This window comes from Leifsonia sp. 10N434 (genome assembly GCF_056394405.1).
In genome coordinates this window covers 282,762-394,597 of sequence record NZ_JBFTHV010000004.1, presented here as the reverse complement: position 1 = coordinate 394,597, position 111,836 = coordinate 282,762, and the positions used below count along the sequence as shown (strand labels likewise).

Here is a 111,836-nt window from a genome sequence, read left to right as displayed (position 1 = left end):
CACCACGCCTTCCCGGCGCTGCCGAAGGTGCGGGCGAGACCGGTGGTGAGGTCGACGATGTGCGAGCGGACATCGCGGAACAGCGACGGAGGATCCCACTTGTCGGCGCTCTCCGCGCCCTTCAGGAATGCGAGCGACGACGTCATGAACTCGATCTTGAGGGCGGTGGAGATGTTCACCTTCGCGCAGCCGCGCGAGATCAGGTCGGCGAACTGCTCGTCGGTCATGCCGCTGCCCCCATGCAGGGCGATCGGCACGCCGGTGGCCTCGACGATGTCGGTGACCCGCTGGAAGTCCAGCTCAGGGGTCTTCGAGTACACGCCGTGCGCGTTGCCGATGGACGGCGCGAACACATCCACCCCGGTCGTCCGGATGAACTCCACAGCGGTCTCGAGGCTCTGGCGCGCGGGTTCGGTGTCCGAGCCGATCCCGTCTTCGACGCCTTTGATGGCCTCGATCTCGCCCTCGACGTGCGCGCCGTAGCGGCGGGCCTCGGCGACGACCTCGACGGTCTGACGCTGGTTCTCCTCGACCGTGAGCGTCGAGGCGTCGAACAGCACGGAGTTCCACCCGCGCTCCAGGCACTCGGTGATCACGGCGCGATCGGGGCAGTGGTCGAGGTGCAGGGTGACGGGCACCTCGATACCGGCGGTCATCGCCGTCCACATCGCGAACAGCACGTCGGATCCGATCGATTGGACGGTCTTGACCGAGGTCTGCACGATCACCGGCGACTGCGCGTCGACGGCGCCGGCCAGAACGGCCTCGAGGGTCAGATCGTTGACGATGTTGATCGCGGGCACGCCGTAGCGCTCCTGGAACGCACGGTCCACGATCTCCTTGAGCGACACGACGGGCATGGCGACCTCCTCGATCCTCGCCAAGCGTATGCAGGCGAATGGATCGGCCGACACGGGAGCTTCCCCCATCCCGGCGGTAGGGAATCCCCGCACACGGTCAGCGCCGCGACACCGCCAGCCCGGCCAGCGCCGTGCGATTCGGCGCACCCGTCTTGCGCAGCACCGCGCCGACGTGCTTCTCGACGGTCTTCACCGAGATCTGCAACTGTGCTGCGATCTGCTTGTCGGGCATCCCCTGCTCCACCAGCGCGCGCACCTCGCGTTCGCGGGCGGTGAGCGGCTCGGTGCCGTCGCCGGTGAGCGAGACCGAGTACCGGCTGAGGAAGGCGGGGCTGAGCAGCAGGTCGCCGCGCGCCGCCGCGACCACCGTGCGTGCGATCGCCGCCGCATCCGCGCGCGGTTCGAGGAAACCGGCGGCGCCGACAGCGGTCGCATCCCGCAGCCGGTCGTCGCCGACCGAGCCGATCAGCAGCACGACGACCGCGCCGGGGTCGGCGGCGCGCAGATGCGCGGTGAGCTGCACACCGTCGATGTGCGGCAGGTCGAGGTCGGCCACCACGACGCTCGGGTGCAGCAGGTCGTAGGCCACCACCGCCGCTTCGGCGTCGGCCACCTCGGCGACGACCTGGATGTCCGGCTCGGCCAGCCCGAGCATCCGCACCAGGCCCGACCGGATGAGGGCGCTGTCGTGCACGACCAGAACCCGCCAGCGCGGTCGCGGCCCCTCGTCGGGCGCCGGCGGCGAGACCGGGAGCTCCGCCCGCACGCGCGTGCCCCAGTTCGGAGTCGATTCGATGTTCACTGTTCCGCCGAGGTGCTGCGCGCGTGCCGCCAGGTTCTGCAGACCGAGCCCGCGCAGCGGCCGACGGGGCGCTTTGGCCAGGCCGGTCACGTCGAAGCCGCGGCCGTCGTCCTCGACCAGCACCGTCACATCGGATTCCCCGTAGACCAAGCCGACGCGCACGTGTTTCGCGGCAGCGTGCTCGACCACGTTGGTGAGGCACTCCTGCACGATCCGGAACAGCTGGCGCACGGTCTCGGCGGCGAGCGGTCCCGGCTGTCCGACGACCACCAGTCGTGTCTCGAGGGCCGCAGCCGACTCGACCCACGCGAGTTCGAGCGAGATCGCCTCGCCGAGCGAGTGCCCGTCGAGCAGCGCCGGGCCCAGCCCGAGCACGGTCCGCTGGGTCTCGCGGAGGGCGGAGCGCGCCGCGGTGCGCGCCCGGGCGATCGCGTCGCGGGGGTCGCGGCCGGTGGCGAGCCGGCGGTCGGCCTCGTCCACGTGCAGGAGGAGATCGGCGATGCCGCGCCCGACAGTGTCGTGGACGTCGCGCACGGCGCGCTCCCGTTCCGCGATCACCGCCGCCTCCCGCGCCCGCTCCTCGGCCACCGCGTGCAGCCGGGCGTTGGTGATCGCGATCGCGGCATGGGCGGCGAATCGCTCGAGCAGGGCGGCGTCGTCGTCGGTGAACCGCCGCGCCGGGTCGCGGCTGAACAGCACGCAGGCGCCGATGATCGCCCCGTTCCAGCGGATCGGGACGCCGAGGGTGCCGTGCAGCCGCGCGCGGTCCGGCCCGGCGAGGTGGCCGCCGCGCACCTGCGCGTACTCGTCGAAGATGACGGAGCTCCTGGCGCGGACGACTTCGCCTGTCACCCCCTCGTCGAGCGGGAAGGTCTGCCCCGACTGGCAGCCGACCCCGAGGTCAACGTCTTTGCGGTACGTGCCCGCGGCCTCGTCGACCGTGCAGATCGATCCGCTGTCGCAGCCGAGCAGCTCGAGGGTGTGCCGCAGGATCCGCTCCAGCAGCGGTTCGAGCGCGAAGTGGCCCGCCAGGTCTCCTGCCATTGCGGCCAGAGTGTCGAATTGGGCGCGGACGCTCTCGGCGTCGGCGCTCGTCGAAGTCTCGGCGTCCTTCATGACGATCCTCATCGATGGTCTGTGTTCGGGTAGGCGTGCCGTGTTCATCATGCGCCTCGCGCGTCGGATGCGCTACGGCGAGGAGGGTTCGCACCGCGGCCCGACTTTGGTTAGGCTTGCCTTACCTGATCTCGACGAACCCGCGTCGGATCCCCCGAATCCCCAACGATCCCCAACGACTCCCCGGAAGGTGCGCCCGTGAGCCTCGTCGCGACGACCATCGAGAAGATCGACTGCCCGTCGTACCGTCCCTATCGGGTTCGTGTGCACGCGCTCGAATCGTTGTCGCCCCACTTCACGCGCGTGACGTTCTGGTCGGCCGACTTCGACGTCTTCGGCACCGACGGCCGCGACCAGCGGATCAAGCTCATGTTCCCGGCCCCAGACGGGAGCCTGTCGGCGTCCGACGATGAGGAGTCGATCGCGGCGGGCGACTGGTACGACCGATGGCGCCGGCTCCCGGACGACCGGCGGAGCCCCATCCGCACCTATACGGTGCGCGCGATCGATCCGGATGCGCGGCTGCTGACGGTCGACTTCGTCGCGCACGGCGACGGCGGACCGGCGGCGCGCTGGCTGCTGGCGGCACAGCCGGGTGACGAACTCGTGATCGTCGGGCCGGACGCCAGGAGCATCAACTCCGCTTCGGGCATCGACTGGCAGCCGGGCGCGGCGACCGACCTGCTCCTCGTCGGCGACGAGACGGCGGCGCCCGCCATCGCCGCGATCCTCGAGACGTTGCCGGCCGGGCAGCGCGCCCGGGCGTTCATCGAGGTGCCGGATGCGTCGGACCGGCTGAGCCCGGCGCTTCCGGCCAACGCCGAGATCACCTGGCTCGACCGCGCGGGCGGTGCGAACGGGAGCGTGCTCGTGCCGGCCGTCGAGCGGTGGGTGGCCGAGCATCCGGTCATCGTCGCGGACGCCGCGGCGGCCCGGCCGCAGCAGCTCGACGAGGTCGACATCGACCTCGAGACGCTGTGGGAGCTGCCCGAGCAGGTGAACGGCGGGTTCTATGCCTGGATCGCGGGGGAGTGCGGCACGGTGAAGACGCTGCGACGGCTCCTGGTGAGCGGCAACGGCATCGACAGGGGACGCGTGGCGTTCATGGGGTACTGGCGGCTGGGTCGCGCCGAGGGCTGACGCGCCGAGGGCTGACGCCCTGCGACTCGACCGGCCGAAGCACGGTCCCGTCGGGCGTCACTCGTCGCGGTCGACTCCGCGGAACACGTCCGGGTAGTTGCTCAGCCACGTCCAGTGGCTCACCGGCCAGCTGATGACGAACGCGCGCCCGACGACGTCGCTCAGGGGGACGAATCCTTTGCCCGGGTCGTCCATGTGATAGCGGGAGTCTGCGGAGTTGTACCGGTTGTCGCCCATCACCCACACGCTGCCCTTCGGCACCGTGACGCTGAACTCCTTCTCAGAGACCGAGTCGACGCCGGCGGGAAGCAGCACGTACGGCTCCTTCAGCGGAACGCCGTTCACACTGAGCTGCCCGAGGGCGTTGCAGCAGCTGACCTTGTCGCCCGGGAGCCCGATCAGTCGCTTGACCAGGTGCTGGTCGCTGTCCGAGGCGCCGAGCCCCACGAAGTCGAGCACAGCGCCGACGGCGTCGGCCACGGGGTTGCTCGGTTTCGGGGCGACGGGAGGCAGCCAGCCGCCCGGATCCTTGAACACGACGACATCGCCGCGCTGCAGCGGGAAGACCGACGGCTCCAGCTCGTTGACGATGATCCTGTCGTTGATCTGGAGCGTGTTCAGCATCGAACCGGACGGAACATAGAACGACCGGGCGATGAACGTCTTGATCAGGAAGCTGGCCAGCAGGGCGACGACGAAGATGACCAGGACGTCGCGCAGCAGCGTCTTCCAGGAGGTCCTCTTGGCAGAGCGGCGCGGGCGGGCGTCGGCAGTGGTGTCGGTCACAGCTGTTCACCGTATCGTGTCGACCCTGTGAGCTGCATCCGACCCTCGTTCGCGGCTCTTGTCCTGGCCCCGGCGCGGTGAGAACATCATGAGACGGGCTCATACGGCGCCAGCCGGGGGGTTCGCGTGACCATGCGGAACGCGTTCGGACGCCACAGGATGGATTCACGACGCGGAACCCCGCGCCGCGTGGGTCAGGCATGTGCCGTCGCCTTCCTGATCGTGGGGCTGACCCTCGGGACCCAGCAGAGCGCTCTCGCCGCCGGGACCCCGACACCGACGCCGACCCCGACCGTGACGCCGTCGCCGACACCGTCGCCCGCTCCCTCGGAGGAGCCGGCGCCGACTCCCACCCCGACGCCCTCGGACGAGCCGACGCCGACGCCCACACCCACGCCGACACCGACCGAGACGCCGACCCCCACCGAGACGCCGACCCCGACGCCCACACCTACTCCCACGACCACGCCCACCCCGAAGCCGACGCACAAACCGGCCCCGAAGCCGACGCCGAAGCCCGCTCCCGCCCCCGTCGACACGGTCGCGCTCGAGGTCGCGCCGCAGCTGCCGACCGGCGTGTTCGTCGACCCGACACAGGTGCAACGCGCCAGTGAGCTCGCCAGCACGCTGGCTGCCGCGCAGCAGGCGCTGACCGCCGCCAACGATGCGGCGCGCGCCGCTGAACGCGAGCAGCAGCAGGCCGAGACCGCGGCGAAGGAGCTCGCCGACCGTGCCGCGGCGGCGTCCGAGAAGGCCGCGGACTCTGCGGCGTTCGCGACGGCCCTCATCCGCTCCTCCGATTCGCGGCAGCTCACCGAGGGGCCGCTCGGCGCCGCGTTGTCCACGGGCGGCAACCTGCTCGACAAGCTCGGTGCCGTCGATCGGTTCGAGAAACTCACCGCTTCGCGCACGGCGGCGCTGAAGGCCGCGGCGGCGGATGCGAAGCGGGCAGCGAGCCTGACCGATCAGGCGGGCGCCGCGAGCGGGACGGTCGCGTCGATCGACCTGGGCGGGCGACGCCAGGCCGTGACCGCTGCGCAGGCGGATGTGGCCGCGGCGACCAAGGCGCTCGACACGCTCCCCGTGCTGCAGGCGGCCGGCGCCGGGTTCCGCTCCCTCGTCAACACGCCGACGACCACGACGGGATGGGTGGCTCCAGTGCGCGCCCCGCTGACCGACGTGTTCGGTCCGCGCCCGTCACGGCCGGCGGGCACCGCGCTCTTCCACCCCGGTGACGACCTCGGGGCGTCGTGCGGCACCACGATCGTGGCCGCCAGCGCCGGGACGGTCGTCGAGGCCGGCCCGAACGGCTCGTACGGCAACTTCGTGCTCATCGATCACGGCGATGGCGTGCAGACCGCGTACGGCCACATCGTCGACGGGGGCATCGGCGTCACGGTGGGCCAAGTGGTGAAGGCGGGCCAGCCCATCGCGCTCGTCGGCAGCACGGGCGCCTCGACCGGCTGCCACCTGCATTTCGAAGTGCGGGTGGCCGGTCTGCAGATCGATCCCCTTCCGTTCATGGCCGCTCGCGGCGTGGTTCTCGGCCGGCGCTGAGCGGGTTCCGCCTCGCGCCCACGACACCGAGCGTCATCCCGCACCGACTGTCTGAGCGGCTCCAAGCGTTTCCCCAGGCAGGGGCGTACGGTGCAGACATGACCGAACTCACCGAGCTCATCGGGTCATGGATGCGCCGCCAGCGCTGGTACTCGACCAAGAGCGTCGAACCGCGCCTCCGGCTGCTCGCCTCCGTGGAGATGGAGCCCTCGCGCGACGGCGCCCGTGTGCTCACGCACTTCTTCGCCGATGACGCCCCCCGCACGCCCCGCGTCTACCAGGTGCCCGTCGTGGCCAGAAGCAGCAGGGACGGCGACCCCGCCGCGCTGATCGGAGAGGCCGGAGGCCGCCACCTCTACGACGGCACCGCCGACGAACCCTACGTCTCCGCGCTCGCGGCCATGATGGCCGGCGCCGGGCGGGCCGAGAGCGCCGACGCGTCGGTGCGCGGACATCGGCTCGGCGACCCCGTCGTCGTGCGGTCGTCGCGCAAGCTCACCGGCGAGCAGTCGAATACGTCGATCGTCGCCGAGCTCGACGACGGCGGACTCCTGCTGATCAAGGTCTTTCGCGTCGTGCAGGACGGCCCGAACCCGGATGTCTCCACGCTCGCCGCGCTGACCGAGGGCGGCTCGCAGCGCACGCCGTCGCTGCGCGGCTGGGTGTCGGGCAGCTGGCCGGAAGCGGGCGGACCCGGGCGGGCATCCGGTGAGCTGGCTCTCGCCCAGGACTTCTTGACGGGGGCCGAGGACGGCTGGGAGCTCGCCGTCTCGGCGGCGGAGCACGCTGAGGACTTCGCGGAGCGCGCGTTCGCCCTCGGCGCGGGCACGGCCGAACTGCACGTGCAGCTGGCCAGGGTGCTGCCGACCAAACCGGCCGTGCGCGAGGACGTGGCGCTCGCGCTCGACGGGATGTTCCAGCGATTGACGATCGCGAGCACCGAGGTGCCGGCGATCGCCGAGTCGCGGGCCGGCATCGCCGCCGTCTACGAGATCGCGGCCGACTCGCCGCATCCGCTGCTGCAGCGCATCCACGGCGACCTGCACCTCGGGCAGGTGCTCCATTCGAGCGAGCGCGGCTGGCAGTTCATCGACTTCGAGGGCGAACCGCTGCGGCCCCTCGCCGAGCGCGCCCTACCGGATGCGACCCTGCGGGATGTCGCCGGCATGCTGCGTTCGTTCGACTACGTGGCCGGATCGCTCGCGCGCCGGGAGCCTCCGATCGACGCGACGGCGTGGGCGGTGCGCGCCCGCGCGTCGTATCTCGACGGCTACTCCTCGGTCGCCGGCAGCGTCGTGACCGACTTCGCCCACCTGCTCGACGCGTTCGAGCTGGACAAGGCGGTGTACGAGGTCACCTACGAGTCCCGCCACCGCCCGGCGTGGCTGCCGATCCCGCTGGCGGCCGTCGACCGCCTGCTGAGCGCGCGCGTGCTCTAGCGGCGCGAGCGGGCGGGCGGGCGCACCGCGGCGCCTGCCGCCTTACCCGTGCAGCAAGCGCCGCGTGGGACGTGCACACTTTCGAAGCCCATGCGCGCCGTCTTGGGACAGATTGTCTCGCCGAGGGAAGCTCGACAAAAGGCAGACAGCCAGTTCTACCCGCCCCCGTGACGGATGTCACGCACAGAACGTGACGGCGGTGCTGGTCACCGGTGGACCCGCGGGTCCACCATGGCGTCATGAAATCGCTCGGACGCGCGCTCACGCTGGCCCTCCTCTCCGCCATCACGGCCGAGTTCCTGCTCGGCGACCAATGGCTCTCCGGCGCCGCCCCGCTCGGGCAGCAGATCGCCGAACTGGTGCTGTACACGGCGTTCTACGGATCGGCCGCTGTGCTCATCCGCGAGATCGCACGCGGCGCCGGGCGCGGCTGGCCGAGCATCCTGCTGCTGGCGTTCGCCTTCGGGGTGATCGAGGAGGGCTTCGTCGACCAGAGCCTGTTCAACCCGGACTTCGCCGGTGAGCATCTGCTCGCCTACGGGTTCATCCCCGGCCTCGCGATCGGCGGGCCATGGACGATCTTCGTGCTGACCCTGCACGTGATCTGGAGCATGGGCGCGCCGATCGCGATCGCAGAGTCGCTGTTCCCGCGTCCGCTCGCCGGGCGCCGCGTCGTCGCGCCGCAGGTGCAGGGGCGGTGGCTGGGCGTTCCGGGGATCGTGGTGGCGTGCATCCTGTACGTGGTCGGCGGGACGGCCATCCTGTTCGCGACGGTGATCGGGCCCGGGTTCGCGGGGACGCCGTGGCAGTACCTCACCGCGGCGGTGGTCGCGGCGGTGGCGATCGTCGTCGCGCTGCGCCTGCCCCGGATGCGGCCGCGCGGGCGCGGGCCGTTCTGGTGGTCGCTGCTCACCGGGCTCGTCGCGACCAGTCTGTTCGTCGGGGCCGACCGGTTGCCGCGCGACGTCTCGCCCTGGCTGGGCTGCCTCGTGCTGCTGCTCCCGCTGGCCGCGGGCGCCGTGCTGGCCGCAGTGCTCCGGCTCGACGTGCTCGGGCTGGCGACCGGCGCCGTGCTCACCTACTGCTGGCTCGGGCTGGTGAAGGCGCTGCCGCTCGGGGTGCTGCCGGCGATCGAGCAGTGCGTGCTCGTCGCTGCGGTGATCGCGGTGTTGGTTGTCGCGTACCGGATGCGGCGCCACGTGGGCGCGCCGGTGCGGGTGCCCGCGCTCTGACACCGGCGGCCCGACGCGGTCAGACCGCCGTGCTGGCGACGGCCCCGAGCCGGTACGGCCGGCTGCAGGCATAACTCCGGAACTCGGGGCCGACGCGCCGCCTTGATGGGCACAACTCCGGACGGCGGGGGCGCATCGGCCCGATCTTCCGGAGTTGCGGCGGACGTGGCCGCGCCGCAGCAGGATCGGCGGTCAGTCGCCGACGAACCGCGGCGTTCGCCTCTGCTGGAACGCCGCGAAGCCCTCCCGGTAGTCGAGCGTGTCGCGCAGCGCTGCCTGCGCCGCGTTCTCCGCCGCCACGGCATCCCACAGCCCGAGCTGCTCGTCGCGGATGGCGCGCACCAGCTGCTTGCTCGCCAGGAACGCGCGCGTCGCGCCCGCCGCGGCCGTCGCCGCCGCCGCATCCACCGCATCCTGCAGCTCGGCCGCCGGCAGCACCCGGCTGAACAGGCCGGAGCCGACCGCCTCGGTGCCCGACATGAGCCGGCCGGTGTAGATCAGGTCGAGCGTCTTGTGGGTGCCGAGCCGGGAGACGAACAGCGAGTGGCCGCCCGAATCGAGCAGCGCGCCCAGCGCGGCGAACGGCGAGCCGATCTTGGCCGTGTCCGCCACGTAGACCACGTCCGTCGCCAGGAGCAGGCCGAGTCCGACGCCGAGGCAGGCACCGTGAGCGGCGGCGAACGTCGGAGCGGGGAACGCACTGATCCGCTGCAGCAACGGCGTCACCAGTCCGTCGAGGTAGCCGGAGACGTCGTCGGTCGCCGGGTCGACGCCGGCGATGTCGCGGCCCGCGCAGAACGCCCGGCCGGTGCCCTGCAGGATGAGCGCACGTACCCCCGCCCGCTCGGCCTCGGCATATGCGGCGTCGAGCTCGCCGAGGGCCGCGGCGTCGAGCGCGTTGAGCTTTTCCGGCGCGTCGAGGGTCACGCGGGCGATGTCGTCGGCGATCTGCAGGTCGATCATGGGCGCTCCTAGACGTCGTAGTCCACGACCACGCGGTCGGTGACGGGATGCGATTGGCAGGTGAGCACGTAGCCGCGTTCCAGCTCCTCCGGCTCGAGCGCGTAGTTCTCGGTCATCCGCACGTCGCCGGAGACGAGCCGGGCACGACAGGTGCCGCAGACACCGCCCGCGCAGGCGAACGGCACGTCGGGCCGCACGCGCAGCGCGGCGTTCAGCACGGACTCGTTCGCGTCCACCGGCGTCGTGACCGTCGACGTCTGGCCGTCGAGCGAGAACTCGATCTCGACCGTCTTGTCGCCCTCGTGGGTGATCACCGGACGCCCGGTGTCGCCGGTCACCTGGCCGGGCTCGCCCGTGGTGAACAGCTCGAAGTGGATGTGCGGTCGCTCGACGCCGAGCTCCTCCAGCACGTCGCGGCACAGCTGCACGAGCTCGAACGGCCCGCAGAGGAACCACTCGTCGACCGTCGCCGGCGGGATCAGCACGTCGAGCAGCCGGCGCAGCCGTTCCTCGTCGATGCGGCCCGAGAGGAGAGGAGCGGAGCGCTGCTCGCGCGACAGCACGTGGTGCAGTGCGAGCCGCGCGGGGTAGCGGTCTTTCAGGTCGGAGAGCTCATCGAGGAACATCACGTCGATCGCGGTGCGGTTCGTGTAGACGAGCGAGAATCGCGCGGTGTCCGACGCGGCCAGGATGCTGTGGGCCAGCGCCATCAGCGGCGTGATGCCCGAGCCCGCCGCGACGCCGACGATGTGCTTTCCGTCGAGCGCGCCGAGGTCGGTGGTGAAGGTCCCCTGCGGGCTCATCACGTCGATCCGGTCGCCGGCGGCCAGCTGCGACGTCGCCCATGTCGAGAACGCGCCACCGAGATCCCGCTTGATCGCCACGCTGATGCTGCCCGGCGTCGGCGGCCGGCAGAGCGAGTAGCTGCGGCGCAGCTCGTGGCCGTCGACGGTCGCCCGGAGCGCGACGTGCTGGCCGGGCAGGTAGTCGTAGGCGCCGCGCAGGTCGTCGGGGACGGCGAAGGTGACCTCGACGCTCGCCGCGGTCAGCGGCCGCACCTCGGCGACGGCGAGCGTGTGGAACCGTGCGCGCGCCATCAGAACGCCTTGAAGTAGTCGAATGGCTCGCCGCACGCGGCGCACTCGTAGAGCGCCTTGCACGAGGTCGAGCCGAACCGCGAGATCTCCCTGGTGTCGAGCGACTGGCAGTGCGGGCACTTCACGGCCATCCGCACGCGGACGGCGCCAATGACCGGCGCGCCCCCGCTGGGCGGCGCGATCCCGAACTCCTCGAGCGCGGCCCGGCCGGCGTCGCTGATCCAGTCGGTCGTCCAGGCAGGGGTCAGCGCGAGGCGCACCGTCACGGGGCCGAAGCCGGCGTCGCCGAGCGCGCGCTGCAGATCCTGACGGATCGCCTCCATCGCCGGGCATCCGCTGTAGGTGGGGGTCACGACGACGTTCACGCCGTCGTCGGTGACGGTGACCTCGCGCAGGATGCCGAGGTCGTCGATGGTCAGCACCGGCACCTCCGGGTCGACGACGGCGGCGGCGGCCGACCACGCGCGAACCGCGTCGGCGCTGTGGCTGCTCCAGCGTGCGACCCCGGTCACCAGCTCGCCCCCGGATGCTGCCGCGCGAGCACCTGCAGCTCCGCGAGCAGCGGGCCCAGGTACTCCGAATGGTTCCCGCGCCGGCCGCCGCCGGACGCCTCGAACGTCGACGGCGTCTCCAGCTCGCACTCGCGCAGCACGGGCGCGATGGATTCGTCGAAGGCGGCGCGCAGCGTCGACGGCCGCGGTGCGAGACCTTCGAGCCGGTCGTTCAGCGGCTCGTCCTCGAACAGTTCGGCGACCGTCGGCCACAGGTCGTCGAGCGCGATGAGCAGGCGGCGACGCGACTCGTCGGTGCCGAGCGCGAGCCGCAGCATCCACTGATCGGCGTGGTCGCGGTGGTAGTCGACCTCTTTGACGGCCTTCGCGGCGACGGCGGCGAGCACCGGATCGGTGGAGGCCCGCAGCCGGAGGTAGAGCTCGAACAGGTAGTGGGACGCAGCGAACTGTCGCACGATGGTGTGCGCGAAGTCGCCGTTGGGCTGCTCGAACAGGTGCGCCGACCGGAACTCGTGCTCGTCGCGCCAGTACGCCAGGTCGTCCTCGCTGCGCCCGGTGGCGGTGCCCGCGTAGCGCAGCAGCGAGCGGGCGTGCCCGAGCAGATCGAGGGCGATGTTGGCGAGAGCGACGTCCTCTTCGAGCTCGGGGGCGCGCGAGATCCACGCGCCGAGTCGCTGCGCGAGGATCAGCGAGTCGTCGCCCAGCCAGAGGGCGTACTCCGCGACATCCGGTGTCGCGACCTCGGTGCCGGGGGCGAAGTCGCCGGCGTACTCGGCGGCGAGCGTCACGGTGCTGACCTCGACGTGGCCGTGCTCGGCCGGGTCGCCGTGCGCGCCGGCGTCGGGCGCGCCGGCGCCGGGTGCGTGCTCGTCGCTCACAGGTGCTTCACCCCTTCGCTGGCCGTGTAGTACGTGGCGTGCCGGTAGTTCTTGCCGGCGGGCGACTCGAAGAAGGCGCCCTTGGCATCCGGATCGCTGGCGGTGATGGCGTCGGACGGCACGACCCAGATCGAGACGCCCTCGTTGCGCCGGGTATAGAGGTCGCGGGCGTTGCGCACGGCCATCGTCTCGTCGGGCGCGTGCAGCGAGCCGACGTGCACGTGGCTGAGTCCGCGGCTCGACCGCACGAAGACCTCCCAGAGGGGCCAGGTCTCGGGATGCGCGTCGCCGGGGGTCCCCGGGGCCGACATCAGGCGGCCGCCACTCGGCCGGATTGCTTCGCGGCGTAGGCGGCCGCGGCCTCCCGCACCCAGCGGCCGTCCTCGTGCGCCTCGCGCCGGCGCTGCATCCGCTGCGCGTTGCACGGACCGCGCCCGGAGAGCACCTCGTTGAACTCGGTCCAGTCGATCGGTCCGAGGTCGTACGCCTGGCGCTCTTCGTTCCAACGCAGGTCAGGGTCGGGGAGCGTGACGCCGAGCACCTCCGCCTGCGGCACGAGCATCCCGACGAAGCGCTGGCGCAGCTCGTCGTTCGAGAAGCGCTTGATCTTCCAAGCCATCGAGCGGGCGGAGTTGGGGGAGTCGTCGTCGGGCGGGCCGAACATCATCAGTGACGGCCAGTACCAGCGGTTCACCGCATCCTGGGCAAGTTGTTGCTGGGCGGACGTGCCGCGCATCAGCGAGAGCAGGATCTCGAAGCCCTGCCGCTGGTGGAACGACTCCTCTTTACAGATGCGCACCATCGCGCGGCCGTACGGCGCATACGAGGCGCGGCAGAGCGGCACCTGGTTGCAGATCGCCGCGCCGTCGACGAGCCAGCCGATCGCGCCCATGTCGGCCCAACTGACCGTGGGGTAGTTGAAGATCGAGGAGTAGCGCGCCTTGCCGGCGATGAGCTGCTCGGTCATCTCGTCGCGCGTGATCCCGAGGGTCTGGGTGGCGGAATAGAGGTAGAGCCCGTGCCCGGCCTCGTCCTGCACCTTGGCCATCAGGATGGCCTTGCGCTTGAGGCTCGGGGCGCGGGTGATCCAGTTCGCCTCCGGCTGCATGCCGATGATCTCGGAGTTCGCGTGCTGCGACATCTGCCGGATGAGCGTGCGGCGATAGTCGTCAGGCATCCAGTCGCGGGGCTCGACGCGCGAGTCGGCGGCGATGAGGTCGTCGAATCGCTGCCGGCCGGCCGCCTCCTCGGCGTCCAGGCGTGCGTCGTGCTCTGCGTGCTGCCCCGTGTCCTGCTGGGTCGTCGTCATTGACACTCCCGAATTACTGACTGATCGTTCGTTTAGTATATGCCAGTGGGTCGAGCGCATGCCACACTAGGCGGATGACCGAGACCGCACTCCGCCGCGGCCGCCCCGGCTACGACCAGCGCGGCATCCTCGAGGTCGCCGTGACGGCCTTCAACGAGTACGGCTACGACGCCACCTCGATCGGGATGCTCGCCGAACGGCTCGGGCTCTCCAAGTCGGCGATCTACCACCACGTGTCGTCGAAGGACGAGCTGCTGGCGCTCGCGCTCGACGAGGCCCTCGGCGACCTCGAGGGCGTTCTCGCGGCATCCGGTGCGACGACCGGCAGCGCCGCCGACCGGCTGGCCTCGGTGCTGCGCGGCGCGGTCGCGGTGCTCACGGACAAGCTGCCCTACGTCACGCTGCTGCTGCGGGTGCGCGGCAACACCGAGATCGAGCGGGCGGCGCTCGCCCGCCGGCGTGCGTTCGACCGGGCCGTCGCCGAGCTCGTCGTTCAGGCCCGCGACGAGGGTTCCCTGCGCGCCGACGTCGACCCCGGCATCGTGGCCCGCCTCCTGTTCGGCATGATCAACTCGATCGTGGAGTGGTACCGCCCCGACGGCCCCGAGACCCCCCAGCAGCTCGCTGACGACCTCCTCACCATCGCCTTCACCGGCCTCCGTACCCCCTGACCCCCTGACCCGCTGACCCGCTTCCGTTGAGGGGTGGCGAATCGGGGTAAACACGCCGAGGGAAGCCCGATTCGCCACCCCTCAACGAAAAACTTGGGTGCGCGGGTCAGTGCTTGGCGACGAGCGTGAGCACGTCGTAGGTCGCGACCGTCTCGTCGCGCTGGTTCGTGATCAGCGCGTCCCAGCGCACCTCGCCGTAGTCGTCCGTCTCGCGCGGCGTGATCTGCTTGGCCGTGAGCGCGACCCGGATGCTGTCGCCGGGCGACACGGGCGTCACGAACCGCAGGTTCTCGAGCCCGTAGTTGGCGAGCACCGGCCCCGGAGCGGGATCCACGAACAGCCCGGCCGCCCACGACACCAGCAGGTATCCGTGCGCAACGCGTCCGGGGAAGAACGGATTGGCCGCCGCGGCCTCCTCGTCCATGTGCGCGTAGAACGTATCGCCGGTGAACGCCGCGAACGTCTCGATGTCGTCGAGCGTCACCGCGCGCGACGCCGACCGCACCTGGTCGCCGATCGTCAGCTCCGCCAGCGACCGCCGGAACGGGTGCGGCCCCTCGGCCGAGGCGGCAGCGCCCGGGTGCCACACCCCGGTGATCGCGGTCAGCAGGTCGGGGGTGCCCTGGATCGCGGTGCGCTGCATGTGGTGCAGCACGGCCCGGATGCCGCCGAGCTCCTCCCCGCCGCCGGCGCGTCCGGGACCGCCGTGCACGAGGTGCGGCACCGGCGAGCCGTGTCCGGTGGAGGTACGGGCGTCGTCGCGATCGAGCAGGAGCACGCGGCCGTTGTACGCCGCGATCCCCGTGACGAGCTCGCGCGCGACCTCCGGGTCGTGCGTCGCCACGCTCGTCACCAGCGAACCGCCGCCGAGCGCCACCAGGCGCGCGGCCTCCGCCGTCGTCGTGTAGCCCAGGATGCTCGCCACCGGCCCGAACGCCTCGACCGTGTGCACCGCCTCGGCCGTCGCGTCGGGGAAGCGCAGCAGGATCGGCTCGACGAACGCGCCCTCCGGCGCCGCCCCGCGGGAGCCGTCGGCGCGCACGATCGTCGGCTGACCGAGCCCGCCGAGCACGAGCTCGCCGCCGCCCTCGACGAGCCGCCCGACCTGGCGCAGCACCTTCGTGCGCTGGGCGGCTGAGACCAGCGGTCCCATCGTCACGCCCTCGGCGCGCGGGTCGCCGATCACCACGCGCTCCTCGATGCGGGAGCGCACGGCGGCGATCAGGTCGCCGATCAGCGCCTCCGGCACGATCGCGCGCCGGATGGCGGTGCACTTCTGCCCGGCCTTCGCGGTCAGCTCGGCGACCAGCTGCTTGACGTACGCGTCGAACTCCGGCGTGCCCGTCACCGCATCCGGCCCGAGCACCGAGGCGTTGATCGAGTCGGTCTCGCTGGTGAACCGCACCCCGCCGGTCTGCACCGAGTCGTTCGCGCGCAGCTTCTCGGCCGTCGACGCCGAGCCTGTGAAGGCGACCAGGTCGCCGAGCCGCAGCAGGTCGAACAGGCCGGGCACCGGCCCGGAGACCAGCTGCAGCGAGCCCTCGGGCAGCAGCCCGCTCTCGAGCATCACGCGCACCATCGCTTCGGCGAGGAACGCGGTCGGCGTCGCCGGCTTGACCAGCGTGGGCATGCCCGCCAGGAACGCCGGCGCGAACTTCTCGAGTGCGCCCCACACCGGGAAGTTGAAGGCATTGATCTGCACCGCGACGCCCGGCAGTCGGGTGAAGATGTGCCGGCCGAGGAAGGAGCCGTCCTTCGAGAGCGTCTCGGCGGCGCCGTCGAGGTACACCTGTGCATTCGGCAGTTCGCGCCGTCCCTTGGACGAATACGTGAACAGCACGCCGATACCGCCGTCGATGTCGACCCAGGAATCCGCCTTCGTCGCCCCGGCACGGCTCGACAGCTCGTACAGCTCGGCCTTCCGCTCGGTGAGCGCCTGCGCGAGCTGCTTCAGCAGCACCGCGCGCTGGTGGAAGGTCAGGGCTCCGAGCGACCGCTGACCGACGGTCCGGGCGTAGTCGAGGGCGCCGGCGAGGTCGACGCCCTCGGTGCCCACCCGGGCGATCGGGGCGCCGGTCGAGGCGTCCGTCACCAGCGCGGCTCCCGCCTCCGCGCCGTCGGGCGTCCACCACGCGCCCTTCACGAAACTGGGCAGGATGCCGGGCTCACTCATGGGGGACCTCCTCGAAAGCGGCTGGGTATGCTGTGCCCATGGCCGATGGTGACTGGACGATCGAGCTCGGCGAGCTCGACGTGAAGATGGGCGTTCGCATCCTGGAGCAGTCGGCGGAACGGGTCGTGGCGACCATGCCGGTCGAGGGCAACCGCCAGTCGTTCGGTCTGCTGCACGGCGGGGCGTCCGTCGCGTTCGCCGAGGCGCTCGGCTCCTGGGCGGCGGTGATCCACGCCGGGCCGGGCCGCTCGGCGGTGGGGCTCGACATCAACGCGACGCACCACCGGTCCGTGCGCAGCGGCACCGTCACCGGCGTCGCCACCGCCATCCGGCTCGGGCGCACCATCGCCTCGCACGAGATCGTGGTGACCGACGACGAGGGCAACCGCCTCTGCACCGCGCGCATCACCAACCTCATCGTCGACGCTCCTGGTCGCTAGGCGTCGTCCCCGCCCACTCGTAGAACCCCCGGCCGGATTTGCGTCCGAGGGCGCCGTCGGCGACCATCCGGCGCAGCAGCTCCGGCGGCTCGAAGCGGGCGCCGAGGTGCGCGCTCAGGTACTCCGCGATGCCGAGCCGCACGTCCAGCCCGACGAGGTCCGTCAGCATCAGCGGGCCGACCGGATGCTTGTAGCCGAGCACCATCGCGGCGTCGATGTCCTCGGCGGTCGCGACGCCCTCCTCGAGCATCCGGATCGCCTCGAGGCCGAGGAGCACGCCGAGGCGTGACGAGGCGAACCCGGGGGAGTCGGTGACGGTCACCGGCGTCTTGCCGAGCGCCCGCACCCACGTCTCGGTGGTGGTCACGACCGCTGGGGAGGTGGCCGAGCCGATCACGACCTCGACCAGGGCGGACGAGGGGACCGGGTTGAAGAAGTGCATCCCGAGGAACCCACCCGGGCGTCCGATCCCGGTCGCGAGTTCGTCGATCGAGATGGACGACGTGTTCGTGGCCAGTACCGCGTCGGCGGCGACGACGCGTTCGACGCGGCGCAGGGCCGCGACTTTGAGTCCGCGGTCTTCCGGCACGGCCTCGATCGCCAGCCGCGCGTCCTCGAGCTCCGCTACGTCCGTCGTGACGGTGAGGCGCCCGGCCGGCGGTTCGGGGGCGCCCCGTTGCACGCTCGCCGCCACCGTCGCCAGCACGCGACTGCGCGCGGCGCTCGCCGCGGTGTCGTCCCGCTCGAGCACGGTCACCCGGGAACCCGCCATCAGAAAGGCGTGCGCGATCCCGGCGCCCATCCGGCCGCCGCCGATCACTCCGACGATCGCCGGTACGTCCGCACCGGCGTGGCCGCCCGTCGTCTCGGTCTGCTCCGCGCTCACCGTCGTCGCCGTTTCTCGAGGAAGTCGGTCATCCGTCGCTGCTTCTCCGGCGACTCGAGCAGCACGGCCTGCGCCTCCCGCTCGGCTGCCGGATGCTCGGCGCGGCCCGCGTGCAGCACCGCCTTCGTGTACCGGGTCGCCAGCGGATCGTTGGCGGCGATCCGGTCGGCGAGCGCGTGCGCGGCCGGCAGCAGGTCGGCGGGGTCGTGCAGCTCGGTGACGAGCCGCACCGCGAGCGCCTCTTCGCCGTTCAGGATGCGGCCGGCCAGCACGATCTCGGCGGCGAGCGGCTCGCCGACCAGCTCGGGCAGCCGCCATAGGGCTCCGGCCGCGGCGATGATCCCGAGCCCCGTCTCCGGGTTGCCGATGCGCAGGCGCGGAGTGGCGATGCGGAAGTCGGCCGCGTAGGCGAGTTCGGCGCCCCCGCCGAGTGCGTAGCCGTCGAGGGCGGCGATCACGGGCATGGGCAGCGCGGCCACCCGGCTGAAGATCGCCGCGTTGATGCCGAGGTGGGCGTCCGCCGCCCGTCGTTCCCTCAGCTCGGCGATGTCCGCGCCCGACGCGAAGACGCCGTCGGCGCCCGTGATGATCAGGATGCGCGGCGCCCCCTCCAGCTCGGCGCACAGCGCGTGCAGCTCGTCCACCATGGGCTGGTCGATCGCGTTGCGGGCATCCGGCCGGTTGAGCGTGGCGACGACACGGTCGGGGAGCTCCTCGATCAGCAGCGTCCCGCCGTCGTGCGCCGTCATGGCCGCTCCAGGATGAGCGCCGAGCCCTGGCCGACCCCGACGCACATCGTGGCGAGGCTGTAGCGGGAGTCCTCGCGTTCCATCCGGCCCAGCAGCGTGACCAGGATGCGCGCCCCGCTCGAGCCGAGCGCGTGCCCGAGCGCGATGGCCCCGCCGTCGGCGTTGACCCGCTCCTCGACGAGACCCAGCCTCCGGATGCACGCCAGTGCCTGGCTCGCGAACGCCTCGTTCAGCTCGATGCTGCCGATGTCGTCGAGGGCGATGCCGCTGCGCCCGAGCGCCTTCTGGGTCGCCGGCACCGGGCCGAGCCCCATGATCTCGGGGGCGAGCCCGACGCTGGCGCCGACCACGACACGGGCGCGTGGGGTCAGGCCGTACCGCTGGACCGCGGCGGCGCTGGCCACCAGCACGGCGGAAGCGCCGTCGTTGAGCGGAGAGGAGTTGCCGGCCGTCACCACCTCGCCGCCGGCGACGACGGGGCGCAGCGCGGCGAGCGCCTCCAGGCTGGTGTCCCGCCGGATGCCCTCGTCGACGACGACCTCGCCGGCCTTCGTCGCCACGGGGACGATCTCGTCGGCGAAGCGCCCGCCGTCCGTCGCGGCGGCGGCCCGCCGGTGGCTCCCGAGGGCGAAGGCGTCGGCATCCGCTCTGCTGATCCCATCGAGCCTGGCGACCTCCTCCGCCGTCTCCGGCATCGAGTACGTGGCCTTGTCGCGGGCGAGCATCCGGGGGTTGGTGAAGCGCCAGCCGATGGAGGTGTCGAACTGCGCACCCGGCTTCGCGAACGCCTTCTCCGGCTTCGCCTGCACCCACGGAGCGCGGGTCATCGACTCGACCCCGCCGGCGACGACCAGATCGGCATCGCCGGCCCGGATGCTCTGCGCGGCCATCGTCACGGCCGACAGGCCGGAGGCGCACAGCCGGTTGACGGTCACCCCGGGCACGGAGTCGGGCAGGCCGGCGAGCAGCGCGGCCATGCGGGCGACGTTGCGGTTGTCCTCGCCCGCCTGATTGGCGGCGCCGAGGATCACCTCGTCGAGCAGGAGGGGGTCGACGTTCGCGCGACGCACGGCCTCGCCGACGACGAGGGCGGCCAGATCGTCGGGCCGGATGCCGGAGAGCGCACCGCCGTACCGGCCGACGGCCGTGCGGACACCGCCCACCAGGTAGGCCTCGGCCATCGCATCTTCTCCCGACGTCGTCGTCGTTGCTTCACTGCTTCGCGCTGTCGCTGCTGTCGCTGCTTTCGCGGCGTCGCTGCCGATCGTATTTACCGACCGAACGTTCAGCAAGTAATCCTCGCAGACGCGCCGCCCGGCCACAACTCAACGTGTGTCGTGGTCCTCGAAGATCAGCGACGTCTTCGTGTCGCGCACCGACGGGATGGCGGGGAGCTCCTCCAGCACCACGCGTCGCAGGTCTTCGTTGTCGCGGGCGCGCACGAGCAGGATCACGTCGAAGTCGCCGCCGACGAGCGCGAAATGCTCCACCTCGGGGATCGACCGCAGCCGGTCGCGCAGCTCGTGCCACGACGACTGCTCCACGCGCATCGTCACGTAGGCCGAGGAACCGCGCCCGGAGCGCGCCGGGTCGACCTTGGCCGTGAATCCGGTGATCACGCCCTCATCGAGCAGGCGCGCGAGCCTCGTGTAGGCGTTCGCGCGGGAGACGTGCGCCGCATCGGCGACCGCCGTGATCGACGCCCGCCCGTCCGCGCGCAGGGCATCGACGATGCGGGAGTCGATTTCGTCCATGCGGCGGCCCTCCATCGGGTTCGATGCGAGACAGTCTGCCATCGAAATCGCCCCGACGACAGCATCCGTCTCGATATCCGCCGACAGATGGCGCACGCGGTCCAGCGAAGTCATCCTGAGAGGGAGCGACGTCTTTCAAAGGAGAACGGATGCACGCCCACGATCTGCTGCCGCGCGACACCCCCGTGCGGCTCATCGAACAGGACGGCTCGTCCCACCCGGACGAGCAGTACCCCACCCCGTCCGTCGAGCGTCTGACCGACGGCTATCGCCATCTCGTGGTCGGCCGCCGCATCAACGACCAGGCCAACGCGCTGGTGCGGCAGGGAAAGCTCGCCGTCTACCCGTCGTCGCACGGCCAGGAGGCCTGTCAGGTCGCCGCCGCGCTGGTGCTGGGCGCGGAGGACTGGCTGTTCCCGACCTACCGCGACACCGTCGCCGTGATCACCCGGGGCGTCGATCCGTTCGAGGCCTTCCTGCTGCTGCGCGGGGACTGGCACTCCGGCTACGACCCGCGCGAGCACCGAATCGCCCCGCAGGCCACCCCCCTGGCCACGCAGCTGCTGCACGCCGTCGGTTTCGCTCACGCCGCGAAACTCCGGGGTGAGGACACCGTCGTCGTCGCCCTCTGCGGCGACGGAGCGACCAGCGAGGGCGACTTTCACGAGGCGCTCAACTTCGCCGCCGTCTTCCACGTTCCCGTGGTCTTCCTCGTGCAGAACAACGGCTACGCCATCTCGGTGCCGCTGAGCAGGCAGACGGCCGCCCCGTCGATCGCGCACAAAGCGATCGGTTACGGGATACCCGGCCGCCAGGTCGACGGCAACGACCTCGCCGCTCTGCTCGCCGTGCTCGGCGAGGCCGTCGAGAACGCGCGCGGCGGGGGAGGGCCGGCCCTGATCGAGGCCATCACCTACCGGATGCAGTCCCACACCAACGCCGACGACGCCACCCGCTACCGCAGCGACGAAGAGGTGCGGCCGTGGCTCGAGCGCGACCCGCTGGTGCGCCTCCGAACCTGGCTCACGGCGCAGGGCGCGTTGAGCGAGGGCGACGACGCCGCCTTCCACGCCCAGGCCGAGCGGGTCGCCACCGACCTGCGCGCGGCGATCAACGCCGACGCCGTACCGCATCCGGACGACCTCTTCGCATTCGTCTACGCCACCCCCACGCCGCAGCTGCGCGAGCAGTCGGCCATGCTCGCCGCCGAGGAGGCCGCCCGATGACGCTCATGCACGATGCCAACGTGACGCAGGACGCCGTGTCGCAGGACGCCGCGACGCAGCCCACCACCATGACCATGGCGCAGGCGCTCAACCGCGCGCTCGCCGATGCGCTCGAGCAGGATGCGTCGGTGCTCGTCTTCGGCGAGGACGTCGGCGTGCTCGGCGGGGTCTTCCGGATCACCGACGGCCTCACCGCGCGGTTCGGGGAGCAGCGCTGCTTCGACACCCCGCTCGCCGAGGCCGGCATCGTCGGCACGGCGGTCGGCATGGCGATGAACGGGATGCGCCCCGTCGTCGAGATGCAGTTCGACGCCTTCGCGTATCCCGCGTTCGAGCAGATCGTCGACCACGTGGCCAAGATGGGCAACCGCACCCGTGGCTCCGTTCGCCTGCCGATGGTCATCCGCATCCCGTACGCGGGCGGCATCGGCGGCGTCGAGCATCACTCCGACTCCTCGGAGGGCTACTACGTGCACACGCCCGGGCTCACGGTCGTGTCCCCGGCGACGCCGCAGGACGCCTACGGGCTGCTGAGGGCGGCGATCGCGTTCCCCGACCCGGTCGTCTTCCTCGAGCCGAAGAAGCTGTACTGGTCGACGGGCGTCGTCGACGTGACCGCGCCGCTGCCCGAGCTCGGCCGCGCACGGATCGCCCGCGAGGGCACGGATGCCACCCTGATCGCCTACGGGCCGTCGGTGCCCGTGGCGCTCGCCGCCGCCGAGGCCGCCGAGCAGGAGGGGCGCAGCCTGCAGGTGATCGACCTGCGCAGTCTCGTGCCGTTCGACGACGAGACCGTGTGCGACGCCGTGCGCGCGACCGGCAGAGCGGTCGTCGTGGCGGAGGCGCCCGGGTTCGCCAGCATGGCGTCGGAGATCGCGGCGCGCGTCTCGGAACGCTGCTTCCACTACCTTGAGGCGCCGGTGCGACGCGTGACCGGCTTCGACATCCCGGCCGCGCCGCCGAAGCTCGAGCGGTACTCGCTGCCGGGAGTCGACCGGATCCTCGACGCCGTCGACGACCTGCAGTGGGAAGACGCATGACCGCCCGCGTCTTCGCGCTGCCCGACCTCGGCGAGGGCCTCACCGAGGCCGAGCTCGTGCACTGGCTCGTCGCGATCGGCGACACCGTGCGCATCGACCAGCCGATCGCCGAGGTCGAGACCGCGAAGTCGATCGTGGAGGTGCCGTCGCCGTACGCCGGCGTGATCGAGAAGCTGCACGGCGAGGAGGGCGACACGCTGGATGTCGGCGCGCCGTTCATCGAGGTGCGCGAGCCGGCCGACGATGCGGCGGCTCCCGCCCAGAGCAGCGAACCGGATGCGGCTGCGCCCGCCGCTGCCGGCTCGGGCTCCGGTCACGTGCTCGTCGGCTACGGCACGTCGGACATCCAGCATTCTGCGCGCCGCCGCCGGGGCCGCGCGTCCACGGTCACGGCCGCGCCGGCCGCGCCGGCCGCAGCGACCGCGCCGGCCGCAGCGGCCGCGCCGGTCACCGGGATCGTGCCCGTCATCTCACCCGTCGTGCGCACCCTGGCACGGACGCACGGCGTCGACCTGTCGACGATCCGTCCCACCGGCGACGGCGGCGTCGTCACCCGCCGCGACGTCGAGCAGGCGTTCGCGACCCAGGCCGAGCCGGCGATGCCGGGCACCGAGCCCGCCTCCGCACCCACTTCCGCGCCTGCGGACGGCGCTCCGGCCGACTCGCGCACCGGCCTCGCCATCGCGGCGACGACCCCGTTCAGCCTGTTCCGCCGCACGGTGGCCGCGAACATGACGCGCAGCCGCTCCGAGATCCCCGAGGCGACCGTGTGGGTCGACGTGGACGCGACCGAGCTGTGGGACGCGCGCAAGCGCATCCGGCTGGGGGACCGCACGCCGTCGCTGCTGTCGTTCGTCGCCCGCTTCACGCTGGCCGCGCTCGCCAGGCGCCCAGAACTCGCCGGCCGGGTGACCGCATCCGGCGACGGGCTCGAGACCTTCGAGGGCGTCAACCTCGGGTTCGCCGTCGACTCGCCACGCGGGCTGGTCGTTCCGGTGGTGCGCCGCGCAGACCGGATGACCATCCGCGAGCTCGACGCCGCCTTCGACCGCCTCACCCGGCAGGCACGGGAGGGATCGCTCGCCCCGGCCGAGCTCACCGGCTCCACGTTCACGATCAACAACTACGGGAGCCTCGGCGTCGACGGCAGCGCCGCGATCATCAACCACCCGGAGGTCGCCATCCTCGGGATCGGCCGGATGATCGAGCGTCCGTGGGTCGTCGACGGCGCTGTCGTGCCGCGCCGGATCGCCCAGCTGTCCCTTGTCTTCGACCACCGCGTCACCGACGGCGGTGTCGCGGCCGGGATGCTGCGCGAGGTCGCCGACGCCGTCGAGTCGCCGCTCGCGTTGCTCGCCGACGCGCCGCCGGCGTGAGCGTACGCTGAGGCGCATGACCGACAAGAAGCCCTCCGAGACCGACGACGACCACGACCTGAGCGAGGAGAAGCTCGTGGCACCCGAGGAGAACATCGACTGGCTGCCCCAGCCGGAGCCGACCGATGGCGAGGCACCGGCCCCCTGACCGCGGCCCGTAGGCTTGGGTGGTGAACACGCCGCCCAAGCCCCATCTTCCCGTCTGGGTCGCGATCGTCGCCCTGGTGCTCTGCGGCGCCCTGGTCGCGGTGCAGTCCCGCATCAACGGCGAGCTCGGCCGGCAGCTCGGCGACGGCTTCACGGCCGCGCTGATCTCCTTCGGCTCCGGCCTGGTCATCCTGGTGATCGCGCTGGCGTTCGCTCCGGCCGGCCGGCGCGGGCTGGGGCGCGTGCGCACAGCCCTCCGCGACGGCGAACTGCGCTGGTGGTACGTCTGCGGCGGCGCGGCCGGTGCGTTCCTGGTGCTCTCGCAGGGACTGACGGCCGCCGTGCTCGGCGTGGCCCTCTTCACGGTGGCGATCGTCGCCGGGCAGACGGTCAGCGGCCTCGTCTTCGACCGGATCGGTCTCGGCCCCGGCGGCAAGCGCCTGCTCACCGCTTCGAGGGTGGTCGGCGCCGTCCTCGCCCTGGTCGCCGTCACCTGGGCCGTCTCGGCGCAGCTGAGCGGCTCGGTCCCGCTCTGGATGCTCGTGCTGCCGCTGATCGCGGGGCTCGGCCTCGGCTGGCAGCAGGCGGTCAACGGGCGCGTGCGTGTCTCCTCCGGAAGCGCGCTGACCGCGACGTTCCTCAACTTCCTCGTCGGGACCGCCGTGCTGCTCGTGCTCATGGTGGTGCACTCGGCGCTCGTGGGATGGCCGACCTCGCTGCCGACCGCACCCTGGCTCTATCTCGGCGGCGCGATCGGCTGCATCTTCATCGGGGGCTCGGCGCTCCTGGTGCGCGTGACCGGAGTGCTGGTGCTCGGCCTCGCCACGGTGGCCGGTCAGCTGCTGGCGGCGCTGCTGCTCGACGTGGTTGCGCCGGCGGACGCGCATCCGGTGGCCTGGTCGACGGTCGCGGGAACACTGCTGGCCCTCGTCGCGGTCGCGGTCGCCAGCATCCGGTGGAAGCGGCCTGTCGCGTCTACTGAGGCGTAAGCCGCCGTGGCCCTCCGAGCGTGGCCCTCCGAGCGTGGCCCTAGGAGAGGGTCGTGAGGTACCGCTCCGGGTCGATCGACTTGCGGAAGCCTTCCTTCGAGCCGTCCGGGATGCCGCCGACGTAGAGCCAGCCCAGCAGCCGCTCGTTCTTCTTCAGGCCGTGCATCGCGTGCACCGCCTTCGAGCGGGTGTGGTGACCGGTGCGCCAGATCACGCCCCAGCCCGCATCGTGCAGCAACAGGCTCAGGATGTGCGCGACGCCCGAGGCCACCGCGTCCTGCTCCCAGCCGGGCACCTTCTCGCTCTTCGTGCGCACCGCGACCACGGCGAGCAGCAGAGACGAGCGGAGCGGCTTGGAGGCGAGCTTCTCCGCGTCGGAACCGTTCGCGTGGGCGTCCTTGACGAACGCCGCGCCGAGGCGCTTACGGGCGTCGCCGCGGAGTTCGATGATGCGCCACGGGTGCATCGAGCTGTGATCGGCGACGCGTCCCGCGGCTGCTACCAGGGGGAGCAGCTCCTCGTGCGACGGGGCGGCTTCGGTGACGCGCGAATAGGAGCGCCGCGACGAGACGGCGTCGACGAGGGAGACCACGGTCACTCGGCCGGGCTGAAGTTGAGCGAGATCGAGTTCATGCAGTAGCGGTCGCCCGTCGGGGTGCCGAAGCCGTCGTCGAAGACGTGGCCGAGGTGCGAGCCGCAGGCGGCGCAGCGGACCTCGGTGCGGACCATGCCCAGGCTGCGGTCCTCGATGAGCTGCACGGCCTCGGGCCGCACCGACTCGTAGAAGCTCGGCCAGCCGCATCCGGAGTCGAACTTGGTTCCGGACTTGAAGAGCTCGGCGTTGCAGGCGGCACAGGTGTAGAGGCCGGCGCGGCTCTCGTCGAGCAGCTCGCCGGTCCAGGGACGCTCCGTCGCGGCCTCGCGGAGCACCGCGTACTGCTCGGGGCTGAGCTCCTCGCGCCACTCATCGTTGCTCTTGGTGACGTCGTAGTTCATGGCGGGGTCCTTTCGTCAGACACAACACTAAACGGCGGCGGGGTCGTCCCTGTTCCCTGATTCGCCGCCTGACCTGCCACGGGATTTCCAGGCGACGTGCCGCGGGCTTGGGGCAACACACAGAATCGCGCAAATAGGATGAACCGCGAATGGCGGCTCGACATGGCAGTAGCTCGGTACGCGACGGAAGGGCGTGAGGTGGCGAACGCGGCAGACGACCAGGCTCGCTCCGCGCATCCGGACACGGGACTGAGCGAACGCGATGCCTCGATCCTCGCCTTCGAGCGGCAGTGGTGGCGTCACGCCGGCGCCAAGGAACAGGCGATCCGCGAGGAGTTCGGTCTTTCCGCGGCACGGTACTATCAGCTGCTTGGGGCGTTGATCGACTCGCCGGCCGCCCTGCAACACGACCCGATGCTCATCAAAAGGCTGCACCGCGTGCGCGAAGCTCGCATCGCCGCCCGGAGCACCAGGACGCTCGCGTCCGACAACTGAGGACCCCCGACACGATGGCTGAGAAGTACCCGAAGGACCGTTTCGACACGATCCCAGAAGACCTGCACCGCGTCGGCGCCCACCGGGCGCCCCGCGCGCGCGGCCGTGGCTGGATCGGCGTCGGCTGGGCGGCTCTCGCCACCGTCGTGCTCGTCGGCCTCGGCGTCTTCGGTCTGTCACTTGTTGACAGCGGCAACTCCTTCAACGGCGCCATCGGTTCGACGTCGAAGTCGGCGACGGCAACGCGCACGCCGACACCGACGCCGACCATCACTCCCATCGTCGACCCCAAGCTCACCGTCAACGTGCTGAACGGCACGGCGACCGCCGGGCTGGCCAACTCCGTCGGCGATGCCCTCGCCAAAGCCGGCTGGAAGGTCGGCGCTCGCGCCAACGCCAGCGAGACGGACCTGACGCAGACGATGGTCTACTACTCCGACCCCAAGAACCAGGCGGCCGCCCTCGGCGCTGCCAAGAGCCTGCCCGGTGCGAAGATCGGCCAGACGCAGGACTACGCGGAGACGGGCGCCGACCTCACCGTCGTCGTCGGCAGCGATTACAAGGGCTGATCCCCGTCGCATCCGGCCGCTCGCGGACCAGATGTTTCAGGCGTGTTTAACTTCGAACGAATTCGCGTCATTTCGTGCCTCATTCGTGAAAATGCTGGTGATTACTTGGATCGAAAGCATTAGTATCTGGATTCAACGCGCGGTGATGGGCCGTCGCTTCGAAACACAGCAATGGGAGTAATGCATGGCGAACGGAACCGTGAAGTGGTTCAACGCTGAGAAGGGCTACGGATTCATCACCGTCGACGATGGGGGACAGGACGTCTTCGTCCACTACTCCGCAATCGACATGAGCGGCTACAAGGTCCTTGAAGAGGGCCAGCAGGTCGTGTTCGAAGTCGGTAGTGGGCAGAAAGGCCCGCAGGCCGAGTCGGTTCGTCCGGCGTAGCACGCAGCTAGACCAATACAGGAGGAGCGCCGGCCCACGTGGCCGGCGCTTCTTCGTGCGCGGTGCGCCGCTCGGTGCTCCGCTCGTTGCTCCGCTCGTTGCTCCGCTCGTTGCGAACGGCGGCGTCTCGTCTTGCACTCGACAGCCCCGAGTGCCAGAATCGCTTTTAGCACTCCATCTGATCGAGTGCTAACCATTCGCATCTTTCGCAGACGTCCGGGAGGGACGAGAAACAAACATGGCAAAGATCATTGCTTTCAACGAGGACGCGCGCCGCGGCCTCGAGCGCGGCCTGAACATCCTGGCCGACACCGTCAAGGTGACGCTCGGCCCGCGCGGTCGCAACGTTGTGCTCGAGAAGAAGTGGGGCGCCCCCACCATCACGAACGACGGCGTCTCCATCGCCAAGGAGATCGAGCTCGACGACCCGTACGAGAAGATCGGCGCGGAGCTCGTCAAGGAGGTCGCCAAGAAGACCGACGACGTCGCCGGCGACGGAACCACCACCGCTACCGTGCTCGCTCAGGCGCTCGTCAAGGAGGGCCTCCGCAACGTGGCCGCCGGCGCCGACCCGATCACCCTCAAGCGTGGCATCGAGAAGGCTGTCGCCGCGGTGACCGCCGAGCTCATCGCCAACGCGAAAGAGGTCGAGACCAAGGAAGAGATCGCCGCGACCGCGTCGATCTCGGCCGGTGACTCGGTCATCGGTGAGATCATCGCCGAGGCGATCGACAAGGTCGGCAAGGAGGGCGTCGTCACCGTCGAGGAGTCGAACACCTTCGGCACCGAGCTGGAGCTCACCGAGGGCATGCGCTTCGACAAGGGCTACCTGTCGCAGTACTTCGTCACCGACCCGGAGCGCCAGGAAGCGGTCTTCGAGGACCCGTACGTCCTGATCGCCAACCAGAAGATCTCCAACATCAAGGACCTGCTGCCAATCGTCGACAAGGTGATCCAGGCGAACAAGCAGCTCCTGATCATCGCCGAGGACGTCGACGGCGAGGCTCTGGCCACGCTGATCGTCAACAAGATCCGCGGCATCTTCAAGTCGGTCGCCGTCAAGGCTCCCGGCTTCGGCGACCGCCGCAAGGCGCAGCTGCAGGACATCGCCATCCTCACCGGCGGTCAGGTCATCTCGGAGGAGGTCGGACTCAAGCTCGAGAACGTCACCCTCGACCTCCTCGGTACGGCCCGCAAGGTCACCATCACCAAGGATGAGACCACCATCGTCGAAGGCGGCGGAGACCCCGAGCAGATCGCGGGCCGCGTCGCCCAGATCCGCAACGAGATCGAGAACACCGACAGCGACTACGACCGTGAGAAGCTGCAGGAGCGCCTGGCGAAGCTCGCCGGCGGTGTTGCGGTCATCAAGGCCGGCGCCGCGACCGAGGTCGAGCTCAAGGAGCGCAAGCACCGCATCGAAGACGCCGTGCGCAACGCCAAGGCCGCTGTGGAAGAGGGCATCGTCGCCGGTGGTGGCGTCGCGCTCATCCAGGCCGGCAAGACCGCTTTCGAGAAGCTCGAGCTCACGGGCGACGAGGCGACCGGTGCGAACATCGTCAAGGTCGCCATCGAGGCTCCGCTCAAGCAGATCGCCATCAACGCGGGCCTCGAGGCCGGCGTCGTGGTCGAGAAGGTCCGCAACCTGCCGGTCGGACACGGCCTCAACGCCGCGACCGGCGAGTACGTGGACATGCTCGCCTCGGGCATCAACGACCCGGTGAAGGTCACCCGCTCGGCGCTGCAGAACGCTGCGTCGATCGCCGGACTGTTCCTCACCACCGAGGCCGTCGTCGCCGACAAGCCGGAGAAGAACCCGGCTCCGGTCGGCGACCCGACCGGTGGCATGGACTTCTAAGTCCCAGCACCTCTGCGAGAGGGCGTCTCCTTCGGGAGGCGCCCTCTTTCGTTGTGCCCGGAGGCTGTGGGCTGCGTGCCGGGGAAGCCTGCGGTCTGCATAACTCCGGAAGGTGGAGGTGACACGCCGGTCGGTTCCGCGTTCATCCGGAAGGTGGGGCGATTGCGGGCCGTTGTTCCGGAGTTGTGCGGGCGCCACCCTGTGCGGCTGTGAACGCCCTCGTGCGTAACTCCGGAAGGTTGAGGTGACACGCCGGTCGGTTCCGCGTTCATCCGGAAGGTGGGGCCATTGCGGGCTGATATTCCGGAGTTGTGCGGGTGGTAGCGGGGCGGCAGCGGGCAGCGAGGCGGCAGCAGGCCGTCGGTCGGCCCCGGCCGCGGGGCGGCCGCCGCGCCGCACGCGTCAGGCGGCGGGCGCGGTCAGCGGCTGCGGGGAGGAGGGCGACTCGGCGAGCGGCAGCGAGATGCGGAAGGTCGCCCCACCGCCCTCGGTCTCCACGACCTCCACGGTGCCGTTGTGTGCGGCGATGATCGACGACACGATCGCCAGCCCCAAGCCGCTGCCGCCCGTCTCGCGCGTGCGCGACGTGTCGGCGCGCCAGAAGCGCTGGAAGATCTTCTCGCGGATCTGCGGCGGGATGCCCTCGCCGTGGTCGCGCACCTCGAGGATCGCCCGATCGGTCTGGTGGTTCACCTGCACCACGATCTCGATGGGGCTGTCGTTGGCGGTGAAGCGCAGCGCGTTGCCCATGAGGTTCGTGACGACCTGGCGGATCTTGTTCTCCTCCGCCATGACGATCGCCGGCTCCGCGGCAGGAGCCTGGGGAAGGAGCACCTGCTCGGCCGTCTCGACCTGCATGGTCGCTCCCGTGCTCGCCCGGCGCGGACGCCGGCCGCGGAACCGCGCGAGCGTGGCGCCGGCGAAGGCGATGGGTCCGGTGGCGTTGGACGGCTTGCCCGCGTCGGGGACCGCCATCGGAACGGTGTCGAGGCCGGGCTCGTCGAGCGGGACCCGCGGAGAGAGCACGGCATCCGGGGTGAGCACGGTGACGACGCGGCCCGGTGACCCGGCCATCGCATCCATCGCGGCGTCGCGCGCGATCGGCACGAGATCGACCGGATGCAGGTCGAGCGGCTTGGTCTCGTCGAGGCGGGCCAGCTCGAGCAGGTCTTCGACGAGGACGCCCATGCGGATGGCCTCCTTCTCGATGCGGTCCATCGCCTGCGCGACGTCCTCCGGCGTCTGGAGCGCGCCCATCCGGTACAGCTCGGCGTAGCCGCGCACGGAGACGAGGGGCGTGCGCAGCTCGTGGCTGGCGTCGCCGACGAACCGGCGCATCTGCTCGATCGTCTTGGCGCGGTCGTTGAAGGCGCGGTCGATGCGGTTCAGCATCGTGTTCAGGGAGCGGTTGAGGCGGCCGACCTCGGTGTTCGGCGTGGCTCCGCCGAGGCGCTGGCTGAAGTCGCCGTCCGCGATGGACGCGGCGGTCTCCTCTACGGCACGCAGCGGCGCGAAGGTGGTGGTCACGAGCATCCGGGTGAGGCCGGCGCCGACGATCACGACGATCACGCCGAACCCGAGGAAGATCGCGAGGAAGCTCGCCATCACGGTGTCGATCTGTCCGGTGGAGGTCGCGACGATCGCGGTGCCGAGCGATCCGGCCGGCGACACGAGCGTGACCGTCTGGGTCAGCGCGCGGTAGAGCGTGTGCCCGTCGTTGCTCGGCAGGTTCGCCGCGCCCTGCTGGCTCCAGCTCTTACCCGTCGCCAGGGAGAGCTTCTCGGGGATCGCCGGGCGGCGCGACTCCGGGATGTTCGACCAGTTCGAGCGCACCAGCTTGCCGTCGGCGTCGTACAGGGCCGCGAAGTAGTTCGACGAGCTGCCGTCCGACGCGATCTTGTCGCTGTCGGACGTGCTGCTGCCGAGGTACGCGTTGAGGTTGTTCGGCTGCGAGGCGGCCCCGAGCTGAGCATCCAGCTGATTGAGCAGCACGGGCTTCAGCATCGCCATCGTGCCGATGCCCGTGACGAGCAGCCCGAGCGTCAGCATCAGCACGGTCACGCCCGTGATCTTGGTGCGGAGAGAGATCGCGTTCCAGCGATCGAGAAGGCGTGCGTGCATCAGGCCGCCAGTTTACGAAGGCAAGCTGTGGCCATGGTGTGGGCGCTCAGACTTTCGCGGCCTTCAGCATGTAGCCGAAACCGCGCTTGGTCTGGATGAGCGGCTCGCTCGAGTGCGCGTCGACCTTGCGGCGCAGGTACGAGATGTAGGACTCCACGATGCCGGCGTCGCCGTTGAAGTCGTACTCCCAGACGTGGTCGAGGATCTGCGCCTTGCTGAGCACCCGGTTGGGGTTGAGCATCAGGTAGCGCAGCAGCTTGAACTCGGTCGGGCTCAGCTCGATGGCCGTGTCGCCGACGAACACCTCGTGGGTGTCCTGATCCATGGTGAGCTCACCGGCTCGGATCACGGCGTCTTCGTCGGCCTGCATCGTGCGGCGCAGGATGGCCTTGATGCGGGCGACGATCTCGTCGAGGCTGAACGGCTTGGTGACGTAGTCGTCGCCGCCGACCGTGAGACCGGTGATCTTGTCTTCGGTGTCGTCTTTGGCCGTGAGGAACAGGATGGGCGCGGTGTACCCGGCGCCGCGGAGGCGCTTGGTGACGCCGAAGCCGTTCATGTCGGGCAGCATGACGTCGAGGATGATCAGGTCGGGTTCCTCTTCGAGGACCGCGGAGATCGCTTGAGCACCGTTGCCGACCGCACGCACGGCGAACCCGGCGAAGCGGAGGCTGGTGGTGAGGAGGTCGCGGATGTTGGGCTCGTCGTCGACGATGAGAATGCGAGGGCCAGCGTTCATGGAAATATTATCTGCGCGTCGGCTGAATCCAAGCTGTGAGTCGTCGGTGTGCGCTGAGTACACAGTGCTGGCGGCGCCCGTGTGAACGGTGGATGCTGAGAGGAGACGCTGCGAAGCCCACCAAGGAGGACGCCATGCCCACACCCACCGTCGTCATCGCCGGCGCGGGTCTCGCCGGAGCGACGACCGCCACCGAGCTGCGCGAGGGCGGGTACGAGGGCAGGATCCTGCTGCTCGGCTCCGAGGCGCATCATCCGTACATCCGGCCGCCGCTGTCGAAGGAGTACCTGAAGGGCGAGGCCGACCGCTCGGAGGCGTTCGTGCATCCGGACGAGTGGTACGCGCAGCACCACATCGAGTTCATGCCGAAGACCGAGGCGGGGTCGTTCGACGGCCCGGCGCACGAGCTGTTCGTCTCCGGGGGAGCGCGGCTCACCTTCGACAGCCTGGTGATCGCGACCGGCGCCAGCCCGCGCCACCTCGACGTGCCGGGCGCCGGCCACGGCGCCGTGTACGTGCTGCGCACGATCGACGAGAGCGAGTGGCTGCGGTCGGCGCTCTCGGTCGGCGGCCGACGCGTGGTGATCGTCGGCTCCGGCTGGATCGGCATGGAGGTCGCGGCGGCCGCTCGCGGTTACGGCAACGACGTGACGGTGCTCGGGCACGCCGCGGTGCCGCTCGCGTCGGCGATCGGTCCGGAGCTCGGGCGCGTCTACGAGCAGCTGCATCGCGATCACGGCGTGGAGTTCCGCAACGGCGTCTCCGTTGTCGCCATCGGCGGGGACGACGACGGGCCACGCGAGGTGGTCGTCTCCAACGGCGAGCGGATCACCGCCGACATCGTGGTGGTCGGCGCCGGGGCGGCTCCGAACACGCTCGTCGCCGAGCGCTCGGGACTCGACCTCAACAACGGCATCCTGGTCGACGCCGGGATGCACGCCAGCGCGGAGGACGTGTACGCCGTGGGCGACGTGGCGAACCCGTTCCTCCCGGCCATCGGGCAGCACCTGCGCAACGAGCACTGGGCGAATGCGATCGCCGGCGGAAAGGTCGCTGCCCGCAGCATCCTCGGGCAGCACGCTTCCTATGACGACATCCCGTACTTCTACTCGGACCAATACGATCTGGGCATGGAGTATTCGGGCTACGGGCCGCTGGCGGCCGACGCCGAGATCGTCTACCGCGGCGACCGGGAGGCGCGCGAGTTCATCGCGTTCTGGCTGCGCGACGACCGCGTGGTCGCCGGGATGAACGTGAACGTCTGGGACGTGAACGAGGAGGTGCAGCGGCTGATCCGCAGCGGTGAGCGCGTCGACCGAGCGCGGCTGACGGACGAGAGCATCGACCTTGCGGCCGTCTGACCCGCCCGGCTCGTCCGCCGTCTCGGCGCCCGGTCCCGGCTCGCCGTCCGCCGTCTCGGCGCCCGGCCCCAACGCACCCGCCGCAGACACGCATCCGATGTACCTGCCGCCGCTGCGCGTGCCCATCCGCTCGATCGGCGCCCGCACCTTCGACTTCTCGCGCCGCGTCGCGGTGATGGCCGTGGTGAACCGCACCCCGGACTCGTTCTTCGACCAGGGCAGCACCTTCGCCCTCGACCGTGCCGTGACCGCCTCGTTCAAGGCCGTCGAGCGCGGCGCCGACTGGGTCGACATCGGCGGGGCCCCGTTCGCGCCGGGCGCGCCCATCCCGGTGGACGAGGAGGCCGACCGGGTGGTGCCGGTGATCGCCGAGCTGCGTGCCGGTTCCGACGTGGTGATCTCGGTCGACACGTTCCACGCCGAGGTGGCTCGACGCGCCATCCGGGCCGGTGCGACCGTGATCAACGACACGACGGGCCTGAGCGATCCCGGCCTGCTGCCCGTCGTCGCCGACAGCGAGGCGACGCTCGTGCTCACCCACAGCCTCGCCCGGCCGCGCACCCCGTATCCACGACCGCAGTACGACGACATCGCGGCCGAGGTCGCGGCCTTCCTCGCCGACCGGGTGGAGCGCGCGCTGGCCGCCGGCATCCCGGAGGAACGGCTCATCGTCGACCCCGGTCACGACCTCAACAAGAACACGCTGCACTCGCTCGAACTCACCCGGCGGCTGAGCGTGATCGCCGACCTGGGGTACCCCACGCTCGCGGCGGTCTCGAACAAGGACTTCATCGGAGAGACCCTCGACGCCCCGCGCGCCGAACGGCTCGAGGGCTCGCTCGCGGCCGCCGTGGTGGCGATCGTGAACGGGGCCAGGATCATCCGGATGCACGACGTGGCGGCCTCGGTCGCGGCGGCCAGGATGACGGAGGCGATCCTCGGCCTGCGCGAACCGGCCCACCTCCGGCACAACATGGGAGACGTGAATGACTGAGCCCGGCATCACGAAGGTGCACCCGCTGCCCGCCGTCGACGGTCTCGGCGACGATGAGATCGCCGCCCTCTACGCGGAGTCCGCCGGCGACGGCCCGTGGGTGCGCGTGAACTTCGTCTCCAGCGTCGACGGTGCGGCCACGCACCAGGGGCTCTCCGGCGGATTGTCCGACGAGGCGGACAAGCGCGTCTTCGCCATCCTGCGCCGGCTCTGCGACGTGGTCGTCGTCGGCGCGGGCACGGTGCGCGCCGAGAGCTACAGCGCGATGCGCGTCGATGCGGTGTCGGAGCGCATCAGGTCCGAGGCGGGCATGACCCCGCATCCGGTGTTCGCGATCGTCTCGGCCGCCCTCGACCTCGACCCGGCGAGCCCGATCTTCGCGGATGCGCCGCTCCGGCCGATCATCCTCACCACCGAGTCGTCGAGGCCGGATGCCCGCGAGGCGCTCGCCGAGGTGGCGGATGTCGTCGTGTGCGGGCGCGACCGGGTGGAGCCCGACGTGCTCGTGCGGGTGCTGAACGAGCGTGGCCTGGGCCGCATCCACTGCGAGGGCGGCCCGCATCTGTTCGCCGACCTGATCGCGACGGGGGTGCTCGACGAGCTGTGCCTGACGATCAGTCCGCGGCTCGAGGCGGGCGTCGCGTCACGAATCTCGGCGGGGGCGTCGCCGATCGTGCCCGTCGGGCTGCGGCTGGCGCACACGCTGATCTCCGGGGACACGCTGCTGCTCCGGTACCTGCGGCGATGAGCGCGGGATGAGTCGGGGATGAGCGCGGAATGAGCGCGGGGAAGGCGTTCGACCGCGACTCCATCGACCTCGCGCTGGCCCGACGCCTCGTCGATGCGCAGTTCCCGGCGTGGCGCGACCTGCCCATCCGCCCCGTCACACTCAGCGGGTGGGACAACCGCACGTTCCGGCTCGGCGACGAGCTGAGCATCCGGATGCCCACGGGGCCCTGGTACGCGCAGCAGGTGGCGAAGGAGCAGACCTGGCTGCCGCGGCTCGCGCCGGTGCTGCCGCTGCCGATCCCGACGCCGGTGGCGGTCGGGGAGCCCGGTGACGGGTATCCGTTCCCGTGGTCGGTGTACCGCTGGATCGCGGGCGAGCCCGCCGCGTCGGCCGGACTCGGGGATGCGGTCGCCTTCGGCGAGGCGGTCGGCGGGTTCCTCGTCGCGTTGCGCGCCGCGGATGCCCGGGGCGGGCCTGCGCCAGGCGAGCACAACTTCTTCCGCGGTGACCCGCCGGCTGTGTACGCGGAGGAGACGGAGCGAGCGATCGCGGCCCTTGGTGCGGAGGGCTGGTCAGGGGCGGCGCGGGGCGCGGATGCGGACTGGGCGCGTGGCGTGTGGGCCGAGGCGCTCGACTCGCTCTGGGGCGGACACCCGGTGTGGCTGCACGGGGACATCGCGGTCGGCAACCTGCTGATGCGGGATGGACGGTTGAGCGCGGTGATCGATTTCGGCACCTCCGGTGTCGGCGATCCTGCCTGCGACCTGGTGCTGGCGTGGACGTCGCTCGAGGGCGCCGGTCGTTCGGCGTTCCGTCGGGCTGTCGGACTCGACGACGCGACCTGGGCGCGGGCGAAGGGATGGGCGCTCTGGAAGGCGCTCATCGTGCTCGCGGAGGACCGCGCGTCGGCCGAGGCGCGCACGACGCTCGCCCGGCTGCGCGCGGCCTAGGCTGCTGCGGCCTCGTCTGCGCGCGCGAGCGGCGGTGATTCTCCTCCCGAGAGTCCTCCTCCCGCGAGTCGTCCTCCCGCCAGTCGTGCGGTTGCGCGCCGCGGGCTGGGCCCGTCGTGCGTTAACGCACCACCGGGCACCCGCGTCAGGCGGCCAGCGCGTGGGCGTCGAGGATCGTGTAGCTGTAGCCCTGCTCCGCCAGGAAGCGCTGCCGGTTCTGCGCGAAGTCCTGGTCGACCGTGTCACGCGAGACCAGCGTGTAGAAGTTCGCCGAGAGGCCCGACTCCTTCGGGCGCAGCAGGCGGCCGAGGCGCTGGGCCTCTTCCTGACGCGACCCGAACGATCCGGAGACCTGGATCGCCACCGTCGCCTCCGGGAGGTCCACCGAGAAGTTCGCCACCTTGCTGACCACCAGCACCGTGGTGCGGCCCTCGCGGAACTCCTGGTACAGCCGCTCGCGCTCGTCGACCGGCGTCGCTCCGGTGAGTTTTGGTGCGTCGAGCGCCTCCGCCAGCTCGTCGATCTGGTCGAGGTACTGTCCGATGACCAGGATGCGCTCCCCGGCATGCCGCGCGACCAGCTGCCGCACGACATCCAGCTTCGCCGGCGCGGTCGCCGCGAGTCGGTAGCGCTCGTCGTCGGCGGCCGCCGCGTAGGAGAGCCGCTCGGACTGCGGCAGGTCGATGCGCACCTCGTAGCAGGCGGCGGGGGAGATGAAGCCCTGCGCCTCGATCTCCTTCCACGGGGCGTCGAACCGCTTGGGACCGATGAGACTGAACACGTCGCCCTCGCGGCCGTCCTCGCGCACGAGCGTGGCGGTGAGGCCCAGCCGACGCCGGGCCTGCAGCTCGGCGGTCAGCTTGAACACGGGGGCGGGCAGCAGGTGCACCTCGTCGTAGACCACGAGTCCCCAGTCCATCGCGTCGAGCAGCGCGAGGTGGGCGTACTCGCCCTTCCGCTTGGCGGTGAGGATCTGGTACGTGGCGATCGTGACGGGCTTGACCTCTTTGACCTGGCCCGAGTACTCGCCGATCTCCTCGGCGGTGAGCGTGGTGCGCTTCAGCAGCTCGTCGCGCCACTGCCGCGCCGAGACCGTGTTCGTCACGAGAATGAGCGTCGTCGTCTTCGCGGTCGCCATCGCTCCGGCGCCGACCAGGGTCTTGCCCGCACCACAGGGGAGCACGACGACACCGCTGCCGCCGTCGAAGAAGTTGTCGACCGCCTTGTGCTGGTAGTCGCGCAGGGCCCAGCCGTCTTCGACCAGGTCGATCGGATGCGGCGTCCCCGGGGTGTAGCCGGCGAGATCCTCGGCCGGCCAGCCGAGCTTCACGAGCTCCTGCTTGAGCTGCCCCCGCGCCCAGGCCTCGACGACGAACGTCGTGTCGTCGCGGCGTTCCAGCAGCAGCGGAGAGATGCGCTTGGCGCCGGCGACCTCGGTGAGCACCGCGAGGTCCTCCGAGCGCAGCAGCAGCACGCCCTCGTCGTCGCGCTCGATCACCAGGCGGCCGTAGCGGGCGACGGTCTCGGACATGTCGACCGAGACGGTCTGCGGGATCGGAAACTTCGAGTAGCGCTCGAGGGTCGCGAGCATGTCCTCGGCGGAGTGTCCGGCGGCGCGCGCGTTCCAGAGGCCGAGCCGGGTGATCCGGTAGGTGTGGATGTGCTCGGGAGCGCGCTCGAGCTCGGCGAAGACGGCGAGATCGTGGCGGGCGTCCTCGGCCGCCGGATGCGCGACCTCCAGGAGCACGGTGCGGTCGCTTTGGACGATCAGGGGGCCATCGGACATAACGGATGAGTCTACGCCCGCAACGCGTCCTCCCTGCTCAGGCGCCGGGCGCTGGCTCCGGGCTCGGCGCCAGGCTCAGGCGCCAGGCTCGGCCGGCCGGATCCCCCGCACGCTCGACAAGGGGAGGGTGCGCTCGATGTCGGCCGCGCGATCCCGTCCGCGCAGCCGGCCGCCGCCGACACCGGTCGGCTCGAGCACGTAGTCGAGCTGCCGGCCGTCGGGCAGCGCCACCTCGACGATCACGGTCTGCTTCGCGCGGATGGCCAGGTCGAGCTGCCGCGCGAGCCACTGCTCGTGGGTGCTCCCCTCCTCGTCGACCTCCGCCGCGCGCAGGCGGGCGATGAGGTCGGCGTACGGGACGTCATCCGAGTGCGGGCGCGGGTGGGCGAGGCGGTGCCGCCGGATGCCGACGATGTTGCCGCGCGCGTCTTCGGCGGCGACGGGGTAGCGCGCATCGCTGAGGGCCCAGAAGACGACGTCGCGGGCGAACCTGCTCTGCAGCACGTCCGGCGCGGTTCTCACGAGACCGAGGGAACTGAGCGCCTGGTCGACCTCGATGGTGCGCAGGATGCCGGCGTCCTCGCTCACGACGGCCGACCGGGCGCGCGAGCCCGGCTCGTCGACATCCCGCACCCGGATGCGGCCGTATCGCTCCGTCGCGTCGGTGATCAGGTAGTCGAGGGGCTGCGGAACACCGGTGAGCGAGACCTCCGCCAGGAACGACCGGATGCTCTCCGCCGTCTCGCCCGCGGTGATCGCCCGGTTGACGCTCGCCGCCGAGAACCGGAACGTCGACGCCAGTGCCCGGCTCTCCACGTCGGCCATGCCGCGCAGGCGCGCGTCGATGGCCGGCTCGAGCGGTCCGGGGGAGACGACGGTGAGGTCATGCTGCAGGTAGACCTTGTGGACCTCGGCCGGGAAGAGGTCGCGCAGCGCGGCCGCAGCCGCCTCCGGCCCGTGCTCGACCAGCGTGGTGCCGGCCGTGCTCGGCGCCTGGTGCGCGGTGATCCCCAGCCATTCCGCGTCGCGCATATACGCGGTGACGCGCTCCTGCGCGTTCTGACGACCGGCCGGGTAGAGCCAGGCCACATAGTCGCGCAGACTCTCGCCCCACGCGGCGCGGGAGCGGTCGGCCAGGATGCCGCGCAGGTCGTCGGGGAGGGCATCCTGCCAGGCGGTCGCCAGGGCGCGCCAGCGGTCGAGGCTGGGGGCGTGCTGCCAGGTGGAGGCGGCGTCGGTCGGCAGCCAGACGCCGTCGTCGATCGCGATCAGGCCGGCACGAGCGGCGACGGAGAGCACGGTCGGCACGGTGGAGACGTCGGTGGCGAGCGCTCCGGCGATCCGCTTGCTCGCGGGAAGGGCGAGGCCGCCCTTCTGCAGCTCGCGCGCTCCCTCGCGGGCGAGCTCGGCGATCAGCTCGGAGACCGAGGCCCCCGCCTCGAAGGCGCGTTCGGCGGCCAGCCGGTCGGTGAAGCGCCGTTCGGTGTCGGGGACCGGCGCGAGGGCGGGCGGCGGGGGAGTGTCGACGAGCGCGGCCGGCGACGGAAGGCCGATGCCCGGCCAGGCCGCGAGCTGCTCGGAGACGGCGTCGTAGACGGCGAACCGGTCGTCGCCCTCCGGATGCGCCAGCAGGGCGTCGGAGACGGCGCTGAGGGCCGCCCGAGCGGATGCGGTGCTCAGCCCCGGCGTCGCGGCGGCGGTGGAGAGTCGGGTGGCGACCGCATCCGGAGCCAGGGGCTGCTGGCTCTCGCCGAGCGCCACGAGCGTCGCGAGCAGGGTGCGGTCGAGCCCGGAGAGCACGCGCTGCACCGAGTCGCGGTCGAGGAGCGCGTCGGCGAGGTCGAAGAAGTCGGTGACGCCCTGACGGCGGAAGGTGCGGGAGGCGAGCGCGACGGAGAGCGCGTCGTCGGGCATCCCGCGCAGACGCGCTGCCAGCGCGAGCGTGTTGGTCATCGCCGCGACGCCTGGCAGCCGGTGCTAGCGCTTGCCTTTGCCGGTTGCCGCCTCTTTCGCGGCCTTCGCCTCCTGGCTGCGCTTCCTCGCCGAGACGATGAGGAGCACGATGATCAGCACGAAGGCGATCGGCAGCGCGAGATAGGGGAGAAGGAACACGGTCGGCCACAGTCCCTCACCCGAACCCTGGGCGGCGAAACCGCCGAGAGCGGTGCCGATGAGGATGGCGGCGATGCACGCGAGCGACACCGCGACGAGCGCGGCAACGATGTACGAGAGGATGCGCTGGAGGCGGCTTGCCGCGGGCGGGGTCTGTTGGGTCACGAAATCAAGGATAATTGAGGTTGGTCATTCGATCGCCCATGTGAAATGAGGTCCCCATGCCAACCGGCAAGGTCAAGTTCTACGACGACGAGAAGGGTTTCGGCTTCATCAGCTCCGATGACGGCCAGGAAGTCTTCCTGCACGCCTCGGCTCTGCCTGCCGGCACGGTTGTGAAAGCGGGCACCCGCCTGGAGTTCGGCATCGCCGACGGCAAGCGCGGTGCGCAGGCGCTGTCGGTGCGCGTGCTCGACGCACCGCCCAGCCTGGTGAAGCTCAGCCGCAAGTCGGCCGACGACATGGCGGTCATCGTCGAGGACCTCGTGAAGCTCCTCGACGGCATCGGCGCCAACCTGAAGCGCGGCAAGTACCCCGACAAGGCTCACGGCGCCAAGATCGCCGCTGTGCTGCGGCGGGTCGCGGATGATCTGGATGCCTGACACCGAGCTGCCGTTCGAGTCGGCGGAGTCCGGCGAGACCGAGTCTGCGCCTGCTGAGGGCGTGGAGACTGCCTCTGCGGCTGATGAGGCTGCCGAGGCCGTTGAGCCTGCCGCTCCGCTCGTCGCGGACGAGGTGCTGCTCGACGCCGTCGACCGCGCCCGCGCCGCTCTGCTCGAGACCACGCCCGCTTCGACCATCGGCGCGCCGCTCGGCCACCAGGTCGAGGGCGAGCACGTGCTCTCCTTGCTGTTCGCGTGCACGATGCCCGGCTATCCGGGCTGGAACTGGACGGTCACGATCTCGCGCATCGACGACGAGTCGGAGCCGAGCGTGCTCGAGGTCGAGCTGATGCCCGGCGACGGCGCGCTGCTCGCGCCCGACTGGGTGCCGTGGTCCGAGCGCCTCGCCGACTACCAGGCGTCGCAGGAGGCCCTGCACGCTGCCGAAATGGAGAACGACGACGAGACGGATGACGAGGAGTCGGACGACGAGTCGTTCGACGACGAGTCCGACGACCTCGACGACGACAGTGAAGACGACGACGACCTCGACGACGACAGCGATGTGCACGACCTGCACCTCGACGACGACAGCGATGTGCACGACCTGCACCTCGACGACATCGATGGGATCGACATCGACAGCGCGGATGCCTCGTACGACGAGGAGACGGATGTCGACGCCGACCTCGACCTCCCCGCGGAGGAGGCGGCCGCGCTCGACGACTCGGAGTCGCTCGACTCGGAGTCGCTCGACTCAGCGCCGCTTGACGGTGAGGTAGCCGAGGCCGACGAGCCCGAGAACGAGTCCGATGACGACCGTCCAGAACCACCAGCCGTCTCCGGCAGCGGAGAGCTGGCGGCCGAAGACGAGGACGACGACGAGGGCGACAAGCCACAGTCCTAGCCCGACGAGCACGGCCCGCCGGTCATCCGTCTCGACGGGCACCGGGTCGGGCCGTCGCTCGCTGTCGCGAAGCCAGAGGCGCATGATGGCTCCGGTCAGCCCAGCTGCCCGACCACGTACTCGATCGACGCGATCAGGGCGCGCACGTCATCCGGCTCGATGGCCGTGAACGTCGCGACGCGCAGCTGGTTGCGGCCGAGCTTGCGGTACGGCTCCGTGTCGACGATGCCGTTGGCGCGGAGCGTCTTGGCGATGGCCGCCGCGTCGATCGCGTCGTCGAAGTCGATCGTGACGACGACCTGCGAGCGGTGCTCCGGGTTCGTCACGAACGGGGTGGCGTAGTCCACGCTGTCGGCCCAGGTGTAAAGCGCGTTCGACGACTCCGCCGTGCGGCTCGACGCCCAGGCGAGGCCGCCGTTGCCGTTGATCCACTGCACCTGGTTCTCGAGCATGAGCAGCGTCGCGATCGCCGGGGTGTTGAGCGTCTGGTTCAGGCGCGAGTTGTCGACCGCGTTCTTGATGCTGAGGAACTCGGGGATGTAGCGGCCGCTCGCGGCGATGCGCTCGACGCGCTCGATGGCCGCGGGGGAGAAGAGGGCGAACCACAGTCCGCCGTCGGAGGCGAAGTTCTTCTGGGGCGCGAAGTAGTAGACGTCGGCCTGGGACGCGTCGATGTCGATGCCTCCGGCCGCGCTGGTGGCGTCGACCACGGTGAGCGCTCCGGCGTCGCCGTTCACGCGGCGCACGGGCGCCATCACGCCGGTCGACGTCTCGTTGTGCGGCCAGGCGTACACGTCGACGCCGTCGACGACCTCGATCTCGCTGCGCGAACCGCCGGGGGCCTCGATCACGTGCGGTGCGTCGAGCCACGGCGCCTTCGCCGCTGCGGCGAACTTGCCGCCGAACTCGCCGAACACCAGGTTCTCGCTGCGCTTCTCGATCAGACCGAATGCTGCGGCATCCCAGAACGCGGTGGAGCCGCCGTTGCCGAGCACGACCTCGTAGCCGTCGGGCAGGCGGAACAGCTCGCCCAGGCCCTCGCGTACGCGCCCGACCAGGTTCTTCACCGGAGCCTGGCGGTGGGAGGTGCCGAGGATCTCCGCGCCGGCGCCGGCCAGATACGCGACCTGTTCCTGTCGGACCTTGGAGGGTCCGCATCCGAATCGACCGTCGGCGGGCAGCAGTTCAGTGGGAATCGTCACATCCGGCATAACCAGAGTCTATTGGCTGTTGACAATCACCGAGGGCCCGTGAGCGCTGCGCACCGCGGGCCTGCGCCGTGCTGTCATCGCCAGCAAGTAGGCTCTATCAGACGCATTGCGCACAAGCACGTGGAGGGGTTCATGACCGATCTGATCGACACGACCGAGATGTACCTTCGCACCATTCTGGAGCTGGAGGAGGACAACATCGTCCCCCTGCGTGCGCGCATCTCCGAGCGTCTGGGTCACTCCGGCCCCACGGTGTCGCAGACCGTCGGCCGTATGGAGCGCGACGGTCTCGTCGTCGTCTCCGGCGACCGCCACCTCGAGCTCACCGACGACGGCCGCCGCAAGGCCGTGAACGTCATGCGCAAGCACCGTCTCGCCGAGCGCCTGCTGAGCGACGTGATCGAGCTCGAGTGGGAGTACGTGCACGAAGAGGCCTGCCGCTGGGAGCACGTGATGAGCGAGCAGGTCGAGCGCAAGCTGCTGACCATGCTGGGCCACCCGACGGAGTCGCCGTACGGCAACCCGATCCCCGGGCTCCAGGAGCTGGGCGAGGCCGCCTCCACCCCCAGTACAGAGGGTCTCGTGAACCTCGTCGAGCTGGTGGATGGCCGCGATTCGGTGGCGACTGCCAGGATCCGTCGGCTGGGCGAGCCGGCCCAGGTCGACCCCGAGCTGCTCCTCCAGCTCAAGCAGGCGGGCGTTTTTCCCGGCTCGACCGGCACTTTCGCTTCCGCCGGCTCGTACGTGATCGTGCAGATCGACGGCTTCGAGAACGGGCTCGAACTGCCCAACGAACTCGCAGCGCACATCTTCGCCGACGCGTAGATTCCGTTACCGAGTTGTTAAAAAAGCCTCAAAAGGATGTGACAAACGGGGGTACCTCCCGTAGTCTCTAACGAGTCCGAAGGGCCAGAAGCCGGCCACTGGACCCGGGTCAAGACGCTCCACCCCCCAACATCCCGTCTCTTGATCCGCGAAGCCGAAGCTATAAGCATCCAGGACGGGGCAGCTACCTAGTGCTGTGGGAGCGCAGGAGGTTTACACCTTGGCCCTATTAGGTACGCCCGGTTCTGAAGAGAGCCCTTCGAACAACCCGAAACCCACCGGACCCACCGATATCGTCTCCCGCCGCTCGCTTCGTGCTGAGCGCGAGAAGCAGGGTGCGACCGGCGCCGTTGCGACGACCCCCGCCGCTCAGAAGAGCGCGGTCGCCGCTGCCGCTGCCCGTCAGGCGACCGGTGCAGTCGCAACCCGCCCGGTGCCCACCAAGAAGAAGGTCAAGGGCGGCGTCATCAACGTCGCCGTCATGACCCTGGCCGCCGGCCTCATCGCGACCATGGCCATCCCCGCCTACGCGTTCAATCCCACTGGTGCCGATGACGCGCAGTTCAAGACCTCGGCCATCGACGGGATGAAGAAGGCGCAGCCGCAGAGCGTCGCCGTTCCGCAGACGGTCGCCGCAGCAGCCGTCTCCCGTGACGCCCGCAGCGCCACCTCGCAGTCGCAGCTCGACGCCCAGAAGGCGGCGGAAGAGGCGGCCAAGGCCGCCGAGGTCGCCCGCCAGCAGGCCGCCGTCTCGCTCGCCAACTACGCGACCAGCTACTCCGGCCCGTCCGTCTCCGACTTCCTCGCCAACCCGCCGTACCCGAGCTTCAGCCTCCCGCAGGTGTTCTCGGTGGCGCAGCAGTACATCGGCACCCCGTACGTCTTCGGCGGCTCCACGCCCGCCGGCTTCGACTGCTCGGGCTACGTGATGTTCGTCTACGCCCAGTTCGGCATCAACCTGCCGCACTCGGTCTCCGGTCAGGCGGCCATGGGCAAGCGCATCTCGATCGCCGACGCGCAGCCCGGCGACCTGGTCATCATGCCCGGCCACGACGGCTTCTACGCCGGCAACGGCAACATCATGGATGCCCCCGACACCGGCCGCAGCATCTCGATCCGCCCGATCTGGACCAGCGACTACTACATCGTGCGATTGGGCATCTGAGTCAACAGCGAGTGAACTCTGCGCAACACAGCAATGGAACGGCGTGCCACGAATATGTGGTACGCCGTTTCTGCGTTACTCTGATGCCCTGACACCGTGAGAGATCCGGGAGTGCCGATGGTACAGCTGCTCAGCGCCGCCTCCAGGCTCGAGCGCGGCCATTTCGCCCTCCGTCAGCACGACTTCCTGGCCTGCCGCCACCATTGCGTGGCCTGCCGCCGCCATGCCGCCGCTTCGCTGGGCGCTGTCCTCACGGACAGTGCCCTTTTTCTTTGGCCCCGTCCGCGGGTGTCCAGCGCACCGTCCCTCCCCGGATTGCTGGAAGGTCTGAGATGAGAACACTGGTCCTCAACGCCGGCTATGAGCCACTCGCCGTGGTGTCCTTCAAACGGGCCCTGGTGCTCGTGATGAATCAGAAGGCCACCGTCGTGGCCATCGACCAGGACCACCCGGTGTGGGGCATCTGCGAGAGCTACGAGAGACCGTCGGTGATCCTCCTGACCCGCTACGTGCGGATCCCGCGCGGCCGTGCCGTTCCCGTGTCGCGCCGGGGCGTGCTGCGACGGGATGCTCACCGCTGCGCCTACTGCGGCAAAACCGCCACCACCATCGACCACGTGCAGCCCCGCTCGCGCGGCGGCGCGGACAGCTGGGAGAACCTCGTCGCCTGCTGCCTGCGCTGCAACAACGTCAAGAGCGACCGCACGCCCGGCGAGATGGGCTGGTCGCTGCGGGTGACTCCGCGGGTGCCGCACGACGCGTCGTGGGTCGTGCGCGGCGTCGAGGGTGCTGCCCCCGAGTGGCACGACTTCCTGGAGCCGGCGGCGTAGCGCCCGTGGTGCGCAAACGCACCACCGGCTGCACCGATCGTGCCTTTGCGCACGAATCACGCTGTTCGCGCGGTGGTCGTGCGGGCGTCAAGCACGTCATTCGCTAAGCTCGACGGGTCAGCCTCTGTAGCTCAATGGAAGAGCTGCTCCGTCCTAAGGAGAAGGTTGGGGGTTCGAGTCCCTCCAGGGGCACGCATGATTGCGGGGCGACAATGCGGCGACCGGCGACCACCTGATGCGCCATGAAGGCTCAACTGACACCTCCAGCGGCCGCCAAGGCCGCACCATTCGCAGGACGAATCCACGCAGTAATGGCGCTTGCCCTGGTGGACGTCATCGGCGACGACCAGCAGGCCGGCTATCGGAAACGTCACCGAGTGACCATGTCCTTCGCCGTTGCCACAACGTGCCTGCGGTACCGACTCTTGGCCTCCTCGAGAGACACGTCGCCGAACACCATCCGGACCAGCTGCGGCGCCGCCACGTACCAGTAGCACATCGCGATGATGGAGAAGTAGATCGCCTCGGCGTCGCCATCCCCGCAAAGGGCGTCTCGCACCGCGGCGACCCGCGATCGGAAGTAGTCGGACCGCTCAGCGAGGGCCGGGACATCCTTGGTGCCGTAGTGCAGCCCCTCCTGCTCGAACAGCCAGGCCACGACCGGTTCTGCCGTGAGGAAGTCGAACAAGTCGCCGGCATACGCGGCGAGGTCGTCCGATTGGATCGCCACCCTGTCGGCCAGCTGACCGAGCTTGGTCTGCAGAGCTGCCTGGAACAGGTCGTCCTTGTTGCCGATGTAGGAGTAGATCGACGCCTTGTTGACCTCGGCCCGCTCGGCGATCCGATCGATGCGCGCGCCCCCGACGCCGTGGCGCGCGAACTCCTCGGCGCTCGCTTCCAGAAGCAGGCGGACGCTCTCGTCCCGGTCGTACCGTCTAGCCATCGATTCGGCCTCCCACTTCCATCTTTCTCTGACATGAACTACCATACAACTAAACGTTTATTTATATTGGAGGTACTCATGAACGTCGAACTCACCGCACGCACCATCAGCGAGACCCGGCTCGACGCCGCCCAGGTAGCAGAACTCAGCAGCCGTCCCCGGGCGGCCGGCCCGCAGGTGGTGCTCCAGGCCGAGGGCCTGGGCTCGCCTCGTCAGTGGACGGCCCAGCTGCCCACCGCTGCAGACCGCATCGTCGTCGAGTACGGCTCGACCGCCGGACGCTTCGAGCGCTCATGGGCACTGTCGGCACAGACCGGCAGCACCCGCTACTACACGCTGGAGCACGACACCGACGGCGGATACATCAGCCGCTGACCGCAGCGACCACGTCTGCCGGACGAAAAGGGGCGCAGCATCAGCTGCGCCCCTTTCGCTGTGCCGGCCCCTCGTTAGTGCGCCCGAGGACGAGCCGACGCATTCGTCAGTGGGCCTCCACCCAGCGCTCGATCCGTCGATGGTCCGGGGTGAAGCCGTGGTCCACTCCCCAGAGAACCGCTTGGGTGCGGCTGTCGGCTCCGATTTTGCGATAAATGCTCCGGATGTGCGACTTGACCGTGTTGGGGCTGAGATAGGTGAGCTCGGCAACCGCCGCATTGCTTTTGCCTTGCGTGATCAGTGCGAGGATTTCGGACTCGCGATCGGTGATCCCTTCCTGCCTGCCAGGCCAATCGAGTCCGTGAACGCTGCGAGCGCGTGCGGGTGACTCGCTCACCACCATGTCCCCCGAATGCACCGCCTCGAGGGCGGCGACCAGCTCCGCGGCCGTGAGGGTCTTCGAGAGGTAGCCGTGGACGCCTTGAGTGCGGGCGCTCTCGATGAGTTCGGGATGGAAGTTCCACGTGTACACCACGACATGGCGTGCGCGTGGGTTCTTCACGAGTTCGCCGATCTGCGAATGACCGGACTCGGGTTGAGCGAAGGCGTCGTACAGGACGACGTCGATCGACTCGGCCAACGGGGCGTTCGCGTCGATTTCTACGACCTCGAGTCTGTCGCCGTAGCCGTCGAACATGCGCGCCAAGCCGAGGAGCACGACGTCATAGTCGTCCACGAGCGCGATCGTGAACGGCTTCGTCGTTGCTGCGAGGGCTGCCGACATGGCGGTCACATTACACCCCTAGGGGTGAGGCGACCGACCCTGCCGAGTGGTTGCGTAGAGGTGTCAGTTCATCAACCAGAAAGGATCGTCTGATGAATATTCTTCTGATCGTCATTGCCGTGATCGCCATCATCCTGTTGTTCACCGGAGGCTTCGTCTCCTCGCTGAACTTCCTGCTCTGGGTCGGGATCGTCCTGCTCGTCATTGCTGCGATCGTGTTCCTGGTCCGGATGCTCACGGGAAGCCGACGCGTCTAAGACGCTCTTCGTAACGCGGCGAAGGCGGAGCGGTCGGCCTCGATCGTCTCCGCCGCCCCGTCTTGGAGAGCGCGATTTTCGGTCCAGGTCGCGAAAGCTCAATGGATGCGGCCTGAGACCCTTACACAGCAGACCGCGTCGCGGCCACCGCCGCGAGCTCAGCACGGTTGGCGACACCGAGCTTGGCGAAGATGTGCGAGAGGTGCGTCTTCACGGTCCCTCTGCTGATGAAGAGTCGAGCGGAGATCTGGGGGTTACTGAGTCCTTCGACGACCGTGGTAACGACCTGCAGCTCTGTCGGGGTGAGGCTTGCCCAGCCGTCGGCCGGGCGACCGCGTCGTCCGCGCATCCGCCGCGCAGAGGCCACGGCCTGATCGAGGGGGAGCAGCGCCCCTTCGGCGGCGGCCTCCTCGAAAACCTCGTCCCCGAGGACGTGACGAAGTCGTGCAACCGTCTCGTCGTACGCGGCTCGCTGCGCCGCTGAACGGGCGATCCCGATCCGCTCCCGCGCGGTTTGCGCCGCGTGCAACAGACGGACGCCATCCGGCGTGGCTGTGATTCGCGAGCCGATGCTCGCCAGAGCTTCGAGGCTGTCGAGCTGAGCGGTGACGAGGCCGTGGTCGACGCGGATCGTCAACGCCTCATGGTGGAGTTCGGCGGCACGGACCAGGCCATCGGCTTCGTGCGCGGCCAGCTCGGCCTGAGCGAACAGCGCCTCGGCGAGGGCGCCGGGGAGCTGCAACTGGCGGCACACCTCGACGGCCCGGTCCAGGATGGTCGCTGCTTCGTCCACTCGGCCCGCGTCCGCAAGCGTCGCGCCGAGCCGGGGAAGCGTACGCCCCGCGATCCAGGTGGGGGTGCCGCGCTCCGTCGAGTCCGCGGAGCGCTCCAGCCAACGGATGGCCGACGACGAGTCACCGGTGAGCGACGAGAGCAACGCCGCGGAGTGATCGAGGCCCGGAACAAAGATGTCGGCCTTCGCCGCCAGGGTCGTGATCGGCTCGAGCACCTCTTCGGCACGAGCCAGGTCGCCGCGCAGGGCGATGATCTCCGCGAGCACCGAGCGGGCGAAGCCGAGCCGCAGATAGTCGCCGAGCGGCTCGGCGATGAGCAGCGCCTCCTGGGCCAGCGCCTCCGCGCGGACGGGATCACCGCACGCGAGGGCGCCGTCGGCTTGGTAGGTGAGCAGGGTCGAGAGGATCCCGGGGTGAAAGCGCAGCGCCTGCAGCACGGCCGCGTCCGCCAGCGACTCGGCTTCCGGATGCCGGTCGCGGAGGTGCAGGATCATCGACTGAAGGGCGCGCGATCCGCCTTGCACGAACACGTTTCCACTGGAGACGGCAGCCTCGTGAGCCTGTTCGCACAGGCGCCAGGCCGCGTCGAAATCCACGTAGAACGCTCCGACCGCCAGCAGGTTCAGGCAGAGCGCGCGCAGCTCATCGTCGCCGAGTTCGTCGGCCAGCTCCAGGGCGCGGGAAGCGGCGTCGTACTCGACGTCGAGCGGTCCGGCGGTGTCGGCGACGAGAGCGAAGCCGGTCAGCAGCCGCGCCTGGAGCAGGGATCGCTCATCCGGGGCGCGTTCGATCGCCTGCCGAAGCATGGTGAGGCCTTCACGTCCGCGGTGATCGAAATGCCAGAACCAGGCGAGCAGGGCCGCGAGCCGGCGGCCCTCGCTCGGATCGTCAGCGCCGAGCGCGAAATCCAATGCAGAAATGAGGTTGTCGTACTCGATCGCCAGTGCCGCGCGCCACCGGTCGGTGTCTTGCTCACGATCGAGCTCAGCGGTCTGCACGTAATCGAGACACCACGCAAGCTGACGCGCACGTGCGAGGTCGCGGTCCTTCGCCTCGATGGCGCGCGCCGTCGCGTAGGCGCGGATGGTCTCCAGGAGCCGGTAGCGCGCGTCACCGTCGCGCTGCTCGGCGACGATAAGCGACTTGTCGACCAACCGCCCGACGGCCAGGAGGGTTTCCGCCGCGGTCAGAGCGCCGGTGCCGTCGGTGCCGTTGGTGCCGACCGTGCCGCCGCCGCCGTCGGCGCAGAGATACTGTGCAGCGTCGAGCCCGAACGACCCGGCGAACACCGAGAGGCGACGCAGCACGGCACGGTCGGCCTCGTCCAGCAGCGCGTAGCTCCAGTCGATCGACCCCGCCAACGTGAGCTGCCGGCGCTGAGCACCACGCGGGCCCCGCACCAGCAAGGCGAAGCGATCGTCCAGCCCGGCCTCCACCTGCTGCGGCGAAAGGGTGCGCATCCACGCAGCCGCGAGCTCGAGAGCGAGGGGGATGCCGTCGAGATGCGCAGCGATGGAACGGATCGCCGGCTCGGAGGCGCTGTCCAGGGCAAATGCCGGCTGCGCAAGCCGGGCGCGATCGACGAACAACTCGACGGCATCCTCGTCGGCGAGCGGAGGAACTCCCGACACGACCTCGCCCGCCAGCCCGAGCGGTTCACGGCTGGTGACAAGCACGTGCACCTCGGGACACTCCTGCAGCACCGCAGCCACCGCATCCGCGACGCCCGAGAGGAGGTGCTCGGCATTGTCGATGCACAGCAGGCACTCACGCGTGGCAAGGTGAGCGTTCAGCGCGCGGAGCTGGTCCGCGACCACAGGGGCGCCCGCTGCGAGCGCGATCGCCTCGGCCACCCGAGAGCCGTCCGCCAGAGTCGACAGGTCTACCCAGTACGCGCCATCTGCACCGCGCGACGCCTCGCTCGTCGCGACCTCCACGGCCAGCCGCGTCTTGCCGGCGCCGCCCGGTCCGGTGAGGGTCACGAGGCGATTGCGCTCCAACAGTCCCGACACCAGTTCGAGCTCCTGCGTGCGTCCGACGAAACGTGTCCGCGGAACGCCGGGCACGTTCGTCCGAGCCGTCGGCGAGCGCATCGAGTGATCGTCGCTGGCGTTCATGGGACAACACTGCCACGCGAGCCCGGCGCCCACCATTGCCACATCGGCCACCCGCACGCAAGGATCGGCCAGGTGGCCGATGTTCGCGCCGGCCGCTCTCACGAGACTCGTTCCAGAGCGATTCATCGCACGAACGGAGCAGACGGCCATGACGACCATGACGACCACACGGATGGCGACGGGACCACTCGTCGTCTCAGAGCGGAACCCGCGGTACTTCACCCCCGCATCCGGCCCCGATGCCGGGCGCGCGGTCTACCTCACGGGCTCCCACATCTGGAACAACCTGCAGGATGGCATGGGGCCCGGCCGCGAAGGACCGGCCGAACCCGAGCGGATGGACTACGACGCCTACCTCGAATTCCTGCGGCGACGTGGTCACAACTTCATCCGCCTGTGGCGGTGGGAGCAGTTCCTGTCGCAGGCCGCCGGTGGCAACTATCACCTGAACATGAGCCCGCAGCCGTGGCAGCGCACCGGCGCGGGCGTCGCGAAGGACGGCAAGCCGCGCTTCGACCTCGACCGACTCGACGACGCCTATTTCCAGCGGCTGCGCGACCGTGTCGTCGCGGCCGGCGAAGCCGGCATCTACGTCGGCGTCATGCTCTTCGACGGCTGGGCTCTCCACCTCAGCCCTGCGCCGGACCACATCGAAGGGCACCCGTTCCACAAGGACAACAACGTCAACGGCATCGGGGCCGCCTCCATCGACGACCTGCAGGTGCTGCCGCTCGACCCGCGCATCCAGTCGACTCAGGATGCGTACATCAGGAGGGTCGTCGACACGCTCCACGACCTCCCCAACGTGCTGTGGGAGGTGGCCAACGAGTCCGCAGGTGGTGGAACCGTCACCGACGAGTTCGCGGGATACCTCGGCCTGGACACGGCGCCGCGCTGGGGAGACACGACCGACTGGCAGTACCGGGTGATCGACCTGGTCAAGCAGCACGAGCAGGCGCACGGCTACGACCCGCACCCGATCGGCATGACGATGCAGTTCCCCGTCGCGGTGCAGACCGCGGTCAACGATCCGCTGCTCGAAAGTCGCGCCGAATGGATCTCGCCGGGGTACGACGACGAGATCTTCGCCGACGGGGGACACCCGATGGCGCCGGGATCTCCGCCGTCGCGCTGGTACGTGGACCCTCCTGTCGCGGACGGGACGAAGGTCGTCATCAGCGACACCGACCACTACGCGCCCGGGCAGGGCGACGCGCTCTGGGCGTGGAAGACGTTCCTGCGCGGTCACCACCCGATCCTGATGGACTACGGCCTCATCGCCGGGCTCGAACCGACCGGTGCGGAACCGGCCGACACGGGCGTGCCGCCGTTCGAGGCGTATGAGCCCGCACGGTGGGCGATGGGAGACACGCGCCGGTTCGCGGAGCGGGTCGGGCTGGTCGACATGCGGCCGGTGACGGATGTCGGCTCGGACGGCTTCGCACTGGTCAACCCTGGCGTCGAGTACCTCGTGCTCCAGGCGGACAGTGCCGCCGACGCCTTCACGATCGAGCTCGCCCCGGGTACGTATGAGGTGGAGTGGTTCGGAATCGACCGTCGCGAGACCGTGCCGGCGGACGGACTGACGGTCGACGACACGGCGAGCGTGGTCGAATTCACCTCACCGATCACGACCGGACCCGCCGTGCTGTACCTGTCGCGCACTTCTGCGACTGACGAGCACGACACGACTGACGAGCACGACGCGACTGACGAGCACTGACACGACTGACGAGCACTGACACGACTGACAAGTAGGAGGAACATCATGAGCAGAGTGATCGCCGACATCTCCATCTCGGTCGACGGCTACGTCACGGGACCCGACGCCGGGCCCACCAACGGACTCGGCACTCACGGAGAGGGCATCCACGCCTGGGTGCTCGAAGAGCCTCGATCGCCGATCGACGACGAGGTGCTCGCCCGCTCCTACGAGAGCACGGGCGCGGTCGTTCTCGGCCGCCGGCTCTTCGACGTCGTTGACGGCCCGGATGGCTGGAACGACGACGTCGGCTACGGTTACGACCAAGACCAGTCGGTCGCCCCTCCGTGCTTCGTCGTCACCCACGAACCGCCGGAGAAGGTGCGTCTCGCTTCGCGGTTCCGGTTCGTCACCGGCGGCGTCGCCGAGGCCGTCCGGGTTGCGGGCGAGGCGGCCGGCGACAAGGACGTCGTCGTCATGGGTGGCGCGAACGTCGTGGATCAATGCCTCGCGGCCGGGCTGGTGGACGAGCTGCGCATCCACTACTCGCCGTTGCTGGTCGGGGCCGGCACCCGGCTCTTCACCCTCGGGGGCAGGAGGGCGCTGGTGCAACGGGAGGTCATCGTTTCTCCGCGGGCCACGCACGTGACCTACGACGTCGTCGACGAGTCGGCGTCAGACTGACATTGCCTGACGCCGGGGTTCGACCTCTGGCGCAACCGCCGCCGTTGCGCAAGACTGGCCCATGGCCAAGGCGCAGCGGCGAGGACTCGCTCGGGTCCCGATCATCGGGCAGCTCCGCAACTATGACCGCTCGTGGCTGCGCGGCGACCTGATCGCCGGGGTCACTGTGGCCGCCCTCATCGTCCCGAAGAACCTCGGGTACGCCGGGATCGCGGGGATTCCGCTGCAGAACGGCCTCTACGCGGCGGCCGCCGGCGCCCTGGCGTACGCGATCTTCGGAACCTCCCGGCAGATCTCGATGGGTCCGAGTTCGGGACTGGCGGCGGTGGCCGCGAGTGCCGTGCTCGCGGCCGGAATCACCGGCGAGCAGGATGTCGCATCGTTCGTCGCCGGGATCACGCTGGCGTCGGGCATCCTGTTTCTGTTGCTTGCCGTGTTCAAGATGGGCTGGATCGCGCAGTTCCTGTCGCGTGCGGTGGTCACCGGCTTCCTCTTCGGTGCCGCGATCGACGTCGTGATCGGGGAGCTGCCCAAGCTCACCGGCACGAAGACCACCGGCTCCAACCCCATCCAGGAACTGTGGTCCTGGTTCGGAACCCTCGGCGACGCGCACGGGACGACGGTGCTGGTCGGCGTGATCTCGTTGGTCGTCGTCTTCGGGCTCCGGGCGATCGCTCCACGGGTGCCCGGCGCGCTCGTGCTCGTGGTGGGCGGACTGGTCGCGGCGGCGCTGTTCGACCTCGGGGCCAAGGGCGTGGCCCTGGTGGGCGACGTGCCGCGCGGTCTGCCGTCGCTGGAGGTCCCGGATCTCCAGCAGCTGTGGGAGCACGCGGGAACCGTTGCCCTCGCCGCGGTGGCGCTGGTGATGATCGGCTTCTCGCAGACCGCGGGCGATGCGCGCACGTTCGCGGCGAAGCACCGCTACCAGATCGACATCAACCAGGAGTCGGTCGCGCAGTCGCTGGCCAACATCTCCGCGGGGCTGTTCAAAGGGATGCCCGTCTCGACCAGCCTGTCCGCGAGCTCGTTGAACGACCGGTCCGGCGCGAAGACGGGAGTGGCGTCCCTGACCTCGGGCGTCACCGTGCTGCTCACCCTGCTGTTTCTGGCGCCGCTGTTCTCGAACCTCCCCAAGGCAGTGCTCGGAGCGCTGATCATCGAGGCCGTCGTGATGGGGATGATGGACCTTCCCGAGATGCGGCGGCTCTTCAAGGTGAAGAAGGTCGACTTCTGGATCGCGATCGTCGCGCTCCTCGCAACACTGGTGTTCGGCGTGCTCGCCGGAGTGATCATCGGGATCGGCCTGTCGCTGGCCTGGCTGGTCGCGGTGGCCACGCATCCGGAGATGCCGACGCTCGGTCGCGAGCGGGGTACGCAGGTCTTCCGCGAGGTCGACGCGTTCCCCGGCGACGAGATCGTGCCCGGGGTGGCGGTGGTCCGGTTCGACGGCGGCCTCTTCTTCGCCACCGCCGATGCTCTGGAGGACCATCTGCGGGAGGTCATCCATGCCAACCCGGACCTGACCGGCATCGTGATCGACTGCGGGGGCATCAACTTCATCGACTCGCAGGGCGCGGCCAAGCTGACGGATGTCGTGGCTCTCGCCCGCGACGCCGGTGTGAATCTGCGCCTCACTCGGTTGAAGCCGTCGCCCCGCGCCGTGCTCGAGCGCGACGGTGTGATCGACCTGATCGGGGCGGACCACATCCACGGCAACATCCACCGCGCGGTCGAGGCGGAGCAGGCCGACGCGAAACGGCGACGCGAAGACCACAGCTAGTCGGCTGCTGGGACGCGCTGAGCCGGCCGGGCCCGCCGGTGGACGTCCTAGTCTTGGGGGATGGCAAAGAACTGGTTCAGCACCGGGACGTCCCGCGGATGAACATCACCCTGCTCGTTCGGTTCGTCGCCGTGGCCGAGGAGCTGCACTTTCCACGTGCAGCACGCGCTCTGAACATCCCGCTCGCCTCGCTCTACTCGTCGATTGCGAAGCTCGAAGACGAGGTGGGGACTCCACTCGTCATCCGCGAGCCCACCACCCGGCTGACCAAGGCCGGAGAACTGTTTCTTGTCACGGCGCGGGACGAGATCGCCGCGACACCGGTCACGGTCGAGAAGCCGGTGAAGCCGGCCGGCGGCAAAGCCAAAGCCTCGAAGGGCAAAGGTCGTGCCCCGGCGGTGAAGGGGCAGCCGAAGCCGTTCAAGAAGCGTCAGGGCCGATAGCCCCGTTCGCCGCCGGATGGGCTCGCGTCATTCGTGTTCGGGAAGCAGCGGGGTCGACCAGCCGGGGTCGCGACCGAGCTGGGCGGCGCGAGCGACGGAGGTCGCACCGAAGCGATCGCGGACGGCGTCGAGCACGGTGTCGAGGCGCGCCCCGTCCTCCCAATCGATCGGCAGTTCGGGCTGGAAACTGTCGGATCGTCCCAGCTGCGACAGCGAAATGCCGATGAGCGTGATGCCGCGTTCCGTGACCTCGGGGAGGGCCGCAGCGAGGAGGCTTCGGGCGATCGTGAGCAGGACGGATGTCCTGTCTGACGGGAAGCCGAGCGTGCGCGACCGCGTGGCTCTGGCGAAGTCGCCGAAGCGGAGGCGCAGCACGATGGTGCGGCAGGTGCGGTCGCCGTCGCGCAGTCGTCGAGCGAGCCGATCGACGATCTGGGTGAGGATGAGGTCGAGCTCCTCGGCCGTGCGTGGGTGGCTTCCGAGCGCACGCTGGGAGCCGATGGATCCGCGGCGCTTCGTGGTGTCGACCGGCCGCGGATCCCGCAGCCGGGCCAATGCGTGCAGGTGCGCGCCGGTCGCCTTGCCGAGCAGCCGCTCTGCCGTGGCCTCTTCGAGTTCCGCCAGCTGACCGACATACCGGATGCCGAGCCGGTGCAGCTTCTCCGCGGTGACGGCGCCGACGCCCCACAGTCTTTCCACCGGAAGCGGGAGCAGGAACTCCTGTTCCCGGTCGGGTTCGACCACGAGCAGCCCATCCGGTTTGCTCACCGCGCTCGCGACCTTGGCGAGGAACTTGGTACGCGCGATCCCGACCGAGATGGCGAGACCGACCTCGGCCCGAACCCGCTCCCGCAGGCGCATCGCGATCTGCTCAGGCGTGCCCGCGATGCGCCGGAGCCCGCCGACCTCGAGGAACGCCTCGTCGATCGACAGCCCCTCCACGAGCGGCGTCGTATCGCGGAAGATCGCGAACACGTCCTTGCTCGCCGTGGAATACGCGTCCATGCGCGGCGGGACGACCACGGCCTCCGGGCACAGGTCGCGCGCCTGCCGGCCGCCCATCGCGGTGCGCACGCCCCGCGCCTTCGCCTCGTAGCTCGCCGCCAGCACCACGCCGCCGCCGACGATGACCGGGCGGCCGCGCAGCGCGGGTGCGTCGCGCTGCTCGACCGAGGCGTAGAACGCGTCGAGGTCGGCGTGCAGCACGGTCGCCTCGCCCCGCATGCCCGCCTCCGCTCACTCGCTCGTCGAGTGAATGGTCGCACGGACCGCGGACACCGGAGGTGGTGGGTGTCGACGGAACGGGCCGCGCCGGTGATAGCGTACGGAAAATGGTGGACTCTTCGATCACGCCCTTGGTCTCAGCGCTCTGGTTGACGGTCGCGATCCTGGCGGGCGGCTATGCGAGAACGCGAAACCGGTCAGCGTGGAGCTGGTTCGTGCTGACGTTCTTCTTCGGCCCGATCTCGGCCTTCTTGCTGGTCACTTGGCCGCCGCGTGACGTGCGCCCTGGGAACTCGGGGCCGAGATCCGGGGTCAATCACGATCGCGTGACGTCCGACTAGATCACGAGGCGGCGACGGCTGCCTGAATCGCGCGGATGGTCGAGCCGAGGATGCCCGAGGCGAGCAGTCCCGGACCCAGCGGACCCGCCGAGTCCTCACCGAGCGGAGGCAGCTGTCGGAGCGCGGCCCTCACCTCAGGGCTCATGTGGTCGAGTTGCCAGGCGATCTCGTCGGCGACAGCGGTGGGCTGGTCGGGAGCGGCCAGGCCGACAGCCTTTGCTGCGTAGGCGGCCGCGCCGAGAGCGTGCGCCCCCATGTGCGCCACACCGGCGGACTGTGCTGCCGCTCGCGCAGCCGCCACGGAAGCGCGAGAGCTCACAGCGTGCGCGGCTCGGCCGGCAACGAAGCGGCGCCGGATCTCACCGGCAGCATCGAGTTCGCCCCGCGCAAACGCACGCGTGCGGGCGATGGCGTCCCGTGGTCGATCGTCGGTCGGAGCCTCTGTTTCGAACACGACCAGAACGCGCTCAGCGCAGTCCGCCGCCCACGTCGCGACCAGGCGGCGATCGGTTTCGCTCAGTGACTGGGAGGACGGCATGACAGCATCCTCGCATCCGGCCCGTAGTCGATTGCGACAACGATGTGTCGGCGATCGATTCCGTCTCCGGATGCTACGCGCTTCCCGCGGTCGGGCACGCGGCTATTCGCCGCGCGCCGCGGCCCTCCGCGATCGCACGATCGCCCACCCGACGAGTGCACCCGCCACGACGGTCAGCGTCGCCCCGGCGATGGTCACAGCACCCTGGAACTCCGCCGCCTGCTGCGAGCTCCAGTGCGCCGAGGCGATGTCCCCGGTGAAGAGGGCCGCGAGGATCGTGCCCGTCACGGCGAGGCCGACGCCCGACGAGACCTCGGTCGCGGTGTCGACCAGGGCGGCACCGATGGTGGTGCGGTTCTCGGGGAGGCCGCGGAGGACGTTGACGCCCGCGACGACGCCGACCACGCGCATCCCGGCCGCCACGAGGGCGAGGGAAAGCGCGACCCAGACGTAGCCCGAGCTGCCGAGCAGCGTGTAGACGGCGAGGCCGGCGACGACGGCGATCGCGCTGATCCAGGCGGACCGCTCGAGGCCGACGCGTTCGACGAACGGGTTGATGAAGGGGCCGGCGGCGACGAGCACGATGACCTGGGGGAGCATCCCGAGCGCGGCCAGCGCGGGCGGCCACCCCCACGCGAGCTGCAGCTGCAGGGTGACCAGGTAGCCCATTCCGGCGGTCGCGAGTCCGGCGGCGGCCTTGAAGGCCAGGCCGCTGGAGACGAGCGGGCGGGCGATGAGCGCGAGATCGAGCAGCGGATGGCGTGCCGTGCGCTCCCGGATCACGAAGAGCACCGCGGCGACGACGGCCGCCGCGGTGACGGTCCACGGCACCCAGGAGCCGGCGCCCTCGTTCAGGAAGAGCGTCGGCGCGATGAGGGCGAGCACGATCGTCGCGGTGCCCAGCACGGCGCCCGCGACGTCCACGGGATCGCGGTGCAGGTCGGCGGCGTCGTCTGCGGCGATGCCGAAACGCACGCCGATGATCGCCAGGATGGCGACCGGAACGTTCACGAGCAGCAGCACCTGCCACGGAGCGATCGCGAGCACGAGGCCCCCGACGGTCGGGCCGATCGCGAGGCCGACGAGTCCGACGGTCGTGATGACGGTCAGTGCGCGCACGCGCAGGCTCTCCGTGTCGAAGAGGCGGAAGGCCAGCGCCATGGATCCGGGGGTGGTCATCGCCGCGGCGATGCCCATGGCGGCGCGCACGATGATCAGTTCCTCGGCGGTCGTGACGAATGCGGTCGCCAGGCTCGCGACGCCGAGCAGCGTCAACCCGAGCAGCATGATCCGCCGGCGGCCGAACCGGTCGGCGATCGCGCCGAAGACCAGCATCAGGCCGCCGAACACGACGGCGTAGGCGCCGGTCACCCACTGCAGGGCGATGGTCGACGCCTGCAGGTCGCGTCCGATCGTCGGCAGGGCGACGTTCAGGATCGAGTTGTCCAGCATCTCGAAGAGGAAGACGGCGGACAGGCCGGTCAGGGCCAGCCACGCCTCCCGCAGGGACCGCGGTGAGCAGCGGGGCTGCGGCGGTCGAGCGGACTGGGGTGAGCGGGTGGACGGGGGGAGGTCGTCGTGACGGTGGGCGCTCATGGGTGCTCCTTCCGGAAGGTGAGGGGGGAAGTCGGCGTGTGGATGCGCGACACGCGCCGGGCTTCGAGATACAGAGGGCGGCGATGTCGGAAGTCGTGAACGAACACTGTTCGTTGAGTACGAACACCGTTATACGCTTGGAACAACGTTCGTGTCAAGCTAGACTGAGCACCATGTCCGCCGATCCGAAACAGCGCCGCGCCGCCCGCCACGCCCCGTCAGGCGACGCCGCCGTGGCGGAGGCGCCCCGCAAGCAGCCGATCACCGTCGAGCGCATCACGGATGCCGCACTCGAGATCGTCGCCACCCAGGGCTACGACGCTCTGACCATGCGGAGCGTCGCGGCTCTGCTCGATACGGGTCCGGCCTCGCTCTACGCGCACGTGGTCAACAAGGCCGACATCGACGAGTTGATCATCGGCCGGCTCTGCAACCAGCTGGTGCTGCCCGAGCCCGACGCGGACACCTGGCGTGAGCAGATCGCCGACGTCTGCGCGCAATTGCGCGATCAATACCTGGCGTATCCGGGCATCTCGCGGGCGGCGCTGTCCATGATCGTGACCAACCTCGACGTGCTGCGCATCAACGAAGGGATGCTGGCCATCCTGATCGCGGGCGGCGTCGAACCGCAGGAGGCGGCGTGGACGATCGACGCCCTCTTCCTCTACGTGGGCGTCTACGCGCTGGAACTCTCGCTGGTCTCGCAGCGGAGGGGGCACGAGGAGGACGCCTGGTTCGTCACCCGCGAGGAGCGCGACGAGGTGGTGCGCCGATTCACTGCGCTGCCCGCCGACCGGTTCCCGCAGACGCGGCGCTACGCGGCCGAGCTGACCTCGGGCACCGGCCACGAGCGCTTCGACTTCACTGTCGGCCAGCTCCTCGCCAACCTCGCCTGAACCCGAGCGCGCGAGAGGTGCCGAATGCGCGCCATTCGAGTGGAATGACGCACATTCGGCACCTCTCGCGAGGATGGCCAGCCGCGCGCGGCTACAAGCCCTCGGCGATCCGCTTGATCGCGGCGAGGCGGCGGTCCCATTCGGCGCCGATCTCGTCGAGGCGGCGTGCCGTCTTCGCCAGCTGCGCGCCGAGCACGCGGTACCGCAGTTCGCGGCCGACCCGCACGGACTCCACCAGCCCCGCCGCCTCCAAGACGGCGAGGTGCTTGGCGATGGCCTGCCGGGTCACCGGGAGGCGCCCGGCGAGGGCGGACGCGGACGCGTCGCCCTCGCCGAGAGCCACCAGGATGCTCCAGCGGGTCTCGTCGCCGAGAGCCGCGAACACGGGAACGAGGGTGGTCGAGGTCACGCGCCGCCCTCGAGGTAGGCGACCAGCTCGTCCAGCTCGGAGTTCCAGCCGCCGCGGTTGCTCTCCATGCCGGCGGCGGGGTCGGCCAGAGTGTCGAAGCCGGTCTCGACGACCGTCAGGCGGGTGCCGCCGTCGTCGAGCGGCTCCACGGTGAAGCGGAACACGGTGGAGTGGTCGCGGTCGACCTGCGCGGCGCCGGCCGGGTCCGAGTTGCCCCAGCGGTAGGCGATCATCCGGGGCTCGTCGAGCTCTTCGATCACGAATGGCACGTCGCCGTAGTCGTCCCAGCTGAAGACGCCCGTGGCGCCCGCGCCGGAGCCGTCGAGTGTCGCCCGCTGCGGGAACCACTGGGAGATGAGCGCCGGTTCGGTGATGGCGGCCCACACCTTCTCGAGCGGCGCGGCGATTCCGATGGTGCGGCGCACGGTGAATTCGCCGGCGTCGACGACGGAGGGTTCGTTGGAGGTCACGGTCATGATTCTGGTCCTTTCGGTTGAATGCTGCAACCACATAGTTGCACCATTCAGAAGCACATGCAACCCTAAGGTTGCATTTGACCCCACAACAGAGGCACGAGCCACCACAGGGCGATGACCGCAGCGACCACGAGCCCGAGCGCCGGAAAGGCGCGACGAAGTCGACGTCCGCCGGGTGCGACGACCACGCCGGCGACGGAGCCGGCGTGGTCGTCTCCGTACCGCTCCGCGCGGCCGGTCGCCTTCGCCCCGACGGTCGACAGGATGCGGAACATCCGGCGCGCGACGCCCGGGGACGACAGCTCAAGTGCCTGCATGGAGTAGACGAACATCCAGTCGTCGACGATCTCGACGTCGAAGTCCTGCGCCTCGTCGATCAGCAGCGCCATCAGATCCGGAGTGAGCAGGTAGAGGGCGTCGCGCTCGTAGTCCTTCGGGCAATACAGCGTGAAGTAGCGGTCGAAGTCGCCTTCGAGCGAGAGCCTCTGCGACCGGGAGAACTCGGCAGGCAGGTTCGTCGCGCCGAAGAGTCCATTGTTGCTACGCGCATCCAGCACGATGTGGGGGAGCGTGTGGTCGAGTCGGATGGCGAGGTAGCCCCAGGTGTGCACCTCGCGGGACTTTCCGGACCCGGTCACGTAGCGATAGGTGGCCAGGTCGGTGAAGCGCCCCGGGTTGCCCGCGGCCGTCGTGAGCCGGTTCAGGAGGACGCGCTCCGTGCCAATCTGAAAGATCGAACCCGGATAGGCGGGCGCGTCCGCCTGTGCCGTGAAGACCATCCCGTTGGCGCGGGCGAAACGGTCGAGCCGCAGCCAGGTCGCCCAGCGGTTCCGCGAGGTGACGATCCGAACGGCGATGAGCGCGACGACGATGGCGGCGGCCACGAGCAGGGCGACGATGGCGCCGACCGGATTCGCGTCGGCGAGCGACGGCAGCAGCACGCCGAGCACGACGATCGCGGCGAGGATCCACGCGATGAGCACGATGAGCGGCATCCCGGGCGATGGCCACCGGCCGCCGGATGCGCGCGCTGCGCTGCGGAACTGCGCGGCCTCGTCTTTCGAGACCGGGCTCGAGAGGGCGGAGAGGTCGACGGAGGCGGGCGAGGTCTCGGGCACGGGCCAACCTTAGCGAGTGCCGGATGCGGCGTGCGGGCAGGCGTGCGGCTAGGTGTGCCGCTACTCCGTCAGCACCTGGTTCGACGGAATCAGCGAGATCTGGTCGGCGGTCACGCCGACGAGTCCGAGATGCACGCGCAGCAGCGCCGCGGGGACTTTGTTGTCGGGCGGGGGAGTGTCGGCGCCGAGCGTGAGCGGCGTGCCGTCGCCGAGCACGGCCGTGACCGAGTCGACGTACACCTGCACGTGACCGCGGAGTTCCATGCGACCGGCGTCGGTGAGCAGCTGCGGCCCCGTCGACTTGCGGACGTTGAGGTGGAAGTCGGTGATCACGATGTCGTCGGCCGTGAGTTTGAGCACGGGCGTCGTCGTACCGTTCGCGAGGGGGACCTTCACGACGCTGACGGTCGGGATGCCCGCGAAGGAGATCGAGCTGCCGGTGAGCTGGGCGGCGGGCAGCGTGAAGGTCGGTGCTCCGGCATCCGGTTTCGGTGCGACCGGGGGAGACGTCGGTGCGGTGGTGGCGCCGGGGGTCGGCGTGCCGGTCGAGGAACCGCCGCCCGGCAGTGGGATGGTCGGGACCGGGGCGATCGGCAGCGGGAGTCCCGAGCGGGTCGGCGTGGGGGTGGGCGTCGGCGAGGGCGACGGTGTGCCGCACGACATGAAGAGCGGGATGCACAGGTCGGCCGGGACCGCCGTGGGGACGGCCGCGACGCCGAGGCCGCAGAGGCCGACGGCGATGAACGTAGCGCCGCCGATGCGCGCTGCCGCCGCCCGGCGCCGGCGACCGGGGGCGGTCAGAGGTCCCTCCCGGGCTCGCGGTCGGGCTGCAGCTCGGGTTCCGGCTCCGGCTCCAGCTCCGTCTCCATCTCCGTCTGCGCAGACGTGGCCTCAGGCTCGGCCGCGACCACCGTCTTCGGCATCCACGCCACGACCATGATCCCGCCGATCGTCGACAGCAGCATCCCGATGAAGAAGCCGCCGAGGTTCACGCCGATCAGCGAGTAGACCGCCACGGCCAGCGCGATCACGCCGTAGAAGATGCGGTGCACCGGCATCGCCACGGCCAGGATGCCCAGCAGAACCAGCAGCACCGGGATGATCGTCGCCTGCAGCCCCTCGATGCCGAGCTGCACGTGGATCTTGCCGATGTCGAGCTGGCCCGAGAAGAACATCTCGATGCCGCCGAGCGCCGTCAGCAGTCCGCCGACGAACGGTCGTCCGCGTCGCCAGGTCGTGAACCGCGCCCACGCTCCCGGATGCACGTTCCGGTCCTTCTCGTCTCGGTTCACGTCTCGGTTCACGTTGCGCCGCGGCTCGTCCGTCAGAAGCATCCCTTGGATCCGTCCGTCAACTGCACGTGCATCCCGGTCAGGTTGAAGACCGACGCCTGGGTGCTCCACGCGGTCTGCTGCACGCCCTTGATCGAGACCGAGTCGGCGTCCTGGGCGAAGTCGCCCGCGCTCCCCTTGGCTTTGGTGTTCACCGTCGACGCGTCGACGCCGATCCGGATGTTGTTGAACGTCGCGTCACCTTTGAGGTCGGTCATGCCGATCTGCAGGTCGGTCGCCGTCGCCGGGGCTCCGCCTCCGGCCGTGATGAGCATCCCGACCTTGCCCATCGGGGTGTCGGTGATCACCGACTGGCAGAGGTCGGCGAGCTTGGCCGAGCCGATGTTCGCGATCGCGACCTGGTGGTTCTTGCCGGCGGTGTCGGGTGCGACGCCGGCGTACTGCGAGAATCCGGTGCCGTCGAGCTGGGAGGCGCTGATCTGGAACTGGCTGCCCGACACCGAGAACGACACGGGCACGGCACCGTTGGCGACGCCGGCCATCAGCACCGTCGAAACGACCGCGACGGGCACGGCGGCGAGAACGATGCGGCCGGCGTGCGAGCCGGTGAGCTTGCGGAACTTCATAGATCCTCCTCGATCTACCGTTCGAACAATGAGGGCGGCTCACCCCCATCCGGGTGACAAGCCGAACGCCCACACAGGAGACTATGCGTTATTGACGAGATGTCAATAGCGCGGGGTCGGCCGGCGCTCGGAGGGGCCGTCGCAACTCCGGAACTCTGGAACGCCACGCCTGGCGGCAGTCCACAACTCCGGATGCTCGCCGCCCCGTCGTCCCAGAGTTCCGGAGTTGTGCGGCCGTCGACCCCGTCGCAGTCGCGCGAATGCCCACGGCCCCGCCCCCGTCCGCCTCGCCGGCCCGGCCCCGTCCCCGACCTCGCCGGTAGGCTCGCTGCATGGAGGATCGGCGCACCCGCTTAACCCCCGACGAACGCCGGGCGCAGCTCGTCGCGCTCGGCGTGGCCGCGCTGGCCGAGCATCCCCTCGACGAGCTCACGATCGAGGGCCTCTCCGCCGAGGCCGGGGTGTCGCGCGGACTGCTCTTCCACTACTTCGGCTCGAAGCAGGGGCTGCACCGCGAGGTCGTGCGCACCGCCCGCGACAGCATGCTGCGAGCCACCGAGCCCCTCGCGGATCTCGCGCCGCTCGACCGCCTGCGCGACACGCTTAACCGCATCGTGCAGTTCGTGCGCGACCACCGCGGCACGTTCTACTCGTTGGTGCGCGGTGTGGCCAGCGGCGACCTCGAGGTGCGGGAGGTCGTCGAGCAGGCGCGCGAGCTGCAGGCGGAGCGGGTGGTCGCGGTGTTCCTCGAGCTGGGCGCCGCCGACACGGTGATGCTCCGGATCGCGCTGCGCTCGTGGGTGGCGTTCGCCGAGGAGGCTCTCGTCGAGAGCGCGATCGACACCGATCTCGTGTCGGAGGAAATCGCGGCGTTCCTGGAGCGGACGGTGATCGCCGTCGCAGGCGCCGTCGAGGCGTGACGGGCCCCGCGGGCATCCGGAGACGACGAAGCGGCGGTCCGGGATGTCCGGACCGCCGCTCTATCGGTGGTGCTCAGTGCCCTCTCGAGCGGGGGCGCGTTGCTGGTGAGACCGCGCGGGGTCAGGCCGCGAACGGCAGCTCCGCGAGCGCTCCGCCCGTGACCTGCAGGATGCCGTCGCGGGCATCCAGGTGCACGGTGCCGCCGTCGGTCAGCTCGCCGGTGACGAGCAGATCGGCGATGCGGTCGTCGATCTCGCGCTGGATCACGCGACGCAGCGGACGGGCACCGTACTCGGGCTCGTAGCCCGTCTCGGCGATCCACTCGACCGCGGCATCGGTGATGTCGAGGTCGATGTCACGCTGCTGTAGCCGGTGGGCCGTCGCGGTGAGCAGCAGGCGCACGATGCCACGCAGCTGCGAGGCATCGAGCTTGCGGAACAGCACGATCTCGTCGATGCGGTTGAGGAACTCCGGACGCATCGCCTCACGCAGCTTGCCCATCACGCGGTCGCGCAGGTCCTTCTCCGAGGCGAACCCGCTGGCATCGCCCGAAGCGCCGACCGGCACGAAGCCGAGTGCGCCGCTGCGGGAGGCCAGGAACTCCGAACCGAGGTTGGAGGTCATGATGATCACCGTGTTGCGGAAGTCGACCGTGCGACCCTGACCGTCGGTCAGGCGTCCGTCGTCCAGCACCTGCAGCAGCAGGTTGAAGACGTCGGGGTGGGCCTTCTCGATCTCGTCGAACAGCACGACCGAGTACGGGTTGCGGCGCACGCGCTCGGTGAGCTGTCCGGCCTCGTCGTAGCCGACGTATCCGGGAGGGGCGCCGACCAGGCGGGCGACCGTGTGGCGCTCGCCGAACTCGCTCATGTCGAACCGCAGCATCGCCTTATCGTCACCGAACAGCGATGATGCGAGGGACTTGGCCAGCTCGGTCTTGCCGACGCCGGTCGGACCCAGGAACAGGAAGCTGCCCACGGGGCGGCTCTCGTCTCCGAGGCCGGTGCGGTTGCGGCGTACGGCCTTGGCGACCGCGACGACCGCGTCGTTCTGGCCGATCACACGCTCGTGCAGCTCGGACTCGAGCCGCGCGAGGCGCTCACGGTCGGCTTCGCCGATCCGGCTGACCGGGATGCCGGTCGCACGCGAGATCACCGCGGCGATCTCGGGCTCGCCGATCACGGCATCCGGACGGGGCTTCGCCGTCAGCGACTCGAGTTCGGACTGCACCGACTCGATCTCGTCGCGGAGCCGCGAGGCCTCCTCGTAGTGCTCGGCGCCGACCGCGGCGTTCTTCGACGCCTCCAGGCCGGCGAGGCGCTCCATCAGAGCGGATGCGTCGACCCGCTTGCCCAGCGAGAGGCGCAGTCGCGCACCCGCCTGGTCGATCAGGTCGATGGCCTTGTCGGGCAGGAACCGGTCGGACACGTAGCGGGCGGAGAGCTCGACGGCGGACCGGATGGCGTCATCCGTGTACTGCACGCCGTGGTGCTCCTCGTAGGCTCCGCGCAGACCCGACAGGATCAGCACGGCGTCCTCGATGCTCGGCTCGCCGACGGTGACCGGCTGGAACCGGCGCTCGAGAGCGGGGTCCTTCTCGATCCGGCGGTACTCCTTGAGCGTGGTGGCACCCACGAGGTGCAGCTCGCCGCGGGCGAGGCGGGGCTTCAGGATGTTCCCCGCGTCCATACCGCCGCCCTCGCCGGCCCCTCCGGCGCCGACCACGGTGTGCAGCTCGTCGATGAACACGATGAGCTCGTCGCGGTGCGCGCCGATCTCGTCCATCAGGTTGGTGAGCCGCTCTTCGAAGTCGCCGCGGTATCGGGTGCCGGCGAGCATGGCGGGCAGGTCGAGCGAGACGACGCGCTTGCCGAGCAGCTGCTCGGGCACGCCGCCGTCGACGACGGCCTGCGCGAGACCCTCGACGATCGCCGTCTTACCGACGCCCGCCTCGCCGACCAGAACGGGGTTGTTCTTGGTGCGGCGGGAGAGGATCTCGATGGTCTGCTCGATCTCGTCGAGCCGGCCGATCACGGGGTCGAGCCTGCCGTCGCGGGCGAGCTCGGTGAGGTCGGTGCCGAACTGGTCGAGCATCGGGGTCTCGGACGCGTCGTTCTCGGCGTCGACGGGGGAGCCGTCGGAGCCGACGGTCGCCGGCTCGCGCATGGCGCTGGTGAGCGCGTCAGCGGTCACGCCCGCGTTCTGCAGGACCTGCCCGGCGGGCGTGTCCTGAACGATGACGAGCGCGAAGAAAAGGTGCTCGGGGTCGATGTAGGTCGAACCGGATGCCCGGGCGACCTGGTACGCGTGGAAGAGCGCACGCTGCGCGGACGGGGTGATCGACGCCGCGTCGGCGTCGACGACGTCGCCCGCCTGCGGGAGGCGCTGCTCGGCGGCGATGGCCACCTTGGCGGGGTCGACACCGATCCGGCGCATCGCGTCTGCGGCGGGCTCCTGGCTCACCATGACGCGCAGGATGTGCAGCGCGTCGAGCTCGCGGTGGCCGTGCTCCAGGGCGAAACGGCCGGCCTCGCCCAGGATCTCCTGGGTGCGTCGGCTGAGGAAGCGGCTGATGTCGATCGAGCGCGCGGCACGCGCACGCTCACCCGCGAGGTAGCGCGCGAGGAACTCGTCGAACGAGTTTCCCTCGCTGCTCTCGCTACCTTCGGGAGTGAAGTTCTCGGGCACGAAATCTCCTGTTTCTTGAAAGTTGAGTCGTGAACACTCAAGTTCAACAAACGGGCGGTGCGTTTATTCCTGCGTGCGCGGAGTCGTTCGCCGAGGGGTGCGATATGTCGCTCAAACGGCCTGTTTGAGCGACATTCGGCACCGCTCGCCGCGCGGGGCCACCGCGGGGGCTGCGCGGGGTCGAGTTGCGGCAAAATGTGCGGTTCGCCGGGGGGCGAACCGCGCTTTTCGCGCACGTCGACGGCGCGTCTGGCGAGAGTTGCCCCGCGTCGGGTAGGGCGCGCGCAGGCGCTTGCGTCGAACGGTGCGAAATGTCGCTCAAACGGCCCGTTTGAGCGACATTCGGCACCTCTCGCCACCGCGGGGCCACCACGGGGCCACCGCGGGGCCACCGCGGGGGCTGCGCGGGGTCGAGTTGCGGCAAAAGTGCGGTTCGTCGGGGCCCGAACCGCACTTTTCGCGCAAGTCGACGGCGCGTCTGGCGAGAGTTGCCCCGCGTCGCGTAGGGCGCGCAGGCGTGCGCGTCGAACGGTGCGAAAATGTCGCTCAAACGGTGTGTTTGAGCGACATTTGGCACCCCTCGGCGGGATGGGTCGCGGCGCGCGTCGGCGCGCTAGGCGCGGTCGACGGCGCGGCGGATCGCCTCGCCGAGCTCGGCCGGCTTGGTGAACTGCGGCCAGTGCCCGGTCGGCAGGTCGATCAGCTCGACGTCGCGCATCCGGGAGAGCTCCGCGACGAAGGGCAGGCCCGCGTCGAGCCAGCCGCGCAGCTGCTCGGTCGGGAACTCGCACGCGATCACGGTCGCCGGCACGTCGTAGCGGCGCTCGTCGTGCAGATGGATGGGATCGCTCGTCACGTGGCGCGGCTCGGCGATGGCACGGGCGCGGAACTGGGCGCGCAGGTCGTCGTCGAGGTCGACCAGGTCTTCGTCGTCGAACACCTCCCAGGCGGGAAGCGGCACCTCGTCACCGACCACGGGCAGCTCGTCGTTGATCACGCCGCCTTCGCCGAGGGGAGCGCTGTCCACGTAGATCGAGCGCACGACCCGGTCCGGCCGCTCGTCGATGGCGCCGTGGATGATCGCTCCTCCGCCCGAGTGGCCGACGAGGGCGACCGGTCCGTCGATCGCGTCGACCGCCGCCACCACGGCGTCGATGTGATCGCGGAGCCCGATGCCGGCGCGCGGGGCGTCCACCGCTTCGAGACCGGGGAGGGTGAGGGGATGGACGCGGTGGCCGGCCTCGACCAGCGTCGGCGTCACCTCGTCCCATGAAGATGCGTCGAGCCAGAAACCGGGAACGAGAACGATATCCATGGCACGACCCTAGGGTCAGCCGCCGACACGACAAGTCGGCCGCCGAACACTACAAGTCAGCCGCCGACCCGACGAACCAACCGCCGACACGACGAAGCAGCCGCCGACACGATGAAGCAGCCGGGCTCACGCCTCCGGATCGGTGGAGCCGCGCACCACGAGCGTCGCGACGAGCGCGGGGTCGCCGGATGCGGCATCCGTGCCGTCGATCTGCGCCAGCAGCCGTCGGGCGGCGGCGCGTCCGAGGGGTTCACCCGGCAGCCGGATCGTCGTCAGCGACGGAGACGTGACCCGCGAGTACGGCAGATCGTCGAAGCCGGTGATCGCCAGGTCGCCGGGAACGGACAGCCCGAGGGACCGCGCCGCCTCGAGGGCTCCGTAGGCGTGGGTGTCGGTGGCGCAGACCACCGCCGTCACGCCCGCCGCGTTCAGGGCGGGCCACGCGGCCACGAACGCGGACGCCGCGGCTCCCATCTCGATCACGCTGCGGGCCGCATCCGGTGCGTTCACCGTCAGCCCGCGCGCGGTCGCCGCCTCGACGAGCTGCTCGCGCCGCAGGTCGAAGGTCGTCGTTCCGGTGGTGCTGTCGAGGTAGCCGATGCTGCTGTGGCCGAGCGCGGCGAGGTGCGCGACGAGCCGGTCGATCGCGTTGGACATGTCGTAGTTGACCGCGTCGTACGCCGGCGCGATGCCGGTCGCCGCGTCACGTGCATCCGACGCGCGGGCATGCGTCGCGCGGGCATGCGACGCGCGGGCATCCGCATCACGGGCATCCGCCGCGCGAGCATCCGCCGCACGTGGGTCCGGCGCATCCAGCAGCACCAGCGGCTCGTCGCCGCTGAGTTCCGCGAGAAACGCATCCGACGGCGCGTCCACGAGCAGCCCGGCCGGTCGCAGGCCCGCGAATCGCCCGACATCGGCCGCCGTCGGCTGCACGCCGCTCGCCGTCACCGAGAGCAGCAGCTGGAAGCGTTCCCCCAGCTCCGCCTCGATGCCCCGGATCACCGCACCGAAGAACGGGTTCGACAGGTCGGGTGCGACGAGCACGATCAGGTCGCTGCGACCGCGCGCGAGGGCGCTCGCACCCCGGTCGATCACGTAGCCGAGCTCGGCGACCGCCGCGTGCACGCGATCGATGTTCGCCGCCGACACGCGCCCGTCGGTCTTCCCGTTGAGCACCAGGGAAACGGTCGCCACCGAGAGTCCCGCCCGCTCGGCCACCTGAGCGGCGGTCACGCGAGGGGAGCGGGGCATGTATCGATGCTACTGGCCCCCTGGGCGCTGTCGATTCCGGGATGATCGCCGCTTCGCGGCTCGAGGAACGAGAATCGTCCTGGAACCGATCACGCGTCGATGCGCACGCACGCCGATTTCGGGTTAAGCGCTTGACGTGATAGGCATTAAGCGCTTAACTCTGCCGGCCCGCATCCGAGGCCGACCCCCGACGAAGTGGAGCCTCATGGGCACGAAGATCATCCTCGACTGCGATCCAGGGCACGATGACGCGATAGCGATGCTGCTCGCGCACGGCAACCCCGACATCGACCTCCTCGCGGTCACGACCGTGGTGGGCAACCAGACCCTGCCGAAGGTCACGCGCAACGCGCTCGCGGTCGCCGAGATCGCGGGCATCACGGGAGTCCCGTTCGCTGCCGGCGCCACGCGTCCTCTGGTCCGCACGATCGAGAACGCCCCCGACATCCACGGCGATTCCGGAATGGACGGCCCCGTGCTCCCCGAGCCGACGCTCGAACTCGACCACCGCCACGCCGTCGACCTGATCATCGACACGATCATGGCCAACGAGCCGAAGACCGTGACCCTGGTTCCCACCGGCGGGCTGACGAACATCGCGCTCGCCGTGCGCAAGGAGCCGCGCATCGCCGAGCGCGTCAAAGAGGTCGTGCTGATGGGCGGCGGCTACCACACCGGCAACTGGAGCGCCGTCGCCGAGTTCAACATCAAGATCGACCCCGAGGCCGCCCACATCGTCTTCAACGAGAGCTGGCCCGTCGTCATGGTCGGCCTCGACCTGACGCACCAGGCGCTCGCCACCCCCGCTGTCGTCGAACGCATCGCCGCGGTCGATACCGCACCCGCGCGCTTCGTACTGGAGCTGCTCGAGTTCTTCGGCGCGACCTACAAGCAGTCCCAGGGCTTCGACTCGCCGCCCGTGCACGACCCCTGCGCGGTCGCCTACGTGATCGACCCGACCATCGTGCGCACCGTCAAGGTGCCGATCGACATCGAGCTCACCGGCACCCTCACGCTCGGGATGACCGTGGCCGACTTCCGCGCGCCCGCCCCCGACGACTGCACCACCTGGGCCGCCACGGAGCTCGACCACGAGCGCTTCTGGGCGCTGGTCGTCGACGCTCTCGAGCGCATCGGGGAGATCGCAGCATGAGCACGGTCGACACCACCGGCAACAAGACAGGCCGCACCCCCGGCTCCACCGTTCGCCTCGGCGCCCTGACCGCCGCCCTCCTCGCCGCGTGCATCGCCTTCCAGCTGAACGCCAGCATGCTGAGCCCGGTGCTCGTCACCATCGCACGCGAGCTGCACACCGACGACGCCTCCGTCGGCCTCTCGCAGACCATGTTCTTCACCCTGGCCGCGCTGTTCTCCCTCTTCCTGCCGCGGCTCAGCGACATCGTCGGGCGCAAGCGCATCCTGGCCGGGATGCTCATCGTCATGATCCTCGGAAGCATCGTCTCGGCCCTCGCCGTCAACCTCCCGATGCTCTACGTCGGCCGCGCCATCCAGGGCGTCTCCGGGCCGGTCGTCCCGGTCTGCCTGCTCATGCTGCGGGCCGAGATCTCCGACCCGAAGAAGTACGGAGCGGCCATGGGCCTGCTCACCGCGGTGAACGGCGGGATCGCCGGCATCGACGCCATCGCCGGCGGCTGGCTCGCCACCGCATTCGGCTTCCGCTCGGTGTTCTGGGTCATCGCCGCCGTCTCGGCCGTCGCCGTCGCACTCGTGTTCCTCTGGGGTGTCGAGTCGAAGCCGTCCGAGGGCACCACGATGGACTGGTGGGGCGTCCTCCCGCTCGTCATCTCGATCGGCGCCTTGCTCACCGCGCTCAACGAAGCGGGCAAGCTCGGAGCGGCCAACGGGGTCATCGTGGTCGGCGGGATCGTCGTCGCCCTGGTCGCGTTCTTCGTGTTCTGGCAGGTGGAGAACCGCCTGAAGCAACCGCTCGTGCCGCCGGCGTACCTGCGCCGCCGCAGCACCTGGGCGCTCCTGCTCACCACGCTGCTGACCATGACCGGCGTCTTCGCCGTGGTCAACGGACTCGTCACCTCGCTCGCCCAGAACGGCGCCGCCGGCTTCGGGATGGAGCCCGACCTCGCGTCGCTCGCCTTCCTCACCCCGTACGCGATCGTCGGCTGGATCGTCGGCCCGTTCGCCGGACGCCTCGCTCCGACGCTCGGCTACCGCAACGTGCTCAGGGTCGGACTCGCCGGCACCATCGTGGCCACGCTGGTCATGGCGTTCGTCGGCGTGCACTCGCTCCCGGTGCTCATCGCGGCGACCGTGCTGATCGGCATCACGTACGCGGGCATCGTCAACATCATGCTCAACGGCCTCGGCATCGTGCTCTCGCCGAGCGACAACCCCGGATTCCTGCCGGGCCTCAACGCGGGTGCGTTCAACCTCGGCGCCGGGCTGAGCTTCGCGATCCTGCCGGCCGTGCAGATCGTGCTGTCTCCCGCATCCGGATCGTCGACGACCGGCTACAGCGCCGGGATGCTCGTGGGCGCGGCGATCACTCTGGTCGCGCTGGCGATCTCGTTCCTGATCCCCAAGCCGGCCTCGGCCGAAGCCTGAGAGGCTGGTGCCATGTCACGGAACGGAATCCTGATCGTCGGCTCGCTGAACGCCGACCTGGTCGTGCGCACCGATCGTTTCCCGGCGCCGGGGGAGACGGTGCGCGGCTCGGCCCTCTCGACCCTTCCGGGAGGCAAGGGGGCGAACCAGGCGGCCGCGGCGGCGCTGCTCGGTGGCGACGTCACGATGCTGGGCGCGGTGGGCGGCGACGCGCACGGCGAACTGCTCCTGGCATCCCTCACGGATGCGGGGTCGGATGTCTCGCAGGTGCGCGTCGTCGACGGTGTGGCGACCGGAACGGCCATGATCACGGTCGACGCGCACGGTGAGAACACGATCGTGGTGAGTCCGGGAGCGAACGACGAATTGTCCGTGGACGACATCGAGGGCAGCGAGAGCTTCGGGGACCGCGCGGTGCTCGGTCTCTGCCTCGAGATCGACCTCGGCGTCGTCGCTGCGGCGGCCGGGCGGGCCCACGCTGCCGGGGCGACGGTGCTGCTGAACCTCTCGCCGTACGCCGCCGTGCCGGCCGACCTGCTCGCCGTGACGGACGTGCTGCTCGTCAACGAGCACGAGGCGTCGCTGCTGCTCTCCGTCGATGTCGAATCGGCGACCCCGTGGGCGGTCGCTGCCGCCTTCGCCGACCACGGCATCCGGCGGGCGGTCATCACCCGCGGCGGGGAGGGGAGCCTGGTGTTCGACGGCGACGAGGTGAGCACGGTGGCGGCGGTCGCCGTCACGGCCGTCGATACCACGGGATGCGGTGACGCGTTCATGGGGGCGCTCGCCGTGCGGCTCGCCGCTGGGGACGGGCTCGCCGACGCGGCCGGCTTCGCCGCCGCCGTCGGCGCGTTCGCCGCGACGAAGGAGGGCGCGCAGTCGTCGTATCCGACGCTCGCCGAACTCGAGGCGTTCCGGGCCGAGAGCGCGCGCGACGACCGCTAGGCCGGCGCCGATCGGGCGCTAGATCCCTTCTTCCTCCACGTCCTCCTCGGTGAGCACGCCCTCATCGACGTCCTCCTGAGGGTCGTGCTCATCAAGGATGGGGGAGGCCTCGCGCGGCATCCCGCCGGTGGGACCGATGCCGGGCCCGGGGAGCATCGTCTCGCCGGCGGCCGCGTCGTTCGTCACGAGTTCGTCGGCGAAATCGGCCGCGGCGATGGGGTCGTTCGCGGCGTAGTCGACTTCGCCGTCGGCGGGGTCGACCCATCCGGCGGTGTCACCCGCGTCGGCGTCACCGAGCTCGGGGATGTCTTCGTCGTACGTGCCGTCGTCGGGGAGGCGGTCTGCCATCACTGCTCCATTCGTCAGGACTGCGCTCGCGCTGTGCTGGCACGCTACACCCGCTGCCGCCGACGCAGAAGGCGGCCGGTACGAGACCGGCCGCCTTTCTGATGACGATGTCGTGCTGGATGCCTACTTGGTCGGCGTCGGCGTCGGAGTCGGCGTCGGGGTGGAGGTCGAGCCAGTCCCGGCCGTCTGAACGGCCGTGCCGACGAACGATGCGAACTGGTTCGCGTCGGTGAAGCCGCCCGAGTAGCGCTGGCCGTTGACGAAGACGGTCGGCGTTCCGAACTGACCGGTGCTCGGGTTGACGATCTTCGGATCGCTGACCACCGCCTTGGTCTGGTTCGTGACGAACGCCGAGAACGTCTGGTCGTTCACGCACTTCGTGATCGCCGACGAACTGACGCCCGCATCCTTGAAGACCTTGAGGATCTCGGCGTTCGTGAGCCCCGTGCCGGTCGATTCATCCGGCTGGTTGGCGAACAATGCACTGTTGACGTCGAAGAACTTGTTCGGGTCGTAGTTGGCGACACAGGATGCTGCGGCCGCGGCCCGGGTCGAGTACTTCTTGTTGTTCGCCGAGTCGAGGATCGCGACCGGGTGGATCTCGAGGGTCGCCTGGCCGTCCGCCATCCATTGCTTCATCTGGTCGGAGTTGGTGGTCTCGAACTGGTTGCAGTACGGGCACTGGTAGTCGAGGTAGATCGTGATGTGCGCCGTCTTGCCGTCGAGCTTCTGCGTGGTCGGCGTCGCCGAGTCGCCCTTGGCGATGGCGGGCGTGGTGACGGCCTCGCTCGCGGTGTTCAGCAGGATGCCGCCGCTGAGCATGTTCTTGGGGTTGGTGACGTTGCCGCTCGCCGAGACGCTCGCGTAGATCACGATGCCGATGATCGCGAGGATGGCGACGACGCCGGTGATGATCGAGCTCTGCAGGATGATTTTGCGGCGCTTCGACTTCTTCGCGGCCTCTTCGCGCATCAGGCGAGCGTGCTCGCGGGCTTCCTCTCGACGGTCGCGCTTATTCGGCCCGGAGGCGCCCCTACCTGTTGCCATGCGGCTTTCATCCCATCGACGGTGAACACTCTTACCGACGATGTTATTGGCAGAATCCTTTGAGCCGCCTGAGGCCGCTACCCCCCGAAGGTCCTGAGTCCCGCCCCTACCGCTTCGATGCGCTGGGGGGATCATGGGTGGGATCGGGTCGATCCGGCGGTGAAGAAGGGTTCACGAGACCATGACGAACGAAACCTCATCGGCGATTCAGCCGGATGTCCAGGTGCGAGGTGCTCGCGAGCACAACCTGCAGAACGTGGACCTCACTGTCCCACGCGATGCCATGGTCGTGTTCACCGGTGTGTCCGGGTCGGGAAAGTCGTCCCTCGCGTTCGGAACGCTCTTCGCGGAGTCGCAGCGCAGGTATCTGGAGTCCGTCGCGCCGTATGCCCGGCGTCTGATCGACCAGGCCGGTGTCCCCGACGTCGACTCGATAACCGGTATGCCGCCGGCGGTGGCGCTGCAGCAGCAGCGCGGTGGGCGAAATGCACGCTCGACGGTGGGCAGCATCACGACGCTGTCCAGTCTCGTGCGGATGCTGTACTCGCGAGCGGGCGATTACCCCGACGGTCAGCCGATGCTCTACGCGGAGGACTTCTCGGCCAACACGGTGCAGGGCGCCTGCCCGGAATGCCACGGCATCGGTCGCGTGTACGCGGTCACCGAGCGGCAGATGGTCCCGGACCCCTCGCTCACGATCCGGGAGCGGGCGATCGCCTCCTGGCCGACGGCGTGGCACGGGCAGAACCAGCGGGACATCCTGGTGTCCCTGGGCTACGACGTCGACACGCCCTGGCGCGACCTGCCGCGCGACGACCGCGACTGGATCCTCTTCACCGAGGAACGGCCAACAGTCCCGGTGTACGCAGGGCTCACGCCGGCGCAGACGCGCAGAGCGCTCTCCGCCCGGATGGAGCCGAGCTATCAGGGAACGTTCGTCGGTGCCCGTCGCTACGTGCTCGACACGTTCGCGACGACCAAGAGCGCGTCGATGAAGAGGCGTGTCGCGGAGTACCTCACCTCCGCCGTGTGCCCGGTGTGCCACGGGAAGCGCCTCAAGCAGGAGGCTCTCTCCGTGACGTTCGAAGGGCTCGACATCGCCGAGTTCTCACGACTCCCGCTCCGCGAGCTCTCCGATCGGCTCGCAGCGCTGGTCGCCGCAGCCCGCGAGGAGCTCGCCACCTCCGGGGTGGCACTCGATGAGGGTGCGCGGCGCGAGGCGACGCAGCAGAGGATCGCCGCGGGCGGAGCGTCGCACGCCGCCTCTCCGGACGTGCGCCGGACCCCGAACCAGTCGGTGGAGAAGCGCGCAGCGGCCGTACGCCTGTCCGCCGAACTGCTGGAGCGCCTGCGCCCCATCATCGACCTCGGGCTGGGGTACCTGTCCCTGCATCGCACGACACCCACGCTGTCCGGAGGTGAGCTGCAACGGCTACGGCTCGCCACCCAGCTGAGCTCCGAGCTGTTCGGCGTCGTGTACGTGCTCGACGAACCGTCGGCCGGCCTTCACCCGCAGGACGTGAACGCCCTCCTGGGCATCCTCGAGGGGCTGAAGAGGAGAGGCAACAGCCTGTTCGTGGTCGAGCACTCGATCGAAGTGATGCGGCACGCGGACTGGCTGGTGGACATCGGACCCGGAGCCGGTGAACGGGGTGGTCACGTCATCTACAGCGGAGCGCCGGATGGCCTCGCGGACGTGGACGAGTCGGTGACGAGACGGTACCTGTTCGGCCGACGCGGGCTGGCTCCACGGACGCCGCGCGAGGCGACAGGGTGGGTGAAGCTCGAAGAGATCACGCGCAACAACCTGCGCAACGTGTCGGTCTCTTTCCCCCTCGGAGCCTTCACCGCGGTGACCGGAGTATCCGGGTCGGGAAAGTCCAGCCTGGTGAGCCAAGTGCTTCCCGCGCTGCTCGGGGACCATCTCGGCCGACCCGTCAACCTGAACGACGACGCTCCAGAAAACGACGATCTGCTTCTCTCGGACGGGCCCGAGGTGCTCGAAGGCACGGTTTCGGGAGATCTTCCCGGCGTCCGTCGGGTGGTCAACATCGACCAGAAGCCCATCGGCCGCACCCCGCGCTCCAACGTCGCCACCTACACGGGCCTGTTCGACCATGTCCGGCGCCGTTTCGCAGAGACTCCCGAGGCCCGGTCGCGGGGATACCGGCCCGGCCGGTTCTCCTTCAACGTGGCCGGCGGCCGCTGCCCCACCTGCGAAGGCGAGGGCGCCGTCATGGTCGAGTTGTTGTTCCTGCCGTCGGTCTACACCGTCTGCCCCGAATGCCATGGCACCCGGTACAAGGACGACACGCTCGAGATCACCTGGCGTGACCGGAACGTCGCCGAGATACTCGCGATGTCCGTGGAGGAGGCCCATGCCTTCTTCGGCGGCGAGAACGAGATCATCCGCTCCCTGACCGCGCTCGTGGACGTCGGACTCGGATACCTGAGGCTGGGCCAGCCCGCTACCGAACTATCAGGCGGCGAGGCACAACGGGTGAAGCTCGCCTCCGAGCTCCAGCGCGCCGAACGCGCCGACACCCTGTACGTGCTCGACGAACCGACCTCCGGGCTCCACTGCGCCGACGCCGACCGCCTCATAGAACACCTGCAGAGCCTGGTGGATGCCGGAAACACGGTGGTCGTGGTCGAACTCGACATGCGGGTCGTCGCCACCGCCGACTATGTCGTCGACCTCGGCCCCGGCGCGGGGGAGAGCGGCGGGACGGTCGTCGCCGCGGGGACGCCCCATGAGGTCGCTGGTGCGGCCCTCAGCGCCTCGGCCCCGTACCTGGCGACAGCTCTCGAAGAGGCATCGCTCACCGCCGAGAGCATCGTCGGATGACGTGCGGACGTCCGTTGCGCACGGTGATGGCGGAGCCGACCGTTGTCGGTGGCTATCGGTAACCTCCTCGACAGTGGATCAGGACCAACTAGACCTCAGGCTGGAGCGGATCGGCCGGATACCCTTCCGAGCCAAGTTCCATCTCCGACCCATCGAGCGCGAATACCTTGCATCCCGCGGCATGGACGCGATCCGTCAGCACGCCCGAGAATTCATCGATGCGAGGCTCGCCCCGGCATCTCCTGCCAAGGATGGCAAGCAGACCCCCTGGGGCGGCCACCCCGTCTTCCGCGCTCAGCACGCCACCGCCACCTGCTGTCGCACCTGCCTGCAGATCAACCACGGCATCGCGAAAGGGCATGAACTGAGCCCCCGCGAGCGTGCCTACGTTGTGGACGTGATCTGTCGATGGATCGAGATCGAGTCGCGCGTCAGGCGGTCCAGCCCCCGTCGAGGGTGACGGTGGAACCGGTCATGAAGTGCGCCTGGTCGGAGGCGATCCAGGCGACGAGACCGCCGACATCCTTCGGCGCCGCGAAGTGGCCGAGTGCCGTCAGCCCGGCGAGGAAGTCGCCCGACGGGGCACTGGCGGGGTTGCCTTCGGTGTCGATCGGGCCGGGCTGGACGATGTTGGCGGTGATCTTGCGTGCACCGAGGTCGCGCGCGAGTCCCTTCGTGAACGCGACCAGGGCAGCCTTGCTCATGCCGTAGACCGAGCCGCCAGGGAACGGGATGCTCTCCGCAGTGACGCTGCCGATGGTGATGATCCGGCCGCCATCCGGCAGGTGCTTCAGCGCCTCGTGGGTGCTGTAGATCGTTCCGCGAATGTTGAGGTTGATGGTCTGCTCGATGTGCTCGTCGGATGCGTCGGTGAAGGGCTCGAACCAGCCTCCGCCGGCGCTGTTGACGAGGATGTCGACGGAGCCGAGTGCTGCTACGGCGTCGCGCACGCCCTGGCGTGCACCGTCCGGGTCGGCGTTGTCGGCGCGGATCGCGACGGCGTCACCACCGGCGTCGGTGATCTGCCGCACGACCTCGTTCGCCCGGTCGGGTGACGACCAGTACGTGATGGCGACGCTCGCGCCCTGCCGTGCCAGCTCGGTGGCGATTCCCGCGCCGATGCCCCGCGAGGCGCCGGTGACGATCGCCGTTTTACCGGCCAGGGTTGTTTCGATTGATGTACTCATGATGATCTCCTTGTTGTGTGCTGCGTGTTTGGTCATCAGTTGCGTCGTTTCCGAGCGACTTGCTGTGCGATCAAGCTGATCGCTGCCAGCACGATGGTGAGGAGGGCATATCCGACGACAGCCGGCACTTGCCCGACGACGCCTGCCAGCTGGCCCTCCACGATGATGGGAACCCCGAACGCGGTGTACGAGACGACGTAGATTCCTGCTACGACGCCAGCGCGCTCCGCCGGTGCTGCATGGGGCAGGATGAGCCGGAGGGCCGCGGTGAAGGACGCTCCGAAGGCGACGCCGGCGATGGCCTGTCCGAGGAACATCAGGAGCAGGCTCTGTGTCAGGACCCCGCCGATTATTCCGGCGGAGCCGACGATCGCGGCGACGATACCGATGGTCATCGCCCGTCTCATGTCCACTCGTGCAAGGGCGAAGCCGGTGATCACCGAGACGGCGGGAGCGATGAAGCCGGCGAGGCCGTTGAGCACCCCGCTCTCGAGGTGGAAGACGCTGCGCACCATGCTCGGTGCAAGCCCACCGGAGAGGCCGGCCAGCATCCAGACCGCGGCCACGACGGGCGCAGCTGCCGCGAACTCGGCGCGAGCCGGCCGGGGGATGCTCACACGCGGAATGAGCGAGCGAGCGGCTCCCGGATTCCGGGGCACCGTCTCGGGTGAGAGCAGAGCCACCCCGACACCGAGGACGGTCAGGACGAGTAGAACAACGAACAGGATGGTATTGGCGTGGGGTGTGAACTGGATGGCGACCCCCGCGAGCAACGACCCGAGCGCGAGCCCTCCTGTTAGTCCGACACTGCCGAGGGTCGCCCCGAGCGCTGCCCGGCCGCGCGGTGAGAACTCCACCAGGGCTGCGGTGAACGCGGCCGTGGCGGCCCCACTGGCCACTCCCTGCACGATCCGGCCCGCGACGACCCAGCTGATGTCGGGCGCGAACAGGAACAGCAGTGTTGCAACCACCTGCACCAGGAGGGCGCCGACGATCACCGGCCGCCGGCCGATGTGGTCCGATAGCGCCCCGAGGGTCAACGCCGCGACGAGGAAGCCGATGGCGTAGACCGCGAAAGCGACCGTGAGCATGGCGGGCGGGAACCCCCAACGCTCTCGGTAGACCACGAGAAGCGGTGTGATGAATCCGGCGCCGAGGTAGAGGCTGGTGAACGCGAGGGTCGTGCCCGCCAGTGCGAACGCGGGCGAGAGGGTGACTCGATGTCGTGGCGGCGCCGGGGCGACTGTCGGTGAGGTGGACACGATGGTCTCCTTGATGTTCGAGGACAGCTCAGTCGGTGATGACGACGACACCGGAGGGGCGGTCGAGCAGCTCGACGGTGCGCTCCGCCGCCCGATCGATCTGCACGCGAGGCTCGGCCGGAACGGCATCCTCGTTGTACGTCCCGGGGCCGTAGAACTGGCCGTAGCTCAGCACCACACCGCCTTCGGCGAGGACAGCGCGTTGGAGTTCTTCGACAGCGAGGGCGTCCGGGCCGTCCGGGAGCTGCCACGCCACCGTCTGCGCGAGCAACTTCGGCGATCCGCTCTCGCGTGCGGCATCGATCAGGTTCTGGTTGCCCTCAGTTCTGATGCGGGCGTTCAGCTCGGCGTGGTCACCGATCTTGGTCACGTCGTCGGGGAGGTCTGTGAGCTCGTTCAGGATGATGTCGGGATTGAATCGGCGGACCGCTTCGATGAGATCGGGTCGGTCGAAAACGTCGACGATGATCGGCTCAGCACCGAGCTGGGCGAGCAGGTCGGCTTTGCCGGCGGAACGAGTCATCCCGCCGACCGTGTGGCCGGCGTCGATGAGGAGGGGGATCAGGCGGGTGCCGATCACGCCGGAAGCGCCGGCGAGGAAGACTCTGGACATGGTTCGTGCCTACTTTCAGTGATCACGGTTCGAGGTGATGACTTGACGGTACGCAGGAAGCGGTATGAGAGTATGGTCCATTCTTATGCGAGAAACGCAGACCAATTCAGGGACGCCGTCGGACGCGCTCTCGGGGCTCGACCTTCTACTCGAGGTGAGTAGGCCGCGGGTTCGCCAGGGCCTCACGAGCGCCCTGAGAGAGGCAGTACGTTCCGGCCGACTCCTTCCGGGTGCTCGTCTGCCGGCCTCCCGAGCCCTCGCCGCGGACCTGGGGATCGCCCGCAGCACAGTGGCCGAGTGCTATGCCGAACTGGTGGCGGAGGGGTGGCTCACCTCTCGACAAGGTTCAGGAACCCGAGTCGCTTCGAGAGCCCATGCAGGCGAAGCCGCCAGACGGTCGAGCGGAGGGACACCCGGCGACAGCAAGATCATTCAGGGGCTCGTGCCTGGAGCTTCAGACTTCGCCGATTTCCCGCGCCAGCAGTGGATGACGGCGGCACGACGCGCACTGTCCGCAGCGCCGCACAGCGCGTTCGGCTACGGCGATCCGGCCGGTCACCCACGACTCCGAGCAACCCTTGCCGAGTACCTCGCCCGTGTTCGGGGGGTCAGTGCCGACCCTGAACGCATCGTCATCTCGTCCGGATTCCACCACGGGCTCGGTCTTGTCGCCCACGCCCTCGCGGCGCACGGGACGACAGCCGTCGCTGTCGAGAGCTACGGGCTGGACCTGTACCGCCAGCTCCTCCACGATTCTGGGCTCGAGATTCCTGCCGTTCGCGTCGACGAACAGGGCGCCCGCACTGCTGACCTGGCCGGTATCTCTGCAGGCGCTGTCCTACTGACCCCGGCGCACCAGTTCCCAACCGGTGTCGCGCTCTCTGCGGGGCGTCGGGGCTCCGCGATCGACTGGGCGCGGTCAACCGGCGGCTTCATCCTCGAAGACGACTACGACGGCGAATTCCGTTACGACCGCGCCCCCATCGGTGCGCTCCACAGTCTCGACCCTGAGCGAGTCGTCTATTTCGGAACCTCGAGCAAGTCCCTCGCTCCCGCATTGCGCATCGCTTGGATCGTCGTGCCGGAGGCCCTGCTGCCGTCGGTACTCGAAGCGAAAGGTCGCGTCGAGATGGTGAGCGTCCTCGATCAACTGACTCTGGCCGAGTTCATCTCCTCGGGCTCCTTCGACCACCACATCCGGTCGCGCCGTAACAACTACCGGCGGCGACGGAGCCGACTCATCGAAGCCCTGGCCGAGGACGTCCCTCAGGTAACCATGGGAGGCATGCCGGCCGGTCTTCAGGCACTCCTCCGGCTTCCGCCGGGAACGGAAGAGGCCGTCGTAGCTGCAGCGACCCGCCACGGACTGGCGGTGAGCGGGCTGGCCCAGTTCCGATATGAACCAGCTGACGCGGGGACACCCGACGACGGCCTGGTCGTGAACTATTCGGCGATCTCCGACAGCACGTGGGACAGAGCCCTCGAGTTGCTCATTCAAGCGCTTCGGGACGGGCTGGGCGTGGCCCGCCCCGGTGGCAAGGCGTTGGCATCGTCTGGGCATACCGTCGGTTCACCCGGCGATACCGGGAGCAGCCGAAGCCGCTGAACGGAACCGTTCCTGAGTCGCCTCGACATTGGAGCTTTGGGGTGATTTGCGTAGCCCGGCGCATTCGCCCCGTAGATCGCGGAGAACCGACCACGGAGGCCAGTGGGGACCGGCAGGGTTGATGCGGCCCGCACCCGAAGCGCCGTGATCCCCGAAGGACCCGATGATCTCCGCCTATCGACTCATCCGCTCCGTGCTGCTCACCGTCGCTGCGGTGATCGGCGTCGCCTCGATCCTGCTGATCGGCGCGGGTGCACTCATGCGGGTCTCGCCGTTGATCGTGATCTCCGGGTCGATGGAGCCCACGATCCCGACCGGCTCGCTGCTGCTCTCCGCCGAGCGTCCGGCGTCCGAGGTGAAGGTGGGCGACATCGTCACCGTCGCGCGGCCGAACGGCGATGGCACGGTCACGCACCGTGTGATCTCGGTCACGAGCGGCCCGGATAAGGCGACAACGCTCGCGCTGCAGGGGGATGCCAACGCGTCGGCAGATCCCGAGCCCATCGTGACGAAGTCGGTCGGACAGCACATCCTCACGGTGCCCGGGTTCGGCTACGTGGCCGCGTTCTTCCAGACCGTGCGCGGGCTCATCGTCGCCGCGCTCCTAGCGCTCGCCCTGCTCGCCCTCTACTTCTTCGAGCCGAAGTCCGGCAAGCCGCAGCACGGTCGCCGACGCCGGCCGAAGAACCACCGGGCCGACACCGCCGGCTCCGCGGACGCGCCGCCGACGAACAGCTGACGTTGAGGGGCGGCAAACGCAGCCAAAATCGCCATTTTGGGTGCGTTTGCCGCCCCTCAACGAAAAAGGTCCCGAACGGAACGGGCGCCGAGGGGTCAGTCGGTGGGTGACGGCGCCTGACGGCTGAGCTCGACGTCTTCGACGCGGGCACGCGGCATGGCGAAGCCGGCCGCGATCGTCAGCACGGCGACCACGGCGACCGCCACGAACACGGCCGTCGACGCCGCCTGCACGGTCGCGGGGTCGTGCTCGCCCCCGGCTGATTCGGCGATGATCGCGTTCGCGATCGCGCCGAACACCGCGACACCGACCGAGCTGCCGATCGAACGGGCGAACAGGTTCGTTCCGGTGACCACGCCGCGCTCGCTCCAGCCGACGCTCGACTGCGCCGCGATCAGGGTCGGGGTGGCGATGAGACCCATGCCGAGTCCGACGATGAAACAGCTGATCGCCACGAACGCGACACTCGGATGCGTGGAGGTGATCGCCAGCGCCAGCGCGCCCACGATGGCGATCGTCGTGCCGAGCAGAGCGGTGTTCCTGAAGCCGATGCGCAGGTAGAAGCGTCCAGACAGCGACGCGGCGATCGGCCAGCCGAGGGTCAGGGCCGCGACCGCGAGCCCGGAGACCAGCGGCGCCACGTGGATCGTCCCCTCGAGATACGTGGGCACGTACGAGGTGAGCCCGATCAGGATGGCGCCGACTCCGAGCGAGATGAGTGTCGTCGTCACGAGCAGGCGCCGTGAGAACATCCAGAGCGGGAGAACCGGCTCGGCCGCCCGCCGCTCGACGAGCACGAACGCCACCAGCAGCAGCGCCGCGAGCACGAACGCTCCGATGCTCCAGAGCGAGTCCCAGGCCCACGCCTGGCCGCCCTCCAGCACCGCCAGGATGAGCAGGCTCATCCCGAGCGTCAGCAGGGTCGCGCCCGCGTAGTCGACCCGGTGGCGCCGCTTCTCGATCTTCTCGTGGAACGTCCGCACCAGCATCCAGGCGGCCAGGATGCAGAGGGGGACGTTGACGAAGAAGATCCAGCGCCACGACGCGAACTGCGAGAACACACCGCCGAGCGTCGGCCCGACGACCGAGGAGATCGCCCACACCGATGCCAGATAGCCCTGCGTCTTGGCGCGCTCGGCCACCGTGTAGATGTCGCCGGCGATGGTGATCGCCATCGGCTGCACGGCACCGGCACCCAGTCCCTGCACGGCGCGGAACGCGATCAGGGCCGGCATGCTCCAGGCGAACCCGCAGAGTACCGATCCGAGCAGGAACAGGCCGATCCCGATCAGGATGATCGGCTTGCGCCCCACCATGTCGCTGAGTTTCGCGTACACGGGCACCGAGGCCGCCTGCGCGAGCAGATACACCGAGAACAGCCACGGGAACTGCGCGAACCCACCGAGATCCTGCACGATCGACGGCACGGCCGTCGCCAGGATCGTCGAGTCGATGGCGACCAGCCCCGTGGTCAGCATCAGCGCGATCAGGATGGGGCCGCGTTCGGACCGGAATCCGACACTGGCGCGGGTGGGAGTCGACATCAGTCTCCAGGCTCGTTCACTTCGTTAGTGCTCTACAACTAGGCGGTCCTGACAACAACGCGGCGGATGGCGCTCCATTCCCGGAAGCGCCCGAATCGTGAGCGGCGCGAGCCGAAAGAACGTCACCGGCCGCCAGCCTGTCTCCACAGCCGCGCCCACTGCTGGGCGTCGAGGTCGCGGGGCAGGGTGCTCGGTGGCAGTCCCTCGCCGCGCATCCAGGCCTTCGCCTCGCCCGGCGCGAAACGCCGCGTGCGATCCAGGATACGCGCGAGTCCGACGCCCGCTCCGGTGAAGACCTGCGCCGCGAAACGCTGGTAGCCGGCGCGATCCTGCACGAGCGGCGCCGGCCGTCGCGCGATGGTGAGCAGCCCGCCGTCCACGGACGGGACGGGGCGGAACGCCCGTGCCGGCACCCGTCGATCGAGCCGGAAGTCGTACCAGGGCCACCAGCTCGCCGTCATCAGCGTCGCGCCGCCGACCCCGGCCCGGCGGCGCGCGACCTCCCACTGCACGAGCAGCACCGCATCCTGCCACGCGGGAGCGGTGAGCATCCGCCGGAGCAGAGCGGTCGTCACGTGGAACGGCACGTTGCCCACGAGCACGTGGGGATGCGCGGGCAGGCGGTAGTGCAGGAAGTCGCCGGTGACGACCTGCACGTGGCGCGGTGTCGAGCGGCGCAGTGCGTCGGCGCGCCGGGGGTCGAGCTCGATCGCGGTGAGCGCGCGTCCGCTGCGCGACAGCGGCCGGGTCAGGGCGCCGTCGCCCGGCCCGATCTCGATGATGGGGCCGTCGGTGGCGTCGACGAGGTGGGAGATGCGGTCGATGGTCGACCGGTCGATGAGGAAGTTCTGGCCGAGGTCATGGCGTGACAAGGGATGCTCCGCAGAAGTGGTTGTCGGAGCCGGGCAGCACGAAGCGCACCGGCAATGGACCCGGTGAGCGGCGGAGCCGAGAGAAGAGAGGTCAGCTCGCCGCTAGTCGCGGCGCAGCCTCATCATGCATGTCCCCATGCGCTCGAGGTTAGCAGCGGGCTTGACGTGAAAGAAAGGGCAGCTCACAATGTGAAACATGTCTTTCACATCTGGCAGACCCGAGGAGCGGCGGCAGATCACCGACGCCCGCGCGCTGCGGGCGCTGGCGCATCCACTGCGGCTCGCCCTGCTCAATCACCTCATGGCGTTCGGCACGCAGACCGCGAGCCAGTGCGCGGAGGTGATCGGCTCCACAGCCTCCAACTGCAGCTACCACCTGCGCTCGCTGGCGCGCTACGGCCTCGTCGAGTCCGTGGATCCGGAGGACGGCCGGGAACGCCCCTGGCGCACGACGGCGACCGGCCTGCAGTTCGGTCGCAGCGAGGAGCCCGGGTTCGCGTACGGCGCGGAATCCGTCGAGCGCGCCCTCATCGAGAAGCAGATCGACGACGAGGCCGAGCTCACCCGGCGCGCGATCGCGCAGCGTTCCGAGCTGCCGCCCGAGTGGCGGGATGCCTCGATGCTCTCCGGCTACGCGCTCCGCGTGACCCCGGATGAGTTGCGTGAACTCGGCGAGAAGCTCGACGCGCTCATCCGGCCCTTCATCGGTCTGACGCGCGAAGATCCGCCCGAGGGCAGCGACGTGGTGGCGCTCCACCTCAACGCGTACCGGCACCCGGACGCGGGCCGATCATGACCGAGCCGACCACCGACGCCACCGCCGGCGACGCGACCCAGCCGACTCAGCCGACCGAGTCGCAGTCGCCCCGCCCGCGCTCGCCGCTGTTCCGGCGCGACTTCGCCCTGGTGTGGGCGAGCAGCTTCGTCTCCGACACCGGCGACTGGCTGCTCATGATCGCCCTCCCGCTGTTCGCCTTCGCCGCGACAGGATCGGCGCTCGGCGCTTCTACCGTCTTCCTCGCCGAGTTGATCCCGATGCTGGTGCTCGGGAGCTTCCTCGGCGTGCTCGTCGACCGCTGGGACCACCGGCGCACGATGATCGTCGCCAACCTCCTGCAGGGCGCCTTCCTGCTCCCGCTGCTCTGGGCGTCGGCCGATCGCATGTGGATCGTCTACGCGATCGCCGCCATCGAGGCCTGCCTGGGCGCGATCGTGAACCCCGCCAAGCAGGCGCTCGTGCCCCGGCTGGTCGATGCGGAGCAGCTCGGGTCGGGGAACGCGCTGATGGCCGTCAGCGACAACCTCTCGCGCCTGATCGGCTCCCCGTTGGGCGGTCTGACGTTCGCACTCGTCGGCCTCCCCGGCGTCGTGCTGATCGATGCGGCGACGTATCTCGTGAGCGCCGGCCTGGTCGCGCTCAGCCGACCCTCCCCGCACGCCGTTGCAGGCACCGCCGCCGCTGGCACCGTCGCCGCGGGCGCCGCCACCGACCCGCACGACGCCCCGCTGCCACGCCTCCACTTCTTCCGGCAGTGGCTCGACGGCATGAGCACGATCCGGCGCGTCCGCCCGCTCGGCGCGGTCACCGCCATCACCACGCTCGGTCAGTTCGCGCAGGGGATCTTCCTCGTGCTCTTCATCGTCTACGTCGTGCAGCAGCTGGGCGCCGGAGACACCGAGGTCGGCCTGCTGCGCGGCGTGCAGGCGATCGGCGGGGTCGCGGGCGGCCTGCTCACCGGGGTGCTCATCCGGCGCTTCACGCCGCGCGCCCTGGTCGGCTGGGGCTACATCGTCTTCGCCGTCATCTCCGCCATCACATGGAACCTGTATCCGGTGACCACGCTGGTCTGGGTCTACGCCGGACTGTTCATCGCGGCGGGCATCCCGGCCGTGGCGACGGGCACCGGCATGATCACCATCGTGCAGCGGGTGACACCACCGGATGCCCTGGGCCGCGTCATCGCCAGCATCACCACGTTCACCGGTGCGGCACAGGGGCTCGGGCTCCTCGTTGCCGGTGTGCTCGCCGAGAAGATCGACGTCGTCGCGATCCTCAACGGCCAAGCGGCCGTGTATCTGCTCTGCGGAGTGCTCGCCCTCGCACTGCTGCGCGAGGCGACGAGCACGCACGCCGGGTCACGCGACACCGAGGTCGGCGCACAGGCCACGTAGACCGGGATGCCCGCGGTGGTGGGCTCCCGACGCCTGCGTAGCCTCCTCAAGTGACCCTGCCTACCCGCCCGATCTCGCCTCCCGCTCCACCCCGCCGACCGCACCGCGAGGGGTGCCGCCGATGAGGGTGATGGCGCAGCTGGCGATGGTGATCAACCTCGACAGGTGCATCGGCTGCCACCACTGCAGCGTCGCCTGCAGAGAAGAGCGGACGAGCCGGGCCGGGTTCGACCAGCCCTCGTTCAGCACGGTCGAGACGAGATCCGGCTCCGGTGACGTGCTCGCCGCCGAGCGGGTGAAGCCCTCGGGCGGCTGGGTGCGCACCAGGCAGGGCAAGCTGATCCTCAACGGCGGGGGCCGACTGAAGAAGCTGGGCTCCCTCTTCTCCGGTTCGCCTCGCCCGGCGACGGCAGAACCCGATGCCGTAGCCGATGCCCGTGCCGAAGCCTGCGCCGACGCCGCGGCCGGCGATCCGGTGCTCGCCGGGATGAGCCGCCGCGTCACCGCGGAGTTCGAGTCCGCGTTCCGCTTCTTCCTGCCCCGGCTGTGCGAGCACTGCCTCAATCCGTCGTGCGCCGCCGCGTGCCCGGCCGGCGCCCTCTATAAAAGGAACGATGACGGGATCGTCCTCGTCGATCCCGCGGCCTGCAGCGGCTGGCAACGGTGCGTCACCGCATGCCCGTACGGGGCGATCTCGTTCGATCAGGCGAGCGGCACGGTCCAGAAGTGCGACCTCTGCGCCGGGCGCATCGAGCTCGGACAGCCGACCGCTTGCTCCGAGAGCTGCGTCGGCCGCATCCGCTACCTCGGGCTCCTGCTCTACGACGCGGATCGCGTCGCCGACGCCGCCCGCGTCGAGCACGAGCACGGACTCCTCGACGCGCAGCGCGACCTCTTCCTCGACCCGCGGGATCCCGCCGTGATCGCCGCAGCCCGCGCCGCGGAGATCCCCGACGAGTGGATCGACGCCGCGCGGCGCACGCCGCTCTGGTCGCTGATCCGCGAGCATCGCGTGGCTCTGCCGTTCCATCCCGAATACCGCACCCTGCCGATGGTCTGGTACATCCCGCCGCTGTCGCCCATCGTCGACGTCGTCTCCGGTTCCGGCGGCGACGGCGAAGACGTGGAGACGCTCCTCGCGGCCATCGACGATCTCCGCGCCCCGGTCGGCTACCTCGCCGGGCTGTTCACGGCGGGCGATCCCGGTCCGGTGACGCACGCGCTGCGTCGTCTCGCCGCGATGCGGTCGTACCGGGCGCGCGTTGCGCTGGGCGGGTCGGCGGACGAGAGCATCGCCGAGAGGGCAGGGATGACCGGGGCGGACGTCGAGGAGCTGTACCGCCTCCTCGCCGATCCGACGGGGGAGACGCGGCACGCGATCCCGGCCGCGTTCGGCGGCCAGGCACGCGACCTCGGCGACCCGCGATGCGGCTGCGGCACCGGCGACGGTCCGGGCACGAGGCCGTGACAGCGCTCCCGCTCATCGTCTGGGTCGTGGTGCCGTACGTCGCCGCCGTGTTCTTCGTCGGCGGGCACGTCTGGAGACTGCGCGGCATCCGATCCACGGGAGCCCGGCGGCCGGTACCCGCCGACGGCGGACGCCTGCGCCGGCTCGGCTCGCCGTTGTTCCACGTCGGCGTGCTGATGGTCATCGCCGGGCACGCGGTCGGGATGCTCATCCCGAGCGCCTGGCTCGACGCGATCGGGATCGACGAGCGCATCTACCATCCGGTCGCGACCTGGCTCGGGATGGCAGCGGCGGCGATCACCCTCGCCGGACTGGCGATCCTGCTGGCGCGGCCCCGCCCGCTCCCGCGTTCCCGTCGCGCGTCCGCGCCGCCGCGGCGGCCGATGACCGCGATGGACGTCGCCATGTTCGCGCTGCTCTCCGCGACGCTCGTCTTCGGCACCGTGGCGACCGTCCAATTCCAGGTGTTCGGCGCCGGCTACGAGTACCGCGGGTCGGTCGCCCCCTGGATGCGGAGCCTGCTCGCGCTGCAGCCGCAGCCCGAGCGGATGGCCGACGTTCCCCTGATGTTCCAGCTGCACATCCTGTCGGCCGTTGTGCTGTTCGCCGTCTGGCCGTTCACCCGGTTGATCCACGTCGTCGGTGTACCGCTCGCCCTGCTGGTGCGCCGACGCGGCGTGTACCGGTCCGGCGGCACGCGGCCGGCGCGTCGCTGGCGCCCGGCACGCTGACCCTGCCCGCACTTCGCGATCCGCCTTTAGCGCGAAACTCGCCCGGATTGCAAGGGCTTTGGCCGAGACTGCACGTAGGGTGGCCGTGTGTGGCGACTCGAGAAGAAACACGAGGATGACGACATGATGTCGGACATTCCGAACGATGACGCCCTGAACCCCCAGAACACGACGTCACCGCACGCTCTGAGCCTGGGGGATCCCGGGCTCATCGCAGGCAATATCGCAGAACCCGTCTGGCAGGGCTGGCGGGCGGAGATCGGCGCGCTCGGAGGGTCATCCCCTCTGCTGCACTTCGAAGACAGCCCGCGTACGCGGATCGAGCTGAGTTCGACGCATCCGGGCGGTCTGCCGCAGTTCATCACGGGTCAGAGCACTCTGCTCTCCAGCCTGATCCGCGACGAGCTGGCGCTGCGCACCGCACGCGCCGCCGCGAACGCGATCACGGCCAAGGGCATCGAGTTGCGCTCCGTGCGCGGCATCGAGTCGGTGCACCTCGCGATCGGCCTCGCCCAGTGGCGTCACGGCGGCGACGAGTTCACGGCGCCCATCCTGCTGCGCCCGCTCGCGATCCGCCGCTACGGCCGCGACTTCGAACTGAAGCTGAAGGGGCAGCCGTTCCTGAATCCGGAGCTGGCGCGCGCCCTCGCCGAGCAGTTCCAGATCACCCTCGACGCCGACGCCTTCGTCGCCCTCGCGCTCACCAACGGCGTCTTCAAGCCGCAGCCGGTCATCGACCGCCTCCGCGGCCTGACCTCGCATCTGCCCTGGTTCAACGTGCAGCCGCGGCTCGTCGTCTCGTCGTTCGCCGACGTCGCGACCGCGCTCAGCGCCGAAGTCACCGATCTCGACACCGTTGTGCTCGATGCGCTGGCCGGCAACCCGTCCGCCCGCCGCACCGTCGAAGGGGCCTTCAACCCCGTCCAGGCGCTGCGACAGGACGAACGTCCGCCCGCCACGGACTCGCTGCTGCTCGACGCCGACGAGGAGCAGGAGAACGTCGTCGCGCAGATCGCGGCCGGCAACTCGGTCGTCGTCAAGACGCTGCCCGGCACCGGCGGCACCCAGACCATCGTCAACGCCATCGGCGCCCTCGTCGGACAGCACAAGCGCGTGCTCGTCGTGAGTCCGCGGCGCTCCAGCCTCGACGACGTCGCCCACCGCCTCACCCAGGTCGGCCTCCCCGGTCTCGCGGTGACGCCGCGCAGTCTGCGACGCGACATCATCCAGTCCATCGGCCGCAACGAGAAGGCCGCCCAGCCCCGGGTCACCGACGTCGACGACGCCCTCGTGCGCCTGCGCAAGGTGCTCCTCGACTACCGCACGGCGCTCACCCGCCGCGATCCGGTGCTCGGGGTCTCCGTGCTCGACGCCGTCGCCGAACTCTCCCGGCTGTCGCTGCTCCCGACCGCTCCGTCGACCACGGCGCGGCTCGACCGCAGCGCGATCGAACTGATCGCCCACGACCGGGCTTCGGCGGCGGATGCCCTGATCAAGGCCGCGCGCCTCGGCGAGTTCCGCTACGGACCGAACGACTCTCCGTGGTACGGCGCCTCGTTCGCTACCACGGCCGAGGGCAACGCGGCGCACGACCTGGCGAAGAAGCTCAATCGCGCCGAACTGCCGCGCCTCATCGAACGCGCCACGACCCTGATCGGCCAGACCCGGATGCGCCCGTTCGAGTCGATCGCGGAGCTCGGCGTGTACCTGCGTCTGCTGCTCGACGTGCGCGAGACGCTCGACAAGTTCCTGCCGGCCGTCTACGACCGCTCCCTCGCGGAACTGATCGCGGCGACCTCGACGCGCCGCGAAGCGCCGAACATGTCCGGTGCGAACCGGCGTCGCCTGCGCAAACTGGCCCTCGAGTACGTGCGGCCCGGCGTGCACGTCACCGACCTGAATGAGAGCCTGCGTCGCATCCAGCAGCAGCGCATCCTGTGGCAGCGATTCGCCGCCGCCGGCGTGGTGCCCGAGGTGCCGGTCGGCATCGCCGACGTGCAGGTGGCCTACCAGCGCGTGGCGGAAGACCTCGCGCGTCTCGACATCCCGCTGCGCCGCACCGGAAGCCAGAACTCGCTGGCCATGCTTCCGATCGACGAGCTGCAGCGGCAGATCGCGGGGCTCGCGGCCGAGTCCGAGGTGCTTGCGAACCTGCAGGAGCGCACCGCCCTGCTGACCGACCTGCGCGAGCGCAAGCTCGACCCGCTCCTGGCGGATCTGTCGCAGCGCCACGTTCCCGAGACGCAGGTCAGCGCCGAACTCGAACTCGCCTGGTGGCAGTCCGTGCTCGAGACGCTGCTCGCCTCGGACCGCGCCCTGCTGAGCGCCAACACGAGCGTGCTCGACCGCCTCGAGGCCGACTTCCGCCTCGTCGACGAGGCGCACGCCTCCGCGACCGGTCAGCAGCTGGCCTGGATGCTCGCCGAGACCTGGAAGATCGGCATCGTCGACTGGCCCGACGAGGCGGCAGCGCTCAAGCGTCTCCTCAAGAGCGATCGCACGAGCGCCGAGACGCTCAATGCGGAGGCGCCGCACCTGGCCCGTCCGCTCGCGCCGGTCTGGCTCGTCTCGCCGTACGAGATCTCGTCGATCAGCGCCGATCTCTCGTTCGACGCGGTCTTCCTCGTCGACGCGGGCGCGTCCACCCTCGCCGAGAACGTGCCCGTCATCCGGCGCGCGCGCCAGATCGTGGCGTTCGGCGACCCGGTCACTCAGACTCCTTCGCGCTTCGACATCGGCGTGCACGAATACGGCACGACGGTGGAGGACATCGACGTGGATGCGGCGCACGCCGCGTCCGCGCTGGCCCAGCTCTCCGAGCTGTTCCCCGTCTACACCCTGACCCGCAGCTACCGGGCGGGCGGCGAGGATCTCGCCGACCTGGTCAACCGCCGGTTCTACGGCGGAAAGATCGACTCCCTCCCGTGGGCGGGAACCTACCTCGGTCACGGCAGCCTCGCACTCAACTACGTCTCCGGCGGTCAGGGGATGCCCGACAGCGACACGGGCGCCGTCGAGAGCACCGACGCCGAGGTCTCCAAGGTCGTCGAGCTCGTGCTGGAGCACGCCTCCACCCGGCCGCGCGAGTCGCTCATGGTCATCACGGCGAGCGAGCGCCACGCGGTGCGGGTGAACCAGGCTGTGCTCGCGGCGTTCGCCAAGCGCACGGAACTGGCCGACTTCATCCTGAAGGACCGCGCCGAGCCGTTCACCGTGGTGACGCTCGAGCAGTCGGTGGCGCAGAGCCGTGACCGCGTGATCTTCTCGATCGGCTACGGACGCACGCCGCACGGCCGCCTGCTCTCCAACTTCGGAGCCCTGGCCGAGCCGGGCGGCGAACGCCTGCTCGCCGTCGGCATGACCCGCGCGCGCCGGTCGATGGACATCGTCTCGTGCTTCAAGCCGGAAGACATCGACGACTCCCGGATGCGCCACGGTATCGCCGCGCTCGCCCAGGTGCTCGGCGAGGCCGACCGCATCCAGGCCGCAGTGCCGCAGTATCTCAGCCACGACACCGAGCCGATGCTGCAGGATCTCGCTCGCCGTCTCGCACGTCGCGGACTGGACGTGCAGGTCGGCTACCGCGGAAAGCTCGCCCTGGTCGCCTCGCACGCCGGTCGTGCGGTCGCCGTCGAGACCGACGACGACGTGAACCGGGGGAGCCTGCGCGAGTCGCTGCGGCTGCGCCCCGACGTGCTGCGTCGCCTCGGCTGGCACTACCTGCGCGTGCACAGCTTCGAGCTCTTCGCCGATCCGGATGCCGTTGCCTCGCGCATCGCGACTCTGATCGGCGTCGTCGACCCCAACACGCAGACCGCGCCGATCACCATCCCGACCGCGTCCTGAGGCGCGCCGGATGGCTCGGCCGCTGACAGGGCTAGGCTGTTTCGGTGACCGAGAAGCCCGCCAGAAAGCATCGCCGCGCCCAGTTGCCGGCCGTGCCCGGCACCGACCCGACTCCGCAGGCGCTGCCGCGGCGCGGGTCGACGGATGCGCCGGTGCTGGCGGCGGAGGACACCGACCGCGCGTGGGGCGACAAGCCCGGAGACAGCAACGACGAGCAGCTCCGGCGGGACGTTCCACCGCACTGGTGACGCGCTAGGCCGCGCGCCGCGCTAGGTCGCGCGCCGCGCTAGGTCCAGCGCGCTGCGCTACTCCGCGTGCTTGCCCGAGCCCGGAGCGGGCTCGGTGGGCCGCTGGGTCTGCAACAGGTCGCGGATCTCGGTGAGCAGATCGAGCTCGGTGACCGGGGCATCCGGCGCGACGACACCCTGGTTGCGCAGCTTCTGCGCGTGGTTCTTCGCCAGGTTGATCGGGTAGACGAAGACGAAGTAGACGACGACGGCCACGATCAGGAACTGGATGACCGAGCCGACGACGGCGCCGAACTTGATCTCCGAGTGGTTCAGAGTGACGACCATGGCCTTGTCGAGGCCGTTGGCCTGGAAGACCGCCGCGATCAGCGGGTTGAACACGTTGTTGACGATCGAGTTCACCACAGCAGTGAACGCGGCGCCGATGACGACGGCGACGGCGAGATCGATGACGTTGCCGCGGAGGATGAACTCCTTGAACCCTTTGAGCATGGCCGGTCCCTTCGGAATCAGTTGGAGCTGGACGAGGTGGAGTTGGAAGACGACGAAGACGAAGACGAGGACGACGACGCAGCCGGCGTCGAACTCGTAGTCGATGCGGCCGCGGGCGCAGCGGAGGAGCCGGAGCCGGAGCCCGAACCCGATCCGGAGCCCGATCCGCTCTTGCCGCGCGAGTCGGTGCGGTAGAAGCCCGAGCCGTTGAACGTCACGCCGACCGTGCCGAACACCTTGCGGAGGCTTCCGCCGCAGGTCGGGCACTCCGTGAGCGCGTCGTCCGTGAACGCCTGCTGGATGTCGAAGGCGGTGCCGCAGTCGCGGCAACGGTAGGAATAGGTGGGCATGTCAGGCTTCCGATGGGTGGGGAGTGCGGATGGCGGCGCCGGGGGCAGCACTCACGTGAACTGCGCGATCCTGGTCGGAGTGACCGCGCCGTCGACCGGCTGATCGTGTCGCTCACGCGGTACCTCGTCGACGAGTTCACCGTCGAACAGCACGGCGTACACCGGGGGACATTTTTCCATGCTGCCGAGGGTCTTGTCGAAATAGCCGCGACCCCAGCCCATCCGCATCCCGGTCGCGTCGACGGAGGCGGCGGGCACGATGATGAGGTCGACGTCGTTGATCGCGATCGGGCCGAGCAGTTCGCCGACGGCCTCCGGGAGCCCGTAGAGGCCCTCGGTCTCGGTCTCGCCGTCGCCCGTGGTCCAGTCGAGGAGCCCGTCGTCGCGCGAGATCGGCAGCAATACCCGGAGGCCCTGGGTGTGCGCCCAGTTGAGGAACGGGCGCGTGTCGGGCTCGATCGTGGTGGAGAGGTAGCAGGCGATCGACCGGGCGGAGAGGTCTGTCGTGAGGTCGACGAGGTTGCGGGTGATGCCGGCTGTCGCCGCCGCCCGCTCGGTGGCGGTGAGGTTCTGCCGTCGTTCGCGGATCTCGGCGCGCAGGGCGCGCTTGCGATGGCTGGCAGTGTCCGAGTCCATGACGCAATCCTAGGAGATCGCGCCGGGAGGTCGACGGTGGGCGGGGCATCGGCAATTCCCGATAACCTGAGCAGCATGGCAAAGCATGTAACGAAGGCAGTCATTCCCGCGGCCGGTCTGGGAACACGGTTCCTCCCCGCCACCAAGGCGATGCCGAAAGAGATGCTCCCGGTGGTGGACAAGCCGGCGATCCAGTACGTGGTCGAGGAGGCGGTCGCCGCTGGGCTGCACGATGTTCTGATGGTGACCGGGCGCAACAAGAACGCGCTGGAGAACCACTTCGACCGGGCCACTGAGCTCGAGGAGTCCCTGGTCAAGAAGGGCGACACCGATCGGCTGGAGAAGGTCAACTACTCCACCGACCTCGCCGACATGCACTACGTGCGTCAGGGCGACCCGAAGGGTCTCGGGCACGCGGTGCTCCGGGCGAAGATGCACGTCGGACGCGAGCCGTTCGCCGTGCTCCTCGGCGATGACATCATCGACAGCCGCGACCCGCTACTGAGCCGGATGCTCGAAGTTCAGCAGGAGAAGAACGCCAGCGTCGTCGCCCTGCTCGAGGTCGACCCCGACTCGATCCACCTCTACGGCGCCGCGAAGGTCGAGCTGACCGACGACGACGACGTGGTGAAGATCGTGGGCATGGTGGAGAAGCCCGACAAGGAGCACGCCCCGTCGAACCTCGCGATCATCGGCCGGTACGTGCTGCGCCCCGAGGTGTTCGATGTGCTGGAACGCACCGAGCCGGGCAAGGGCGGCGAGATCCAGCTGACGGATGCTCTGCAGGCGATGGCCGCCGCGCCGGACTGGACCGGTGGCGTGTACGGCGTCGTCTTCCGCGGCCGCCGCTACGACACGGGCGACCGGCTCGACTACATCAAGGCGATCGTGCAGCTGGCCGTCGACCGCTCCGACCTCGGCCCGGAACTGCGCCCCTGGCTCAAGGAGTTCGCGGACGGTCTCGAAGACCACCCGATCGAAATCGTCGCGGAAATGCCCGCCGAGCCGGCCGATTCCCTGGCAGAATCGTCCAACTAGCGCGCGCGGCCGTCGCCGTCGCTTACGAGAACAGCGCGAACGCAGCAGCGCACGCCGAAAGGAAGGTCCGTGGCGATCGTCGTACCCACGCTGGGAGAGGGACGGGTGGGGCTCCGTCCCATCCGGCTCCGTGATGCGCGCGCCCTGGAGCGCTCCCTGCTCGACAACCGCAGCTGGCTGCGCCAGTGGGAGGCGACCAGCCCGTATGCGCCGATGTCGTTCGACACACGGGCGAGCATCCGGTCGCTCCAGGCGAATGCGCGCGCCGGTCACGGGCTGCCGTTCATCGTGGAGTACGACGGCGAGCTGGCCGGTCAGCTGAACGTCTCATCGATCTCGTACGGGTCGTTGTCGTCGGCGACCATCGGCTACTGGATCTCGGAGCAGTTCGCCGGCCGCAACATCACGCCGACGGCTGTCGCCCTCGCGACGGACTACTGCTTCTACCAGCTCGGTCTGCACCGCATGGAGATCTGCATCCGGCCGGAGAACGCCCCCAGCCTGCGCGTGGTCGAGAAGCTCGGCTTCCGCTACGAGGGATTGCGCCGGCGGTACATCCACATCAACGGCGACTGGCGCGACCATTTCTGCTTCGGCCTCGTCTCGGAGGAGTTGACGCAGGGTGTGCTCCGGCGCTGGCTCGACGGCCAGGCGCCGACGGACGTCGCGACCATCCCGGCGGAGGACCGCGCCGCCTCGGCGGTGCCCATCCCGATCGTGCGCGACCGCTAGCGCCGCGGTCGCCGGCCCCGCGCGGTCGCCGGTCTGCGTGAACAGACAGGTTCGGCTGCAGGTTCGGTGACACACCTGCGCGCCTGAGGGCACCGGATGCGCTGCCCCCTACCGTAGAGGCATGACTGGGGATGTGATGGGTGGCGGGGTCGTCGTGGCCATCGCCGCTGCGTTGTGGCTGGCCTACCTCATCCCGGTGTGGGCGCGACGGCGGGAGTACCTCGCGACCGAGCGCAACGCCGTCCGGCTGCAGCAGACGCTCCGCATCCTCGCCGAGACCAGCGAGCTGCCGGATGAGGTGCGCATGGAGGCCACGGCCCGCACCGTCGCCGAGCAGCAGCGCATCCTCAAGCGCTCCGAGCAGAAGACGCTGGCCGAGGCCCGTGCCACCGCAGCGGCGCACGCACGTCGCGAGCAGCTCATCGCCGAAGAGGAACGTCTCGCAGCCGAGGAGGCCGAGCGTGCCGCCCGGGCCGCGATCGCGCTGGAACGGGCATCCCGTGCCGCCGCAGCGGAACGCGCCCGTGCGCTCGCCACCGTGACCGGCGCCCCCGTCGTCTCACCGCTTCGCCGGCGTCGCCTGCGCCGAGCCCGCGCCCTGACCTCCGGGGTGCTCGTGCTGTCCGTCGTCGGACTCGTCGCGGGCGTCACCGCGCTCGTCACCGCCGGCGCCTGGCCGCTCTTCGCCACCTCCGCGGTGCTCGCGCTGGGCTCGCTCGGGATGCTCGGCCGGCTCGCGCGTCCTCAGGCCGTCGAGCAGTCGGCCCGCCCGCGGGTCGCCGCTCCGACCGCTCAGAGCCTGTACGACCACGCCGAGCTGGACGCGGCACAGCCGCAGGTGCAGCGCCGCCGTCAGGAGACCTGGACCCCGCAGCCGCTTCCGAAGCCGCTGCACCTCTCCCGCGGGACCATCGCCGCGAGCGCCATGGCCTCCATCGACGCCGCGACCGAGCTGCGGCGTTCCGCCGCACGCGCCGAGATCGACCGCCGGGTCGCCGAACTCGCACCGGAGGCCACCCCGCTTCGCCCGGCCGCCAGCGCTCCGAACGTGGCGCCGAACATCCCGTCGGCCCCGGTGGCGCCCGAACGGCCCTCGATGCCGATCGCCACGGCACCGGGCGTCACGGTGCCGAGCCGGTACGCGTCCATGGGCCTCGTCGACGGGCTCGATGACGGCACGATGGACCTCGACGCGGTGCTCCGCCGACGCCGCGCCGCAAGCTGACCGTCGATTCGATATCCGGCCCGCGAGGGTGATATCGTTTCTAAGCAGTTCCCGGGGCTATGGCGCAGTTGGTAGCGCGCTTCGTTCGCATCGAAGAGGTCAGGAGTTCGAATCTCCTTAGCTCCACCACCGGAAGGCGGGCCGTGTCACACGGCCCGCCTTTTCTGTTGCCGCGCGCGGCCGCCGATCGTGCGGTAACGCACGACCGGGCGAGCCGGCGACGCGTTTGCGCACCACCGGCGACGCGCGGCTGGCGCACCGCCCTCTGAGAGCGCGTTCAGAGGCCGTTCCCGGGCCGTTCACCGAGCATTTGCGCGGCTCCTCCAAGCTGCAGAGGACCGCACCGCTGCCGGCCCTCCGTCCTGCGCGAGCATCCCGCCGATGCGATCGAGCTCATCACCCGATTCGCAGAAGGAGTTCTGTTGCGCACGCATCGGCTCGGCATCCTCGCCACTCTCGTCACCTCGCTGGCGGTCATTGCGCCGCTCGTCGCCCTGACCGCTCCCGCCGCGCCGGCCTCGGCCGCCGTGCCCTCGGTCGTGATCAACGAGGTCGAGTCGAACGGCGGAACGCCCGGTGACTGGATCGAGCTGAAGAACACCGGGGGAACGCCGGCCGACCTGAGCGGCTACGTGCTCCGCGACGACAAGGACACCGACGCGTTCGTGATCCCGGACGGCACCGTGGTCGCCGCGGGCGGATACTACGCCGCCGACGTCGAGTCGTCGTACGGGCTGGGAGGCGCCGACCAGGCGCGCCTGTTCGCGCCCAACGGCACGACCCTCATCGACTCGTACGGCTGGAGCGCGCATGCTGCGACCACGTACGGCCGCTGCCCCGACGGCACCGGCGCGTTCCGCACCACCGGCTCGTCGACGAAGGGCGCCGCGAACGACTGCTCGCTCCCGGTCTCGACGGCGCTGAAGATCAACGAGGTCGAGTCGAGCGGCGGAACGCCGGGCGACTGGATCGAGCTCACGAACACCGGCAGCACGAGCGTCGACGCCTCCGGCTACATCCTGCGCGACAACGATGACACCCACGCGTTCACGATCCCGGATGGCACGACGATCGCGGCCGGCGGCTTCTACGCGGCTGACGTCGAGAGCGCGTTCGGGCTCGGCGCCGCCGACTCTGCGCGCCTGTTCGGACCGGACGGCACGACCCTGATCGACACCGACAGCTGGACCGCCCACGCGGCGGTGACCTACGGACGCTGCCCCGACGGATCCGGTGCCTTCGGCAACACCGTGAATGCGACCAAGGGCGCGGCGAACGACTGCGGAACGCCGACGCCGGCCACGAGCGTGACCATCAACGAGGTCGAGTCCAACGGCGGCACCCCCGGCGACTGGGTGGAGCTGAAGAACACCGGGAGCTCCGCCGTCGACCTGACCGGCTGGTCGGTGCTCGACAACGACGACACCCACACCGCCGTGCCGTTCGCCGCCGGTTCCACGATCGCGGCCGGCGGCTACTTCATCGTCGAGGAGGCGGCGCTCGGCTTCGGCCTCGGCGCCGCTGACTCCGCTCGCCTGTACGACGCCGGCCACACGCTGATCGACTCCTACAGCTGGACGCAGCACGCGGCGACGACGTACGGGCGGTGCCCCGACGGCACGGGTTCCTTCGCGACCACCACGTCGTCGACGAAGGGCGCTGCGAACGACTGCGGCGTTCCGGTACGGATCAACGAGGTCGAGTCGAACGGTGGGACGCCGGGGGACTGGATCGAACTGATCAACAATGGTGCAGCGACGGTCGACCTCTCGGGCTACATCCTGCGCGACAACGACGACACGCGCACCTTCACGATCCCGGCCGGCACCACGATCACCGCCGGCGGCTACCTCGCCGAGGACGTCGAGTCGGCGTTCGGTCTGGGCAGCGCGGACTCGGCACGGCTCTTCGCCCCGGACGGCAGCACCCTGATCGACACCTACAGCTGGACGGCGCACGCCGCGACCACCTACGGCCGCTGCCCGAACGGGACCGGATCGTTCGCCACGACGAGCGCACCGACGAAGGGCGCTCCCAACGCGTGCCCGGGTGAGGTCTCGCTCGCACCGTGGCCCGGCGGCTCCTCGATCACCACGGTCGACGACGCGAACGTGCTCGGCGGCAACATGAGCGGCCTCGTCTACGAGCCGTCCGGCACGAGCGCTCCCGGTGTGCTGTGGGCGGTCAAGAACGGACCAGGCACGCTCTTCCGCCTGATCTGGAACGGATCGGTCTGGACGCCCGATACGGCGAACGGCTGGGGCGCAGGCAAGGCGCTGCACTATCCGGACGGCACCGGCGACCCCGACTCCGAGGGCGTGACCATCACGTCGGCCGGCCCTGATGCGGGCGTGTACGTCTCGACCGAGCGCAACAACGCCGACAGCGGCGTGAGCCGCCCCGAGGTGCTGCGCTTCGATCCCACCCAGAGCGGCACGAGCCTCACTGCGACCGGGGAGTGGAACCTCACCTCCGACCTTCCGGTGGTCGCTCCCAACAGCGGCCTCGAGGCGGTGGCCTGGGTTCCGGATGCGTACCTCACCACGAACGGGTTCGTCGACCAGCACACGGGTACGGCCTACGACCCGGCGAGCTATCCGGGGCACGGCGACGGCCTGTTCTTCACGGGACTCGAGGCGAATGGTTCGATCTACGCGTACGCGCTCACCGCATCCACCGGCGCGTTCACCCGCGTCGCGACGATCTCGAGCGGGATGACCGGCGTGATGGACCTGCAGTTCGACCAGGAGCGCCAGGCGCTGTGGGCGGCCTGCGACGACACGTGCAACGGCCAGACCGAGACGCTGACGATCGCCGCCTCGGGCGCCGGCGCGGGGACCTTCACGGTCGCCGACGCCTTCGCTCGGCCCGCCGGGATGCCGAACATCAACAACGAGGGCTTCGTCACGGCCCCGCAGGCCGAGTGCGTGAACGGACTGAAGCCGGTGTTCTGGTCGGACGACACGAACGACGATGGGCACGCCCTGCGCGCGGGCACGATCGACTGCACCGTGGCCTCCGGCCCGGGCGGTGGCGAGCCCGGCGGTGGCGAGCCGGGCGGCGGTGAGCCGGGCGGTGGCGAGCCGGGCTCGGCCTCGGTCAGCCTCGGGCTCGGAACGATCGGCGCAGGTTCGACCCTGCACCTGAGCGCGAGCGGCTTCGATGCCGGCGAGACAGTGGAGATCTGGCTGCACTCGACGCCGGTGAAGCTGGCAGCGCTGTCGGCGACCTCGACCGGAACGATCGCCACCACCGTGACGATCCCGGCCACGACCGCCCCGGGTGCGCACACCCTGGTCGTCGAGGGAGTCTCGTCCGGTGTCACGGGATCGGCACCGCTCACCGTGACCGCCGCGGCGAGCGTGCCGCCGGCATCCGGCCCCGGCGCCACCGACCCCGGCACCGCTCCGGCCGCGAACGGCTCGGCCGCCGGCCTGGCCGCGACCGGCAGCTCGGTCACCGCTCCGCTCACCGTCGCGCTGCTACTCGCCGGCCTCGGGGTCATCCTGTTGCTGGTGCGGATGCGTCGACCCGGCCGCGCGTAGGCTCTCGCTCCGCGGTGCTGCCCGACATGGTGCCCGCCGTGGTGCGCGCCTAGACGACGAGCAGCACGGCGAGCACGAGCATCAGCACCGCGATCGCGCCGTCCAGGATGCGCCAGGCCACCGGACGCGCGAACACCGGCGCGAGGAAGCGGGCGCCGAAGCCCAGCAGCCCGAACCACAGGATGCTCGCCAGCACGGCGCCGGCGCCGAACACCCACCGACCCGGATCGCCGTGCGACGCCGACAGGGAGCCGAGCAGCAGCACGGTGTCGAGGTAGACGTGCGGGTTGAGCCAGGTGAGCGCGAGCGTGGTGCCGACTGCCGCGGCGAGCGACAGCGACGCCGTGCCGGACGCTGCGTGGAGCTCCTCGGGCCGTAGGGCGCGACGCGCCGCGAACAGGGCGTAGACCACGAGGAAGGCGAAGCCGACCCAGCGCACGATCTCGAGCGCGAGGGGCGCCGCGGCGATCAGCGCCCCGAGCCCCGCGACGCCGGCCGCGATGAGCACCGCGTCGCTCGCGATGCAGATGAGCACGATCGGCAGCACGTGCTCCCGGCGCAGGCCCTGCCGCAGCACGAACGCGTTCTGTGCCCCGATCGCCACGATCAGCGACGCTCCAGCCCCGACTCCCGTGAGGAAGGTGGCGAGGATGGCGGCGGGGGTCACCTGATCGACTGTAGAGAGCAGATCACCTTCAGGGAAGCTCAACTTTTTCATGCAGCATTAGCATTGCTGTTGATGGATGTCAGCACCGAGCTCCTCCGAACACTGACGGCCGTGGTCGACTACGGCACCTTCGACCGCGCCGCCGAGGCTCTGCACATCACGCCGTCGGCCGTCAGCCAGCGCATGAAGGCGCTCGAGCAGCAGGCCGGCCGCGTGCTGGTGCTGCGCAGCAAGCCGATCGAGACGACCTGCGCCGGGAGGGTCCTGCTGCGTCTCGCCCGCCAGGTCGCGCTGCTCGAGAGCGAGGTGCTGGACGAGCTGAGCACCGAGGGCGGCGGGGGACGGCCGAGCATCCCGCTGGTGGTGAACGCCGACTCGCTCGCGACCTGGGTCCTCCCCGCGCTCGCGACGCTGACCGACGTGAGCTTCGACATCACGCTCGACGACCAGGACCACACGCTCGACCGGCTGCGCGACGGTACCGCGATGGGCGCGATCACGTCGGACCCGGTGCCCGTGCAGGGCTGTACGGTGAGCCGGCTGGGGCACATGACGTACCGGCCGGCGGCCAGCCCGGAGTTCGTGGAGCGGTGGCTGTCGACCGGGTTCGACGGTGCAGCGCTGGGCCGCGCGCCGCTGCTCGTCTTCGACCGCAAGGACGTGCTGCAGGACCGGTACCTCGCCGGCCGAGGGGTGGCCGAGCATCCACCGCGGCACTACGTGCCCGCGTCCACCGAGTTCGTGCGCGCCGCCGTGCTCGGTCTCGGCTGGGGGATGCTGCCCGACCTGCAGGCCGCGTCTCTCATCGCCGAGGGGCGGCTCGTGGCGCTCGACGACGCCGGCGCCATCGACGTACCTCTTTACTGGCAGCAGTGGTCGCTGGAGTCGTCGACGCTCGCGGGGGTGGCCGCGACGCTGGCCCGGGCGGCCGCCGAGACGCTGAACTGACCTTCAGCGCCTCGGGCGGCCTGACGATCGTGCGCTCAGCGCACGGCACGCCGGCGACGCGCCCCGATCGCGAGAGCGGCGGCACCGCCCACGAGGAGCAGGACGGCGGCGGCCGCAGTGGCGCTCGAATCGAGCCCGGTCGCCGCGAGCGTCGGCTGCGTCGGTCCGCTCGAGGCGCCTGCGGGGGCGACAGCGGCCCCGGTCAGGTTGACGGCGACAGGAGCAGCGGCCAGCGACATCCGGGCCGGCGTCGACGCGCGGTCGACTCCGAAGGCGGTGATGAAGTACGGCCCGGCCGGAACCGAGACCGTGGTGGTCCAGGTGCCGTTCGCGGCGACCGTGATGCTGCCGTCGTCGGTCGGCGGCGTGGTCGCGGGTGCGCCCACCGCGTCGTAACCGAAGGCGCCGAAGTAGTCGGGGTAGAGACCCTCGAAGTAGAGGAACGCCTTCGACGCGGTGTTCAGGTACAACTGGACGCCCTGTCCCGGCGTGCCGGTGCCCGCGACCGTCATGCTGAGGTTGCCCGGCATCGACGGGTCGGGCGTGGCAGACACCTGGATCCCGTTCTCGCGAACGATGTCGTCGAGCTCCGACCCGAAGTCCGACCCGTCGGAGCCGGAGTCGCCACTCACGGTGGCGTTGCTGTCCGCGCTCGCGAAGGGTGTTGCGGCGTGGTGCCGCACGTCGGCACCGGTGCGCGTCGGTCGTGCGCCGGCCTTCGCTTCGAAGTCCCTGGTGGTCGTGGTCGCCGACAGGAAGCGGGTCGCCGCCGTCGCCACAGCGACGCTGCTCTCGTCGGACGAATCGTCGGGATCCGACGGATACGCGGGCGTCGTGATGACAGGCGGCGCGAGGTAGCCCGCCGGCGCGTCGATCAGCACCACGACGGCAGCGGATTCATCCGACTGGACGGTCAACGGCTCGCCATCGGAGTTGTAGCGCTGCGCGCTCGCCGTGATCGACCAGCGACCGCTTCCGACCGAGACGACGGTCGACCAGCGTCCGTGCGAGTCGGTCTCGGCGATCTGGGACCAGCTGAACCAGGAATCGTCCGGAGCGCCGGCGGACTCGGCCGACACGAAGACGGAATCGCCGGCGGTCGCCGTGCCGGTCACCGTGATGGTGAACGGAGCGCTCGGGTCGGCGAACGGCGCAGGAGTGCCATCGACCGTACTGCCGGTCGCGGGGGTGGCGAGCACGGGCACCGCGCTCGCCGGGGCGTCGAAGATCACCTCGATGTCCTGCTCGGTCAGTTCCTTGCCGTGCGAGGTGCCGGTGACCACCAGGTACTGGTCGTAGGAGTCGGTGGGAGCGAAGGTGAGCGGGATCGAGAAGGAGCCCGTGGCATCCGCCGTGCCGTGCGCGAGCGCGTGCCCCGACCAGTTGGAGACCGTGATCGTGGCGCCGACGGGTGCGCGGCCGACGATGCTGACCGCCCGGACGGTGCCGTGGATCTCCTGCATGTCCGTCGGGGAGGTGACGATGAGGTCGGAGGGCGCCGGCGACACGGCGGGGTGCGCCGTCGGGGTGCTCGGCCTCGCGGTGGGCGTAGCGGTCGATGCAGGGGTCGGCGCGGCGGTCGGCGCAGCACTGGCGGCGGCGCTCGGCGTCGGAACGGCGGTCGGCTCGGGCGTCGCGGCGTTCGCCGGGGTTCCCACAAGCACCGCGCCGGCGATACCGAGGGCGACGACGACGGGCAGGGCGACGGCTCGCAGCTGGACGGTTCTCTTCACGAGATGGGCTCGCTTCCACGGCGGTTCGGGTACGTCATCGCGGCCGGGACCCCCTGCGCGGTGCGACGGGCCGGCACGTGTCGTCGTGGCCGGCTCGCTGAAGCTATCAGTCCGTCGACGGCTCCTGACGCGATTCCGTGGCCGGGGCCGCCCCCAAACCGAGGGAGGAGAAGAAGGCGCGCATGTCGGCGGCCACGAGTTCCGGCGTCTGCTTGGCGGCGAAGTGACCGCCCGTCGGCAGGTCGTTCCAGAACCGGATGTCGGTGTACGTGCGCTCGGCGTAATGCCGCGGGAAGCCGCGCTCGCCGTATTGGATGGAGACGCCGACCGGCACGCCCACGAGCGGCATCGGGGTCTCCTCTCGACCGTCGAAGTAGGCACGGAACGACGTGCCGATGGTCTGAGTGAACCAGTAGAGCGAGATCGTGGTGAGGAGTTCATCGCGCGTCCAGTAGTCGGCCACGTCGTCCGTGCCGCTCCACTCGCGGAACTTCTCGAGCAGCCAGGCCGCAAGGCCCGCGGGGGAGTCGGTCAGCCCGACGGCCAGCGTATCGGGACGGGTCGATTGCTGAGCGCCGTACGAGCTTGCTCGTTTCCACTTGGCGTCGAGCCAGGCGATGAATGCCGTCTCCTCCTCGGTCAGGTTTTCACGACGCTCGTCGGGCGGGAACGCGGCGTGTGTCGCGAAGAGCCCGAGCACGGCATCCGGATAGTCGGCGCCGAGGCGGTCGTTGATCCAGGCGCCGACGTCTTCGCCGTACGTGGCGTAGCGGTCGTAGCCGAGTGCCTTCGTCATGAGCGTGTGCCACCGGGCCGCCACAGCGGAGGACGTGAACGGCTCGCGCATCGGCTCGGAGAAGCCGTAGCCCGGCAGCGACGGGACCACGACGTCGAAGCCGTCCGCACTCAGCAGCCGGGCCAGCGGCAGCATTTCGATGAACGAGTACGGCCAGCCGTGGCTCAGGATGATCGGGACGACGCTGCCATCGGCGGCTGGTCGCTCCGCACGCAGGTGCGCGTAATGGATGCGCTCCCCGTCGATCTCGACCATGAACTGGGGCACCTCGTTGAGGCGCGCCTCGGCCGCGCGCCAGTCGTACCCCTCGCGCCACCAGGTCATCAGCCCGCTCAGATACGGGATGTCGACCCCGGCGCCCCATGGCTCGCTCGGCGTCTGCCGTGGATACTTCGTGCGCGAGAGTCTCGACCGGAGGTCGACCAACTCGGTCTCGGCGATGGCGAAGCGGAAGGGTTCGGGCGGTGTCGTGACGTCCATGATGCGACGCTACCGGCACCGGCCGACACCCGCGAGGCCCGATGCCGACCGGGGTCAGAGCGTCGACAGCACCAGGTCGAGGGCGTCGGCGAACCGGTCGGCGCTCTGCTCGGTCAGTACGAGCGGCGGCTTGATCTTCAGCACGTTCTTATGGTCGCCGGTCGGCTGCACGACGACACCTTCGGCGAGCATCCGGTCGCAGATCAGCGCGGCCTCGGCGGTCGCCGGTTCAAGGGTCTCGCGGTCGCGCACCAGTTCGACGCCGAGGTACAGGCCGAGCCCGTGCACCGCCCCGACGAGCGGATGCCGGTCGCCGAGTTCGCGCAGGCGATCGGCGAGGTGATCGCCCACCGCGACCGCGTTCTGCTGCAGTTGCTCGTCGCGCATGATGTCCAGCACGGTCAGTCCCACCGTCGACGACACCGGGCTCCCGCCGGCCGAGGAGAAGAAGCTCCCCTCGGCGGCGAACGAGTCCGCGATCGCGCGCGTCGTGATCACAGCGCCGAGCGGATGCCCGTTCCCCATCGCCTTCGCCACGGTGATGATGTCGGGCACGACGCCCTGCTGCTCGGAACCCCAGAAGTAGTGGCCGAGCCGGCCGTAGCCGACCTGCACCTCGTCGGCGATGCAGACGCCGCCGCGCGCCCGGATGCGCTCGTAGACACCGCGCAGATAGCCGTCGGGGAGCATCACGCCGCCGGCGTTGCCGAAGACCGGCTCGGCGATGAAGCCGGCGGGCCGGATGCCGGCGGCGTCGAGGGCGGCGAGGTCGGCATCCAGGTCGGCCAGGTAGGCGGCCGCCGAGGAGGCGCCCCGGTAACGGCCGCGGAACGTGTGCGGCGACGCCACGAGCTGCACCCAGTCCGGGCGCGTCTCGAGCGCCCGCGGGTTGTCGCCGATGGACGAGGAGACCGCATCGGCGCCGACCGTCCAGCCGTGGTAGGCCTCGGTAGCGGCCAGGATCGTGCGCTCGCCGGTGTGCGTCTGCGCCAGGCGCAGGGCGAGATCGACCGCCTCGCTGCCGCTGTTGACGAGGAACACCGTGTCGAGCGGGTCGGGTGCGAGGGCGGCCAGGCGCTCGCTGAAGCGGGCCAGCTCTTCGTAGTGGAAGCGCGAGTTCGTGTTCAGCAGCGCCCACTGATCGCGCACGGCGTTCACCAGGCGCGGGTGGGCGTGGCCGACAGCGGTGACGTTGTTCACCATGTCGATGTACGACTGCGCGCGCGTGTCGACGAGGTGATGGCGCCAGCCGCGTTCGATGAGCGGCGGATGCTCGAAGTAGTGCTCCTGCACCCGCGCGAAGCTGCCGTCACGGCGCGCGAGCACGGCATCCGGATCGTCGTCAGGTGCTGCGAGCTCGACGCCGAACAGTGCGGACGGGTCGGGCGAGATCGCGCGCCAGAGCGCGGGCGGGGCGGCGGGGGTGACGAACGCGGGCGGCCGGTATCCCCGCAGTCGGGAGAGCTGCACGGTGAGCGTCGTCGTCGTGCCGAGCTGGTCACCGGCGGCGACGCTGGGGACGCCGCTCGGGTGAGCGCTCGCGTCGCGTTCGAGCCCGTCGAGCCAGAGGTCGGCCGTGTCGCCGTGGAGCACCCACGCGTCTCCGGAGCGCTCGAGCCGGCCGGCGAACGGCGCGGACACAATCGCGCCGGCCGGAACGCGGAGGCTGACCGAGAGGGCGAGTGTCGCCGACGCGGCCGACCGGTCGATGGTCGCGCGGCTGAGGCGGTGCTCACCGAACCGGGTGAGCGCGTGGCCCTCCCTCGCGGCGATCGTGTCGAGCAGTTGTGCCTCGGCGTCGGAGTGCAGCCACGCGCCGTCGTCGAGCGCGTGGCTCGTGACCGAGAGGTCGGCCAGGTGCGCGGTGGAGCTGTCGAGTGCGACGAGACGCCCGCCATCGCCGGCTGTCGCATCGGCACCGGCCGGCGCCCCGGCCAGGCCCCACCGGATGAGCGTCTCCAGCTCGTCGGCGTCGAGGCGCCGGGCGAGGTCGAAGGCGAGCCACTCGTGGGCGCGGTTCTCGTCCGCGTAGAGGTTGTCGCCGTCGAGGGCGACCTGCTGCTCGCCGCTGACGACGAGGACGGCGCCGCGGAGGACCACGAGCGGCCAGAGGGCGGCGAGGTCGGCGTCGTCGAGCGGGGCCTCGGCGGCGAACGCCTCGATCGTGTCGAGAACGGACAGCGGCGCCTCCGGCACGTGGTGCAGGGCCGAGGCGACGGTCGCGGCGAGCTCGCCGACCAGCCAGCCGTTCGCCACGTCGCCGAAATCGATCACGCCGGGGCCGTCGCCGGCGGCGGTTCCGAGCACGATGTTGTCGTCCGTCACATCGCCGTGCACGGCCTGGCGTCGCAGCACCGCGCGCAGAGGCGCGAGCCGGGCGAGGGCGTCGTCGGTCGCCGCGCGGATCACCCTGCGCTGGGCCGGTGAGGCGACGTGGTCGAGGAGGAGGTCGACGACCTCGCCCGCGATCCGCGCATCCCACTGCGTGGTCCGTTCGAGCCCGGGATGCTCGAGCCCGGCGAGCCCGGCGGCGACGCGTCCGGCGAGCGTGCCGAGCGTGCGCAGTTGCTCGCTGGACGGCGCCGCGACGCCGGTGAGCGGCTCGCCGTCGAGATAGTGCAGCACGCGGGTGAGCAGCGTCTGCCCGCGCACGTCGACCGTCACGAGGTCGCTGCCGTCGAGGGCGGGGACGACGCCGGGGATGCGGACGCCCGAGTCGGCCAGGGCGACGAGAGCGGCGTTCTGCGCGTGCAGTTCGTCGGCCGAGAACACGGGGTTCGCGAGCTTGAGCACGAAACGCTCGGTGCCCGTTTCGATACGGAAGTTGCGGTCCTGCTGGCTGCCGAGCTCGACGATCTCACCGCGCAGGCCGAAGAACTCGGCGGCGATGCGGACGGCGTCGTCCACGGTCACGTCGGGGCGGGGGAGCGACGGCTGGGCGAGGAAGTCGAAGGTGGACACGGGTGCTCCAGGGCTCGGCGGGCGTTCCGTCAGTTTAGTGAGTGCGGACGCCAGGACACGGGCGCTCGAGGGTGCCGTCGGGGAGCCGCGCTAACAGCCAATGCACGGGTGGCCGCGCGTAGCATCGACCCCGTGAAAACCTGGAGGACAGCACTCGTCGCGTTCGCGATCGACGTCGTTCTGGTCCTCGTCTTCGTGCTGGTCGGCCGCCGCAGTCATGGTGAAGCGCCCAGCGTCGCCGGCATCATCGACACGCTCTGGCCGTTCCTCGTCGGTCTGCTCTTCGGCTGGCTCGTGACGTTCGCGTGGCGTCGTCCGCTCGCGATCTTCTGGCCGGGCATCCCGATCTGGCTGATGACCGTGGCCGCGGGAATGCTGCTGCGCGTCGCAGCCGGACAGGGCGTCGAGCCCAGCTTCATCGTCGTGGCGACGGTCGTGCTCGGCGTGTTCCTCGTCGGCTGGCGGCTCGTCGCGCTGCCGATCGCGCGCCGTCGCCGCATCCCCCGCCGCGCGTAGCGCCGCCGCACGCGGCCCCCGCTTTGCGTGAGCGGTGCGAAATGTCGCTCAAACCGCCCGCGTGAGAGACATTCGGCACCTCTCGCACATTCGTCGTTGAACCAATCGGTTCAGTGTCGTATAGTGAACCACATGGTTCAGCAAGAAGAACTCGACCGGACGTTCGCCGCCCTCTCCGACGCCACCCGCCGCAGCATCCTGCGACGTCTTGGCGAGGGGCCGGCGACCATCGGCGAGCTGGCCGAGCCGTTCGGGATGACGCTCACCGGCCTCAAGAAGCACATCCAGGTTCTCGAGACGGCGGGCCTCGTCGTCAGCGAGAAGGTCGGGCGCTCGCGCACCTGCCGGCTCGGAGCCGACAAGCTCGACGACGCCCTGGCCTGGATCACCTTCTACCAGCGGTTGTGGGAGCGCAGGCTCGACGGCCTCGACGCGTACTTCACCCTTCAGAGAGGAACGGAACGATGAGAGAGCAGACAGAGACCGACGCACCGATCGAACTCCGGATGTCGCGGGTGCTGCCCGCAACGCCCGACGAGGTCTTCGACGCGTACACCGATGCGGAGAAGCAGAAGATCTGGTTCAGCATCCTCGACGAGGAGCCCGGCATCGTCGAGATCGACGTCGACCTGCGGGTCGGGGGACAGCAGACCGCGGTCTGGGGACCGAGTCGCGACCAGCTCTTCGTCGAGACGCAGACGTTCCGGGTGATCGACCGCCCGAAGAGGCTCGTCACGACCTCGACCGGTCACGGCCCCGGCGGCAGCGACGCGATGACGACCGAGATCGACATCACCTTCGAGCCGCACGCCGAGGGGACTCTGATGACCGTCGTCCAGTCGGGGTTCCCTGTGCCCGAGGTGCGCGACTTCTTCGAGGGTACGGTCTGGCGCGGGGCGTTCGAACGCATCGCGGCCTACCTCGAGCGCGCCGCCGAGGGGTCCTGACGCCGCTCGTTACGCGGGGATCAGCGCCGTTGCGATCGTGAAGATCGCCAGGCCGGCCAGGGCGCCGACCACCGTTCCGTTGATCCGGATGAACTGCAGGTCCTTGCCCACCTGCAGCTCGATCTTCTCCGTGGTCTCGCGCGCATCCCAGGAGGTGACGGTGTCCGTGATCACTCCCGCGATGTCGTGGCGGTACGTGCTGACCAGGTGGGCGGCCGCATCCGTGACCCAGCCGTTCACCTTGGCGCCGAGCGCCGGGTCGGAGGCGAGCCGGCTCCCGGCGTCCACCAGCGCTGCCTCCGCTCGCTTCCGCAGCTCGCTGTCGGGGTCGGCGAGCGCGCCGAGCGCCGCGGTGCGCAC

105 protein-coding genes, 2 tRNA genes and 1 pseudogene (2 of these 108 cut by a window edge) are annotated in these 111,836 nt (G+C 70.0%); 55 read left to right on the top strand and 53 right to left on the bottom strand.

What is annotated here, in order from left to right; translation table 11 throughout:
- Together AC1DB1_RS13210 and AC1DB1_RS13205 are read right to left on the bottom strand one after the other, a co-directional pair.
- Nucleotides 1–860, bottom strand: the 5' portion of a protein-coding gene (locus AC1DB1_RS13210) for a class II fructose-bisphosphate aldolase (protein WP_477201096.1). 1 nt of this gene lie to the left of the window's left edge; the window shows 860 of its 861 coding nt (coding positions 1–860); it begins with the start codon at nt 858–860; the stop codon is cut by the window's left edge — 2 of its three bases fall inside, at nt 1–2.
- Nucleotides 861–957: 97 nt separating this feature from the next.
- Entirely contained in the window at nt 958–2,778 is a 1,821-nt protein-coding gene (locus AC1DB1_RS13205) for a GAF domain-containing protein (protein WP_477201095.1), read from the bottom strand.
- Nucleotides 2,779–2,976: 198 nt separating this feature from the next.
- On the opposite strand from AC1DB1_RS13205, the gene AC1DB1_RS13200 reads away from it, so the two are divergent.
- On the top strand, nt 2,977–3,918 hold the full coding sequence (locus tag AC1DB1_RS13200) for a siderophore-interacting protein (RefSeq protein ID WP_477201094.1): 942 nt from the start codon (nt 2,977–2,979) through the stop codon (nt 3,916–3,918).
- Between the two features lie 57 nt (nt 3,919–3,975).
- Here AC1DB1_RS13200 and lepB read toward each other — a convergent pair whose 3' ends face one another.
- Nucleotides 3,976–4,704: a signal peptidase I gene (gene lepB, locus AC1DB1_RS13195; RefSeq protein WP_271175494.1), complete on the bottom strand. Its 729-nt coding sequence runs from the start codon at nt 4,702–4,704 to the stop codon at nt 3,976–3,978.
- 189 nt (nt 4,705–4,893) lie between these two features.
- Here lepB and AC1DB1_RS13190 point away from each other — a divergent pair, with 189 nt between their 5' ends.
- The 3 genes from AC1DB1_RS13190 (at nt 4,894) to AC1DB1_RS13180 (ending at nt 8,932) form a co-directional block, all read left to right on the top strand.
- Nucleotides 4,894–6,261, top strand: coding sequence for a M23 family metallopeptidase (locus AC1DB1_RS13190; RefSeq protein WP_477201093.1), 1,368 nt, complete (start codon nt 4,894–4,896; stop codon nt 6,259–6,261).
- Nucleotides 6,262–6,359: 98 nt separating this feature from the next.
- Nucleotides 6,360–7,700, top strand: coding sequence for a maltokinase N-terminal cap-like domain-containing protein (locus tag AC1DB1_RS13185; RefSeq protein ID WP_477201092.1), 1,341 nt, complete (start codon nt 6,360–6,362; stop codon nt 7,698–7,700).
- A 239-nt stretch (nt 7,701–7,939) separates the two neighbouring features.
- Nucleotides 7,940–8,932, top strand: coding sequence for a hypothetical protein (locus AC1DB1_RS13180; protein WP_477201091.1), 993 nt, complete (start codon nt 7,940–7,942; stop codon nt 8,930–8,932).
- A 192-nt stretch (nt 8,933–9,124) separates the two neighbouring features.
- On the opposite strand, the gene AC1DB1_RS13175 is transcribed toward AC1DB1_RS13180, so the two are convergent.
- Genes AC1DB1_RS13175 through paaA form a run of 6 tightly spaced genes read right to left on the bottom strand, consistent with a single transcriptional unit; the run spans nt 9,125 to nt 13,691 of the window.
- Nucleotides 9,125–9,895, bottom strand: coding sequence for an enoyl-CoA hydratase/isomerase family protein (locus AC1DB1_RS13175; RefSeq protein ID WP_477201090.1), 771 nt, complete (start codon nt 9,893–9,895; stop codon nt 9,125–9,127).
- Nucleotides 9,896–9,903: 8 nt separating this feature from the next.
- Complete coding sequence (gene paaE / locus AC1DB1_RS13170) at nt 9,904–10,992, bottom strand: 1,2-phenylacetyl-CoA epoxidase subunit PaaE (RefSeq protein WP_477201089.1); 1,089 nt, start codon at nt 10,990–10,992, stop codon at nt 9,904–9,906.
- Nucleotides 10,992–11,507, bottom strand: coding sequence for a 1,2-phenylacetyl-CoA epoxidase subunit PaaD (gene paaD, locus AC1DB1_RS13165; protein WP_477201163.1), 516 nt, complete (start codon nt 11,505–11,507; stop codon nt 10,992–10,994). The genes paaE and paaD overlap by 1 nt, the downstream gene beginning before the upstream one ends.
- A complete protein-coding gene (gene paaC / locus AC1DB1_RS13160) occupies nt 11,501–12,382 on the bottom strand; it encodes a 1,2-phenylacetyl-CoA epoxidase subunit PaaC (RefSeq protein WP_477201088.1) in 882 nt (293 codons plus the stop codon). Before paaC ends, paaD begins: the two co-directional genes overlap by 7 nt.
- The gene (paaB, locus tag AC1DB1_RS13155; protein WP_477201087.1) at nt 12,379–12,693 is read right to left on the bottom strand and encodes a 1,2-phenylacetyl-CoA epoxidase subunit PaaB; all 315 of its coding nucleotides are present in this window, start codon (nt 12,691–12,693) and stop codon (nt 12,379–12,381) included. The genes paaC and paaB overlap by 4 nt, the downstream gene beginning before the upstream one ends.
- Entirely contained in the window at nt 12,693–13,691 is a 999-nt protein-coding gene (gene paaA, locus AC1DB1_RS13150) for a 1,2-phenylacetyl-CoA epoxidase subunit PaaA (RefSeq protein WP_477201086.1), read from the bottom strand. The genes paaB and paaA overlap by 1 nt, the downstream gene beginning before the upstream one ends.
- Nucleotides 13,692–13,765: 74 nt before the next feature.
- On the opposite strand from paaA, the gene AC1DB1_RS13145 reads away from it, so the two are divergent.
- A complete protein-coding gene (locus tag AC1DB1_RS13145) occupies nt 13,766–14,362 on the top strand; it encodes a TetR/AcrR family transcriptional regulator (protein WP_477201085.1) in 597 nt (198 codons plus the stop codon).
- A gap of 106 nt (nt 14,363–14,468) precedes the next feature.
- Here AC1DB1_RS13145 and paaZ read toward each other — a convergent pair whose 3' ends face one another.
- A complete protein-coding gene (gene paaZ / locus AC1DB1_RS13140) occupies nt 14,469–16,535 on the bottom strand; it encodes a phenylacetic acid degradation bifunctional protein PaaZ (RefSeq protein ID WP_477201084.1) in 2,067 nt (688 codons plus the stop codon).
- A 38-nt stretch (nt 16,536–16,573) separates the two neighbouring features.
- Between paaZ and AC1DB1_RS13135 the strand changes: the two genes are divergently transcribed.
- Nucleotides 16,574–16,975, top strand: a complete 402-nt coding sequence (locus AC1DB1_RS13135) for a PaaI family thioesterase (RefSeq protein ID WP_271175483.1) — start codon at nt 16,574–16,576, stop codon at nt 16,973–16,975.
- Here the strand turns inward: AC1DB1_RS13135 and AC1DB1_RS13130 are convergent.
- From AC1DB1_RS13130 to AC1DB1_RS13115, 4 genes are all read right to left on the bottom strand, one after another.
- Complete coding sequence (locus AC1DB1_RS13130) at nt 16,950–17,861, bottom strand: 3-hydroxyacyl-CoA dehydrogenase family protein (protein ID WP_477201083.1); 912 nt, start codon at nt 17,859–17,861, stop codon at nt 16,950–16,952. The genes AC1DB1_RS13135 and AC1DB1_RS13130 overlap by 26 nt on opposite strands.
- Complete coding sequence (locus AC1DB1_RS13125; protein ID WP_477201082.1) at nt 17,858–18,610, bottom strand: enoyl-CoA hydratase/isomerase family protein; 753 nt, start codon at nt 18,608–18,610, stop codon at nt 17,858–17,860. The genes AC1DB1_RS13130 and AC1DB1_RS13125 overlap by 4 nt, the downstream gene beginning before the upstream one ends.
- Nucleotides 18,607–19,791: an acetyl-CoA C-acyltransferase gene (locus tag AC1DB1_RS13120; RefSeq protein WP_477201081.1), complete on the bottom strand. Its 1,185-nt coding sequence runs from the start codon at nt 19,789–19,791 to the stop codon at nt 18,607–18,609. The genes AC1DB1_RS13125 and AC1DB1_RS13120 overlap by 4 nt, the downstream gene beginning before the upstream one ends.
- Nucleotides 19,792–19,935: 144 nt before the next feature.
- Nucleotides 19,936–20,364, bottom strand: a complete 429-nt coding sequence (locus AC1DB1_RS13115) for an Lrp/AsnC family transcriptional regulator (RefSeq protein WP_271175479.1) — start codon at nt 20,362–20,364, stop codon at nt 19,936–19,938.
- 149 nt (nt 20,365–20,513) lie between these two features.
- On the opposite strand from AC1DB1_RS13115, the gene pdhA reads away from it, so the two are divergent.
- The 5 genes from pdhA to AC1DB1_RS13090 are packed head-to-tail and all read left to right on the top strand — an operon-like array spanning nt 20,514 to nt 25,142.
- Complete coding sequence (gene pdhA, locus AC1DB1_RS13110) at nt 20,514–21,590, top strand: pyruvate dehydrogenase (acetyl-transferring) E1 component subunit alpha (RefSeq protein ID WP_477201080.1); 1,077 nt, start codon at nt 20,514–20,516, stop codon at nt 21,588–21,590.
- A complete protein-coding gene (locus AC1DB1_RS13105; RefSeq protein WP_271175477.1) occupies nt 21,587–22,630 on the top strand; it encodes an alpha-ketoacid dehydrogenase subunit beta in 1,044 nt (347 codons plus the stop codon). The genes pdhA and AC1DB1_RS13105 overlap by 4 nt, the downstream gene beginning before the upstream one ends.
- Nucleotides 22,627–24,006 carry a dihydrolipoamide acetyltransferase family protein gene (locus AC1DB1_RS13100; protein ID WP_271175476.1) on the top strand — a complete coding sequence of 460 codons (1,380 nt, stop codon included), beginning with the start codon at nt 22,627–22,629 and terminating at the stop codon, nt 24,004–24,006. The genes AC1DB1_RS13105 and AC1DB1_RS13100 overlap by 4 nt, the downstream gene beginning before the upstream one ends.
- Nucleotides 24,007–24,022: 16 nt before the next feature.
- A complete protein-coding gene (locus tag AC1DB1_RS13095; protein WP_477201079.1) occupies nt 24,023–24,154 on the top strand; it encodes a hypothetical protein in 132 nt (43 codons plus the stop codon).
- Nucleotides 24,155–24,176: 22 nt separating this feature from the next.
- On the top strand, nt 24,177–25,142 hold the full coding sequence (locus AC1DB1_RS13090) for a DMT family transporter (protein ID WP_477201078.1): 966 nt from the start codon (nt 24,177–24,179) through the stop codon (nt 25,140–25,142).
- Between the two features lie 40 nt (nt 25,143–25,182).
- Here the strand turns inward: AC1DB1_RS13090 and AC1DB1_RS13085 are convergent, their stop codons facing one another.
- The gene (locus AC1DB1_RS13085; RefSeq protein WP_477201162.1) at nt 25,183–25,734 is read right to left on the bottom strand and encodes a nitroreductase family protein; all 552 of its coding nucleotides are present in this window, start codon (nt 25,732–25,734) and stop codon (nt 25,183–25,185) included.
- A gap of 2 nt (nt 25,735–25,736) precedes the next feature.
- The gene (gene msrB / locus AC1DB1_RS13080; protein WP_271175473.1) at nt 25,737–26,138 is read right to left on the bottom strand and encodes a peptide-methionine (R)-S-oxide reductase MsrB; all 402 of its coding nucleotides are present in this window, start codon (nt 26,136–26,138) and stop codon (nt 25,737–25,739) included.
- A 138-nt stretch (nt 26,139–26,276) separates the two neighbouring features.
- Between msrB and AC1DB1_RS13075 the strand changes: the two genes are divergently transcribed.
- From AC1DB1_RS13075 to groL, 4 genes are all read left to right on the top strand, one after another.
- Nucleotides 26,277–26,633, top strand: a complete 357-nt coding sequence (locus AC1DB1_RS13075; RefSeq protein WP_477201077.1) for a DUF3263 domain-containing protein — start codon at nt 26,277–26,279, stop codon at nt 26,631–26,633.
- A 14-nt stretch (nt 26,634–26,647) separates the two neighbouring features.
- A complete protein-coding gene (locus AC1DB1_RS13070; protein WP_271175471.1) occupies nt 26,648–27,202 on the top strand; it encodes a LytR C-terminal domain-containing protein in 555 nt (184 codons plus the stop codon).
- A gap of 184 nt (nt 27,203–27,386) precedes the next feature.
- Nucleotides 27,387–27,590 (top strand): cold-shock protein, encoded by a 204-nt coding sequence (locus AC1DB1_RS13065; RefSeq protein WP_271175470.1) that lies wholly within the window; start codon nt 27,387–27,389, stop codon nt 27,588–27,590.
- Nucleotides 27,591–27,828: 238 nt separating this feature from the next.
- A complete protein-coding gene (gene groL / locus AC1DB1_RS13060) occupies nt 27,829–29,448 on the top strand; it encodes a chaperonin GroEL (RefSeq protein WP_271175469.1) in 1,620 nt (539 codons plus the stop codon).
- A 402-nt stretch (nt 29,449–29,850) separates the two neighbouring features.
- Here the strand turns inward: groL and AC1DB1_RS13055 are convergent, their stop codons facing one another.
- Together AC1DB1_RS13055 and AC1DB1_RS13050 are read right to left on the bottom strand one after the other, a co-directional pair.
- Nucleotides 29,851–31,569 (bottom strand): sensor histidine kinase, encoded by a 1,719-nt coding sequence (locus AC1DB1_RS13055; protein ID WP_477201076.1) that lies wholly within the window; start codon nt 31,567–31,569, stop codon nt 29,851–29,853.
- A gap of 46 nt (nt 31,570–31,615) precedes the next feature.
- Nucleotides 31,616–32,308, bottom strand: coding sequence for a response regulator transcription factor (locus tag AC1DB1_RS13050; protein WP_055895214.1), 693 nt, complete (start codon nt 32,306–32,308; stop codon nt 31,616–31,618).
- A 134-nt stretch (nt 32,309–32,442) separates the two neighbouring features.
- On the opposite strand from AC1DB1_RS13050, the gene AC1DB1_RS13045 reads away from it, so the two are divergent.
- The 4 genes from AC1DB1_RS13045 (at nt 32,443) to AC1DB1_RS13030 (ending at nt 36,343) form a co-directional block, all read left to right on the top strand.
- The gene (locus tag AC1DB1_RS13045; RefSeq protein WP_477201075.1) at nt 32,443–33,669 is read left to right on the top strand and encodes an NAD(P)/FAD-dependent oxidoreductase; all 1,227 of its coding nucleotides are present in this window, start codon (nt 32,443–32,445) and stop codon (nt 33,667–33,669) included.
- A gap of 97 nt (nt 33,670–33,766) precedes the next feature.
- Nucleotides 33,767–34,663: a dihydropteroate synthase gene (gene folP, locus AC1DB1_RS13040; RefSeq protein WP_477201161.1), complete on the top strand. Its 897-nt coding sequence runs from the start codon at nt 33,767–33,769 to the stop codon at nt 34,661–34,663.
- A complete protein-coding gene (locus AC1DB1_RS13035) occupies nt 34,656–35,411 on the top strand; it encodes a pyrimidine reductase family protein (RefSeq protein WP_477201074.1) in 756 nt (251 codons plus the stop codon). The genes folP and AC1DB1_RS13035 overlap by 8 nt, the downstream gene beginning before the upstream one ends.
- Before the next feature lie 29 nt (nt 35,412–35,440).
- Nucleotides 35,441–36,343 carry an aminoglycoside phosphotransferase family protein gene (locus AC1DB1_RS13030; RefSeq protein WP_477201073.1) on the top strand — a complete coding sequence of 301 codons (903 nt, stop codon included), beginning with the start codon at nt 35,441–35,443 and terminating at the stop codon, nt 36,341–36,343.
- Nucleotides 36,344–36,488: 145 nt separating this feature from the next.
- On the opposite strand, the gene AC1DB1_RS13025 is transcribed toward AC1DB1_RS13030, so the two are convergent.
- From AC1DB1_RS13025 to AC1DB1_RS13015, 3 genes are all read right to left on the bottom strand, one after another.
- Entirely contained in the window at nt 36,489–38,129 is a 1,641-nt protein-coding gene (locus AC1DB1_RS13025; RefSeq protein ID WP_271175464.1) for a DNA repair helicase XPB, read from the bottom strand.
- 75 nt (nt 38,130–38,204) lie between these two features.
- On the bottom strand, nt 38,205–40,082 hold the full coding sequence (locus tag AC1DB1_RS13020) for a helicase-associated domain-containing protein (RefSeq protein WP_477201072.1): 1,878 nt from the start codon (nt 40,080–40,082) through the stop codon (nt 38,205–38,207).
- Nucleotides 40,083–40,106: 24 nt separating this feature from the next.
- Nucleotides 40,107–40,406: a hypothetical protein gene (locus AC1DB1_RS13015; protein WP_271175462.1), complete on the bottom strand. Its 300-nt coding sequence runs from the start codon at nt 40,404–40,406 to the stop codon at nt 40,107–40,109.
- A 56-nt stretch (nt 40,407–40,462) separates the two neighbouring features.
- Between AC1DB1_RS13015 and AC1DB1_RS13010 the strand changes: the two genes are divergently transcribed.
- Both AC1DB1_RS13010 and AC1DB1_RS13005 read left to right on the top strand, forming a co-directional pair.
- Nucleotides 40,463–40,843, top strand: a complete 381-nt coding sequence (locus AC1DB1_RS13010; RefSeq protein WP_271175461.1) for a cold-shock protein — start codon at nt 40,463–40,465, stop codon at nt 40,841–40,843.
- A pseudogene (locus tag AC1DB1_RS13005) lies at nt 40,827–41,309 on the top strand (DUF3027 domain-containing protein); the annotation flags it as partial. The gene AC1DB1_RS13010 and the pseudogene AC1DB1_RS13005, both read left to right, overlap by 17 nt.
- Nucleotides 41,310–41,600: 291 nt before the next feature.
- Here the strand turns inward: AC1DB1_RS13005 and AC1DB1_RS13000 are convergent.
- Both AC1DB1_RS13000 and serC read right to left on the bottom strand, forming a co-directional pair.
- Nucleotides 41,601–41,834: a DUF2530 domain-containing protein gene (locus AC1DB1_RS13000; RefSeq protein ID WP_271175460.1), complete on the bottom strand. Its 234-nt coding sequence runs from the start codon at nt 41,832–41,834 to the stop codon at nt 41,601–41,603.
- An 11-nt stretch (nt 41,835–41,845) separates the two neighbouring features.
- Nucleotides 41,846–42,961 (bottom strand): phosphoserine transaminase, encoded by a 1,116-nt coding sequence (serC, locus tag AC1DB1_RS12995; protein WP_477201071.1) that lies wholly within the window; start codon nt 42,959–42,961, stop codon nt 41,846–41,848.
- Between the two features lie 132 nt (nt 42,962–43,093).
- Between serC and AC1DB1_RS12990 the strand changes: the two genes are divergently transcribed.
- From AC1DB1_RS12990 to AC1DB1_RS12975, 4 genes are all read left to right on the top strand, one after another.
- Entirely contained in the window at nt 43,094–43,786 is a 693-nt protein-coding gene (locus AC1DB1_RS12990; protein ID WP_271175458.1) for an iron-dependent transcriptional repressor DtxR, read from the top strand.
- A 220-nt stretch (nt 43,787–44,006) separates the two neighbouring features.
- The gene (locus AC1DB1_RS12985) at nt 44,007–44,951 is read left to right on the top strand and encodes a C40 family peptidase (RefSeq protein WP_477201070.1); all 945 of its coding nucleotides are present in this window, start codon (nt 44,007–44,009) and stop codon (nt 44,949–44,951) included.
- A 332-nt stretch (nt 44,952–45,283) separates the two neighbouring features.
- Nucleotides 45,284–45,781, top strand: a complete 498-nt coding sequence (locus AC1DB1_RS12980) for an HNH endonuclease (RefSeq protein ID WP_477201069.1) — start codon at nt 45,284–45,286, stop codon at nt 45,779–45,781.
- A 120-nt stretch (nt 45,782–45,901) separates the two neighbouring features.
- Nucleotides 45,902–45,973 (top strand) — tRNA-Arg (locus AC1DB1_RS12975).
- Between the two features lie 178 nt (nt 45,974–46,151).
- On the opposite strand, the gene AC1DB1_RS12970 is transcribed toward AC1DB1_RS12975, so the two are convergent.
- On the bottom strand, nt 46,152–46,724 hold the full coding sequence (locus tag AC1DB1_RS12970) for a TetR/AcrR family transcriptional regulator (protein WP_477201068.1): 573 nt from the start codon (nt 46,722–46,724) through the stop codon (nt 46,152–46,154).
- A gap of 78 nt (nt 46,725–46,802) precedes the next feature.
- On the opposite strand from AC1DB1_RS12970, the gene AC1DB1_RS12965 reads away from it, so the two are divergent.
- Complete coding sequence (locus AC1DB1_RS12965) at nt 46,803–47,099, top strand: hypothetical protein (RefSeq protein ID WP_477201067.1); 297 nt, start codon at nt 46,803–46,805, stop codon at nt 47,097–47,099.
- A 106-nt stretch (nt 47,100–47,205) separates the two neighbouring features.
- Here the strand turns inward: AC1DB1_RS12965 and AC1DB1_RS12960 are convergent, their stop codons facing one another.
- The gene (locus tag AC1DB1_RS12960) at nt 47,206–47,883 is read right to left on the bottom strand and encodes a response regulator transcription factor (RefSeq protein ID WP_477201066.1); all 678 of its coding nucleotides are present in this window, start codon (nt 47,881–47,883) and stop codon (nt 47,206–47,208) included.
- A gap of 92 nt (nt 47,884–47,975) precedes the next feature.
- On the opposite strand from AC1DB1_RS12960, the gene AC1DB1_RS12955 reads away from it, so the two are divergent.
- On the top strand, nt 47,976–48,140 hold the full coding sequence (locus AC1DB1_RS12955; protein ID WP_271175434.1) for a hypothetical protein: 165 nt from the start codon (nt 47,976–47,978) through the stop codon (nt 48,138–48,140).
- 121 nt (nt 48,141–48,261) lie between these two features.
- Here AC1DB1_RS12955 and AC1DB1_RS12950 read toward each other — a convergent pair whose 3' ends face one another.
- Nucleotides 48,262–51,051, bottom strand: coding sequence for a helix-turn-helix transcriptional regulator (locus AC1DB1_RS12950; RefSeq protein ID WP_477201065.1), 2,790 nt, complete (start codon nt 51,049–51,051; stop codon nt 48,262–48,264).
- Nucleotides 51,052–51,199: 148 nt separating this feature from the next.
- Between AC1DB1_RS12950 and AC1DB1_RS12945 the strand changes: the two genes are divergently transcribed.
- The 4 genes from AC1DB1_RS12945 (at nt 51,200) to AC1DB1_RS12930 (ending at nt 55,660) form a co-directional block, all read left to right on the top strand.
- Entirely contained in the window at nt 51,200–52,774 is a 1,575-nt protein-coding gene (locus AC1DB1_RS12945; protein WP_477201064.1) for a hypothetical protein, read from the top strand.
- 45 nt (nt 52,775–52,819) lie between these two features.
- The gene (locus AC1DB1_RS12940; RefSeq protein WP_477201063.1) at nt 52,820–53,437 is read left to right on the top strand and encodes a dihydrofolate reductase family protein; all 618 of its coding nucleotides are present in this window, start codon (nt 52,820–52,822) and stop codon (nt 53,435–53,437) included.
- A gap of 61 nt (nt 53,438–53,498) precedes the next feature.
- Nucleotides 53,499–55,217, top strand: coding sequence for a SulP family inorganic anion transporter (locus AC1DB1_RS12935; RefSeq protein ID WP_477201062.1), 1,719 nt, complete (start codon nt 53,499–53,501; stop codon nt 55,215–55,217).
- Nucleotides 55,218–55,315: 98 nt separating this feature from the next.
- Nucleotides 55,316–55,660, top strand: a complete 345-nt coding sequence (locus AC1DB1_RS12930) for a LysR family transcriptional regulator (RefSeq protein WP_477201061.1) — start codon at nt 55,316–55,318, stop codon at nt 55,658–55,660.
- A 27-nt stretch (nt 55,661–55,687) separates the two neighbouring features.
- Here the strand turns inward: AC1DB1_RS12930 and dinB are convergent, their stop codons facing one another.
- The 3 genes from dinB to AC1DB1_RS12915 form a co-directional block, all read right to left on the bottom strand.
- A complete protein-coding gene (gene dinB, locus AC1DB1_RS12925; protein ID WP_477201060.1) occupies nt 55,688–56,884 on the bottom strand; it encodes a DNA polymerase IV in 1,197 nt (398 codons plus the stop codon).
- A gap of 342 nt (nt 56,885–57,226) precedes the next feature.
- Complete coding sequence (locus AC1DB1_RS12920; protein WP_477201059.1) at nt 57,227–57,763, bottom strand: putative immunity protein; 537 nt, start codon at nt 57,761–57,763, stop codon at nt 57,227–57,229.
- A 102-nt stretch (nt 57,764–57,865) separates the two neighbouring features.
- Nucleotides 57,866–59,359: an MFS transporter gene (locus AC1DB1_RS12915; RefSeq protein ID WP_477201058.1), complete on the bottom strand. Its 1,494-nt coding sequence runs from the start codon at nt 59,357–59,359 to the stop codon at nt 57,866–57,868.
- 173 nt (nt 59,360–59,532) lie between these two features.
- Here AC1DB1_RS12915 and AC1DB1_RS12910 point away from each other — a divergent pair, with 173 nt between their 5' ends.
- On the top strand, nt 59,533–60,255 hold the full coding sequence (locus AC1DB1_RS12910) for a TetR/AcrR family transcriptional regulator (RefSeq protein WP_477201057.1): 723 nt from the start codon (nt 59,533–59,535) through the stop codon (nt 60,253–60,255).
- 91 nt (nt 60,256–60,346) lie between these two features.
- Here the strand turns inward: AC1DB1_RS12910 and AC1DB1_RS12905 are convergent, their stop codons facing one another.
- From AC1DB1_RS12905 to AC1DB1_RS12880, 6 genes are all read right to left on the bottom strand, one after another.
- Nucleotides 60,347–60,664, bottom strand: a complete 318-nt coding sequence (locus AC1DB1_RS12905) for an ArsR/SmtB family transcription factor (protein ID WP_477201056.1) — start codon at nt 60,662–60,664, stop codon at nt 60,347–60,349.
- Nucleotides 60,661–61,140, bottom strand: coding sequence for an SRPBCC family protein (locus AC1DB1_RS12900; protein WP_271175424.1), 480 nt, complete (start codon nt 61,138–61,140; stop codon nt 60,661–60,663). The genes AC1DB1_RS12905 and AC1DB1_RS12900 overlap by 4 nt, the downstream gene beginning before the upstream one ends.
- Before the next feature lie 65 nt (nt 61,141–61,205).
- Nucleotides 61,206–62,258, bottom strand: coding sequence for a hypothetical protein (locus AC1DB1_RS12895; RefSeq protein ID WP_477201055.1), 1,053 nt, complete (start codon nt 62,256–62,258; stop codon nt 61,206–61,208).
- A gap of 60 nt (nt 62,259–62,318) precedes the next feature.
- On the bottom strand, nt 62,319–62,921 hold the full coding sequence (locus AC1DB1_RS12890) for a hypothetical protein (protein ID WP_477201054.1): 603 nt from the start codon (nt 62,919–62,921) through the stop codon (nt 62,319–62,321).
- A gap of 134 nt (nt 62,922–63,055) precedes the next feature.
- Nucleotides 63,056–63,592, bottom strand: coding sequence for a DUF6114 domain-containing protein (locus tag AC1DB1_RS12885; protein WP_477201053.1), 537 nt, complete (start codon nt 63,590–63,592; stop codon nt 63,056–63,058).
- Entirely contained in the window at nt 63,583–64,176 is a 594-nt protein-coding gene (locus tag AC1DB1_RS12880; protein ID WP_477201052.1) for a DUF6230 family protein, read from the bottom strand. The genes AC1DB1_RS12885 and AC1DB1_RS12880 overlap by 10 nt, the downstream gene beginning before the upstream one ends.
- 332 nt (nt 64,177–64,508) lie before the next feature.
- On the opposite strand from AC1DB1_RS12880, the gene AC1DB1_RS12875 reads away from it, so the two are divergent.
- Entirely contained in the window at nt 64,509–65,096 is a 588-nt protein-coding gene (locus AC1DB1_RS12875; protein WP_271175419.1) for a TetR/AcrR family transcriptional regulator, read from the top strand.
- Nucleotides 65,097–65,217: 121 nt separating this feature from the next.
- On the opposite strand, the gene AC1DB1_RS12870 is transcribed toward AC1DB1_RS12875, so the two are convergent.
- The 3 genes from AC1DB1_RS12870 to AC1DB1_RS12860 form a co-directional block, all read right to left on the bottom strand.
- The gene (locus tag AC1DB1_RS12870) at nt 65,218–67,785 is read right to left on the bottom strand and encodes an ATP-dependent Clp protease ATP-binding subunit (protein ID WP_477201051.1); all 2,568 of its coding nucleotides are present in this window, start codon (nt 67,783–67,785) and stop codon (nt 65,218–65,220) included.
- A gap of 613 nt (nt 67,786–68,398) precedes the next feature.
- Nucleotides 68,399–69,100 carry an alpha/beta fold hydrolase gene (locus AC1DB1_RS12865; protein ID WP_477201050.1) on the bottom strand — a complete coding sequence of 234 codons (702 nt, stop codon included), beginning with the start codon at nt 69,098–69,100 and terminating at the stop codon, nt 68,399–68,401.
- 126 nt (nt 69,101–69,226) lie between these two features.
- Nucleotides 69,227–70,354, bottom strand: a complete 1,128-nt coding sequence (locus AC1DB1_RS12860) for a LacI family DNA-binding transcriptional regulator (protein WP_477201049.1) — start codon at nt 70,352–70,354, stop codon at nt 69,227–69,229.
- 205 nt (nt 70,355–70,559) lie between these two features.
- Here AC1DB1_RS12860 and uriH point away from each other — a divergent pair, with 205 nt between their 5' ends.
- Genes uriH through AC1DB1_RS12845 form a run of 3 tightly spaced genes read left to right on the top strand, consistent with a single transcriptional unit; the run spans nt 70,560 to nt 73,879 of the window.
- A complete protein-coding gene (uriH, locus tag AC1DB1_RS12855; protein ID WP_477201048.1) occupies nt 70,560–71,507 on the top strand; it encodes a uridine-preferring nucleoside hydrolase UriH in 948 nt (315 codons plus the stop codon).
- Nucleotides 71,504–72,934 (top strand): uridine transporter UriT, encoded by a 1,431-nt coding sequence (gene uriT / locus AC1DB1_RS12850; RefSeq protein ID WP_477201047.1) that lies wholly within the window; start codon nt 71,504–71,506, stop codon nt 72,932–72,934. The genes uriH and uriT overlap by 4 nt, the downstream gene beginning before the upstream one ends.
- A 12-nt stretch (nt 72,935–72,946) precedes the next feature.
- Nucleotides 72,947–73,879 (top strand): PfkB family carbohydrate kinase, encoded by a 933-nt coding sequence (locus AC1DB1_RS12845; RefSeq protein ID WP_477201046.1) that lies wholly within the window; start codon nt 72,947–72,949, stop codon nt 73,877–73,879.
- Nucleotides 73,880–73,897: 18 nt separating this feature from the next.
- Here the strand turns inward: AC1DB1_RS12845 and AC1DB1_RS12840 are convergent, their stop codons facing one another.
- A complete protein-coding gene (locus AC1DB1_RS12840) occupies nt 73,898–74,227 on the bottom strand; it encodes a hypothetical protein (protein ID WP_477201045.1) in 330 nt (109 codons plus the stop codon).
- A 123-nt stretch (nt 74,228–74,350) separates the two neighbouring features.
- Nucleotides 74,351–75,274, bottom strand: coding sequence for a DsbA family protein (locus AC1DB1_RS12835; RefSeq protein ID WP_477201044.1), 924 nt, complete (start codon nt 75,272–75,274; stop codon nt 74,351–74,353).
- 181 nt (nt 75,275–75,455) lie between these two features.
- Between AC1DB1_RS12835 and AC1DB1_RS12830 the strand changes: the two genes are divergently transcribed.
- On the top strand, nt 75,456–78,122 hold the full coding sequence (locus AC1DB1_RS12830) for an excinuclease ABC subunit UvrA (RefSeq protein WP_477201043.1): 2,667 nt from the start codon (nt 75,456–75,458) through the stop codon (nt 78,120–78,122).
- A gap of 73 nt (nt 78,123–78,195) precedes the next feature.
- Entirely contained in the window at nt 78,196–78,582 is a 387-nt protein-coding gene (locus AC1DB1_RS12825; protein ID WP_477201042.1) for a DUF4186 domain-containing protein, read from the top strand.
- Here AC1DB1_RS12825 and AC1DB1_RS12820 read toward each other — a convergent pair.
- From AC1DB1_RS12820 to AC1DB1_RS12810, 3 genes are read right to left on the bottom strand one after another with little or no spacing between them, the layout of a single operon-like run.
- Nucleotides 78,554–79,309: an SDR family NAD(P)-dependent oxidoreductase gene (locus tag AC1DB1_RS12820; RefSeq protein ID WP_477201041.1), complete on the bottom strand. Its 756-nt coding sequence runs from the start codon at nt 79,307–79,309 to the stop codon at nt 78,554–78,556. The two genes, AC1DB1_RS12825 and AC1DB1_RS12820, sit on opposite strands and share 29 nt — an antisense overlap.
- A 35-nt stretch (nt 79,310–79,344) precedes the next feature.
- A complete protein-coding gene (locus tag AC1DB1_RS12815; RefSeq protein ID WP_477201040.1) occupies nt 79,345–80,571 on the bottom strand; it encodes an MFS transporter in 1,227 nt (408 codons plus the stop codon).
- Nucleotides 80,572–80,599: 28 nt separating this feature from the next.
- Nucleotides 80,600–81,184, bottom strand: a complete 585-nt coding sequence (locus AC1DB1_RS12810) for an NAD-dependent epimerase/dehydratase family protein (protein ID WP_477201039.1) — start codon at nt 81,182–81,184, stop codon at nt 80,600–80,602.
- A 64-nt stretch (nt 81,185–81,248) separates the two neighbouring features.
- Between AC1DB1_RS12810 and pdxR the strand changes: the two genes are divergently transcribed.
- Together pdxR and AC1DB1_RS12800 are read left to right on the top strand one after the other, a co-directional pair.
- Nucleotides 81,249–82,790 (top strand): MocR-like pyridoxine biosynthesis transcription factor PdxR, encoded by a 1,542-nt coding sequence (gene pdxR / locus AC1DB1_RS12805; RefSeq protein WP_477201038.1) that lies wholly within the window; start codon nt 81,249–81,251, stop codon nt 82,788–82,790.
- A 163-nt stretch (nt 82,791–82,953) separates the two neighbouring features.
- Nucleotides 82,954–83,529 (top strand): signal peptidase I, encoded by a 576-nt coding sequence (locus AC1DB1_RS12800; RefSeq protein WP_477201037.1) that lies wholly within the window; start codon nt 82,954–82,956, stop codon nt 83,527–83,529.
- A gap of 95 nt (nt 83,530–83,624) precedes the next feature.
- Here the strand turns inward: AC1DB1_RS12800 and AC1DB1_RS12795 are convergent, their stop codons facing one another.
- Entirely contained in the window at nt 83,625–85,073 is a 1,449-nt protein-coding gene (locus AC1DB1_RS12795; protein ID WP_477201036.1) for an MDR family MFS transporter, read from the bottom strand.
- Nucleotides 85,074–85,195: 122 nt separating this feature from the next.
- Entirely contained in the window at nt 85,196–85,945 is a 750-nt protein-coding gene (gene erm, locus AC1DB1_RS12790; protein ID WP_477201035.1) for a 23S ribosomal RNA methyltransferase Erm, read from the bottom strand.
- A gap of 196 nt (nt 85,946–86,141) precedes the next feature.
- On the opposite strand from erm, the gene AC1DB1_RS12785 reads away from it, so the two are divergent.
- From AC1DB1_RS12785 to AC1DB1_RS12760, 6 genes are all read left to right on the top strand, one after another.
- Nucleotides 86,142–86,741 carry an ArsR/SmtB family transcription factor gene (locus tag AC1DB1_RS12785; protein ID WP_477201034.1) on the top strand — a complete coding sequence of 200 codons (600 nt, stop codon included), beginning with the start codon at nt 86,142–86,144 and terminating at the stop codon, nt 86,739–86,741.
- Nucleotides 86,738–88,117 (top strand): MFS transporter, encoded by a 1,380-nt coding sequence (locus AC1DB1_RS12780; protein WP_477201033.1) that lies wholly within the window; start codon nt 86,738–86,740, stop codon nt 88,115–88,117. The genes AC1DB1_RS12785 and AC1DB1_RS12780 overlap by 4 nt, the downstream gene beginning before the upstream one ends.
- A gap of 121 nt (nt 88,118–88,238) precedes the next feature.
- Nucleotides 88,239–89,585 (top strand): 4Fe-4S dicluster domain-containing protein, encoded by a 1,347-nt coding sequence (locus AC1DB1_RS12775; protein ID WP_477201032.1) that lies wholly within the window; start codon nt 88,239–88,241, stop codon nt 89,583–89,585.
- Nucleotides 89,582–90,316 (top strand): respiratory nitrate reductase subunit gamma, encoded by a 735-nt coding sequence (gene narI, locus AC1DB1_RS12770; protein WP_477201031.1) that lies wholly within the window; start codon nt 89,582–89,584, stop codon nt 90,314–90,316. The genes AC1DB1_RS12775 and narI overlap by 4 nt, the downstream gene beginning before the upstream one ends.
- Nucleotides 90,317–90,439: 123 nt before the next feature.
- Complete coding sequence (locus AC1DB1_RS12765; protein ID WP_373877098.1) at nt 90,440–94,162, top strand: AAA family ATPase; 3,723 nt, start codon at nt 90,440–90,442, stop codon at nt 94,160–94,162.
- 44 nt (nt 94,163–94,206) lie between these two features.
- Nucleotides 94,207–94,410, top strand: coding sequence for a hypothetical protein (locus tag AC1DB1_RS12760; RefSeq protein WP_477201030.1), 204 nt, complete (start codon nt 94,207–94,209; stop codon nt 94,408–94,410).
- Nucleotides 94,411–94,467: 57 nt separating this feature from the next.
- Here the strand turns inward: AC1DB1_RS12760 and mscL are convergent, their stop codons facing one another.
- The 3 genes from mscL to AC1DB1_RS12745 are packed head-to-tail and all read right to left on the bottom strand — an operon-like array spanning nt 94,468 to nt 95,888.
- A complete protein-coding gene (gene mscL / locus AC1DB1_RS12755; protein WP_477201029.1) occupies nt 94,468–94,902 on the bottom strand; it encodes a large conductance mechanosensitive channel protein MscL in 435 nt (144 codons plus the stop codon).
- 17 nt (nt 94,903–94,919) lie between these two features.
- Nucleotides 94,920–95,252: an FmdB family zinc ribbon protein gene (locus tag AC1DB1_RS12750; RefSeq protein ID WP_477201028.1), complete on the bottom strand. Its 333-nt coding sequence runs from the start codon at nt 95,250–95,252 to the stop codon at nt 94,920–94,922.
- A gap of 51 nt (nt 95,253–95,303) precedes the next feature.
- Nucleotides 95,304–95,888: a 5-formyltetrahydrofolate cyclo-ligase gene (locus tag AC1DB1_RS12745; protein ID WP_271175397.1), complete on the bottom strand. Its 585-nt coding sequence runs from the start codon at nt 95,886–95,888 to the stop codon at nt 95,304–95,306.
- A 75-nt stretch (nt 95,889–95,963) separates the two neighbouring features.
- Between AC1DB1_RS12745 and galU the strand changes: the two genes are divergently transcribed.
- From galU to AC1DB1_RS12720, 5 genes are all read left to right on the top strand, one after another.
- Complete coding sequence (gene galU, locus AC1DB1_RS12740) at nt 95,964–96,926, top strand: UTP--glucose-1-phosphate uridylyltransferase GalU (protein ID WP_271175396.1); 963 nt, start codon at nt 95,964–95,966, stop codon at nt 96,924–96,926.
- Nucleotides 96,927–96,995: 69 nt separating this feature from the next.
- A complete protein-coding gene (locus AC1DB1_RS12735; RefSeq protein ID WP_477201027.1) occupies nt 96,996–97,658 on the top strand; it encodes a GNAT family N-acetyltransferase in 663 nt (220 codons plus the stop codon).
- A gap of 121 nt (nt 97,659–97,779) precedes the next feature.
- On the top strand, nt 97,780–98,883 hold the full coding sequence (locus tag AC1DB1_RS12730) for a hypothetical protein (RefSeq protein WP_477201026.1): 1,104 nt from the start codon (nt 97,780–97,782) through the stop codon (nt 98,881–98,883).
- Between the two features lie 53 nt (nt 98,884–98,936).
- A tRNA-Ala gene (locus tag AC1DB1_RS12725) sits at nt 98,937–99,012 on the top strand.
- A gap of 293 nt (nt 99,013–99,305) precedes the next feature.
- Nucleotides 99,306–102,428: a lamin tail domain-containing protein gene (locus AC1DB1_RS12720; RefSeq protein ID WP_477201025.1), complete on the top strand. Its 3,123-nt coding sequence runs from the start codon at nt 99,306–99,308 to the stop codon at nt 102,426–102,428.
- Nucleotides 102,429–102,477: 49 nt separating this feature from the next.
- Here the strand turns inward: AC1DB1_RS12720 and AC1DB1_RS12715 are convergent, their stop codons facing one another.
- A complete protein-coding gene (locus tag AC1DB1_RS12715; RefSeq protein ID WP_271175751.1) occupies nt 102,478–103,080 on the bottom strand; it encodes a LysE/ArgO family amino acid transporter in 603 nt (200 codons plus the stop codon).
- Nucleotides 103,081–103,167: 87 nt separating this feature from the next.
- Here AC1DB1_RS12715 and AC1DB1_RS12710 point away from each other — a divergent pair, with 87 nt between their 5' ends.
- On the top strand, nt 103,168–104,043 hold the full coding sequence (locus tag AC1DB1_RS12710; RefSeq protein WP_477201024.1) for a LysR family transcriptional regulator ArgP: 876 nt from the start codon (nt 103,168–103,170) through the stop codon (nt 104,041–104,043).
- 35 nt (nt 104,044–104,078) lie between these two features.
- On the opposite strand, the gene AC1DB1_RS12705 is transcribed toward AC1DB1_RS12710, so the two are convergent.
- The 3 genes from AC1DB1_RS12705 to AC1DB1_RS12695 all read right to left on the bottom strand — a co-directional run bounded on the left by AC1DB1_RS12705 (nt 104,079) and on the right by AC1DB1_RS12695 (nt 110,013).
- Entirely contained in the window at nt 104,079–105,776 is a 1,698-nt protein-coding gene (locus AC1DB1_RS12705) for an Ig-like domain-containing protein (RefSeq protein WP_477201023.1), read from the bottom strand.
- A 106-nt stretch (nt 105,777–105,882) separates the two neighbouring features.
- Entirely contained in the window at nt 105,883–107,052 is a 1,170-nt protein-coding gene (locus tag AC1DB1_RS12700; RefSeq protein WP_477201022.1) for an epoxide hydrolase family protein, read from the bottom strand.
- A gap of 54 nt (nt 107,053–107,106) precedes the next feature.
- Nucleotides 107,107–110,013 carry an aminotransferase gene (locus AC1DB1_RS12695; RefSeq protein ID WP_477201021.1) on the bottom strand — a complete coding sequence of 969 codons (2,907 nt, stop codon included), beginning with the start codon at nt 110,011–110,013 and terminating at the stop codon, nt 107,107–107,109.
- Between the two features lie 132 nt (nt 110,014–110,145).
- On the opposite strand from AC1DB1_RS12695, the gene AC1DB1_RS12690 reads away from it, so the two are divergent.
- The 3 genes from AC1DB1_RS12690 to AC1DB1_RS12680 all read left to right on the top strand — a co-directional run bounded on the left by AC1DB1_RS12690 (nt 110,146) and on the right by AC1DB1_RS12680 (nt 111,476).
- On the top strand, nt 110,146–110,529 hold the full coding sequence (locus AC1DB1_RS12690) for a DUF3054 domain-containing protein (protein ID WP_477201020.1): 384 nt from the start codon (nt 110,146–110,148) through the stop codon (nt 110,527–110,529).
- A 132-nt stretch (nt 110,530–110,661) separates the two neighbouring features.
- Nucleotides 110,662–110,997: an ArsR/SmtB family transcription factor gene (locus AC1DB1_RS12685; protein ID WP_271175384.1), complete on the top strand. Its 336-nt coding sequence runs from the start codon at nt 110,662–110,664 to the stop codon at nt 110,995–110,997.
- Nucleotides 110,994–111,476 carry an SRPBCC family protein gene (locus AC1DB1_RS12680; RefSeq protein ID WP_477201019.1) on the top strand — a complete coding sequence of 161 codons (483 nt, stop codon included), beginning with the start codon at nt 110,994–110,996 and terminating at the stop codon, nt 111,474–111,476. The genes AC1DB1_RS12685 and AC1DB1_RS12680 overlap by 4 nt, the downstream gene beginning before the upstream one ends.
- A 9-nt stretch (nt 111,477–111,485) precedes the next feature.
- Here the strand turns inward: AC1DB1_RS12680 and AC1DB1_RS12675 are convergent, their stop codons facing one another.
- Nucleotides 111,486–111,836, bottom strand: partial view of a DUF445 domain-containing protein gene (locus AC1DB1_RS12675; protein ID WP_477201018.1) — the final stretch only. It continues 918 nt past the right edge of the window; the window shows 351 of its 1,269 coding nt (coding positions 919–1,269); its start codon lies beyond the right edge, outside the window; the stop codon is at nt 111,486–111,488.

Bases quoted from the DNA above. Each gene is read 5' to 3' on its own strand.
- AC1DB1_RS13205 (WP_477201095.1), bottom strand. From the start codon at position 2,778: ATGAAGGACGCCGAGACTTCGACGAGCGCCGACGCCGAGAGCGTCCGC.
- AC1DB1_RS13185 (WP_477201092.1), top strand. From the start codon at position 6,360: ATGACCGAACTCACCGAGCTCATCGGGTCATGGATGCGCCGCCAGCGC.
- AC1DB1_RS13180 (WP_477201091.1), top strand. From the start codon at position 7,940: ATGAAATCGCTCGGACGCGCGCTCACGCTGGCCCTCCTCTCCGCCATC.
- AC1DB1_RS13175 (WP_477201090.1), bottom strand. From the start codon at position 9,895: ATGATCGACCTGCAGATCGCCGACGACATCGCCCGCGTGACCCTCGAC.
- paaE (WP_477201089.1), bottom strand. From the start codon at position 10,992: ATGGCGCGCGCACGGTTCCACACGCTCGCCGTCGCCGAGGTGCGGCCG.
- paaB (WP_477201087.1), bottom strand. From the start codon at position 12,693: ATGTCGGCCCCGGGGACCCCCGGCGACGCGCATCCCGAGACCTGGCCC.
- paaA (WP_477201086.1), bottom strand. From the start codon at position 13,691: ATGACGACGACCCAGCAGGACACGGGGCAGCACGCAGAGCACGACGCA.
- AC1DB1_RS13145 (WP_477201085.1), top strand. From the start codon at position 13,766: ATGACCGAGACCGCACTCCGCCGCGGCCGCCCCGGCTACGACCAGCGC.
- paaZ (WP_477201084.1), bottom strand. From the start codon at position 16,535: ATGAGTGAGCCCGGCATCCTGCCCAGTTTCGTGAAGGGCGCGTGGTGG.
- AC1DB1_RS13135 (WP_271175483.1), top strand. From the start codon at position 16,574: ATGGCCGATGGTGACTGGACGATCGAGCTCGGCGAGCTCGACGTGAAG.
- AC1DB1_RS13125 (WP_477201082.1), bottom strand. From the start codon at position 18,610: ATGACGGCGCACGACGGCGGGACGCTGCTGATCGAGGAGCTCCCCGAC.
- AC1DB1_RS13120 (WP_477201081.1), bottom strand. From the start codon at position 19,791: ATGGCCGAGGCCTACCTGGTGGGCGGTGTCCGCACGGCCGTCGGCCGG.
- AC1DB1_RS13115 (WP_271175479.1), bottom strand. From the start codon at position 20,364: ATGGACGAAATCGACTCCCGCATCGTCGATGCCCTGCGCGCGGACGGG.
- pdhA (WP_477201080.1), top strand. From the start codon at position 20,514: ATGCACGCCCACGATCTGCTGCCGCGCGACACCCCCGTGCGGCTCATC.
- AC1DB1_RS13105 (WP_271175477.1), top strand. From the start codon at position 21,587: ATGACGCTCATGCACGATGCCAACGTGACGCAGGACGCCGTGTCGCAG.
- AC1DB1_RS13100 (WP_271175476.1), top strand. From the start codon at position 22,627: ATGACCGCCCGCGTCTTCGCGCTGCCCGACCTCGGCGAGGGCCTCACC.
- AC1DB1_RS13095 (WP_477201079.1), top strand. From the start codon at position 24,023: ATGACCGACAAGAAGCCCTCCGAGACCGACGACGACCACGACCTGAGC.
- msrB (WP_271175473.1), bottom strand. From the start codon at position 26,138: ATGAACTACGACGTCACCAAGAGCAACGATGAGTGGCGCGAGGAGCTC.
- AC1DB1_RS13075 (WP_477201077.1), top strand. From the start codon at position 26,277: ATGAACCGCGAATGGCGGCTCGACATGGCAGTAGCTCGGTACGCGACG.
- AC1DB1_RS13070 (WP_271175471.1), top strand. From the start codon at position 26,648: ATGGCTGAGAAGTACCCGAAGGACCGTTTCGACACGATCCCAGAAGAC.
- AC1DB1_RS13065 (WP_271175470.1), top strand. From the start codon at position 27,387: ATGGCGAACGGAACCGTGAAGTGGTTCAACGCTGAGAAGGGCTACGGA.
- groL (WP_271175469.1), top strand. From the start codon at position 27,829: ATGGCAAAGATCATTGCTTTCAACGAGGACGCGCGCCGCGGCCTCGAG.
- AC1DB1_RS13055 (WP_477201076.1), bottom strand. From the start codon at position 31,569: ATGCACGCACGCCTTCTCGATCGCTGGAACGCGATCTCTCTCCGCACC.
- AC1DB1_RS13050 (WP_055895214.1), bottom strand. From the start codon at position 32,308: ATGAACGCTGGCCCTCGCATTCTCATCGTCGACGACGAGCCCAACATC.
- AC1DB1_RS13045 (WP_477201075.1), top strand. From the start codon at position 32,443: ATGCCCACACCCACCGTCGTCATCGCCGGCGCGGGTCTCGCCGGAGCG.
- folP (WP_477201161.1), top strand. From the start codon at position 33,767: ATGTACCTGCCGCCGCTGCGCGTGCCCATCCGCTCGATCGGCGCCCGC.
- AC1DB1_RS13035 (WP_477201074.1), top strand. From the start codon at position 34,656: ATGACTGAGCCCGGCATCACGAAGGTGCACCCGCTGCCCGCCGTCGAC.
- AC1DB1_RS13030 (WP_477201073.1), top strand. From the start codon at position 35,441: ATGAGCGCGGGGAAGGCGTTCGACCGCGACTCCATCGACCTCGCGCTG.
- AC1DB1_RS13025 (WP_271175464.1), bottom strand. From the start codon at position 38,129: ATGTCCGATGGCCCCCTGATCGTCCAAAGCGACCGCACCGTGCTCCTG.
- AC1DB1_RS13020 (WP_477201072.1), bottom strand. From the start codon at position 40,082: ATGACCAACACGCTCGCGCTGGCAGCGCGTCTGCGCGGGATGCCCGAC.
- AC1DB1_RS13010 (WP_271175461.1), top strand. From the start codon at position 40,463: ATGCCAACCGGCAAGGTCAAGTTCTACGACGACGAGAAGGGTTTCGGC.
- AC1DB1_RS13000 (WP_271175460.1), bottom strand. From the start codon at position 41,834: ATGCGCCTCTGGCTTCGCGACAGCGAGCGACGGCCCGACCCGGTGCCC.
- serC (WP_477201071.1), bottom strand. From the start codon at position 42,961: ATGCCGGATGTGACGATTCCCACTGAACTGCTGCCCGCCGACGGTCGA.
- AC1DB1_RS12990 (WP_271175458.1), top strand. From the start codon at position 43,094: ATGACCGATCTGATCGACACGACCGAGATGTACCTTCGCACCATTCTG.
- AC1DB1_RS12980 (WP_477201069.1), top strand. From the start codon at position 45,284: ATGAGAACACTGGTCCTCAACGCCGGCTATGAGCCACTCGCCGTGGTG.
- AC1DB1_RS12970 (WP_477201068.1), bottom strand. From the start codon at position 46,724: ATGGCTAGACGGTACGACCGGGACGAGAGCGTCCGCCTGCTTCTGGAA.
- AC1DB1_RS12965 (WP_477201067.1), top strand. From the start codon at position 46,803: ATGAACGTCGAACTCACCGCACGCACCATCAGCGAGACCCGGCTCGAC.
- AC1DB1_RS12960 (WP_477201066.1), bottom strand. From the start codon at position 47,883: ATGTCGGCAGCCCTCGCAGCAACGACGAAGCCGTTCACGATCGCGCTC.
- AC1DB1_RS12955 (WP_271175434.1), top strand. From the start codon at position 47,976: ATGAATATTCTTCTGATCGTCATTGCCGTGATCGCCATCATCCTGTTG.
- AC1DB1_RS12950 (WP_477201065.1), bottom strand. From the start codon at position 51,051: ATGAACGCCAGCGACGATCACTCGATGCGCTCGCCGACGGCTCGGACG.
- AC1DB1_RS12945 (WP_477201064.1), top strand. From the start codon at position 51,200: ATGACGACCATGACGACCACACGGATGGCGACGGGACCACTCGTCGTC.
- AC1DB1_RS12940 (WP_477201063.1), top strand. From the start codon at position 52,820: ATGAGCAGAGTGATCGCCGACATCTCCATCTCGGTCGACGGCTACGTC.
- AC1DB1_RS12935 (WP_477201062.1), top strand. From the start codon at position 53,499: ATGGCCAAGGCGCAGCGGCGAGGACTCGCTCGGGTCCCGATCATCGGG.
- AC1DB1_RS12930 (WP_477201061.1), top strand. From the start codon at position 55,316: ATGAACATCACCCTGCTCGTTCGGTTCGTCGCCGTGGCCGAGGAGCTG.
- dinB (WP_477201060.1), bottom strand. From the start codon at position 56,884: ATGCGGGGCGAGGCGACCGTGCTGCACGCCGACCTCGACGCGTTCTAC.
- AC1DB1_RS12920 (WP_477201059.1), bottom strand. From the start codon at position 57,763: ATGCCGTCCTCCCAGTCACTGAGCGAAACCGATCGCCGCCTGGTCGCG.
- AC1DB1_RS12915 (WP_477201058.1), bottom strand. From the start codon at position 59,359: ATGAGCGCCCACCGTCACGACGACCTCCCCCCGTCCACCCGCTCACCC.
- AC1DB1_RS12910 (WP_477201057.1), top strand. From the start codon at position 59,533: ATGTCCGCCGATCCGAAACAGCGCCGCGCCGCCCGCCACGCCCCGTCA.
- AC1DB1_RS12900 (WP_271175424.1), bottom strand. From the start codon at position 61,140: ATGACCGTGACCTCCAACGAACCCTCCGTCGTCGACGCCGGCGAATTC.
- AC1DB1_RS12890 (WP_477201054.1), bottom strand. From the start codon at position 62,921: ATGTCGTGCGGCACACCGTCGCCCTCGCCGACGCCCACCCCCACGCCG.
- AC1DB1_RS12885 (WP_477201053.1), bottom strand. From the start codon at position 63,592: ATGCTTCTGACGGACGAGCCGCGGCGCAACGTGAACCGAGACGTGAAC.
- AC1DB1_RS12880 (WP_477201052.1), bottom strand. From the start codon at position 64,176: ATGAAGTTCCGCAAGCTCACCGGCTCGCACGCCGGCCGCATCGTTCTC.
- AC1DB1_RS12875 (WP_271175419.1), top strand. From the start codon at position 64,509: ATGGAGGATCGGCGCACCCGCTTAACCCCCGACGAACGCCGGGCGCAG.
- AC1DB1_RS12865 (WP_477201050.1), bottom strand. From the start codon at position 69,100: ATGGATATCGTTCTCGTTCCCGGTTTCTGGCTCGACGCATCTTCATGG.
- AC1DB1_RS12860 (WP_477201049.1), bottom strand. From the start codon at position 70,354: ATGCCCCGCTCCCCTCGCGTGACCGCCGCTCAGGTGGCCGAGCGGGCG.
- uriH (WP_477201048.1), top strand. From the start codon at position 70,560: ATGGGCACGAAGATCATCCTCGACTGCGATCCAGGGCACGATGACGCG.
- uriT (WP_477201047.1), top strand. From the start codon at position 71,504: ATGAGCACGGTCGACACCACCGGCAACAAGACAGGCCGCACCCCCGGC.
- AC1DB1_RS12845 (WP_477201046.1), top strand. From the start codon at position 72,947: ATGTCACGGAACGGAATCCTGATCGTCGGCTCGCTGAACGCCGACCTG.
- AC1DB1_RS12840 (WP_477201045.1), bottom strand. From the start codon at position 74,227: ATGGCAGACCGCCTCCCCGACGACGGCACGTACGACGAAGACATCCCC.
- AC1DB1_RS12835 (WP_477201044.1), bottom strand. From the start codon at position 75,274: ATGGCAACAGGTAGGGGCGCCTCCGGGCCGAATAAGCGCGACCGTCGA.
- AC1DB1_RS12830 (WP_477201043.1), top strand. From the start codon at position 75,456: ATGACGAACGAAACCTCATCGGCGATTCAGCCGGATGTCCAGGTGCGA.
- AC1DB1_RS12820 (WP_477201041.1), bottom strand. From the start codon at position 79,309: ATGAGTACATCAATCGAAACAACCCTGGCCGGTAAAACGGCGATCGTC.
- AC1DB1_RS12810 (WP_477201039.1), bottom strand. From the start codon at position 81,184: ATGTCCAGAGTCTTCCTCGCCGGCGCTTCCGGCGTGATCGGCACCCGC.
- pdxR (WP_477201038.1), top strand. From the start codon at position 81,249: ATGAGAGTATGGTCCATTCTTATGCGAGAAACGCAGACCAATTCAGGG.
- AC1DB1_RS12800 (WP_477201037.1), top strand. From the start codon at position 82,954: ATGATCTCCGCCTATCGACTCATCCGCTCCGTGCTGCTCACCGTCGCT.
- AC1DB1_RS12795 (WP_477201036.1), bottom strand. From the start codon at position 85,073: ATGTCGACTCCCACCCGCGCCAGTGTCGGATTCCGGTCCGAACGCGGC.
- AC1DB1_RS12785 (WP_477201034.1), top strand. From the start codon at position 86,142: ATGTCTTTCACATCTGGCAGACCCGAGGAGCGGCGGCAGATCACCGAC.
- AC1DB1_RS12780 (WP_477201033.1), top strand. From the start codon at position 86,738: ATGACCGAGCCGACCACCGACGCCACCGCCGGCGACGCGACCCAGCCG.
- AC1DB1_RS12775 (WP_477201032.1), top strand. From the start codon at position 88,239: ATGAGGGTGATGGCGCAGCTGGCGATGGTGATCAACCTCGACAGGTGC.
- AC1DB1_RS12765 (WP_373877098.1), top strand. From the start codon at position 90,440: ATGATGTCGGACATTCCGAACGATGACGCCCTGAACCCCCAGAACACG.
- mscL (WP_477201029.1), bottom strand. From the start codon at position 94,902: ATGCTCAAAGGGTTCAAGGAGTTCATCCTCCGCGGCAACGTCATCGAT.
- AC1DB1_RS12750 (WP_477201028.1), bottom strand. From the start codon at position 95,252: ATGCCCACCTATTCCTACCGTTGCCGCGACTGCGGCACCGCCTTCGAC.
- AC1DB1_RS12745 (WP_271175397.1), bottom strand. From the start codon at position 95,888: ATGGACTCGGACACTGCCAGCCATCGCAAGCGCGCCCTGCGCGCCGAG.
- galU (WP_271175396.1), top strand. From the start codon at position 95,964: ATGGCAAAGCATGTAACGAAGGCAGTCATTCCCGCGGCCGGTCTGGGA.
- AC1DB1_RS12730 (WP_477201026.1), top strand. From the start codon at position 97,780: ATGACTGGGGATGTGATGGGTGGCGGGGTCGTCGTGGCCATCGCCGCT.
- AC1DB1_RS12710 (WP_477201024.1), top strand. From the start codon at position 103,168: ATGGATGTCAGCACCGAGCTCCTCCGAACACTGACGGCCGTGGTCGAC.
- AC1DB1_RS12700 (WP_477201022.1), bottom strand. From the start codon at position 107,052: ATGGACGTCACGACACCGCCCGAACCCTTCCGCTTCGCCATCGCCGAG.
- AC1DB1_RS12685 (WP_271175384.1), top strand. From the start codon at position 110,662: ATGGTTCAGCAAGAAGAACTCGACCGGACGTTCGCCGCCCTCTCCGAC.
- AC1DB1_RS12680 (WP_477201019.1), top strand. From the start codon at position 110,994: ATGAGAGAGCAGACAGAGACCGACGCACCGATCGAACTCCGGATGTCG.